Raw genomic sequence first — 109,000 nt, 5'->3', positions numbered from 1 at the left:
GCCTCGACGAGGCAAGCGGCCTTGTCCTGATGCGCCGCTCGCGCTGGGCGGTGACCATGCTGGTGGCGATCGTGTCGCTGCGCTTCCTCGCCAACCTCTGGCTGGCCGAGGGAAGCCGCGGCGCGCTGCTGCTCGGCGACGCGATGCTCGGCCTTCTCCTCGGCCTCGTCGCGGTGACCCGGATCCAGATCGCGCGCCGGGCCGCCGCGCTGCGCCGCCCGTTGAGCGCCTCAGCGAACCGCTCTAGCGTCGCCTGATGACCTGGAATGCGCTCTTCGGCCTGACCAACCTTGTCGCCCTGCTCGGCTGGGCGGCGCTGCTGCTTCTGCCCCGCCGGCCGCTGACCCACAGCTTCATCCTCTTCGCGGGCGTCGGCCTGCTCTGCCTGGCCTATACGGTTATGCTCGGGCTCACCGTCAGCGGCACGGTCGATCCCGCCGGTCAGCCCGGCGCCGCGCCGTTCGATCCGTCCGACTACAGCATCGCCGGGCTTCGCAGCCTGTTCCTTTCCGACGGCGGGCTGGTCATCGGCTGGACCCACTATCTCGCCTTCGACCTGTTCGTCGGCCTGTGGATCGGCCGTGACGCCGACCACAAGGGCTATTCGCGCCTCGTCCAGGCACCCTTCCTGCTGCTGACCTTCCTCGCCGGGCCGCTCGGCCTGTTGCTGTGGCTCGCGGTGCGCGACCGCCGTGCCCGCCGCCTCGCGAAGAGCGCAGGGTGAAGCGCAGCGCGCCCGCGGCGCTCCGCAACCGCGAGCCGATCCTCGCCGTCCTGCGCGAGTGGCTTCCTTCGGCTGGCGACGTGCTCGAAGTGGCGAGCGGGACCGGCGAACACGCCCTCTTCTTCGCCGATGCGCTCCCCGCGATCCGCTGGCAGCCGAGCGATCCCGATCCCGAGGCCGTCGCCTCGATCGCCGCCTGGCGCGAGGAAGAGGGGACGCCCAATCTCCTTGCCCCGCTCACCCTCGATGTCTGCGCCGCTGAGTGGCCCGTCGCCCGCGCCGATGCGCTGGTCGCGATCAACCTCGTCCACATCAGCAGCCGCGAGGCCAATGCCGGGCTGCTCGACGGCGCCGCGCGGCTTCTTCCCGCGGGCGCCCCTTTGATCCTCTACGGTCCCTGGCGCGTGCGGGGCGAGACGCTCGCCCCGTCGAACCTCGCCTTCGATGCCGCGCTTCGCGAACGCGATCCCGCTTACGGCCTGCGCGAGCTCTCCGCCTTCGCCGCCGAAGCCTCGAGCCGCGGCCTTCGCCTCGCCGAGCGCCGATCGATGCCCGCCAACAACCTCATGCTGCGCTTCGTGGCCAGCGGTAGAAGGTCGCCCACAGCAGGCTGACGAAGGCCGCTCCGAAGATCCACCCGCCGAGCACGTCGCTCGGCCAGTGCACCCCCAGCACCGGCCGGGTGGCGCCGATCGCCAGCGAGCCCGCCACCGCCGCGCCGACCGCCGGTGCCCGCCAGCGCGGCGGCGCGAGGTAGAGCGCGAGCGCGAGGAAGGTCAGCATGGTGTTGCCGGCATGGCCGCTCGGAAAGCTCTGCGAGAAGACCGGCACCGGATGCGCGTCGAGGTTGGGGCGAGGGCGGTGGACGATCAGCTTGAGAAGCTCGATCGCAAGTCGTCCGCCGAGCACGGTCACCAGCAGCCCCGTCATCCGCCGCCGCTTGCTCCGCCACCACAGCCACGCCGCCCCGAGCGCGGTCGCCGCCAGCAGAGTCTCGGCACTGCCGACATAGGTCAGGAGGATGATCACGCCCTCCGCCTGCGGGTGCGCGGTGCGCCAGTCGACGAAATGGCGGATCACCGCGACATCGAGCGGCTGCCCGGCCCCGCCGCCCCAGCCGAGCAGGATCAGCAGCAGCGCCGCCAGCAGCAGCAAGGCGATATTCTTATATTGGGGATGATCGGCCATGCGGCGTTAAACGAAGTTTTACCTGGTCGGTCTAGGCCATCCCGCATGGATGAAAGCGGTCAGGTGCAGAATCGGCGTCAGCGTCGCTCGAACGTGCTGCTCAGCGCCACGCTCGAGGCGGGCGGACGCTCGCTCGACGTCAAGCTGCGCAACCTCTCCGCCGAGGGCGCGCTCGTCGAGGGCGACGTGCTCCCGGTCGAAGGCGCCGAGATCCGCTTCCGCCGCCAGGAACTGGTGGTGGGCGGTACGCTGGTCTGGGTTCGCGGCAGTCGCGCCGGGGTCAGCTTCCACCAGCCGCTCAGCCCCGAGGCGCTGCTCCGCCACGTGCCGACGCCGCGCCCGCGGGTCGCGCCCGACTTCCGCCGCCCGGGGCTTGCCCCGCGCCCGCTGACCGACAGCGAACAGCGCTTCGCCCGCACCTGGACGGTCACCGCGAACAGCGACCTCAGCGGCAAGTAATCGACTATCGTAAGAAGGGGCGGGGACGATCCGCCCGCGTGCGGGTCAGGCCGCGCGGCTCTCGCGCTGGTTGCGCAACCACTCGATCAGCATCGGCAGCGGAAGCAGCCGGTTGAAGGTGATCCCCGCAAAGCCGTCGTCGGTCCAGCGCACCACCGCGGGCTGCGCCGGGAGCCCCGGAAGCGCGACCACCACCTCGGCATTGCGTGCGAACAGCACCGGGGTTTCGACCTTCACGCCGCCCTGGCTGATGTCGCAGGCCCGCCCGCGAAAGATGCTCGCCCCTTCGCGGATGGTGACGAAGCTGCTGGTCTCGATCCGCGGCATTCGCGGCCGCGGCCCGTCCTCGCTCTGCGAGAGCATGGCGATGACGTCGATCGTCCGGTCGAACTCGAGCCCGACGTTGGGCTCGCGCACCCAGGCGACCTTGCCCTCGAGAGGCTGCCCGTACTTCAGCTCGACCTTGAGTCGCTGACCGATCCTGAGACCGCCCGTGTACAGCCGAAGCATCGCGCCGCCGGCCGAGATGTTCTTGATCAGGCACAGCTCGCGCCGGTCCTCGACCAGCATGGTACCGACGCGGAACAGGGTGAGATGGCGGTCGCCCGTCCGCCGCTCCTCGGGCGAGGGCGCGGCTCCACTGAGGGAGTAGAGGGTGGTTTCGACCGGCATCTCATCCACTTTATAGCTCCCCGGGCACAACTTCGGCGGGCCGGCCGCCAATCCCTGTCCGTCCTTTCTAAGGCCCGAATGCTTGCTCAAAAGTTAGGCGAAAGCACCCGGTACGGAGCCAATTGCGGGACAAAGAGTCCCACGATGGTGCGATTACTCACGGCCGCGCGGTCGGCACCTTGAAGCGGTCGGCAACGCCGTCGACCGAGGCTTCGACGTGCGATCCGCTGATCCGGTAGTGGAAACGGGTGCGGGCGGTGTCGCGGTAGAAGCCGCGCAGGTGTACGGTCCCGTCGCTGTCGATCTCGCGGGTATAGACCGCGCGGACCCCGTCGCGGTTGAACTGCCGCGGCATCACTTCGACGGTCGGAGTGAGGCTGCTTGCGGCGGCGGCGGTCATCAGCAGTGCGAACATGGTGGTCTCCCTTGATGGTTGTCGGCGAGCCTCGCGGCTCGTCGACCGCCACCCTGCAGAAGGCGTGCCAGAAGGAGACTTTCGGTGCGCTCGCAGCAACTTGGCCAAGATCCGCAGGGAGGGCTCCGCTCGCCTGTCAGTGTCGCAGTGCCATAGTATGGTAATACGCACCAATTCGCCGCGCGAATGCCGGTGGCCATCATCGTATGGAGAGTTTGGGGAAAGGCGTGAGCCGTGCTGGGCTCGAACCAGCGACCCGCTGATTAAAAGTCAGCTGCTCTACCGACTGAGCTAACGGCCCACGCGAGGGCGCACCTAGGGCCTTGCGCGCCGCTTGCCAAGGCAGGCCATCATCTGCCGCGCGGTGAGTGCCCCACGAATACGCAGGTCCGGCGCGATCGCGGCGAGCGGAAGCAGCATGAAGGTCCGCTCGGCGAGCGCCGGGTGGGGCACGATCAGCCGCCGCGAGCGCACCGGGCCGCCGCTCCAGAAGAGGATGTCGAGGTCGAGCACCCGCGGGCCCCAGCGCTTGCCCGGGCGGCGGCCATAGTCACGCTCGATGGCCTTGAGCGCGTCGAGCATGGCATGGGGCTCGAGGGCACTTTCCACCAGCACCACGGCATTGGCGAAGTCGCGGCCGGCACCGCCGCTCGCGGGATTGAGCAGGATCGGCGAGGAGTCGAACAGGGTGAAGCCGCGGTCGAGCTCTGCCACCGCTGCGGCGACCACCCCGGTCGGGCGCCCGTGTCGCCCGTGCGGGCGATTGGAGCCGACGGCGATGGCATAGAGGTGCGCGGGCTGGGCCATAGGCCGACCGCCCTGAGCGAAGTCGAGGCGCGCTGGCAAGGCCAAGAAGGTGCTTCGACTTCGCTCGGCACGAACGATATGGAAGCGCCATGCTCTTCCCCGCCGCCCCGGTCGTCTCCCCCGTGCCCCAGGCCGAAGCGCCGCGCGACTGCCCCCTGTGCCCGCGCCTGGTCCGCTTCCGCGAGGAATGCCGGGCCGAGCACCCGGCCTGGTGGAATTCGCCCGTCCCCGCCTTCGGCGATCCCGACGCCTGGCTGGCGGTGGTCGGCATGGCGCCCGGCAAGCAGGGCGCAAACCGCACCGGTCGACCCTTCACCGGCGATTTCGCGGGGGAATTGCTCTACGCAACGCTTCTGAAGTTCGGCCTCGCGACCGGCACCTACCGCGCCGATCCGTCCGACGACATCAGGCTGGATGGCGCGCTGATCCTCAACGCGGTCAAGTGCCTGCCACCGCAGAACAAGCCCGAGCCCGCCGAGATCGCCACCTGCCGAAGCTATTTCGAGGCTGCGCTCGCCCAACTGCCCAAGGTCCGCGTGCTGGTCGCATTAGGCGCCATCGCCCATGCCGCCGCCGCGCGGGCGCTCGGCCTGCGCCCTTCCCAGGCCAAATTTGGCCATGGCAGCGAGGCCGTCGCGCCCGACGGCCGGATCCTGCTCGGCACCTATCATTCGAGCCGCTACAACCAGAACACCGGCCGCCTCACCGCGCCGATGTTCGAGGACGTGTTCGCGCAAGCCATGACCCATCGCGATGGTTGAATCGATCCGGACCGAACGTCTGCTCCTCCGCCGCGCCCGCGCCGAGGATGCCGTCGCGCTGCACCCCATCTTCACCGACCCCGAGGGGATGCGCTACTGGTCGACCCTGCCGCACGAGAATCTGGCGCAGACCGAGGAATGGCTCGCCTCGATGATCGACGCGCCCGCCGACACGAGCGACGACTTCATCCTCGACCTCGACGGGCGGGCGATCGGCAAGCTCGGCTGCTGGCGACTGCACGACGTCGGCTACATGCTCGGTCGCGAGCATTGGGGACACGGCTATGCCGGCGAAGCGATGGCTGCCTTCCTCGCCCATCGACGCCGCATGGGATCGACCGAGATCACCGCCGACACCGATCCGGGCAACCTGCCCAGCATCCGGCTCCTCGAGCGCCACGGCTTCGTCGAGACGGGCCGGGCCGAGAATACCTGGCTGATCGGCGGCGTCTGGCATCATAGCATCTACTGGCGGAAGGACCTCTAGCGGGCTCCCGGGACGCTTGCGGCACCCCGTTGCCGCGGCAAGCGGCTGGGCTGTGGACTGCCCAGCCGCCCGCGACCGGCCACTAAAGGGGGGAAGGCCGGTCGCAGCCCCCCGGGTGAGAGGGGGCATGCGAGGACCAGTTCAATTCCCCCGGCAGGACGTCCCCGGAAGTCCGTTGAAGGGCGCTGGTCCCCCGAAGGACGCGCGGATCGCGCCATAGGCCTGCACCTGCGTGCTGGCCCCCGCGCCATCATCATTGAGACCCGAATATGCGCAGATGCTGCTCGCCGTGCCCGACCGGATCGGGGTCGACTCGCCCGTTCCGGTGACCTCGCCGGCCAGCGCCGGGGAAGCCATCACCACGGTTGCGATCAACAGATGCTTGCGAACGGATGTCATTTGTCTGTCTCCCTCCGTGACGCTCACACGACGAGAAAGCCCCGCGCGGCGGCGAGCCGCAGTTGCGGGCCGGGTCCTTGCTGAACCGAATTCGGTGCTGGTGCCTTCTCGACGACTCGGCCCCGCTCACGGAGAGGTGGAAGATCGAACGGGTCTAGTCACCTCGGCCTCGTGGCCTAGGCCTTGGCGACGGCCTTGCGCCTCCCCTGGGGAACGCCTCCGGAAATGCCTTGTGGAGTAGGATTGCGTCGGTTCTACTCACCAGGATGGTTCGCGAACACTCTTTCTCAACCGCTCAGGCAATGCTGTCGCATCCGCGCCTCGGCTGTGGCTTGGGCGCATCCTACAGGGGGGGAGCCGGGGCGACGCGAAACCCCCGCACCCTGTGAACTTCGAGAACTTCGACCGCCCGAAACCCGCTCACCCTGTGAACTTCGAGAACTTCGCTCAGATATCCTGGACCAATCGACCATACAGCTCGGGCCGGCGATCGCGAAAGAAGCCGAAGGCGGCGCGATGGCGGCGCGCGGCGTCGAGGTCGAGCTCGGCCGTCAGCACTCCCGTCTCGGTCGCACCGAACTCGGCCAGCAGGTCGCCGCGCTCGTCGCAGATGAAGCTGTGGCCGTAGAAGCGCTGGCCGCACTCGGTACCGATCCGGTTCGACGCGACCACCGGGACGACGTTGCTCACGGCATGTCCGATCATCGCCCGTCGCCACAGCCGGCTGGTGTCGAGGTCGGGGTCGTGCGGCTCGGTCCCGATCGCGGTCGGGTAGAAGAGGATCTCGGCGCCCATCAGCATCATCGCGCGCGCGGTCTCGGGGTACCATTGGTCCCAGCAGATGCCGACGCCGAGCTTCTCCGCCTGCGGCCCGTCCCACACCTTGAAGCCGGTGTTGCCCGGGCGGAAGTAGAACTTTTCCTCGTAGCCCGGCCCGTCGGGAATGTGGCTCTTGCGGTAGATGCCCGCGACCTTCCCGTCGGGCCCGATCATCGCCAGGCTGTTGTAGTGGTGCGGCCCGTCGCGCTCGAAGAAGCTGGTCGGGATCCAGATCTTCAACTCCTCGGCAAGGCGCTGCATCGCCAGGACGCTGGGGTGGCTCGCCGTCGGCTTGGCGGTGGCGAACAGCCCCTCGTCCTCGACCCGGCAGAAATACGGCCCCTCGAACAGTTCGGGCGGGAGAACCACTTGGGCACCATCGCCCGCGGCTTCGCGCACCAGCCCGGTGACGGCGGCGATGTTGTCCTCGGTGGAGCCGCCGGGCTCCAGCTGCATTGCGGCGACTTTGATCTTGCTCATCTTTGTCCTCAGGCCGGAATCTGCTGGCTGATGCAATGGAAGCTGCCGCCGCCGGTCAGCACATGGTCGGCGCGAAGGCCGCTGACGGCGCGATCGGGGAACAGCGCCTGGACGGCCTCGACCGCAGCGTCGTCGTTGGCGGCGCCGTAGAGCGGCACCACCACCGCGGCATTGCCGACGAGGAAGTTCATGTAGCTCGCCGGGATGACCTCGCCATCGACCTCGACCCGGCCGGGGGAGGGCAGGCGGACGAGCTCGAGCCCCGCCGCGGCGATCCGCTCGGCGGCATCGGCGAAGACGGCGGCATTGGGGTCGTCCTCGGCCGGCTCGGGAAGCGCGACCCGGCCCTTGCCGACGAAGCGGGCGAGATTGTCGACATGACCGTCGGTATGGTCGTTCGCCAGCCCCTCGCCGAGCCAGACCACCCGGCTCGCGCCGAGGTCGCGGGCCAGCCGCTGCTCGATCGCATCGCGGTCGAGGCCGGGGTTGCGGTTGGGATTGAGCAGGCACTGCTCGGTGGTCAGGAAGGTGCCCGACCCGTCCCCGTCGACCGCGCCGCCTTCGAGGATCCAGTCGGCCTTGGCGAAGGGCAGGCGGGCCGAGGCGGCAAGCCGCTCGCCGATGCTGTCGTCGCCCGGCAGGTCATACTTCCCGCCCCAGCCGTTGAAGCCGAACCCCTGCGCCGAACGGCTCGCACCCGACCCGAGCACGATCGGTCCGGTGTCCCGCAGCCAGATGTCGCCGAATGCCTCGGTCAGCACGGTCGCGAAGGGCGCCAGCCGCCGTGCCTCGGCAGCCGCGGCCTCGTCGGCGGCGACCAGGACGATCTCCTCGCCCTTGCCATCGGCATGCAGTGCTCGCGCCAAGGCGGTGACCTCGGCCTGCGCAGGTCCGAGGTCCTCGAGCCAGAGCTCGGGATCGCTGGGGAAGCCGAGCCACATGGCGGCATGGGGCGCCCATTCGGGCAGGGGAGGGTGGGGCATGGCGGGCCAGATAGCGACGAGTGCCGCCAAGTCCAAGCGAGTGCCCCTTGCGCCGCCGCCCGCGAGGCGGAATGGATGGCCCATGGGGGAGACGATCAAGACCCGCTGGCTGCTGCTCGCGCTCGGCCTGCTGTTCCTCGCAGTAGCGCTTTCGGCGCCGGTCAACCATGACGAGAGCCAATATGTCGCCGCCATCGCCCTGATGCGCGAAGGGCTGCCCTATCGTGACTGGGCCTATCTCCAGACGCCGCTCCAGCCACTGCTGCTGAGCCCGCTCTCCCTGCTGCCCGCAGGCTGGCTTCTGGTGGGAGCGAGGCTCGCCAACGTGGCCTTCGCGCTGGTCGCCAGCTGGGCCCTGCTGCGGCTGCTCAAGGGCCGCACGCCCTTCTGGGCCGCGGCGGTGGCGGTGGGCGGCATGGCGACGACCAACGCCTTTCTGTTCGGGACCGAGGTCGCGCGCAACGACATGCTCCCCGTCGCGCTGCTGAGCCTGGCGCTGCTCGTCTTCATGCCCCGCCAAGGGCTGGACTGGCGACGGGCGGCGCTCGGCGGGCTGTGCCTCGGGCTCGCCATCTCGGCCAAGATCAGCCTTGCGCTGCCCGCCGCCGCGATCGGCCTGTGGCTCCTCTGGCGGTCGCGGGAGATCGGCTGGCAGGTTATCGCCGCTGCGGCGCTTGGCGGGATCGCCGGCCTGCTGCCCTGCCTCATCCTCTACGCGCTGGCACCCGAGCCATTCGTCTTCGGCGTCTTCACCTACAGCCTCGAGGCCCCGCAACAGTTCTGGACACTGGTCGGAATGCCGCAGGTCCTGACCCCGCTGGTCAAGCTGCGCGAACTCGGGATCGAAACGGTCGAGGGCGCGACGCTCGCCGCGCTTTTGGTCTGGCTACTCACCCTTCGCCAGGGCGGGCCCGAGCGCCGCTTGCTCGATGCGGCGATCCTGGGCGGCCTCCTCGCGGCTTACCTGCCCGACCCCTTCTTCCGCCAATATCTGATCCCCTTGCTCCCGCCGCTGTTCGCCCGCGCGGCGCTCTCGCTGCCCGCGCTGACGCATCGCTGGCGGCAGGTGGCAATCGGCGCCGGCGCGATCACCGCCGGGGTGGGAGCGAGCGGGAGCGTGGGCAATGTCGTATTGGCCGCGCAGCACCCGCTCGAGCTGATGGAGACCGTACAGCGCGCACGGATTGTGGCGGCGATGACCAAAGGCAGGATGGTCGCGACCCTGTCGCCTGAACAAGTGGCAGGAAATGACGTCCGCCTCGATCCGCGCTTCGCCGCAGGTCCCTTCCTCTTCCGCACAACCGGCAATTTGGGGCAGGCCACGAGGCGCATCACGGGTGCCGCGATCTGGGAAGAGGCAGAAGCGCGTACACTCGCCCTCCCGCCCTTCGTCGTCACCGGCGGAGAGGGCAAGCCGCGCCCTCCGGCCTTCCCCTACGGTGTTGAAGCACCGCTGAGCAGACAGGTCATCTCACGTTATTACAAGTCGATCCGCCTGCCAGGGGAAGGCTGGTTCCTGTGGATCGCACGCACAGAAAAGGGGTGGGCCGAAGCGCCACCCCTTAATTGTCCGCCGGAGAACCGGCAGCCTATCTGTCTGAAGCTGACGTATCAGCGCGAGTAGAATTCGACCACGAGGTTCGGCTCCATCCGGACCGGATAGGGCACCTCGTCGAGGGTCGGGACGCGGCTGTAGGTCACCTTGGCAGTGCCGTCGGGCGAGACGTAGTCGGGGATGTCACGCTCGGCGAGGCTCTGCGCTTCCATGACCAGCGCCATTTCCTGCGCCTTGGGGCCGAGCTCGATCACGTCGCCGACGTTGATGCGGCGCGAGGCGATGTTGCACTTGCCGCCGTTGACCCGGACGTGGCCGTGGCTGACGAGCTGGCGGGCCGCCCAGATGGTCGGCGCGAACTTGGCGCGATAGACGACCATGTCGAGACGGCGCTCGAGCAGCCCGATCAGGTTCTGGCTGGCGTCGCCCTTCATCTTGCTGGCTTCGAAGAAGGTCCGCTTGAACTGCTTCTCGGTGACGTCGCCGTAATAGCCCTTGAGCTTCTGCTTGGCGCGCAGCTGGATGCCGAAGTCCGACATCTTGCCCTTGCGGCGCTGGCCGTGCTGGCCGGGGCCGTATTCGCGCTTGTTGACCGGGCTCTTGGGACGTCCGAAGACGTTCTCGCCCATGCGGCGGTCGAGCTTGTACTTGGCGCTGGTGCGCTTCGACATAATCAGTTCCTCAATTGCGTTACTATCGTGTTCCGGAACCGCGCTACGTCTGACGATGTCAGGGCAGGGCCGCCGCTTCACCGGAGTGCGGGGCCAATTGCGAGCGCGCCCCTTAGAGGGAGGGGTTGCTCTGGTCAAGGTCGCGGCTATGGGCAGGACCATGGACCCGCTAAGAGATCCCGAGGACTGCACCACCATGGCGGAGGTCCGCGCAGGCGTCGACGCGATCGACCGGGCGATGGTCGCGCTGCTTCGCCGCCGCTTCGGCTTCATGGACGCGGCGGCCCGGATCAAGCCCACTCGCGATGCCGTGCGCGACGAAGACCGCAAGGCCGAGGTGCTCGCCAACGTCGAGCGCGAAGCCCAGCGGCTTGGAGTCTCGACCGAACTGACGGCGCGATTGTGGGAAGATCTGATCGAGACCTCGATCGCCCACGAACTCGCCCGCTGGGACGCGACCCGCTAGGCGCGCATCCGCTCGCGGGTCGGCGGGGTGAAGCTGCGGCTTCGCCAGAAGGGGTCCTTGCCTTCCTCGGGCTGTGCAGGAGCGAAGGGCAGATAGCCGAAATAGCTGGCGATGCGACGGCCTCGTGGATCGCTGATCGCGCGCCGTCCGTGCATGAAGCGGCTGTTGTCGAGAACGAGGACGTCACCCGGCTGCCAGCGATGCGCGTAGGTGAGCGTCGCGGCGGCTTCGCGGATGGCGCCCAGCCAGGTCTCCGGAACCGGCTGACCGTCGTCGAGGCAAGGAAAGTTCGGGCGGTGCAGATAGTCGCGCGCGAACAGCACGAAGTTGCCGAAGCAAATCCGGTCGTCGAACAGTGGCCTGTGCAGCAGCGGTCGTGAGAAGCCTCGGATGATCCCGCCGCGCACGCGCCGGAACCAGTAGGGGCAGGAGGCCGGCGGACTGGCGAGCAGCGTATCGTCGGGCGTCAGGGTGCCGAGCCAATGCTGGAGAAGTTCAGGCGGCGCGGCCTGGATGTAGAGGAGCCGCCGGCCCTTCATCTGCTCGACCAGCGCGGCAGGCAGCCGCTCTACGATCCCGACCCCGTCACAGACGGTGGTCTCGCCATCGCTCGACGGCGCGGCGAAGCAGGCGAACAGGCAGGCGTCGGGCCGCCACGGCTCGCGCGACAATTCAGGGTGGAGAGGGAAAGGATCGGTACCGAGATTGACCGTCTGCACAGTCGTTTCCGCCGACAGAGTCTCGCGATCCGGGCTCTCGTTGAAGACGCTGATTGGGCAAAGGGTACGGGCGAAGCGCTCGAACGACGCGACCTCGGTCGCGAAGCCGCGCACCAGCAGGGCGCCGTAGCGCCGCAAATGCTCTCCCACTTGCGACGGGTCGAGCGTATCGAGCGGGACGTCCGCTCCTCCGACGATCGTCGCAAGCGGCAGGTCGGGGGAGGGCTCGGAGAGGGTGAAGGCGCTCACCAGCCGAGCGATAGCCGATGCTCGAAGTGCGTGCTAGGCGGCGCTCATGTCCATCGATCTCGCCCGGCTGTTCGGCGATCCCGCTCTCTACTTCCACGGTTATGAGGGCGACCACGTCCGCTTCCTGCCAATGGATCGCGACAGCTACGAGCGGTCGATCTTCCTCGACCGGCGAATCCAAATTGCGCCCGGCCAGGCCTATCGCGTGCCGCTCCAGCCGCTGCTCGGGCACCTTGCCGCGCAGGGCTTCTCGGCCCCGCGGCTGAACCTCATCCACCATGTCGGCCAATGTGGCTCGACACTGCTCGCCCGCGCGCTCGACGTCACCGACCGGAGCCTCGTCCTGCGCGAGCCCTTTCACCTAAGGCAGGTGGCGGTGCATGGCGGGGCCGGCTTCACCAGCGCCTATGCGTCGGGCGAGTGGCGCGCGATGCTTGGCCTGTCGCTGCACATGCTGGGCAAGAGGTTCGATCCGGCGCAGCCCGTGATCGTCAAGGGCAATGTCCCGATCAGCATGATCGGTGACGCGATCCTCGAAGCCGATCCGGACCGTGCCGCCATCCTGCTCTACTTCCCTCTGGTGGATTATTGCGCCGCGGTTCTCCGGACTCCCAACCACCTTGGCTGGGTGCAGTCGGTGACACGGGAGTTGCGGCTGGCCGAGGATCCGCTGGTCGGCCCGATCGACGGACTCGATCCCGGGGCGCTGGTCGGTGCTCTCTGGTTTTCGCTGATCAAGCGCTATGAGCGCATCCTCTCGCAGAACGGTGCCGCCCGCTCGCTCGACGCCAATCAGCTGTTCGACGAACCGCAGGCGACCGTCGCTGCCTCCGCCCGGTTGTTCGAGGTCGCTCTCAGCGAGGAGGAGATCGCCGAGCGGGTGTCGGGCCCGCTCTTCTCGAGCTACGCAAAGGATCCGAGCCAAGCGTACGCGCCCGAGCAGCGGGTCGAGCGGCGCGAAGCGTGGAAGCAGGACAATGCGGTCCTGATCGATTCCGCCCGGCGGTGGGTCGGCGAAGCGGCCTCGCGCCACGGCCTTCCGGCCGCTTTGGAGCGCCCTCTGCTCGGCGATCCCGCGCCGCTGCTCTAGCCTTCGCTCAGCGGATCCGCGGTGCCCGAACGAGGGCACGGACGATCCCGCGAACGGCCTTGACCTCGCGGCTCGACCAGGCCGGCTTGGTCAGGATGGTGCGAATGGTGTGCCGTGTTGCCGTCTTCCGTTCGGGCGGATGGAAGTAGCCGGCGTGATCGAGGGCCTCGTCGAGCTGCCCGATCAGTCCTTCGAGCTCGGCATGCGGGGCAGGCGGCTCGATCTCGAACAGGGTCGGCTGCTTGAGCGTCACGCCGCGCGACCATTCGTAGGCGAGCAGGATCACCGCCTGGGCGAGGTTGAGGCTGCCGAACTCGGGATTGATCGGGACGGTGACGATGTGACTGGCGAGGACCACGTCCTCGGTCGCGAGGCCCGAGCGTTCGGGACCGAACAGGATCGCGCTTCGGCCCTGCGAGGCATGGATCGAGCTGGCCATTTCGACCGGGCCGACGACTGGCGTCACGACGTCACGCTTGCGGACGGTAGAGGCGAACACCTGCCCGCAGTCGGCGACGGCCTCGGCGACGGTGTCGAAGACCCGCGCCTGCTCGAGCACCACGTCGGCGCCGCTGGCGGCGGGTCCGGCATCGGGGTTGGGCCAGCCGTCGCGCGGTGCGACCAGCCGGAGCTCGGTCAGGCCGAAGTTGAGCATCGCCCGCGCCGCCTTGCCGATGTTCTGGCCGAGCTGCGGATTGACGAGGACGATGACGGGCGGCGGCGCGCTCACAGCAGTTTGCCGGGTTCGACGTCCTCGCCGACCTCGCCGGCAATTTCGGCGAAGTCGCTCGCTTCGGAGAAGTCGCGGTAGATGGAGGCGAAGCGGATGTAGGCGACATGGTCGAGGGTCTTGAGCCCGGCCATCACCGCCTCGCCGATGTCGACTGTCGCGACCTCGTCGCCGCGGGTCTCGAGCTGCCGCTGGATGCCGCTGACCAGCCGCTCGATCCGCTCGGGCTGGATGTCGCGCTTGCGGCAGGCAAAGCCGATCGCGCGGGCCAGCTTCATCCGATCGAACGGCTCGCGCACGCCGTCCTTCTTGACCACGACGAGGTCACGAAGCTGGACCCGCTCGAAGGTGGTGAAGCGGGCACCGCAGCCCTCGCACTGCCGCCGCCGCCGGATCGCCGCACCGTCTTCCGACGAGCGGCTGTCCTTCACCTGGCTGTCCTGGTCACCGCAAAATGGGCAGCGCATCAGGGATAGATCGGGAAGCGCGCGCAGAGGTCGCGCACGCGGACGTTCACCGCGCTCTCGACCGCGCCATTGTTCTCGAGGCCGTTGGCGCGGAGGCCGTCGAGCACGTCGGCGACCATGTCGGCGATTTCGCGGAATTCGGCCTCGCCGAAGCCGCGGGTGGTGCCGGCGGGCGAGCCGACCCGGATCCCACTGGTCTTCATCGGCGGCAGCGGATCGAACGGGATGCCGTTCTTGTTGCAGGTGATGCCCGCGCGCTCGAGGCTCTCGTCGGCGTCCTTACCGGTGATCCCGAGCGGGCGCAGGTCGACCAGCGCGAGGTGGGTGTCGGTGCCGCCCGCGACGAGGTCCGCCCCGCGCTCCTTGAGCCGGCCGGCAAGTGCCCGCGCATTGGCGACCACGGCCCTCGAATAGGTCTTGAAGTCGGGCTGGAGCGCTTCGCCGAACGCCACCGCCTTGGCGGCGATGACATGCATCAGCGGACCACCCTGGAGACCGGGGAAGACCGCCGAGTTGAACTTCTTCGCGAGAGCCTCGTCGTCGGTCAGGATCATCCCGCCGCGCGGGCCGCGAAGCGTCTTGTGGGTGGTGGTGGTGACCACATGGGCATGACCGAAGGGGGAGGGGTGCTCGCCCGCGGCGACCAGGCCGGCGAAGTGCGCCATGTCGACCATGAGGATCGCGCCGACGCTGTCCGCGACTGCACGGAAGCGGGCGAAGTCGAGGTGGCGCGGATAGGCCGAGCCGCCGGCGATGATCAGCTTGGGCTTATGCTCGTCCGCAAGGCGCTGGAGCTCGTCGAAGTCAACCAGATGGTCATCCTCGCGGACTCCATATTGGACGGCGTTGAACCACTTGCCCGATTGCGCCGGCGGGGCGCCATGGGTCAGGTGTCCGCCCGCCGCGAGGCTCATCCCGAGGATCGTGTCGCCGGGCTGGAGGAGGGCCAGGAAGACGGCGCCATTGGCCTGCGCGCCCGAGTGCGGCTGGACGTTGGCGAAGCCGCAGCCGAACAGCTGCTTGGCGCGATCGATGGCGAACTGCTCGACCGCGTCCGAGGGATGGCAGCCCTGATAATAGCGGCGGCCCGGATAGCCTTCGGCATATTTGTTGGTGAACACCGATCCTTGCGCTTCGAGCACAGCCCGGGAGACGATGTTCTCGGACGCGATCAGTTCGATCTGGGTCTGCTCGCGGAGGAGTTCGGCGGCGACGGCCTCGGCCACCGCCGGATCGGCGGCGGCAAGCGCGCGGCTGAAGAAGCCTTCGGGCTGCTGGTCGTTAAGATTGGCGGCGGTGGCCATGTCAGGCTCCCTGGGACTGAGGCTGCGGGGCGGTGAGAAGGTCGACGCGGGCCTGGTGGCGCCCGCCGGCGAACGGGGTGTCGAGAAAGGCGGTGACGCAGGCCTTGGCAAGGTCGATGCCGATCAGCCGCGCGCCCAATGCGATGACATTGGCGTCGTTATGCTCGCGCGCCAGCGCCGCCGAGAGTGGCTCGTTGACCAGCGCGCAGCGGCAGGCGGGGTTGCGATTGACCGCGATCGAGATTCCGATGCCCGAGCCGCACACCGCAATCCCGCGCTTGGCCGAGCCGGCGGCGATGGTCTCGGCGAGGAGGCTTCCGAAGCGGGGATAGTCGACGCTCTCGGGCCCGTTGGTGCCAAGGTCGACGATATCGTGGCCGACCTCGCGCAGCCATGAGGCGAGGGCGTCCTTGAGCGCGAATCCGGCATGGTCGGCGGCGAGGGCGATGCGCATGGCGCCATCTAGCCTCGGCTCGTCCGAAATGCCACCGTGCCGGGATGAAGAAGTCGGTTCCCTTGCCCGCCCTCCTGCTCGGCCTGGCCGGGCTGATCCCGCCCGCGGTGCTGACCGCGGTGGCCGTGCTCGACCTCGGCCTGTTCGCGCCCTCGACCCCCGGGTTCGTGCGGACCTATGCGGCGATCATTCTGAGCTTCCTCGGCGGGACCTGGTGGGCCTTCGCCTGCAAGGAGGAGCGGCCGCGCTGGCCGCTGCTCGTCGTTGCCGTGATCCCGAGCCTCGCAGCCTGGTGGGCGATCTTCACCTTCCAGCCGGCCGAGGGACTATTCGGGCTTGCGATCCTGTTGCTGGCGAGCCTGCTCGTGGACGGGCTGCTGATGCGCCGGCGGCTTGCTCCGCCATGGTGGCTGAAGCTGCGGCTGCCACTGTCACTCGGATTGGCCCTGTGCTGCGCGCTGAGCGGCTGGGCACTGGTTCGCTGACCCGCTCAGGCGGCTTCGCGCATCTCCAGCCGACCGAAGATCTCGATCAGCGCGCCGGTCAGTTCGTCCTGCATCGCCTCGTCGTGGTTGGGACCCGGCGTGAAGCGTAGCCGCTCGGTGCCACGAGGCACGGTCGGATAATTGATCGGCTGCACGTAGAGCCCGTATTCGGCGAGCAGGATGTCGCTGATCCGCTTGGCGCGCGCCGGGCAGCCGACTAGCAGCGGCACGATGTGCGTCGTCGAATCCATCACCGGCAGGCCGGCGTCGGCGAACTTGCGCTTGAGCATCGCCGCGGCAGCCTGCTGGCCCTCGCGCTCCTCGGCGGACTGCTTGAGGTGGCGGACGCTGGCGAGTGCGCCGGCGACAAGGACGGGCGACAGCGAAGTGGTGAAGATGAAGCCCGGGGCATAGCTCCGGATGCAGTCGATGATGTTCCTGTCGGCTGCGATATAGCCGCCCATGACGCCGAAGGCCTTGCCGAGCGTGCCCTCGATGATCGTCACCCGGTCGGCGACTTCGTCGCGCTCCGAGATGCCGCCACCGCGCGGACCGTACATGCCGACGGCATGGACCTCGTCGAGATAGGTCAGCGCGCCGAAGCGGTCGGCGAGGTCGCAGAAGGCGCCGATCGGAGCGACATCGCCGTCCATCGAATAGACGCTCTCGAAGGCGATCAGCTTGGGCGTCGCCGGGTCCTCGGCGGCAAGCAGCTCCTCGAGGTGCGCGAGGTCGTTGTGGCGGAAGATCTTCTTCTCGCAGCCGCTATTCTTGATCCCCGCGATCATCGACGCGTGGTTGAGCTCGTCCGAGAAGATGACGCAGCCCGGAAGCAGCTTGCCGAGCGTCGACAGCGCCGCCTCGTTCGAGACATAGCCGCTGGTGAACAGCAGCGCGGCTTCCTTGCCGTGCAGATCCGCGAGTTCGGCCTCGAGGTCGACATGGTAATGGGTGTTGCCGCCGATGTTCCGGGTGCCGCCCGAACCGGCGCCGACGTCGTGGAGCGCTTCCTCCATCGCCGCGACGACCGAGGGATGCTGGCCCATGCCAAGGTAGTCGTTCGAGCACCAGACGGTGATCGGCTTCGGGCCGTTGTGGCCAGCGAAGCACCGCGCATTGGGGTACGACCCCTTGTTGCGCAGAATGTCGATGAAGACCCGGTACCGGCCCTCGTCGTGCAGCCGGTCGATCGCTGCCTGGAAGATGGAAGAATAGTCCATGTGCCTCGTGCTCGAGCGCGCCTTTACTCACTTCATAGCGGCAAGGCCAATGCAAATGACTCGCAAGTGGTCAGACGTGACGAACGTCGCCGAGCCCGTAGCTTGCAAATGCCTCCACCATATGGGGCCCGGGGCCCGCACCGGTGAATAGGACAATATGTCCCACCGGCGGCTCGGGCCAGGGCTGACCTTCGGTGAGCCTGGCGATGCGGCGGGCGATGCCGGGGCCGCCGTCGATCTGCTCGACCCCGGGAAGCGCTTCGGCAAGCTCGTCGGCGAGCAGCGGGAAGTGGGTGCAGGCGAGCACCACGACGTCCATGCCCCGCCCGGTCAGCGGCGCCACGGCGGCGGCAATTGCGGCGGGGTCAATCGCCTCTCCGGCGAGCTTGGCCTCGGCCAGGGCGACAAGCTCGGCCGAGCCGTGGCGGAGCACGGTGCAGTCGGCAGCGAAGCGCATGGCGAGGTCGTCGACATAGGGCTGCCGTACCGTCGCCTCGGTGCCGAGCACACCGATCACCCGGCTGCGCGAGCGCTCGGCGGCGGGTTTTATCGCCGGCACGGTCCCGACTACCGGAATGTCGAGCGCCGCGCGGACGAAGGGCAGGGCGATGGTCGAGGCGGTGTTGCAGGCGATCACCGCAAGCCGCGGGCGGAACCGCTCGGTCAGCCGGCCGAGCAGCGCCGGCACCCGCGCCGCGATCTCCGCCTCCGACCGCGTGCCGTAGGGGAAGGCCGCGCTGTCGGCGACGTAGACGATCGGCGCGGCCGGTAGCAGGGCCCGCGTCGGTCCGAGCACCGACAGTCCCCCGACACCGGAATCGAAGAAGAGGAGAGGGGCGCTGGCGTTCACGAGCCGGCTTGTGACGGTCGTTGCGTGGCTGCGCAATGCTGACTAGCCTTGGCGCATGTTCTTTCAACCGTTTCTGGCGCTGGCACTCGGTTACCTGCTCGGCTCGATTCCTTTCGGTCTACTCCTCACCCGGCTGAGCGGCCGCGGCGACATCCGCGACATCGGCAGCGGCAACATCGGCGCGACCAACGTGCTCCGCACCGGCTCCAAGGGGCTCGCTGCGGCGACGCTCCTCCTCGATGCGCTCAAGGGCACGGCGGCGGTGCTCCTGGCCGAGTGGCTGTGGCCGGGCCACGGCCGGATTGCCGCGGGCGGAGCGCTGATCGGGCATCTCTACCCGCTGTGGCTCCGCTTCCGGGGCGGCAAGGGCGTGGCGACCCTCCTCGGCATCCTGCTTGGCCTCGCCTGGCCGATCGGGATGATCTACGCGGCGGTGTGGATCGGCGGTCTGCTGCTGCTTCGCATCTCCTCGGTCGCGGGCATGGCCGCGGCGGTCAGCGCGCCGATCGCGTCCGCGCTGCTCGGGCGGGGCGAGTTGACCATCATGCTCGCCGCCTTCGCCCTCCTGATCATCTACAAGCATCGCGAGAACATCGCCCGGCTTCGCGCCGGGACCGAGCCGCGGGTCGGTCGGTCGCGGGCTTGAACGAGAACGATCTTCTCGCGCGGATCCGGCTGATCCGCTCGCAGAGCATCGGTCCTGTTACCTTCCGCCAGTTGCTGCTCCGCTTCGGCTCGGCCGAGGCGGCGCTGCGGGCCGTGCCCGACCTCGCCGCGCGGGGCGGCGGACGCTTGCCGGCCTTGTGCACCGAGGCCGCGGCGCGCGCCGAGATGACGCGGGTCGAGAAGCTCGGCGGCCGCTATCTCACGGTCGGGCAGGGCCTCTACCCGCGCCTGCTGGCCGAGGCGGACGATGCGCCCCCGCTGCTGACGGCGCTCGGCGACCTGACCCTGCTCGACCGACCGCTGGTAGCGATGGTCGGCGCGCGCAATGCCAGCGCCGCCGCCTGCCGCTTCGCCCGGAGCCTCGCCCACGAGCTTGGCCGGGAGGGCCAGGTTGTGGTTTCGGGACTGGCGCGCGGGATCGATGCCGCGGCGCACGAGGGCTCGCTGGAAACCGGTACCATCGGCGTCATCGCCGGCGGGCTCGACATCTTCTACCCGCCCGAGAACGAGCGACTGCAGCGCACGCTCGGCGAGCGCGGGCTGGTGCTCGCCGAGATGCCACCGGGCACGGAGCCGAGAGCGCGGCACTTTCCGTATCGAAACCGGATCATCGCCGGCGTGTCGGCGGGAACGGTGGTGGTCGAGGCCGCGCCGCGCTCGGGTTCGCTGATCACCGCCCGCCTGGCAGCCGAAATGGGGCGGGAAGTGATGGCGGTGCCCGGCAGCCCGCTTGATCTCCGTGCCCAGGGCTGCAACGGGCTGATCCGCGACGGCGCGACGCTGGTGCAGAACGCGGGAGAAGTGCTCGGGGCGCTGAGGCCAGGGCTTGGGGGCGTTCGTTCGGGAAGGGACCTCTTCTCGCATCCGAGTGCGCCTGCGGTCGTCGAGCCCGACTCCGCCGAGCGGGCCCGGGTTGAGGAGCTGCTCGGGCCCTCGCCTGCACCAGTCGACGAGATCGTCCGCCTGTCTGGCCTCGAGCCCGGCGCGGTGCAGCTGGTGCTGCTCGAGCTTGACCTCGCCGGAAGGCTCGACCGGCATGCCGGCGGCAAGGTCAGCCTTCGAATGGCTTGACGACCCCTCCTGTGGCTCCCCACCCTCGTGCGTATGCGTGAGGAACAATCGAAGTGAAGCTGGTCGTCGTCGAATCGCCTGCAAAGGCCAAGACCATCGAGAAGTATCTGGGGCCGGGCCATACGGTGCTGGCGAGCTATGGCCATGTCCGCGACCTGCCGCCCAAGGACGGCTCGGTCGATCCCGACCAGGACTTCGCGATGGAGTGGGAGACCTATCCCGACAAGGCGCGGCAGGTGAAGGCGATCGCCGATGCCGCCAAGGACGCCGATGCGCTGATCCTCGCAACCGACCCCGACCGCGAGGGCGAGGCGATCAGCTGGCACGTTCAGGAGCTGCTCCGGAAGCGCAAGGCGCTGCCCAAGAACGTCCAGCGGGTGACCTTCAACGCGATCACCAAGTCGGCGGTGCTGGATGCGATGGCGGCGCCGCGTGAGCTCGATACGGACCTCATCGATGCCTATCGCGCTCGCCGGGCGCTCGACTATCTGGTTGGTTTCACCCTGTCCCCGATCCTCTGGCGCAAGCTTCCGGGCGCCAAGAGCGCGGGCCGCGTCCAGTCGGTTGCGCTGCGACTTATCGTCGACCGCGAGGCCGAGATCGAGCGCTTCACCGCGCAGGAATATTGGACTGTCACCGCCCGCTTCGAGGCCAATGCGCAGGAGTTCTCCGCTCGGCTGGTCGAGCTCGACGGGACCAAGATCGACAAGCTGACGCTCGGCGACAAGGGCTCGGCGAGCGCGGCGAAGAAGGCCGTCGAAGCCGGGCAGTTCGCGGTGGCGAGCGTCGAGACCAAGCCGTTCACCCGCAATCCGCCTCCGCCCTTCACCACCTCGACCCTGCAGCAGGAAGCCGCGCGCAAGCTTGGCTTTGCCGCCAGCCACACGATGCGGGTGGCGCAGCAGCTCTACGAGGACGGCCTGATCACCTACATGCGGACCGACGGCGTGCAGATGGCGGGCGAGGCGATCAGCGCGGCACGCAAGGCTGTGGCCGATCGCTTCGGCGCGGCGCACCTTCCCGACAAGCCGCGGCAGTACACCTCCAAGGCCAAGAATGCGCAGGAAGCCCACGAGGCGATCCGACCGACCGATTTCGGCCGCCTGTCGGCCGGTAGCGGCGACCATGCCCGGCTCTACGAGCTCGTGCTCAACCGCGCCCTTGCAAGCCAGATGGCGGCGGCTCGGCTCGAGCGGACCGTGGTCGAATTGGCGAGCGACCGTGCCCGGCTTCGGGCGACGGGCCAGGTGACGCTCTCCCCCGGCTTCCTCGCGCTCTACGAGGAGGGCCGCGACGAGAAGGGGGACGAGGAGGACGGCGCCAAAATGCCCCACCTCGCCAAGGGCGACCGGCCCGGCATGCTCGGGGTCGACGCGGTGCAGAGCTTCACCCAGCCGCCGCCGCGTTACTCGGAAGCGAGCCTGGTCAAGCGGCTCGAGGAGCTCGGCATTGGGCGGCCGTCGACCTATGCGGCGACGCTGCAGACGCTCAAGGACCGCGAGTATGTGCGGCTCGAGAAGCAGCGCTTCATCCCCGAGGAGAGCGGGCGGCTGGTGACGGCCTTCCTCGAGCGCTTCTTCGAGAAGTACGTCAGCTACGACTACACCGCCGAGCTCGAGGACGAGCTGGACGACGTGTCGGGCGGGCGGATGGCGTGGCTCAAGCTGCTCGAGGACTTCTGGCGCGACTTCAAGCCCAAGGCGGGCGAGGTGATGGAGCAGAAGCCGTCGGAAGTGACGGCGGCGCTCGACGAGTTCCTCTCTCCCTGGCTGTTCCCCGACAAGGGTGACGGCAGCGATCCGCGGCTGTGCCCGGCGTGCGGGACCGGGCGGCTGGCGCTTCGCGGGGGCAAGTTCGGCGCGTTCGTCGCCTGCTCCAACTATCCCGAGTGCAAGTTCACCCGGAAGTTCGGGCAGGGCGGCGACGCGGCGGCGACCAGCAGCGAGCCGACCGACCTCGGCGAGGGCATCATGCTCAAGAGCGGGCGCTTCGGTCCCTATGTCGAGCAGGGCGACAAGCGCGCGTCAATTCCGAAGGACGTCTCGGTCGATCTCGACTGGGCGAAGAAGCTGCTGAGCCTGCCGCGCGAGATCGGGATGCACCCGGAGACGGGCGAGCCGATCAGCGCGTCGATCGGGCGCTACGGGCCCTACCTCATGCACCAGGGCAAATATGCCCGCCTGTCCACCACCGCCGAGGTGTTCGAGACCGGGATGAACGCCGCGGTCGCCAAGCTGGCCGATGCCGCGGCGGGCGGCGGCAAGGGGCGGGGCGCGTCACGCGAGCCGCTTGCGGTGCTCGGTGCGCACCCCGAGAGCGGCAAGGAGCTCAAGGTGCTGGAAGGGCGGTTCGGTCCCTACGTCTCCGACGGCACCATCCACGCGACCCTGCCCAAGGCCGCCGATCCCAAGGCGCTGACGCTTGACGAGGCGGTGGTGCTGATCGACGCCAAGGCGGCCAAGGGGCCGGCCAAGGGCAAGAAGAAGGCCCCGGCCAAGAAGAAGGCAGCGCCCGCCAAGAAGGCCCCGGCCAAGAAGGCCAAGTAACCGCTCAGCCGGGCTGTCCGCAGGCGCGGCAGCCCGGGTCCGCCATGATGCGGATCTGGCGCTGGGTGCCGGCGAGGGCGTCGATGAGGTGGAGCCTGCCCGAGGGATCATCGCCCGCCTGCGTCAGGAAGCGGATGGCGAGCAGGGCGGCGAGGTTGCCGGCAAGGCCGGTCAGCGCCCCGGTGACCCCAAGCTCGGCGCAATTGTCGCAATCGTCGGCGTCGAAGGCGTCCCCGACGAAGCAGCGGTAGCAGGGGCGTCCCAAGAAGAGCCCGACCTGGCCCTGCCACTGCTGTGCGGCCGCCGAGAGCAGCGGCAGGCCGAGCGCGACGCAGGCGTCGCTCACCGCGAGCCGGGTGGCGAAATTGTCGGTGCCGTCGATCACCAGATGGTGGCCAGCAAGAAGGGCGGGTGCCGTCTCGGGATCGATCCGCCGCTCGATCGGGTCGACCTCGACGAAGGGGTTGAGGCGGCGGACGAACTGGCCCGCGAGCGCGGCCTTGGGCTCGCCCGCGTCGCGCGAGCGGTAGATCGGCTGGCGATGAAGGTTCGAGAGGTCGGCGGTGTCGGGATCGACGATCGTCAGCGCCCCGACCCCCGCGCCGGCGAGCGCGGGAATGACGGCCGCGCCGATCCCGCCCGCGCCAATCACTGCGACCCGTGCCGCCTTCAGCTTCTGCTGTCCGGTCCCGCCAAGCTGGGGAAGAACGATCTGGCGGGCGTAGCGGGTGAGCTCTTCGTCGGTCAGCGCCCCGTGCTCCCGAACCCGCCCTGCCCGCGAATGGTCTCGTCGAGTTCGTCGACCTCGGCCCATTGCGCCTGGGTGACGGCGGCGGGCACGAGCTGGGCGATGCGCTCGCCGCGGCGGATCGGGAAGGGCTGGTCGCCGTGGTTGATCATGATGACCTTGAGCTCGCCGCGATAATCCGCGTCGATCGTGCCCGGCGTGTTCGGAACCGTGATGCCGTGCTTGAGGGCGAGGCCCGAGCGGGGGCGAACCTGGACTTCGTAGCCCTCGGGAATGGCAATTCGGAAGCCGGTCGCGACCGCGTGGCGCTGCCCGGGCGCAAGGTCGAGATCCTCGGCCGCGACGACGTCCATCCCGGCGGCATGCGCGGTGGCATAGGCAGGCAGCGGCAGGCCTTCCCCATGGGGCAGGCGGTGAATCTGGATCTGGATCATCGGTCCTTCAGGGTCCTGGCGAGGCGGGCGACGAGGGTGCGGGCAAGCGCCTCCTTCGAGCCGGCCCCGAGATCCTCGGCACCGGCTTCGGTGACGAGATGGAGGTGGTTGGAGGCGCCGCCCATGACATCGCCGGAAACGTCGTTGGCGAGGATCCAGTCGGCGCCCTTGCGGACGCGCTTGGCGGCGGCATTGGCAAGAAGGTTATCGGTCTCGGCAGCGAAGCCGACCAGCAGCGCCGGTCGCTCGGGATGGCGACCGAGGGTGGCGAGGATGTCGGGGTTGGCGGCGAAGCGAAGCTCGGGCGGGCCGGCGTCCTTCTTCAATTTGGTCGGGCTCGCCTCGACCTTCCAGTCGGCCACCGCGGCGACGAGGATGGCGGCATCGGCTGGCAGCGCCGCCTCGACCGCGGCGAGCATCTCGTCGGCGGTCTCGACGTCGATGCGGGCGACCCCGGCGGGAGTGGGAAGTGCGACCGGACCGGCGACGAGGGTCACCCGCGCGCCAAGCGCGGCAGCGGCGGCGGCGATGTCGAAACCTTGGCGGCCCGAGGAGCGGTTGGCGATGACCCGGACGGGGTCGATCGGCTCGTGGGTCGGGCCGGCGGTGACGAGGATGTGGGTGCCCGACAAATCCTCCCCGGCGCGCAGTGCTGGGGGGGTGGCAGTCGCGACAGCGACTGACGGAGGGGCCTCACGGGCGCTGGCCTTTCCACCACTCGCCTGCGCCGAGCGGTCCCCCTCCCCACTGGCTGCGCCAGCAGGGAGGACGAAGGAAAGGATCTCCGCCGGCTCGGGCAGCCTTCCCGGGCCGTATTCGCCGCAGGCCATGGCGCCTTCGACGGGTTCGATCACCGTCACCCCGCGGGCACGAAGCGTGGCGACGTTCGCCTTGGTCGCCTCGTGCAGCCACATGCGGACGTTCATCGCGGGCGCGGCGAAGACCGGCTTGTCGGTGGCCAGCAGGAGGGTGGTGGCAAGGTCGTCGGCAATCCCCGCCGCCATCTTGGCGAGGAGGTCGGCGGTGGCGGGACAGACGAGGACGAGGTCTGCGGCCCGGCTGAGCTGGATGTGGCCCATCTCGGTCTCGTCCTTGAGGTCCCAAAGCGAGGTGTAGACCGGGCTCTCGGCCAGTGCGGCGAGAGTCATCGGAGTGACGAAGTGGGCACCGCCGGCGGTCAGCACCGGAGTCACCTCATGCCCCATCCGGCGAGCCAGGCGAATCATCTCGGCCGCCTTGAAGGCCGCGATTCCCCCGCCGACGATGAGCAGGATACGCGCCATCAGCGGGTTTGCGCCCGCGAGCGAAGTTCTCGAAGTTCCCAGGGTGCGGGCGTCTCGCGAGGCTCGAAGTTCTCGAAGTTCTCAGGGTAGGGGGTATCCGCGAGGATCCACCCCGTGGCTGCACGAACACAGGTCGTTGCAGAGGTGCAACGGCCGGTCGAACCGGAGGCGAGGTCGCGCGCGAAAGTCACTCCGTCGCGATGCCAGACGAAATCCTACTTTGCTACCGGGAACATGGAAGTGCCCTCTTGGGAGCGGCGGCAGGGCAACCCATGTGGCCGGCGACAACGACAGGGAGCCACTGCATGTCCGATTACCTTCCGCCCAAGGTGTGGGTTCCGAAGCCTGCCGAGGGACGCTTCGCGGCGATCAACCGTCCGGTCGCCGGACCGACCCATGACAAGGAGCTGCTGGTCGGAGAGCATCCGCTCCAGCTCTACAGCCTCGGCACGCCCAACGGGCAGAAGGTGACGATCCTGCTCGAGGAGCTGCTCGCCGCCAGTTATGGCGGGGCCGAATATGACGCTTGGATGATCGAGATCATGGAGGGTCACCAATTCTCTTCGGGCTTCGTCGACATCAATCCCAACAGCAAGATCCCGGCGCTGGTCGACCGCAGCGGCGGCGAGCCGGTGCGGGTGTTCGAGAGCGGCGCGATCCTGCTTTACCTCGCCGAGAAGTTCGGCGCGTTCCTCGGGACCAGCCGGGCGGAGACGCTGAGCTGGCTGTTCTGGCAGATGGGCTCGGCCCCGATTCTCGGCGGCGGCTTCGGTCACTTCTTCGCCTACGCGCCGGTGAAGATCGAATATGCTATCGACCGCTTCACCATGGAGGCCAAGCGGCAGATGAGCGTGCTCGACCGGCGGCTGGCGGAAAGCCGCTTCGTCGCGGGCGACGAGTATAGCATCGCCGACATCGCCATCTGGCCCTGGTATGGCGGAGTGGCGCTCGGCCGCACCTACGAGGGCGCGGCGGAATTCCTCGCGGCGGCCGACGAGTATCCCAACCTGATGCGCTGGGCGCGGGAGATCGACGATCGCCCCGCGGTGCGGCGCGGGCGGGTGGTCAACGGCGTGCGCGGCGAGAACCAGCTTCGCGAGCGGCACTCGGCCGCGGACTTCGCGCCGCTCGGGCTCTAGGCTGCGAGAAGAAGCGGGGCGGGGTCATCGTCGTTGGCGAGGCTCCGCACCGCTGGACGCCTAGTCCGGCGATGGCGTGGCGAACGGCGGCCCCGCGACTGCAGCCTGGCGCCGAGCCATTGCACCAGCGGCCGGGCCCTGAGGGCCACCGCCGCGACGATCGAGACCGCGACCGCGTCGAGATAAAGCGCGATCTGCGTTGCGAGGACGAACGCCATTTCGGCCGAGCCCATCAGCACGAACACTTCGGCCCCGGCGCACAGCAAGAGGCCGAGCACGACAAGTGTCAGCAGCCGCGTCCGGTCGAGCGCGGCAAGTTGCCGCACAGGCTCCTCCACCAGCAGGCGATGGAGGGTGCGGCTAAGAACAAGCCCGGGAGCGAGCCTGAGGAGCGCGATCATCGCGAGGCAAAGGACAAGCATGGATGACGCTCCAAAACCGAAAAGGGCCCGGCGCCTTCGTCGGTGCCGGGCCCTTTCAGATGGTACGTGCCGCTTCCTGAAGGAAGGGCAGGCTCGCCCTAGCGGGCTTCGCCGCGGAGGATGAAACGGTCCTCGTCGCTGGTGCCGAGGTGGACCTCGAACGGGCCGTGGCCGCTGATCGCGTGGACCGCGACGCCGAGGATGTCGTCCTGGTCGCGGTGCAGGTCGTTATAGTCGAAGGTGCCGTGGATCGCGCCCTTGATCGCGCTGAGCAGCGAAGCGCAATCGACCTCGCCCTTTTCGCGGAGCTGGCTGTCGATGCCCTGGTGGAAGGCATCATGGGCCTTGTCGACCGCGATGATGCGGCCGGCATCCTCGTCGATCACGAGGGCGACGACGCCCATCTTGCCGTCGCCAGGAAGCTCGCACTGCCCGATTTCCTGCGGGACGGGGAGGGTGGTGCCGGCTTCGATGTCATTGTCGAAGGCCTCGCGCACGTCGGCGTGCTTGGGGCTGGTGACCGACACCTCGCCATTGCTGCCGACCGCGTAGAAGCTGGTGAAGAGATAGGGTTCGCAGCCGCCCTGCTCGGACTGGGCTTCGCAATGCAGTTCGTTCAGGCTGATGGTGACGCGGCCGGTCATGGTAGAGAATTCCCTGTCTGATGAGATGCTCAGGCCCGCGCCGTAGCATGCGCCGCGCGAGTCGCAAACGGGCAAGAAAGGGAGTGATCCGAGGGGGCTTGTGGGCCCTTGGCGCGCTGCTAGGCTGCGAGGTGACTGCACTTCATCTCGGGGGTTCCTCCATGCGTCTTGGTTTTTCTGTCGCGCTCGCCGGTCTGCTCGCTTCCACCGCCTTCGCCGGCCCGATCATCCAGCCGGGCGCGCCGGGCCAGCCGAGCCGGGTGATCGACGCCGCGCAGGCGAGCCGGATCGCCGACACCAGCTTCTCGGCCTATGACGTGCGCTACCTGCAGGACATGATCCCGCACCATGCGCAGGCGACGCAGATGACCGCGCTGGTTCCCGGGCGGACCAACCGGCCCGAGCTCCTCCAGGTCGCCAAGCGGATCGACGCCACCCAGGCCGACGAGGTCGCGTGGATGAAGAAGTGGCTGTCCGAGCGCGGCCAGCCGACCGCCAACGAGCATGCGATGCACATGATGCACGATGCGGCGATGATGACCCGGATGGGCATGGCGACCCCGGCCCAGCTGGCCGAGATGCAGGGCGCGAAGGGGATCGCCTTCGAGCGGCTGTTCCTGGCGCGGATGATCACCCACCACCAGGGGGCGATCCGGATGACCGAGGAGATGATGCGGCGCGGCGGGACCGCGGCCGAGCCCGGCCTCAACGCCTTCATCACCGACCTTCTCAAGGAGCAGAAGGAGGAGATCAAGCGGATGAACGCGCTGCTCGGCACCGTGGCCGAGGACCCGCGCACCGCGCTTGCCGCCGGGACCAACAATGCCGGCCGGGCGATCAGCGGGCTGAACCTCGTCGCCTCGCTGCCCAAGCCGACCGGCTTCTTCGATCCCAGGAACCCCTACGACCTGCCCGCCGCGGCGCTGGTCAAGAAGGGTCAGAAGGCGCCCGAGGGAGGCCGCTCGCCGCTGCTGAGCTTCGCCCAGACCGACATGGCCTTCCAGGGCGACGTGATGGCGGTCGGCAACTACCATGGCTTCAACCTCTACCGGGTGAGCCAGAACGGAGCGGCGCCGGCGCTTGCCAGCTCGGTCATCTGCCCGGGCGGGCAGGGCGACCTGTCGATCGTCGGCAACCTCCTCATCATGAGCGTCGAGCAGAACCGCGGGCGGCTCGACTGCGGCCGGCAGGGCGTCCAGGACATGGTCTCGGCCGAGCGCTTCCGTGGGATCCGGATCTTCGACATCACCGACATCGCCGCGCCGCGCCAGGTGGGCGCGGTCCAGACCTGCCGCGGAAGCCACACCCACAGCGTGGTCTCGGGCCCGGGCCGCGACGGCAAGATCATCGTCTACGTCTCCGGCACCGCCAACGTCCGCAGCGAGCGCGAAATCCCGACCTGCATCGCCGACCCCGGCTCCCTCCAGTCGGCGCTCTTCTCGATCGACGTGATCGAGATCCCGGTCGCCAATCCGGCGGCGGCGCGGATCATCGACCGCCCGCGCGTGTTCGGCGACCCGGCCACCGGGAGCATCTCGGGCCTGTGGTCGGGCGGCGACCATGGCGACGGGACGCAGGACACCGCGCAGACCGACCAGTGCCACGACATCACCGTCTTCCCGAGCCTCAAGCTCGCCGCGGGCGCCTGCTCGGGCAACGGGATCCTGCTCGACATCAGCAACCCGGCCAAGCCGCGCCGGATCGACCAGGTGCTCGACCCGACCTTCGCCTACTGGCATTCGGCGACCTTCAACAATGACGGCACCAAGGTGCTGTTCACCGACGAGTGGGGCGGCGGCGGACGGCCGCGCTGCCTGGTGAGCGATCCGCGCAACTGGGGCGCCAACGCGATCTACGACATCGACAACGGTCGCCTGCGCTTCCGCAACCACTACAAGCTTCCGGCGGCGCAGAGCGAGCAGGAGAATTGCGTCGCGCACAACGGGTCGATCATCCCCGTCCCGGGCCGCGACCTGTTCGTCCAGGCCTGGTACCAGGGCGGCATCTCGATCAGTGATTTCACCGACAGCAGCCGGCCGACCGAGATCGGCTATTTCGACCGTGGCCCGGTCTACAAGGACGAGCTCGTGATGGGCGGCTTCTGGTCGGCCTATTACTACAAGGGCCGGATCTACGGGACCGAGATCGCGCGCGGCCTCGACGTGCTGGCGCTGACCCCGTCGCCGCAGCTGAGCGCGAACGAGATCGCAGCGGCGGCGATGGCGGTCTATCCCGACAACCGCTTCAACCCGCAGCAGCAGGCGCCGGTCAGCTGGCCCGCCCACCCGGTGGTGGCGGCGGCCTATCTCGACCAGTTGCAGCGGAGCAATAGCCTTCCGACGGGCCAGATCGCACAGCTCCGAACCGCGGTCGCAAGCGGCAACCGCGGGCAGATGCGGAGCCTGGCGAACGGGCTGGTCGCCCCGGCGGATGCGATCGCCGCCAAGCGGGTCGCCGGACTGAAGCAGGTGATGATGGCGCTGTCGGGCCGGTGAGGAAGCTGGCGCGGGCGACGGGGCTGCTGATCGCGGCCCTGTCGCTCGGCGGCTGCCAATATGCCTTTCCGCTCGACCTGGTGCAGCGCGACGGCAAGCTGCTGATCTGGACCGAGCGCGAGTGGAAGTGGTTCCTCATCCCCGAGCGACCCCGGATGACGGTCCGCTGCATCGAGGTCTGGAGCGGCAGAAACTGGATGTGGCAGCTGGAGGCCCCCGAAGGTCGCGAGATCCAGCTCCCGATCGCCTATGGCGAGGCTCGTCCCGGGCTGACAGTCGTGCATTCGCCTCGGCCGCTGACCCTCGGTCTCGGCTATGTCGCGCGCGTCGACATGGCCGATGGAAGGTCGTTCAGGCTTTCGCAGTCGGGCGAGCTGATCGACGTCGTTCGAGCGGGCTGGGAGGGTTCGCCTGACGAGAAGGCGATGAGCGATCTTAGGGATCGGCGCATCAAGGCACTGCGCGCCTCGGGGCTGACGGAAGAGCAGGCCTATGAGACCTGGAACCTCGAGCAGCCGCCGAGCGCCGCCGTCAGTCAGTGCGGGCGACTGGCTTCCGCGGTCGCGCCTAGGTCTTGATGTCCAGCATCATGGTGGGGACGCCCCACGCGCCGAGTACGAAGAGCAGCACGAGGATGTGCAGCCAGCGGCGGTCCGACCAGATCAGCAGGCCGTAGAGACCCGGGCCGACAACGAAGCCCACGAGGTTCGACTGCCAATCGGAATAGCCGTTGAGGATTCCTGTCAGGGCGAACAGCCACAGGCCGATGATCATCGCGCCATAGCTGAGCTTGCGGGCGCGGTAGTAATAGGCCTTGAGGTCGAAGGCACCGTCGCCGAGCAGGTCGGAATCCGGAAGGCAGCTGGCGGCGGCGAAGAAGAGGGTCATCAGCCTCAGGATGGTCAGCGTCGCTGCGGCATAGACCAGCTGCTTCATGTCCTTGCTGAACCACTGGTCGAGCCAGACCTGGATGATGATCAGGGTGATGAGCGCCGCCTGGAGCAGCGGCTCGGGCGCCCAGCGCACCTCGCGCCCCTTGAGCGCAAGGCGCTGGAGGCTCGAGGCGAGGTTGGCGAGCGCGAGGCCGAGGATCACCGAACTGAGGGCGAACAGGAGCTCGAACAGGGTCATGGCGCGCGAAGGTGCTTCGGCGCGGGGTGCGCGTCAATCGGGGCCGACGAGGTCACCCTCAAGGGAGCAGTCGGCGAAGCCGACCGAAAGGTCGATGCGGGTCGCGAGAACCCCTCCGTCAGCCGCTTTGCAGCGCCCACCTCTCTCGACGGGGAGGAGCGGATTACTGGAGGAAGAGCACGACGGCGGCGCCCGCCGCGGCGGCGACCAGCGCGATGATCGCGTCGCGCCAGCGCGGGGCGGGAAGCTCCTTGACCTCGACCTGCGCGGTCGGGAGGTCGGGCGGAGCGCCACCGGGAGCCGGGAAATAATGATCGATGCGGTCGACCAGTTCGGGCAGCTTCCTGAGCGCTCGGGTCCAGGCGATGAGCCGATCGGCGGCATAGGCCTCGGGCCCGAGCTCGCTTCGCATCCATTCGCGAAGGAAGGGCTCGGCCTGTTCCCACATGTTGAGGTCGGGATCGAGGAAGGTGGCGACGCCTTCTTCCATCACCATCGTCTTCTGCAGCAGGAGGAGGTGCGGCTGGGTCGGCATGTCGAAGTCGCGGGTGATCGCGAACAGTCCCTCGAGCATCCGGCCGACGCTGATGTCCTTGACCGGAAGTCCGCGGATCGGCTCGCCGACCGCACGAAGCGCGGTGGTGAACTCCTCCATGCTGTGGTGGCGCGGGACATATTGCGCCTCGAAATGGATCTCGGCGACGCGGCCGTAATTGCCGGTGATGAGGCCGTAGAGGATCTCGGCCAGCCAGCGCCGCGCCTGGGCGTCGATCCGGCCCATGATCCCGAAGTCGATCGCGGCGAGGCGGCCGTCCGGGAGGGCGAACAGATTGCCCTGATGAAGGTCGGCGTGGAAGAAGCCGTCGATCACCGCCTGGCGAAGGAAGGCGCGGACGAGGATACCGGCGAGCGCACGGACATCGTGCCCGGACTCGATCAGCTGGTCTCGCTTCGACAGCTTGATCCCGTCGAGCCACTCGAGCGTGAGCACCCGGCGCGAGGTGCGCTGCCAGTCGATCTCGGGGACGTAGAAGCCGTCCTCGGCGACCATATTGTCCTTGAGCTCGCTGGCCGAGGCCGCCTCGCGATTGAGGTCGAGTTCGCGCCGGGTCCACTGCTTGAAGTGGGCGATGACCATCTTGGGACGAAGGCGGCGGGCCTCGTCGCCGGCATAGGTCTCGAGGTGGGCGGCCGCCCATTCGTAGGTCTCGAGCGCGGAGGCGAAGGTCTCCTCGATGCCGGGGCGGAGGACCTTGACCGCGACCTCGCGGCCGTCGGTGGTGGTGGCGCGGTGGACCTGCGCGATCGAGGCGGCGCCGACCGGGACGGGGTCGATCCGGCTGAACAGGCTTTCGAGTGGCGCTTCGAGGGCCTTCTCGATGCTGGCCCTGATCTTCTCGAACGTTGCGGGGGGAAGCGAATCCTGAAGCGCGAACAGATTGTGCGCGGCCTTCTCGCCGACGAGGTCGGGACGGGTGGCGAGCGCCTGCCCGAGCTTGATCGCGGCGGGCCCGAGCTGCTGTAGCGCGGTCGCATAATCGGGCTCCGCCGGTTGACGAAGCCCGAACCGGGCGAGTTTGACCAACCGGCGTGCGAACGGCGGGGTCAGCGGGTCGCGCTCGATCCCCTGCAGCGCTCCGTAGCGCGCCAGGGTACGGCCCCAGCGCAGCAACCGGACGACGTGGGTGACCGATGAGGTCAAGCCTTCCATCCCGACCAGATGCAGACGAGCCCGCCCATCAACGTCTCGGTGCGGGTGCGGGTGAAGCCGGCCTCGCCGATCATCCGTTCGAAGTCATAGGGCTTGGGGAAGCGGCGGATGCTTTCGACGAGGTAGCGGTAGCTCGCCTCGTCGTTGGTCACCGCCTTGCCGATCTTCGGGATCGCCTTGTCGGCCCACAGATCATAGGCCTCGCCGAAGCCGGGCCAGTCGCTGGTCGAGAATTCGAGCACGAACAGCCGGCCGCCGAACTTGAGCACGCGGTGGGCTTCGCGCAGCGCCTTGGGGATGTCGGTGACGTTCCGGATCCCGAAGGCGATGGTGTAGGCGTCGAAGGCGCGGTCGGAGAAGCCCAGCGTCTCGGCGTTCTGGACCGACCAGGTCAGCCCCTCGATGGCCTTTGCGGCGGCGCGCTCCTCGCCAACGCCGAGCATGTCGGCGTTGATGTCGGAAACGGTCACCCTGGCGCCGCGCGCGGCCATCCGGAAAGCGATGTCGCCGGTGCCGCCGGCCATGTCGAGGATCTGCTCCCCCGGCTGCGGCTTGATGCGCGCGACGAACCGGTCCTTCCACAGGCGGTGCATGCCGGCGCTCATCAGGTCGTTCATCAGATCGTAGCGGCGGGCGACCGAGGAGAAGACCTCGCCGACCTTGCGGGTCTTTTCTTCCGGGCTGACGAGCTGGTCGCCGAAGTTGACGGTATCGGGCATGGAGGCGCTCTAGCGGGGCGGGGGCGGGTGCGCCATATGGCCAATCGTGCCCGAGCTTCCCGAAGTCGAAACCACCGTCCGCGGGCTCGCGCGGGTCCTCGACGGCCGCCGCCTGACGAGGGTCGAGGTGCGCCGCCCCGACCTGCGCCGCGCCTTCCCCGAGGATCTCGGCCAGCGGCTGACCGGGGCGCGCGTGACCGGGCTGTCGCGCCGCGCGAAATACGGGCTGATCGCGACCGACCGCGGCGACACGCTGATCTTCCATCTCGGCATGAGCGGGCGCTGGCGGATCGATCCGTCCGAGCTGCTGGCGCACGACCACCTGCTGCTCGAGACCGACGAGGGGCGGCGGCTCGCGCTCAACGATCCGCGGCGGTTCGGGAGCGTCGACCTCGTGCCGAGCGACCGGCTGGCCTCGTTCGCGGGCTTCGAGGACATGGGTCCCGAGCCGTTCGACCTCACCCCCGAAGCGCTGAAGACCCGGCTGGCAGGGCGGAGCGCGGCGATCAAGCTGCTCCTGCTCGACCAGCGCATCGTCGCGGGACTGGGCAACATCTATGTCTGCGAGGCGCTCTATCGGGCCGGGATCAATCCCCGCCGGGCGGGCGGCAAGGTCAGCCTCGAGCGGCTCCGGCGGCTGGTGCCGGCGATCCACGCGGTGCTCGAGGAGGCGATCGCGGCCGGGGGATCGAGCCTTCGCGACTATGCCGCGCCCGACGGCGAACTCGGCTATTTCAGCAAGAGCTTCGCGGTCTACGGCCGGGAGGGCGAGCCCTGTGGCTGCGGCGGCACGGTGCGGCGGTTCGTGCAGGGCGGGCGGTCGACCTGGTACTGTCCGACCTGCCAGCGCTGAACGGCCGAGTTGACCGGCGCGGGCCTCTTGTATAGGGGAACCGCCAACCGGTGCGAGCCATCAGGCTTTCGCGCCGCTTTTCATTTCAGCCAGTCCAGGGAATTCTAGTCAGCCATGGCGAACACGCCGCAAGCCAAGAAGCGCATCCGTCGCAACGCTCGCCGGACCGAGATCAACGGTGCCCGCGTGAGCCGCATCCGCACCTTCATCAAGGCGGTCGAGTCGGCCCTCATGGCCGGTGACAAGGGTGCTGCGTCCGAGGCGCTCAAGCAGGCTCAGCCGGAACTGGCTCGGGGCGTGGCGCGCGGCGTCATCCACAAGAACACCGCGAGCCGCAAGTTCTCGCGCCTGACCAAGCGGGTGTCGTCGCTCGGCTAAGCCGCTGCACACGAATCGTCCCAATTCAGGAGGGCCGCCGGAGCGCATCCGGCGGCCCTTTTTCGTTACGGACAAAAAACCTTTTGGAATCCGCGATTCGCATCGTGCCGCGGTTAACAGATGCCCCGGAAATGGCTGAAAACAGCGGTTAATTGAGCCTCCTCTCGGGGGAGGCCTGTCAAGCCCGATTATTTCGCTTTTGTGAAAAAAGGACGGTTGTCAGCGGGCGTCCGGCTGTCCAGAAAACACCTCCGGCAGCGATTCCACTGGGGGGATCCACGCGAGGCAAGGCACAGACGCACCGACTCGGGTTCGGTGCGAACGAACCCTTGCGTCCTCGCGGTTGCTGGCGGAAGCGGAAGATGGAGGCTCGGGGCTAAGTGGACGGATTCGGGACGGGACTAGGGCGGAACGAGCAGGGTCGGGCTGACGAGGCCGCGATTCCGATCGACTCCTCGCCGCTGGCTGCCGCCTGGGCCGCGATCCGCACCGGGCTTCGCCGCGATTGCGGCGCGCGCACGTTCGACGGCTGGCTCAAGCCCGCCGAGCTGGGCGACTTCGATCCCGACACCGGCAGCCTCGAACTCGTCATGCCGAGCCAGTTCATGGCCGACTGGGTCCGCAACCATTTCGGCGAGCGACTCCAGCTGGCGTGGAAGACGACCCTTCCGATCGTCCGCGAAGTGCGGGTCATCGCCTGCGAGGGCGGACCGCGCCCCGCGCCGCTGCTGATCATCGAGGATGCGCCCACCCCGGCCGAGCGCCAGGCTGCCGTCGCAACGCATCCGCGCCCGCCGCTCGACCCGCGCTACAGCTTCGAGAGCTTCGTCGTCGGCAAGGCCAACGAAGTCGCCTTCACCGCCGCCAAGACGCTGGCCGAGGCCGACCAGGTCACCTTCAATCCCTTGTTCGTCCATGGCGGTACCGGGCGCGGCAAGACCCACCTGCTGCACGCCATCGCCCAGCGCTTCCTCGCCCAGCGCCCCGACGCGCTGGTGGTGATGATGAGCGCCGAGAAGTTCATGGTCGAGTTCGTCCGCGCGATCCGGGAGAACGACACGATCGGCTTCAAGCAGCGGCTGCGGAGCGCCGACCTGCTGCTGATCGACGACGTCCAGTTCATCGCCGGCAAGGAATCGACGCAGGAAGAATTTTTCCACACGATGAACGAGATCATCACCGCCGGTAAGCGGCTGGTGATCACCTCGGACCGCGCACCGCAGGACCTCGACGGGATCGCGCCGCGCATCCTCTCGCGCCTGTCGTGGGGCCTGGTCGCCGACATCAACGCCGCCGACCTCGAGCTTCGCTACAACATCCTGCTCGCCAAGCTCGCGCTGCTTCCGGGCGTTGCGATGCCCGAGAGCGTGGTCGAGTTCCTCGCCCGCCGGCTGACCAACTCGATCCGCGAGCTCGAGGGCGCCCTGAACCGGATCGGCGCCTATGCGCTGATGACCGGGCGGGCGATCGACCTGCCGTTCGTCGAGGAAGTGCTGGCGAACGTGCTTCGCGCCAACCAGCGGCGGATCAGCATCGACGAGATCCAGACCCGGGTCGCCGAGCATTATTGCATCCGCAAGGCCGAGATGGTCTCCGCCCGCCGCGCGCGCGAGGTCGCCCGCCCGCGCCAGGTCGCGATGTACCTGTCCAAGCAGCTGACCCCCAAGTCGCTGCCCGACATCGGTCGCCGCTTCGGCGGGCGCGACCACACGACGGTGATCCATGCCGTCAAGCAGATCGAGAAGCTGCGCGCGAGCGATCCCGACATCGACGCCGCGATCCGGATGCTGACCCGCCAGCTCGAAGGCTGACCGGGAGCGCCGGGAGACGAAGGAGGTCGTTCCGGTGCACCGTATCGCCTCCATTGCTGCCGTGGCACTGATGATCGGCGCTCCGGCACAGGCGCGCACGCCGTCCCCACCGTCGATCGCCAGGGTTGTGGCCGCTGCAATGACCGAGACCGGTGCCAAGGGGCTCGCCATCGCGACGATCGAAAGGGGAAAGGTCAGCTCGGTGCAGGCCTTCGTGGCCCGCAACGCGGCCGGCGAGCCGCTCACCCCGGACACGGTCCTTTATGGTGCGTCCCTGACCAAGGCGGTCTTCGGCTATCTTACGGTGCAGCTGGCGGCGGAGGGTCGGCTGTCGCTCGACCGGCCGATCGCGACGCTGCTGCCGCAGCCACTGCCATCCTATGGCAATCTGCCGGCTTACGGGAATTGGGGTGATCTTACCGACGACGAGCGGTGGCGGCTTATCACGCCGCGAATGACGCTCAACCATTCGACCGGCTTTGCCAATTTCGCCTTCCTCAACCCCGACCGAAAGCTCAGGATCCGCTTCGAGCCGGGTTCGCGCTACGGCTATTCGGGCGAAGGCATCATGCTTCTCCAGTTCGGCCTCGAGAAGGGAGCAGGACTCGACACCGAAGCCGAATTGCAGCGCCGCTTCTTTCGCCCCTTGGGAATGACCCGGACCAGTCTTCGCTGGCAGTCGCACTTCGCCGGCAATGTCGCCGATGGCTGGGACGAACAAGGCAAGGCGCAGCCGCACGACGAGCGGAGCCGGGTGCGGGCCGCAGGATCGATGGACACGAGCATCGGCGACTTTGCGCGGGTGGCCGCGGCGATGGTCCGTGGAGAGGGTCTGCCGGTAAGGTGGCGCCGAGAATTTGCGCGCGGCACGCTGCCGATCACCACTCGGCAGCAATTCCCGACGCTGCTTCCCGACGCGCAACTCGCCGAGCGACCCAATGCCTCTGCGGCGATGGGCGTGGTCGCTTTCTCAGGGCCGCAAGGTGCCGGATGGTATAAGGGCGGGCATGACGACATCACCGCCAACACGCTGGTGTGCCTTGAGGAGGGCCGCCGATGCGTACTGATCATGGCCAATGACGTGCGCGCTGAACGGGCGTTCCCGGCACTGGTTCGCCACGTGCTGGGCGAGACAGGCGTGCACTATCGGTGGGAGTATCCCGGGTTGCGGAACTACTGAGCGAGAGTGAAGCGGCGGGGAGCGCAAGAGAGTGATGTCCGACGACGATTACATCTACGACGAGGAGAGCGGCGAGTGGCTGCCGGCGGCCGGGCTCGCCCGGCGACGTGCGGCCGCGTCGGCGGTCGAGGTGCGCGACGCCGTCGGCAATCTGCTCGCCGACGGTGACCAGGTGACGCTGATCAAGGACCTCGAGGTCAAGGGCGCGGGCCAGACGCTGAAGCGCGGCACGCTGATCAAGTCGATCCGGCTGACCGGCGACCCGCAGGAGATCGACTGCCGCTACGAGGGGATCAAGGGCCTCGTCCTGCGCGCCGAGTTCGTCCGCAAGCGCTGAAGTTCCATAAGGCCGCCACCGGTCGGCTTGCTGTTCCGCAGTTGAGCAGGCTGGTTTGTTGATTGCGAATTTACCGAACCGAAAGCACGATCGCCCCATGTGAGCCACAAGGGGGAGCTTCGCGGTCATGCAAACACTCGGGGGACGACTGACCTATACCGGCGGGCGACCCAGCGGGTTCGACTACCAACGCATACTGCTCGCCGTCGCCGTCGTGACCTGGCATTCCGTTTACGTCACCGGCGGCCGTGAGTTGCAGCAGTTCGTGGGGCTGGGTCCGGCACGGCCGATCGTTGCCGCCATTCTCCCCATGTTCTTTGCGCTGAGTGGCTTTCTGGTGGCCGGGAGCCTCGCGCGCTCTGCAAGCATGCTCCAATTCTTCGGCCTTCGCGCACTGCGAATCTTTCCGGCCTTGTTTGCGGAGGTGCTTCTCTCCGCGATGATCTTGGGCCCGCTGGTCACCACAATGACCCTCTCCGGCTACTTTGGAGATGCCGAGTTCTGGCGGTATCTACTGAACGTCACGGGCAACATCCACTATGACCTGCCTGGGGTCTTCAAGAACAATCCCGTGCCTGGCGTCGTGAACGGGCAATTGTGGACAATCCCTTACGAGCTGGAATGCTACATCGCGATTGGCATTATCTCGGTCTTAGGCGTCGTTCGTCGAGCAAGACTGTTCGGACTTGTCGTTCTTGCACTCATGACCTTGCAGTGGAGCTTGGCGCTCTACAGCGAACCACAATATTCTGTGGCTGTGAGTGGAAGAGTTCTGGTTCTCGCTTTCCTGTTCGGAGTGAGCATCTTCCAGCTCCGCGACGTTGTGCCCTGGCATCCGCTTCTGTTCTGGATGAGCGTCGCCATGGCGACCGCGTTCTTCTATCTGCCTCATAGCGATGCGTTTGCTGCACCCTTCATAGCCTACATCTCCGCCTATCTGGGCCTCTGCAATCCACGCGCGAACAGCCTGAACAAGCTTGGTGACCTGAGCTACGGCATCTTCCTCTATGGCTGGCCAATCCAGCAGACGGCGATGTGGATGGGCGTGACGGGCTTCTGGAGCAATCTCAGCCTTTCGCTCCTGCTCGCGACGGCGTTTGCATATTTGTCGTGGAATCTCGTTGAGAAACCCGCACTCGGGCTGAAGAAGCACCTTCCTCAGCACGGGCCAGAGCGTTCGCAAACGAGATCGAGTGCAGCAGCAGACCAGCTTCGCGCCGCACCGTAAGTCCCTCGCGGGAAGAGCGGCGCCACGAGCGACGGCAGTCCAGCATAGAAAAGCCCGCCCGGATCGCTCCGGACGGGCTTCTTGAGAACTGATCTAGCTCAGCGCTTGCGGGGCTGGGCGGGGACGGTGATGCGGACGGTCTCGCCGCTGCGGCCCGGGAAGCCGGTGAACATCGCCTGGATCAGGTTGGGGACGAGCACCTGCGTGTTGTCGGTGGTCGAGCGCGCCTGGGCGCGACCGTCGAACAGCTGCTGGTTGTCGACCCGGCGACGGATGTCGAGGTCGAGCTCCGACTTATACTCGGTATACTGGCGAACGCTCGGCCCGCCATACCAGAAGGGGTCGTTCCAGCCGTAGTAGAAGGGCGAGCGGACTCCGCCATAATAGCCGTAGCGGCTGTAGTAGGGCCGGCCGGTGTAGATGCCCCAGCGCGGGTCGAAGCGGCTGCCATAGGGCCCGTAGGGGCTGTAGAAGCCGCGATAGAAGGGATCGTAGCCGCGCGGGCCGAACGGGTCCTCGACCAGCCGCTCGGTGCCGTCGTCGACCTTGTAGCCCAGCTGGACGATCATGGTCGCGCTCTGCGGGCTGGCGGCGGGGACGTAGCCCTGCGCGGCGAGCTGCTGCGACACGAGCGCGGCATAGCGGCTGAACTCGAGCCCGCCGCCCTGCGCCTGGCCCATGCCGGGAACGACATAGAAGCTCTGGCCCTGCGGCGCCGGCATGGCCTGAAAGCGGGTGACCTTGGCGGGAAGGCCGGTGGCGCAGCCCGACAGACCGATCGATGCCACGCCGACCAGCGCGGCCGCGGCAATCTTCTGGAGGAAAGTCATGGTGAGAGAACCCTCGACTCGGGGAAAGTCCCGGTAAACGAGCGGGTTATAACATGAAGTGAGTTGAACCGTCGATGAAGGGAGCGGCAGCAGCGGTGAAGCGAATTTCGCGCCCAGGCTCCTTCGTGCTGAGCGAAGTCGAAGCACGTCTGCGCCGAGGCCCTTCGACTTCGCTCAGGGCGAACGATTTACGGTCAGTGACGCGAGAGTCCGAGGGCGCGTTTGGCGGCGAGAAGGGTGGGCTGGCCCAGCGCGTTGGCGCGGGCGGCGCCGTCGTCGAGGATGCGATCGAGGGCAGCGACATCGCGCTCGAGCTCGTTGAAGCGGGCGCGGATCGGGGCGATCATCGCGACCAGAGCGTCGGCGAGCGCGGGCTTGAAGGCGCCGAAGCCCTGGCCTTCGAAGCGGGCAAGAACCGCGGCTTCGCTCTCGTTCGTGACGGCGGCCATGATGCCGACGAGGTTGCGGGCTTCGGGGCGCTCCTTGAGGAGCTCGGGGTCGCCGGGCAGCGGCTCGGGATCGGTGCGGGCCTTGCGGATCTTGGCGGCGATCTCCTCGTCGCTGTCGACGAGGTTGATCCGGCTCATGTCCGAGGGATCGGACTTGCTCATCTTGGCCGACCCGTCGCGCAGCGACATGACGCGCGCCGCGGTGCCCCCGCCGATGAACGGCTGGGGCACGGTGAAGAGGTCGGTGCCGGTATCCTGGTTGAACTTAATCGCGATGTCGCGGGTGAGCTCGATATGCTGCTTCTGGTCCTCGCCGACCGGCACGTGGCTGGCCTGGTAGAGGAGGATGTCGGCGGCCTGGAGGACGGGATAGTCGAACAGCGCGACCGAGGCGCCTTCCTTGTTCTTGCCCGACTTGTCCTTCCACTGGGTCATCCGGTGCAGCCAGCCCATGCGGGCGGTGCCGTTGAGGAGCCAGCAGAGCTCGGCATGGGCGGGGACGTCCGACTGGGCGAAGAGGATCGCCTTTTGCGGATCGATCCCGCTCGCGACCAGCGCTGCGGCCATCGAGCGGACCTGCGCGAGGCGGGTCTCGGCGGGAATGTGGTCGCTGAGCGAATGGAGGTCGGCAAGGAAGAAGAGGCAGGGCGCCTCGTCCTGCATCTTCACCCAGCGCAGGATTGCGCCGAGCAGATTGCCGAGGTGGAGGTTGCCGGTCGGCTGGATGCCCGAGACGACGCGGGTGACGGGAATGGCGGCGGCGGGGGCGTCAGGCATTGGCGGCGGGTCTCTTGCGGGCGAGGAGCTCGCGGAAGGCCTGGCGGTCAACTCCGCCGATCGCCCAGCAGAGCGGGAAGTAGATCGCCATGCCGCCGCCGACGAGGGCTGCGACCGACAGCAACTGCTTGGTCAGGCTGCCGGTGAACCAGTCGGCCAGCAGCCACTCAAGGCCGAGCAGGGCGGCGACCATGACGGCGCCCGCGACGAGCTGGCGGAATACCCGGCTCGCAAGCCAGCCGGGCACCCGGAAGTGGCCGCGGCGGTGGAGGACGACGTAAAGGATCAGGCAGTTGAGCCAGCTGGTGATAGCAACCACCGCGCTTAGTCCGTAAACCCGCAGGAGCGGGTCGGACGTCGCGCCCCAGATGGCGAAGTTGAGGACGACGTTGGCGAGCAGCACCACGCCCGCGGTCTTGACCGGGGTCGCGGTGTCCTGGCGCGAATAGAAGCCGGGGGTCAGCACCTTGACCAGCACGTAGGCGGGCAGGCCGAGCACGAGGATCGAAAGGACGGTCGCGGTCACCGAGGCGTCGCGCGCGGTGAATTCGCCGCCGCCGTAGAGCGCGCTGATCAGCGGGCCCGAGACGACGCACAAGGCGAGCGCTGCGGGAAGGGTCAGGAACATGCCGAGGTCGAGCGCCTGGGCCTGGACATGCGCGGCCTTGTCGGGCTCGTTGGCGCCAACGAAGCGGCTGATCTGCGGCAGGATGGCGGTGCCGAGCGCGGCTCCGATCACGCCCAGCGGAAGCTGGTTGAAGCGGTCGGCATAGTTGAACCAGCTTTGCGCCCCAACCCCGGCGCGCGCGAGGAAGAAGGTGTCGATGAAGGCGCTGATCTGGTAGACGCCCGCGCCCAGCGTGGCGGGAATGACCACGACCAGGAACTGCCTCACGCCGGGAGTGATCCGGGGTCTGCGCAGGCGCAGCGAAACGCCGGCGCGGACCGCGGCGAAGATCAGCAGCCCGAGCTGGATGACACCGCCGATGGTGACCGCGACCGCCAGCCAGAAGGCGGTGAAGGCACCGCCCTGGGGGAAGATGATCAGCGCCACCATCATGCACAGGTTGAGCAGCGCCGGGGCGAAGGCGGCCGCGGTGAAGCGCGACAGGCTGTTGAGGATGCCCGCCCACAGCGACACCAGGCTGATCAGAATGAGGTAGGGGAAGGTGATGCGGGTGAGGAGGACGGTGAGGTCGAACTGCTCGCCCTTGTAGCCCGACCAGACCGCGACGAAGGCCGGCATGATGAGCTGGAAGAAGAGGGTGAAGAGGACCAGGGTCGGGAGGAAGACCGCGAGCACTTCCTCGGAGAATTTGCGGGCTTCGGCTTCGCCGTCCTCACCCTGCAGGCGCTGGGCGTAGAGCGGCACGAAGCCGGCGCTGAACGCGCCTTCGCCGAACAGCCGGCGGAAGGTGTTCGGGAGACGGAAGGCGAGCAGGAAGGCGTCGGTCGCGGCGGTCGCGCCCATTATCCGCGCCATCAGCATCTCACGGGCAAAGCCGAGGATCCGGCTGACCATGGTCAGCCCGCCGATCGTGCCGGTGGCCTTGAGGAGATTCATCGGTGCGCCACTCCCCCACTGCCCTTGCGGGCGGCCTCCTCCCGGCGGGGGAGGAGGATGTTCGATGCTACTGGATGGTCGGCTCGGCCTGCGGCTGGTCGCCGGTGGCGGCCTGCTGCTGCGCGGCATCCACCTGGCTCATGTAGATGCTGGCGAAGTCGATCGGGTCGAGCATCAGCGGCGGGAAGCCGGCATCCTGGATCGACGAGGCGACGACTTGGCGGGCGAACGGGAAGAGCAGCCGCGGCGCCTCGACGAGGAGGAAGGCCGGAAGCTGCTCCTCGGGCAGGTTGCGGAGGCCGAAGATGCCGGCGTAGCTAAGGTCGAGGACGAAGTGGACGCCCTGGGCCGAGCGGGCCGAGGCGTCGATCTTGAGCACGACCTCATGCACTTCGTCGGCGATCTTGTTGACCGCGATGTTGAACTGCACGTCGAGCTGCGGCTGCTCGTTCCACTGGAAGACCTGCGGGGCCGACGGGTTTTCGACCGACAGGTCCTTCACATATTGCGCGAGCGCCGCGACCTGCGGAGCGTCGGACGCGGCATCCGCGCCGTTGGGAGCCAGGTCGGTCGGATCGGAAGCGGCCATCAGTGTTGCCCTTAACCATGCTAAAAGGAGTGGCGGGACAAGCTGATGCGGTCCCACTCGGGTTCGGGCGGGCGACTAGCAGCCGCGCCGAAGCGGTGCAATGGCGCGAAGGACGGCCAAAGCCCGGGGTTTGAAGCCGGGGACCTGTGCGCCTATGTAGAGCGTTGAGCATCCCGACAGTCAGACACGAGAAAGCGGTTCCTTGGTTGCAGTCATCATCCTTGCGCTGGTCGCCCTATTCATCGGGCTCAAGCTGTACAGCGTGCTCGGCGAGCGCACGGGCCATGAGCAGCAGCTGTCGCTGAAGCCGGCCGACGCCGAAGGGCGTGCGGTGCCGGCGCCGGCGATGGCGGGTGCCGCGCAGCAGCCCAGCGCCGAGCCGCTCGACACCGCATATCTTCCGACCGCCGGACCCGGCGTGCGTGCGCTGCTCGCGGCCGATCCGAGCTTCGACGTCGCCCGCTTCCTCGAGGGCGCGCAGGCTGCATACCGGATGATCCTGGAAGCCTTCTGGGCGGGCCGGCTGGACGAGGTGCGCTCCTTCCTCGATCCCGAGATCGCGGGCGCGTTCGACGAAGCGATCGCAGAGCGCGAGGCCGCGGGCCAGCGGCTCGACAATCGGCTGATCGCGGTCGAGCAGGCGCTGATCGCCGAGGCGGGCGTCACGGGCAAGGTGGCGACTCTGACGGTCCGGTTCGAGGCCGATATCGCCGCGGTGACCCGCGATGCCGAGGGCAACGTGCTCGCCGGATCGCTCAGCGACGCGGTCCAGACGCGCGATCGCTGGACCTTCCGCCGCGACCTGGCTTCGGGCGATCCGAACTGGGTCCTGATCGAAACCGACGACGAATAGAATAGTGAAGCTTCGCTCCCAAGCGCTGGTCGCGCTGCTCGGCCTGTCGGTGGCCGCCTGCGCCACGCGCCCGCTTCCGCCTGTCGTCGAGACACCTTCGCCGCCGGTGGTTGTAACGCCTTCCCCGGCCCCGGTCCCGGTACCGCCGCCAGGTCCCCGCCGCGCGATCGAGGCCGCGACCTTCGTCACCGCGCCGCGGACCATCAGCCAGGAGCAGGCCGAACGCGGACTCGCCGCCTTCCGCATCTCCTGCCCGGTTCTGGTGCGCCGCAAGGATGCCTCGGGGCTGACGGTCGGTGCCGACTGGCAGGCGCTGTGCACCGAGGCGTCCACGATTGCGCCCGCCGCCGCGCGCAATTTCTTCGAGCAGCGCTTCGAGTGGGTCCAGGTCCACGACGGCAAGGCCTTTGCCACCGGCTATTACGAGCCCGAACTGGCCGGTGCGCGAGTCCAGCAACCCGGCGCGATGGTGCCGATCTACCGCGTGCCGCCCGACCTCGTGCGCTGTACCCGCGCCGATGGCCAGACCGGCCGCGGCCGAGTTGACGAGACGGGAGCCTGCGTCCTCTACCACGACCGCGCCGCGATCGAGGACGGGGTCCTCGCCAACAAGGGACTGGAACTCGCCTGGGCAGCCGATCCGATCGAGCTGTTCTTCCTGCAGATACAGGGCTCGGGGCGGCTGCGGCTGCCCGACGGCGGCGAGATGCGGCTCGGCTATGCCGACCAGAACGGCCGCGAGTATAAGGCGATCGGCCGGATCATGCGCGAGCGCGGGATCCTCCAGCCGGGCGGCACCAGCATGCAGGACATCGTGGCCTGGCTTCGCGCCAACCCCGAGGAGGGCCGCGCGATCATGCGCGAGAACCTGTCCTACATCTTCTTCCGCGAGCTGACCGGGCCGGGCCCGCTCGGGGCCATGAACGTGCCGGTGACCGGGCGCGGCAGCGTCGCGGCCGATCCGTTGTTCGTCCCGCTCGGCGCACCGGTCTTCCTGATGGTCGACCGGCCCGAGGCCAATGGCCTGTGGGTGGCGCAGGACACGGGCGGAGCGATCAAGGGCTCGAACCGGTTCGACACCTTCTGGGGTCATGGCGTCGAGGCGACCCGGATCGCCGGCGGAATGGCGGCCAAGGGCAGCGCCCTGCTGCTGCTGCCCAAGGGCAGCTTGGCGGCGGCTCGCGCGCGGGAAACGGCCACTCAGGCACAGCAGCAGGTGCCGGTCGGTGCGTCCCCTCAGCCCTGAAGAGCAGGCGCTCTGGTCGCGGGTCGCGGCCACCATCAATCCGCTGAGCCGCGAACCGCAGGTGCGGGCGCCGGCGGTGCTCGCACCGGACATCGCGGCAGTGTCGGCCGCGATTGCCGAACTCCCCCCGGCCAAGGCCAAGGGCCGGGTCCCGCCGGCGCGGGTGCAGCCTGTGGCCAAGCCGCGGCGAACGACCATCCACGGCAACCTCGATGGCCATTGGGAGCGCCGGCTCAAAAACGGGTCGGTCCCGGTCGACCGGACGCTCGACCTTCACGGGATGAATCTCGACCGCGCCTATGACGCTCTCGATATGGCGCTCGAGCGGGCGATCGTGGCCGGCGACCGGGTGCTCCTGCTGGTAACGGGGCATCACCGGCCGGGCGAGCCGCCGGTGCTGCGCGGCAAGATCCGCGCGGCAGTCCACGACTGGCTGGCTGTGTCGCGCCATGCCGAGCAGATCGCGGCGGTGCGCAATGCCCATCGCCGGCACGGCGGGGGCGGTAGCCTCTACCTCATCCTTCGTCGCTGAGCGGCGCGCCTACACGGCTTTTTAACTACCCCGCCTTAACCATCGACCCCGCGATGAAGGTGGGGACCGCCCAAAAGATCAGCAACATGCTCCTGTCAGGACTGGCGGGCGTGGCGTCGTTCATCTTCTCGCTCTACGCATTTCTCTCGATCACCCAGCTCCCGCAGCAGATCGCCGCGGCGGTGATGGCGGGCCTGTTCTGCCTTATCGTCTGCTATGTCGCTTCCGAGCGTCCCAACAGCGAGGGGGCGCGCGCGCTGGCGGCGCTTCGCGACCGGCTGCTGGCGGTCGAGGAGGGGGATCTCACCAGCCCGACCCCGGAGCTCGTCCAACGGACCATGCCCAAGGTCGCGGCGGCGGTGGACAGCCTGTTCGCCGAGGTTCGCAGCTCGATCGACAATGCACATGCGCTGGGAATGTACGATCCGGTCACCAGCCTGCCCAACCGACTCAATTTCCGCGCCGAAGCCGAGCGCATTCTTGCCCAGGCGAGCGATCGGCTGTCGGTCATGCTGTTCGTCGACCTCGATCGCTTCAAGGCGGTGAACGACAGCCTCGGCCATGCCCGAGGCGACCAGTTGCTGGTCATGGTCGCCAACCGCCTGCGGGTGGTGGTCAACAGCGAGACCACCACTTCGTCCGCACGGCCGCTGCTGGCGCGACTGGCGGGCGACGAATTCACCCTGCTGTTCCCGCAGGTCGGAACCGCGGCCGAAGCCGAGCGGCTGGCCCGGCGGGTCGTGCTCGCGATCGGCGAGCCATTCGAACTCCAGGGCCACAGCGTCGACATCGGCGCGTCGGTCGGGGTCGCGCTCGCGCCGCTCCACGGCCGGAGCGTCGAGGAACTGATGAAGGCGGCGGACATCGCCATGTATCGCGCCAAGGCCGGCGGGGGTCACCAGCACTGCCTGTTCAACGATGCGCTCGCCGCCGAGCATCGCACCCGGCTGGAAACCGAGAAGGCACTGGTCGACGCGGTGCAGCGGGGCGAGTTCGTGCTCGCGCTGCAGCCGCAGCTCAGCCTTCACGACGGTACCGTCACCGGCGCCGAGGCGCTGCTCCGCTGGCACCATCCGGTCCGTGGGCTGGTTTCGCCCAACGAATTCATCCCGGTCGCCGAGCAGTGCGGGGTCATTAACGATATCGGCGACTGGGTCATGGCCGAGGTGGCGGCGATGATCGCCAGCTGGGAGCGCGAGGATGGCGGTCTTCGCCGCGTCGCCTTCAACGTCAGCCCGCGCCAGCTCGAGCGCGCCGACTTCTTTGCCCGGCTGCGGCAGATCTTCGCCGAGGCGCATGTCGGTCTCGACCGGATCGAGCTCGAGTTCACCGAGAGCGCCGCGATGGAGTGCCCGGCTTCGGTGCTGGCCGAGATCGCCGCGCTTCGCGCCGACGGTGCGGCGATCGCGATCGACGACTTCGGCACCGGCTATTCCAACATCGCGCGGCTCCGCCAGCTGCCGATCGACCGGGTCAAGCTCGACCCCTCGCTGATCGACGACATCGCGACCAGCGAGCAGGCTCGAGTGGTGGTCCAGGCGGTCGTCCAGCTGGTGCGCGGGGTCGAGTGCGAGCTCGTCGCCGAAGCGGTCGAGACGGTCGCGCAGGCCGACATCCTGCGGGCCATGGGCTGCGAGACGATCCAGGGCTTCATCTTCGCCGAGCCGATGATGGAGGAGGAATTCCTGCGCTGGACGAGCCATGCGCAGGCGCATCCGCGGGTAGGGCGCAGCGCCGCCTGACCGCTCAGGCGCGCGCCAGGCCGCCTTCGAACACCCGCCGGTAGATGCGCGACAAAGCGCGGATGTCCTCGATCCCGGCGCTCTCGCCGACCTTGTGCATGGTCGCGTTGGGAAGGCCGAAGTCGACCACCGGGCAGAGCTTGATGAGGAAGCGGCCGTCCGAGGTCCCGCCGCCGGTCGACAGGGAAGGGGCGATCCCCGTCTCCTCGCGAATGGCGGCGGTGACGAGGTCGTAGAGCGTGCCCGGCGGGGTCAGGAAGGCTTCGCCCGAGATCCGTGCCCGAACCTCGCAAGCGGGATCGATCGCGTGCGCGGTCCGGGTGACGAGGTCGATCAGCGCTTCGCCGTCATGCAGGTTGTTGAAGCGGATGTTAGCCTGGGCGGTCGCTTCACCCGGAATGAGGTTGCTGGCCGAGGTCGGCGTGGCGAGCGCGGTGAACTCGAGGTTCGAGGGGGGAAATGCCTCGGTCCCGTCGTCGAGGTGGAGGTCGGCCAGCGCGGCGCAGATGCGCGCGAGGCGAGGCACGGGATTGTCGGCCTTGTGCGGATAGGCGACATGACCCTGGACGCCGCGCACCGTCAGCCACAGGTTGACCGAGCCGCGGCGGCCGATCTTGACGGTGTCCCCGAGCGCGGTCTCGCTGGTCGGTTCTCCGATCAGGATCATGTCGGGGCGGATGGCGCGCTCGTTCAGCCAGTCGATGATTCGCGGCGTGCCCCAGGTCGCATAGCCCTCCTCGTCTCCGGTGATGAGGAAGGAGAGGGTACCCGAGCGCTGGTCGATCGCCGAAGCGGCGGCGGCGGCGGCGGCGATGGCGCTCTTCATGTCGTTGGCGCCGCGGCCGAACAGCCGGCCATCCTCGATCCGGGCGGTGAAGGCGTCGCCGGTCCAGCCCTCGCCGGCGGGAACGACGTCGAGGTGGCCGGCGAAGCTGACGTGGGGTCCCGGGCCGCGGTCGCGGATCGCGACCATGTTCTCGGTCGGCCCGTCGGGCGCCTCACCGAGGATGAAGCGGTGGACGGCGAAGCCGACGCCCGTCAGCGCCTCGTCGAGCAGGTCGAAGACGGCGCCGCTGGCGGGGGTGACCGAGGGCACCGAGATGAGCTTGGCGGCGAGGTCGACGGGATCGATAAGGGACATGGCCGCAAGCGCTAGCATGAGGGACGCAATGCCGAAACTGGACCTGGAAACGATCGAGGCGACCAATGCGACCGGCTACCCGCCGCCGCACGACCGGCCGGTGCAGGGGCGCTGGTACCGCAGGCTCGCGCCCGCCGCGGGGCTGGTCGACTTCGGCGCGAGCCATGTGACCCTCGAGCCTGGCGCCTGGTCGAGCCAGCGCCACTGGCACGAGGGCGAGGACGAACTGGTCGTGATGCTCGAGGGCGAGGCGATGCTGGTCGAGGAGGGGCACCGGACGCTGCTTCGCGCAGGCGACGTCGCGGCATTCCCCAAAGGCGTCCCCGACGGCCATCACCTCATCAACGAGGGGACGGCACCGTGCCGCTTCGTCGCGATCGGGCGGCCGAACGCGACCGACTGCCACTATCCCGATGCCAGGATGCGGCTCGACAACGCGAGCGGGGAATATCGACTGCAGCCCGAAAGCTGAAGTCAGCCTCGGACGACGCCGAGCAGGGCGGTGAAGCCCGTCGGGACGATCCCGCAGCGGCCGCTCGCCTTGGCAATGGCGATGGGAATGGCGGGATCCTTGAGCTGGCTGCTGACCCTCAGGAGGTCATCGAGCCCGAGGCGCGACGGATCGGAATCATTCTGCCGGTACGCCTGCGCCGCGCGGGACAGCTGGAGGAGCTGGCCAACCGAGAGGTCGGCCTGGAGATTGCCTCCGATGCACTCGGCGCGAGGACGGTCGAGGCCGTAACTGCTGAGGGAGTCCGCGATCTGCTCCCTCGGAGCGGTCACGCAGGCGGAAAGGGAAACAAGGGCGACGACAACGGTAAGTAAACGCATGCCCGACGAGCGAACGGCGGGTCAGGCGGTTCCCTGCGAGCCTTCATATTGCTCGATGACCCAGGGTTCGTCCTGCGCGGCGTCGATCCACTGCGCGACATGGGGCTGCTTGAGGACGTCCGACATATACTGGCGGGCGAAGGGCGGGACCGGGATCGAATAGGTAAGGAAGCGCGTGACCACCGGCGCATACATCATGTCGGCCGCGCTCCACTCGCCGTACAGGTAGGGCCCCGAACCACCATGGCGGGCACGAGCCTGCGCCCACAGGACGAGGATGCGGTTGATGTCGGCGACCGTCTCCTCGCTGAGGTCGGGCAGGGGCACCGAGCGGCGCACGTTCATCGGGCATTCGCGGCGCAGGGCGGCAAAGCTCGAGTGCATCTCGGCGGCCATCGAGCGGGCCATGGCGCGGGCGGCAAGGTCCTCGGGCCAGAAGATCGAGCGCTCGGTGAGATCGGCGCAATATTCGATGATCGCGAGGCTGTCCCAGACAACGGTCTCGTCATGCCACAGCAGCGGCACCTTGCCCGAGGAGGGGGCAAATTCGTCGCCCTCGCGGCGCTCGTCCCAGTCGCCATTGTAGAGCGGGACCACCAGCTCCTCGAACTCGAGCCCCGACGCCTTAAGCGCTAACCAGCCACGCATCGACCAGGAGGAATAGGCCTTGTTGCCGAGAACGAGCTTGAGCATGAATTCTCCGTAATCGCCGTGCCGGACCTGATCCGGCATCCGCCTGTCTTGTCGAGAAAGGAAGGCAGGCCCCGGGTCAAGCTCGGGCGACCGCCCCATGGCTCAGATCAGCGAGTCTTCCAGCACCGCGGCGCGGACTTCGGCGATGCCCATGCCCTTCTCGCTCGACGTCGGGATCAGCAGCGGATGGGCGGCCGGGCGCTTGGAAGCCTCGGCGCGGGTCGCCTCGAGCACGGCGGCAAGCTCGCTCGCCTTGATCTTGTCGGCCTTGGTGAGGACGATGCGGTAACCGACCGCAGCGGCATCGAGCATGTCCATGACATCGCGGTCGACCGCCTTCACCCCGTGGCGGCTGTCGATCAGGACGATCGCGCGCTTGAGGACGCTGCGCCCGCGCAGATAGTCGTTCACCAGGAAGCGCCAGCGCTTGACCATGTCACGCGGCGCCTCGGCGAAGCCGTAGCCGGGCATGTCGACGAGGCGCAGCGCGAGCGGCTGGCCGACGTCGAAGAAGTTCAGTTCCTGGGTGCGGCCCGGGGTGTTCGAGGTCCGTGCCAGCTTGTTGCGCCCGGTGATGGCGTTGAGCAGCGAGCTCTTGCCGACATTGGAGCGCCCGGCGAACGCGATCTCGGGCGCGTCGGGATCGGGCAGGAACTCGAGCCCGGGGGCCGACTTGAGGAAGTCGACCGGCCCGGCGAACAGCTTGCGTGCCCGTTCGAGAAGATCGGGGGCGTCGTCCATCAGGTCTTCACCACCGCGCCCTGGCGGGCCGCGATCTTCTCGGCGTCATACTTGGAATAGAGGTACTTCTGCTGCGCGATGCCGAGCAGGTTGGAGACCACCCAGTAGAGCTGCAGGCCAGCCGCGAAGGGCGCCATGGCGAACATCATCACCCAAGGCATGATCGAGAAGATCTGCTTCTGGACTTCGTCCATCGGCGCCGGGTTGAGGCGGAACTGGAGCCACATGGTGATTCCGAGCAGGATCGGCAGCACGCCGAGGTGCAGCAGACCCGGGGGATCGAACGGCAACAGGCCGAACAGGTTGACCGGGGTTAGCGGATCGGGCGCGGAAAGGTCCTTGAGCCAGCCGACGAAAGGCTGGTGGCGCATCTCCACGGTCACCGTCAGCACCTTGTAGAGGGCGTAGAAGACCGGGATCTGGAGGAAGATCGGGAGGCAGCCGGCGGCCGGGTTGATCTTCTCGCGCTTGTAGAGCTCGAGCAGCTCCTGCTGCATCTTGGTGCGGTCGTCCTTGTGACGTTCCTGCAGTTCCTTCATCTTCGGCTGCACTGCCCGCATCGCCGCCATCGAGCGGAACTGGCGGTCGAAGATCGGATACATGATCAGGCGGACGATGAAGGTCAGCGCGATGATCGCGAAGCCGAAGTTGCCGAGCGTGTGGAACAGCCACAGCAGCAGCGAGAAGATCGGCAGCATGACCCAGCGGAACCAGCCCCAGTCGATCGACCGGGCGATGTTCGGGACCGAACCCGACGCCTCGTAGCGATCGAGGATCTGCTTTTCCTTCGCACCGGCGAAGAGGTGCGTGGTGCTGGTCACGGCCTGACCCGGATCAACGACCTTGGGCGCCATCTCATATTCGGTGAGATAGCTGCCGGTCGCGCCCTTGCGCAGGGTCGCGTCGAAGCGGGTGTCGCCGGCCGGAGCGAGCGCAGTCAGCCAATATTTGTCGGTGAAGCCGAGCCAGCCGCCGCTGGTGGCGATCTTCTCGCCCGCGGGGCCGGCCTCGTCGAGCGAACCGTAGTTGATGTCGTAGTTGGCGGCTCCGTTGAAGACGCCCATCGGGCCCACATGGTGGGTCCAGCCGTCCTGGTCGGCCGAGCGGCCCGAGCGGCTGAGCACGCCATAGGGGCGGACCGCGACGGGGCCGGTGCCGGCGTTCACCACCCGCTGGGTGATAGTGAAGAGGTAGGCGTCGTCGACAGCGACCTGAATCTCGAAGCGCTGGCCGGTGGGATTGGTCCAGCTCAGCGTCACCGGGCGACCGGGCGCGAGCTCGCGACTGCTGGCCTGCCAGATGGTGTTGCCATCGGGCGCCTGGACGCCCTGGCCGATCCAGCCGAAGCTGGCGAAATAGGCGCCGGGCGCGCCGGCCGGGCTCAGCAGGCGCGTCGGCACCGCGTCGCGCTCCTGGGTGCCGATGTGGCGAACGAGGCGGAGGTCATCGAAGCGCGGGCCCTGGAGGCTGAGCGAGCCTTCGACGCTCGGGGTGACGATGCGGACCCGGGGGACGCTGCCGATCGCCTGCGCGCGGCTCATCGTCGGCCGGTTGGTGGCATTGTCGGGCCGCGCGGCAGTGCCGGCCGCGGGAGCGCCCGCCGGCGCCGCCTTGGTGGCAGTCTGAGTGGGGTTCGGCTTGTTGGCCGGCATGAAGCGGTCGGAGAGATAGCCCCAGCCAAGCAGCACCAGTGCGGAAAGCACCACCGCAAGGATCATGTTGCGCGTATCGCTACCATTGCGCGTGTCGTTGGTCACTTCGGGTCAGATCCTCGTCAGGGTACCGGGTCGTGGCCCTGGCCACCCCAGGGATGGCAGCGACCGATGCGCCGAAGCGCGAGCCAGCTGCCGCGGAGCGCCCCATAGCGCGTCCAGGCGGTAATCGCATAGGCCGAGCAGGAAGGCTGGAAACGGCAGGAGGGCGGAAGGATTGCGGACGGGCCGAGCTGCCAGCCGCGGGCGATCAGGATGAGCAGCCGGGCGATCATGCCGACGCCTTGCGAAGTGCCTTGGCAAGCTCGGCACGGAGCTGGCCGAAATCGCGCTCGATCCCGCCGCCGCGTCCGATCAGGACGTGATCGGCACCGCTGATGCCATAGGCGGGGAGGAGCTCGGCCGCGAGCGCACGGAGGCGCCGCTTCATGCGGTTGCGAACAACCGCGCCGCCGATCTTCTTGGTCACGGTGTAGCCGACGCGCTTCACGTCCCGGTCGTCACCGCGCGGGCGGACCAGAAGGACGAAGCCGGGCATGGCGACGCGCTTCCCGGCATTGGCTGCCAGGAAGTCCGCGCGCTTTCGTAAGGTGACTAGGCGCTGAGCTTCTTGCGGCCGCGAGCACGGCGCGCCGCCAGCACCTTGCGGCCGCCCACCGTCGCCGAGCGCGTGCGGAAACCGTGACGCCGCTTGCGGACGAGATTGCTGGGCTGGAAAGTGCGCTTCATCGCTCATTGCCTTGATGTTTGAACAAAAAGGGCTGCCGACGAAGGGCAGCCGCTTTGCATGGGGTGGGCCGTTAGTGGAGGCGGGCGCGCAAGTCAATGCCGGTCGGCCTCGGGAACGCGCTGGATTTCGGTCGGCGTCGGGTCGATCGGGCTGAGCTCGAGACCCGCTTTGGGCAGTGGATCGTCGGTCCGCTCGATGCAATGCGGCGGTGGCATCTGCTGGCGTTCGCGCTCCTTGACCAGCGCGTTGCGACGACGGGCGCTGCCGCGGCGCAGGCCCCAGTCGAACCAACCCCCGGCGCGCGGCTGCCAGCGCTTGAAGCGGACATAGTGACGCTTGGCCCACAGGCTGGTGCGAAGGACGAGCGTCAGGCCGGCCGCGGCGATCAGCAGCCCGCCCGGACCCGGCAGCGGGCTCGCCAGCGGCGCGACCACGAACAGCAGGAGCAGGCCGAGGACGAACATGGCGGTCTGCGCAAGCCGCGTGTCGCGGAGGGCTGCCAGGCGGTCCGACAAGGTCATGCGAAGTGATGTAGGGCGGTAAGACGGTGCGGCAAGGGCTTGCCCTTGCCTCCGAAAGTCGTCCGGAATAGTCTCGCCAGGCCGAGCTAGGGGGACGCTTGTTCCAGTCATTGCTGGTGCCCGGGGGGCGCGCCTGATGGTCGCGACCGTGGGAACCGTCGCCTACCTCGGGCTCGAGGCGCGGGCGGTCGAGGTGCAGGTCCAGCTCTCGACCGGGCTTCCCCGCTTCGTCATCGTCGGGCTCCCCGACAAGGCGGTCGCCGAAAGCCGCGAGCGGGTCCGCGCGGCGCTGACCGCGATCGGGCTGGCGCTTCCGCCCAAGGTCATCACGGTCAACCTGTCACCCGCCGACCTGCCCAAGGAAGGCAGCCACTTCGACTTGCCGATCGCGCTCGCGCTGCTGGCGGCGGTGGGCGCCACCGACGCCGAGATGCTGAGCCATTATGTCGCGGTAGGCGAGCTCTGCCTCGACGGTCGGATCGCCGCTTCGCCCGGCGTGCTGCTTGCGGCGCTCCATGCTGCGGGCGAGGGCAAGGGGCTGATCTGCCCGGTCGCGCAGGGGCCCGAGGCGGCATGGGCGGGCGAGGTCGAGGTGCTTGCCGCGCCCGACCTTCTCGGCCTGCTCGCGCATCTGCGCGGCACGACCCTGCTGCCGGCGCCGCCCATCGGCGAGGCGGAGCCGGCGGTCGGCGGACCCGACCTCGGCGATCCGGGGCTGGCCTGCGCCCGAGCGCCGCGCTGCGCTGCCGACTATCAGGCCCGGGTGTCGGGACCCTTGCTCGACCGGATCGACCTTCATGTCGAGGTCGCGGGGGTGAGCGCCGCCGACCTATCGCTGCCGCCGCCGGCCGAGGGCAGCGAAGCGGTGGCACAGCGGGTGGCGCGGGCGAGGGCGGTGCAAGGCGCGCGCTTCAACGGCCATGGTCCGCGCACCAATGCCGAGGCCGACGGCGAGCTGCTCGACGAGGTGGCGACTCCCGACGAGCCCGGTCGGCGATTGCTGGCCGACGCGGCGGCGGCGATGCGGCTGTCGGCCCGCGGCTACCACCGGGTGCTGAGGGTCGCGAGGACCATCGCCGACCTCGCCGGCGCGGAAGGCGTAGGCCGCATCCACGTCGCCGAAGCGCTGAGCTATCGGCGGGTGACGCCGCGCAACTAGGAGTCCGTTTGCAGAGCCCGGCCGGCTGGGCTAGCAGCGCCCGGCGTGCCCCCGTGGCGGAATGGTAGACGCGACCGACTCAAAATCGGTTGTCGAGAGACGTGTCCGTTCGAGTCGGACCGGGGGCACCACTTCCGAAATCCTAGTGACGACCGCGGCGCGCGGCCTTGCGGTCACTTCTTGCCGCGATAGACTGCGGCAATGACGATCCTCGGTGCCTTCGTGAGCGCGCTGGTGATGACGGCGCTTCATGGCGCGATCGCCAACTTCATCTTCAAGCGGTTCGCCTCGCCGAGGATCGCCGCCGTCGCAGCCTTCTGGCTCGCGTTCGGAGCGGCCGGTGGGCGCTATGCTTATGCGGGCGCGCCGAGCGTGGAGGTCCTGATTGCCCTTGCTGCCGTCGGGGGCGCAGGGCTTGCCCTCTTCTTGCTGTGGTACGGGCTGCTCAGGCGTCCTCCCGCCGTGGCTGATGCCGGTGAGCATTGACGATCCGAGCGAGATACTGGCGGGCACAAGTACGGCAATGAAATGAGTTGCGCCGTGATTGCGCGCTGTTAGCCTTCGCCACTCATCAGGGGGAAAGCTTCATGTCGCCGATTGATTACGCACTGACGCCGTTTCGCAAATTTGCCACGTTCAGCGGTCGCGCACGTCGTTCCGAGTTCTGGTGGTTCTATCTCTTGACGATCATCGGCAGCGTAGTCGCCAATCTCATCGACGCGACAATCAGCGGAGGAGACGCAAGTCCGCCCTACGTTTCCCTTTTGTGGACTCTCATCACCTTCATTCCATTGCTGGCGGCGATGGCGCGTCGCTTCCACGATCGGGACATGACCGGATTGTGGGTCCTTGCCCCAGTGCTGGGTGGAATTGGGTTGGGGGTTCTCATGGTGACCGGCTTTGCGAGCGGCGGTGGCGGCGGGATGGCGAGCATCGGGATCGGTGTCCTGCTGCTGCTGGCCCTGTTCGTCTTCATGCTCGTCGTGATGGCGCTGCCCGGTACCAACGGACCCAATCGCTTCGGCGATGATCCGAAGGCATCGGAGCATGGGCACGCCGCCGCCTACTGACGAGGATCGAACAGGACGAAAGGCCGTCATCGCTTGCGAAGGCGGCCTTTTGCATGTGCAGACAGCCCGCGGGGGCGACGCCGCACCCGAAACAAGCAGTCGCGGGTTAAGGGGCCGACATGTTCGGATTCGAAACCTATCACATCATCCTTGCCGGAGCAGGGCTGGCCATCCTGGTCGCCTTCTGGCTGCCGCGCTTCGTGTCCGGCCGCGAGCCCGCCGCGTCGGCGTTGCTGATCCTCGCCGGTCTTCTCGCCTTTCTGCCTTTTCCGGCGGTGCGCGAGGCCCTAAACCCGGTTGCGCAGGCGCGAGCCTGGGAAGTCACCGCCGAACTCTGCGTGATCGTCGGCCTGTTCGGGACCGGGCTGCGGATCGATCGCCTGATCGAGCGGGCGCAGTGGATGCCGACCCTTCGGCTTCTGATCATCGCCATGCCCCTGTGCATCGGCACGCTGGCGCTGTTCGGCTGGTGGGCGGCGGGCCTGACCTTCGCCGGGGCGCTTCTGCTCGGCGCGATCCTTGCGCCGACCGATCCGGTGCTGGCAGGCGACGTCCAGGTAGGTCCGCCGCGCGAGGGCGGCGAACATCCGGTGCGCTTCACGCTGACGACCGAAGCCGGCCTCAACGACGGTCTGGCATTCCCGTTCGTCCACCTCGGGATCCTGGTCGCGACCGCGGGCGGGCTGACGCTCGGCATGGCGGGCGAGTGGCTGGCCAAGGACATGCTCTACCGGATCGTGGTCGGTGTGCTGTCGGGGGCGAGCGTCGGCTGGCTGCTCGGCAAGCTGCTGTTCGACTGGCCGCGCGAGAATGCCCTGTCGCGGACCGAAAGCGGCGTCATCGCCTTCGCTGGCGTGCTGCTCGCCTATGGCGCGACCGAGCTGGTCGAGGGCTACGGCTTCATCGCCGCCTTCGTCGCCGGGCTGACTCTCCGGCGCTCGGAAAGCGGGCACGACTTCCACCGCCGCCTGCACGACTTCTCGGAATCGCTTGAGCATGCGCTGACCTCGCTGCTGCTGGTCGCGCTGGGAGCGTCGCTGCCGATCCTGTGGCCGCATTTCACCCCCGCGAACCTGCTGATCGCCGGCGTGCTGATCCTCGTCATCCGGCCGGTGACCGCGTGGCTGTCGCTGGCCGGGACGCGTCTTGCCGGGCGGGAGCGGCTGGTGGTCGCCTTCTACGGGGTGCGCGGGATCGGCTCGATCTACTATCTGGCTTATGCCGGGCACCATGTGCAGCTGACCAACGAATATGAGCTGTGGGCGATCATCGCCTGCACCATCCTGCTGTCGACCATCGTTCATGGCCTGACTGCCGGCTTCGCGGTCGAGCGGGTCACCGGCGAACGCCAGACCGGCTCGATGCTGCCGCCATCCGACCGGGTTGAGGGTAATCGGGCGCCGAGCTAGTCTGCCGGCCATGGCGGAACGCACCTGCAAGAGCTTCGCGGAATTCTGGCCCCACTATTTGCGCGAGCATAGCGGCGTCCGGACCCGGGCGCTCCACTATGTCGGGACCACGCTGGTGCTTGCGGCCGCCCTCGCGCTCCTCCTGACGGGCAACGGCTGGTGGGCGCTGGCGATGCCGCTGGCGGGCTACGGCTTCGCCTGGTTCGCGCATTTCTTCGTCGAGAAGAACCGGCCCGCGACCTTCACCTATCCGCTGTGGAGCCTGGCGAGCGACTTCCGGATGTTCTTCCTTGCTGTCAGCGGCCGGCTCGGACCGCACCTTCGTGCTGCTGGCGTCGCCCCCCGCCAGTAGCTAGGATGGCGCAATGGATGCGCCCGCCAGACTGCCCGAACCTCCCGAGGACGAAGCGGCGGTCATCGCCGAGCATATCACGATCAAGCGAGACCGGCTGCTTGCCTCGCTCACCCTGATCGCCGGCATCGGGCTGCTGTTTGCCATTCCCTTCGCCCTTCGAGCTGGCGCCGAATTCTTCCTTCCGGTCACTGCAGCGCTGGTGATCGCGATCGCGCTGGTCCCGCTGCTCGAATGGTTCGAGCGGCGCGGGCTTCCGCCGGGCCTGGCGGCGTTCACCTGCGTGCTGGTGTTCCTTGCGGTCATGGCCTTCGCCCTGCTGTCGATCGTCATCCCGGCGATCGACTGGGTGGCGCTTCTGCCCGAACGGATCGGCCGGGTGCGCGAGGCGCTCGAGCCGCTGCTCGATCTCGTCAAGAACCTCGACCGGTTCGTCGATCGGATCCTCAACCAGCTTCCGAGCGCCGGCCCGGGCAACACAAGGACCGTGCAGCTCGAGACGCCGAACTCGATGTTCGACCTGCTGACGAGCTCGGCGCCGCACGCGCTGATCCAGCTGTTCTTCGCCCTGCTCGTGATCTTCTTCTTTCTCTCCGGCTGGACCGCGATGCGCAAGTCGACGATCACCAGCCGCGGCAGCTTCGAGGGAGCGCTGACCACCGCCCGGGTGATCCAGCAGGTGGTCGCGGCGACGTCGACCTATCTTGGCACCATCACCCTCATCAACGTGCTCCTCGGGACGATCGTCGCGGGGATCGTCTGGTACATGGGGATGGACAGCCCGCTGATGTGGGGCGGCATCGTCGCGGTGCTGAACTACATTCCCTATCTGGGGCCGATCGCCTCGGCGCTGCTGCTGGCGCTGGGCGGGCTGATCAGCTTCCCCGACCCGTGGACCGCGATCATCCCGCCCCTGATCTTCATCGGGCTGCATACGGTCGAGGCCAACGCCATCACCCCGTTGGTGGTCGGCATGCGGGTGCACATCAATCCGCTGCTGATCCTGCTTTCCCTGAGCTTCTGGGCGTGGGTGTGGGGCACGACGGGCGCGCTCCTGGCCATTCCGCTGCTGATCATCCTCAAGACCGTGTTCGCCGCCGCGGGCACGCCCGACATTGCCGGATTCCTGTTCGAGCAAGGCACGCTGACGCATGCCGGCGAGGAGGAAGAGGAGGATGCGGCGGCGCCCGACCCGCCGCCATCCACCGGAACCGTCGCCTCCGCACAGAAAGGCGGTTGACGCATCCCCGGGGGTCCCCTAGTTGGCCGCCCACACCGAACGCGGGTGTAGCTCAGTTGGTTAGAGCGCCGGCCTGTCACGCCGGAGGTCGCGGGTTCGAGCCCCGTCACTCGCGCCATTCTCTCCGTCGCTTTTCGACGACGGAGATGATCCCTCATACGTGTCCCTGCGCATGCGCACGGTTCCGATCGATGGCGTTCGATCATGCGGATTCGAGGTCGATCCTCAAGTTCTCAAGTCAAGGCAATCGGCAGGGCGGAGGAAATCCCATGACCGGCAAGGCTCGTCTACGGTAGAGTAGCGCGGCACGTCTGTGCCAGGCGTCGCCCGCTCGCGCGGCTGGCGCTTACTGCGCGGCTCCGGCCGGGGTGCCGGCCTCCGCGGTGGCAGCAGTGGCGGGCTCGTCCTTCTTGCCGAGCGGAGCCTGTCCCGCCGCATCGCTTCCAGTCAGGCCCCAGCTGAGGCTGACCGACGCAGGCGCGGGGGCCGGGCGTTCGATCTCGCGGCGCGCGGGGATCTTGAGCGCAACGCGGGTCTCGCCGGCAGCGCCGATCTCGGCCTCGACCAGCTTGGCGAGTTCGGGCGGAAGCTCGCGCTTGGCCTCAAGGACGGCTTCCTGCTCCGCGGTGACCGGCACGTTGGGCGCAAGCGCGGCGAAGCGGGCCTCGGCGGCCAGCGCGGCGCTGCGCAACGCCCAGGGATCGGACTCGCGCTTCGCCCACTTCTGCGCGAACGCCGCCGGCTGGCCCCAGCCACCCGCCCAGCGATAGAAGATGTGCGCGCCGATCACCGCATTCTTGGTGAGCGTCGGAGCCCAGTAGGGCAGCACGTAATTGGCATGATAATGGGTGGCGTTGCCGACCTCGGCGACGACATGGCCCTGCAGCGCCTCGTTCGCGAAGCGGCGGGCACGGTCCCAATAGCTCTTCATCGGGGCTCGGGCGAGCGAGCCGTCGCAGGTGAAGCTGAATTGGCAGCCGGTGGGCCGCTCGGCGCCCTGGTAGACCACCGCGCAGACGCTGGCGGGATAAGCCGGATGACGCATCCGGTTGAGCACGACCTGCGCGACCGCGCGCTGGCCCTCGTCGCTCTCGCGCGCGGCTTCGTAGTAGATCGCCTGGCTGAGGCACTCGAGCGCGCGGGCGTAGGTCTTGGCGTCCGTCTTGAGGACGAACGGCGCCGCGGCCGGATTGGGACCGCTGGCGAGCGGCAAGGCCGCGTTGAGCTTCAGCGCCTCCTCGGGCGCGACCTGGCGCACCGCGAAGGGCGTAAGGTCCTGCACGGCAGGGGTCGTGACGGCAGCGCTCGAGCCCGTCGATGGGCTGGCGGCGCGCTCGTTAGCAACCGCGGCCACCGACAGGCAGGCGGCAAGTGCCAGCAGGCCCGCGCCCGCGCTTTCGCGCGGGTTGGCGCGAAGCATGGCCAAGGCCTGATGCACCGGAGCGAGCCGGTCGGAAGAAAAGGTCAGAGCGGTCATGAAGAGTGTATGAGGTAGCTAAACCAGTCCGAAATTTCAAGGTCGCGGGGGGTCGGCCCGCCAACGCCCGGTCTCGCTCCAGCGCAGGATCGGTCGCAGCGGCAAGATCCAGATGATGCCGGCGACGATATAGAAAAGCAGCTGAACCAGCGCTGGCCAGCGAGCCACCACGTCCGAGATGGAGACCACCAGCCCAGCCCATATCGCGATGATCCCGAGGATCATGAAGACGGCGGCGGTGGGCCGCGGGCGGGGTTGCTCTTCATGGGTCATCGGGCGAATTCCTTGAGGCCGGACGGAGCGGCGAAGGCATGGAGCGGCTGGTCCCACGGGTCGGCCGGAACCGCTTGGTCGAGAAGCTGGAAGTCCCAGCCGATTCCGACCAGCCGGGCGCTGCCGCGAAGGCCCTCGAGCGCCCGGTCGTAGTGACCCTGGCCCATTCCGATGCGGTTCCCGTCCGGATCGCAGGCGACCAGCGGGATGAGCACGAGGTCGGGCGTGACGGGAGCCGAGTCGAGTGGCGGCTGGAGCAGGCCCCATGGGCCGGGCTGGCTCGCCTCGCCGCTGCGGAAGGTCATCCGGGCATCGCGTGCGGCGAAGGCGGGGAGGGCGGTGACCTTGCCGAGCGCGGAGGCGCGGGCGAGAGCGGCCAGCGGGCTGATCTCGTCCTTCATCGGCTGGTAGGCGGCGACCACGCGGGCGGCGAAGAGCAGCGGCTCAAGCGCCGCGGCGAGATCGGCCTCGAGGGCGACGCGGGTCTCGGGCGCGAGGCTCGCGGCATAGGCGCGCCGCTCGGCCCGGAGCCGGGCACGAAGCCCGGCCTTGTCGGTCGGTGGCGCGAAGGGGGAGGGTGACGGGACCACCATGAGGTCGATGCTCTGTAATCCACTGACGCCTGTTACGTCAGGTGGGAACCATATGTGCCGGGCCAGGGCCCAGCCAGGGACAGCCCCCATGGATCGGGAATAGCCTCAGGGATTTCTCAAGCGCGTGCCAGGCAGTGCCCGTCGCTTCCTATCTAGGCGCTTGCGGCCTCTTTCTCAAGGTGACCGGCGAGTCGTTCGAGTCGCTCGGCGAGCGCATCGACCCGGCGCACGACCTGGGGGTCGGGCGGCATGGTCGGCGGCGGCGCCTGAACGCCCTTCTTCTCGATCAGCTGGTCGGCCAGAAGCAGCGATGCGAACAGCATTTGGCGGCTCTCGGACAGAGCGCCGAGCCCGGCGAGCGCCTCGCGGCTCTTGGCGTCCACCATCTCGGCGGCGCGCTTGAGGTTCTGCTCCTCGCCGTCGCGGCAGGCGACCCTGTAGTGACGGCCGGCGATGTTGATGTCAACTTCGGCCATGCCTCAGGCCTCCACCTTGCTGATGATCGAGTCGAGCTCGGCGATGGCGGCGCGGACCTTGGCCCGCAGCCGCTCCTCGCCCTCGCCGCGATTGCTCGCATGCTCGGCCATCCGCTCGACCCGCGCGAGGGCTCGCTCGGCGCGCGTCAGTGCCACTTCCAGTGCCTCTTGTGTCATTGTCCTGACCTATGACCGCAAACACCCCTTGCCAAGGAGGCGCGGGTGTTGACGCTCAACGGCTCACCGCCCAAAGGGGCCGCATCATCGGTGCCGCCCAATCCGGTGCGGTGCCGTCACTTGCCAGCGGAGCCCCGATGCAGCCCACCCAGCGCCGTCTCGCCAATGCCATCCGGGCGCTGGCCATGGACGCGGTGGAAGCCGCCAACTCCGGCCATCCCGGAATGCCGATGGGCATGGCCGATGCCTCGACGGCCTTGTTCACCCGCCACCTGAAGTTCGATCCAAAGGACCCGCACTGGGCCGACCGCGACCGCTTCGTGCTGTCGGCGGGGCACGGGTCGACGCTGATCTACGCGCTTCTCCACCTGACCGGCTACGAGCGGCCGACGATGGACGACATCCGGCGCTTCCGTCAGCTCCACAGCCCGTGCGCCGGCCACCCCGAGAATTTCGAGCTGCCCGGGGTCGAGACTACCACCGGCCCGCTCGGGCAGGGACTTGCGACCGCGGTCGGAATGGCGATCGCCGAGCGGCACCTGAACGCCATCTACGGCGACGAGCTGGTCGACCACCGGACCTACGTCATCGCCGGCGACGGCTGCCTGATGGAGGGCATCAATCACGAGGCGGTCGGGCTTGCCGGGCACCTTCGCCTCGGCCGCTTGATCGTGCTGTGGGACGACAACAAGATCACCATCGACGGGGCTACCGATCTCAGCCGGTCGGAGGACGTGATGGCGCGCCATGCCGCGTGCGGCTGGCACACCGTCGAGTGCGATGGCCTCGATGCGGGCAAGGTGTCGCAGGCGCTCGAGAAGGCGATCGCCGACCACCGGCCGAGCCTCATCCGCTGCAAGACCATCATCGGCTACGGCGCGCCCAACAAGCAGGGCACGTCGGCGACTCACGGCGCGGCGCTGGGCAAGGCCGAGGTCGAGGCCGCGCGGAAGGAACTGGGCCTTGCCGCGACCGAATTCACCATTCCCGACGACGTGCTTTCGGCCTGGCGCAAGGCCGGCGAGCGCTGCGCGGGCGAGCGGGCGGCATGGGAGAAGAGGCTTGCCGCGAGCGGCAAGGCCGACGAGTTTAATCGGCGCATGGCGGGCGAGGCCGACGAGCGCTGGCTCGCCCCCTATCTCGACGCGCTGCTGGCGAGCCCGCCGACGGTCGCCACCCGCAAGGCGTCCGAGATGGCACTCGAGGTGATCAACACCGCGGTTCCGGCCACCATCGGCGGCTCGGCCGATCTTACGGGGTCGAACAACACCAAGACCAAGGCGACCGGGCCGCTCACCGCCGACGACTATTCGGGCCGCTACGTCTATTACGGCATCCGCGAGTTCGGCATGGCCGCGGCGATGAACGGCATGGCGCTGCACGGCGGCGTCATCCCTTATGGTGGCACCTTCCTCGTCTTCTCGGACTATTGTCGGCCGGCAATCCGGCTGAGCGCGCTTCAGAATGCGCGGGTCGTCTATGTGATGACCCACGATTCGATCGGGCTCGGCGAGGACGGACCGACCCATCAGCCGGTCGAGCACATCATGAGCCTGCGGTTGATGCCCAACCTCGAGGTGTGGCGCCCGGGCGATGCGGTCGAGACCGCCGAATGCTGGGCGGCGGCGCTCAAGCAGGACGGACCCTCGGTGCTGTGCCTGTCGCGGCAGAATTTGAAGCCGTTCCGGCTGGAAGCGGCCGCGGAGAATTTGTCGGCCCGCGGCGGCTATGTCCTCAAGGACGCGGCCGATCCCAAGGTGATCCTCATCGCCACCGGCTCGGAAGTCGAACTTGCCCTCGAGGTCGCCGGGCGGCTCGACGGGGAAGGAGTGGCAACGCGGGTCGTCAGCCTGCCCAATTGGCGCCGGTTCGAGGCGCAGGACGAGTCGTGGCGCGAGCAGGTGCTTCCGAGCGCCGATCCAGAGCAGATCCTTCGGGTGTCGATCGAGGCCGGGACCACCTTCGGCTGGGAGCGCCTGACCATGGCCAAGGGGCTTCACTTCGGGCTCGACGGCTTCGGGGCGAGCGCGCCTGCCGCGGACCTCTACGATCACTTCGGGCTGACCGCGGACAAGATCGTCCCGCAGGTCCTCGCCCGCTTGGCCGAGTTGAAGGGCGGCAGGCGCCCTGACGCGGAAGCCCCCTCTGCCCTCGCCGAGGCCGAGGCACACCCGAGTTGACCGACCACCCGCCCTTGCTCGCCGAGTGGCGAGAACAGGGGCGCTGACGCTCAGGAAACGGGCTTCGACACGCTCGGCCCGAACAAGACTGGAGAGAAGACACGATGACCAAAGTCGCCATCAATGGGTTCGGCCGGATCGGCCGGCTGGTCGCACGGGCCATCCTCGAGCGTCCCGATTGCGGGCTCGAGCTGGTCGCGATCAACGACCTCGCCGACGCCAAGTCGAACGCCTGGCTGTTCGAGCGCGACTCGGTCCACGGCCGCTTTCCTGGCGAAGTGAAGGCCGAAGGCGACGCCATCGTCATCAACGGCAAGCGCATCGCGGTGACCGCAGAGCGCGATCCGGCCAATCTTCCGCACAAGGACCTTGGCGTCGAGCTGGCGCTCGAGTGCACCGGCTTCTTCACCGACAAGGCTGGCGGCGAGAAGCACATCGCGGCCGGCGCCAAGCGGGTGCTGATCTCGGCTCCGGCGAAGGGCGCTGACCTGACCGTCGTCTACGGCGTCAACCACGACAAGCTGACCGCCGAGCACCGCGTCGTCTCGAACGCGAGCTGCACCACCAACTGCCTCGCGCCGGTGGCCAAGGTCCTCAATGACGCGATCGGGATCGAGCGCGGGCTGATGACCACCATCCACGCCTACACCAACGACCAGAAGATCCTCGACCAGATCCACAGCGACATGCGCCGCGCGCGCGCCGCGGGGATGAGCATGATCCCGACCACCACCGGCGCTGCCCGCGCCGTCGGTGAAGTTCTGCCCGAACTGAAGGGCAAGCTCGACGGCTCGGCCATCCGGGTCCCGACCCCGAACGTGTCGATGGTCGACCTGACCTTCACGCCCAAGCGCGACACCACGCTCGACGAGGTCAACGGCGTGCTCAAGGCGGCGTCCGAGAGCGGGCCCTTGAAGGGCATCCTCGCCTACACCGACGAGCCATTGGTCTCGATCGACCTCAACCACAATCCGGCGAGCTCGACCGTCGACAGCCTCGAGACGGCGGTGCTCGAGGGCAAGCTGGTGCGCGTCGTCAGCTGGTACGACAATGAGTGGGGCTTCTCGAACCGCATGGTCGACACCGCCTGCGCGATGGCCAAGTTGGGCTGAGATGCATTTCCCTCCCGCTTGCGGGAGGGGCTAGGGGAGGGCCTGTTGCTTCCCCGACATTCCCTCCCCCGACCCCTCCCGTGAGCGGGAGGGGAGAAGGAAACAGAATGCCTTTCAAGACCCTCGACGACCTCCCTTCTGACCTTCACGGCAAGCGCGTGCTCGTCCGCGTCGACCTCAACGTGCCGATGCAGGATGGGGCGGTCAGCGATGCCACCCGGCTTCGAGCGGCGCTGCCGACGATCCTCGAACTGGCGGATCGCGGGGCGATCGTGCTGCTGCTGAGCCATTTCGGGCGACCCAAGGGACAGACCCGGCCCGACATGTCGACGGCCCTTCTGGTCAAGCCGCTGACCGACCTCACCGGCCGCTCGGTCCGGTTCGTCGAGGATTGCGCCGGGGAGCATGCCGCACGTGCGGTCTCGACCATGACCGAAGGCTCGATCGCCGTGCTCGAGAACACCCGCTTCCATGCGGGCGAAGAGAAGAACGATCCCGAGCTCAGCCAGGGTATGGCGGCGCTCGGCGACTATTATGTCAACGATGCCTTCTCGGCGGCGCACCGGGCGCACTCCTCGACCGAGGGGGTCGCGCATCTCCTGCCGAGCTTCGCCGGACGGGCGATGGAAGCCGAACTGAAGGCGCTCGAAGCAGCGCTCGGAAATCCCGAACGTCCGGTCGCCGCCGTCGTCGGCGGCGCCAAGGTCTCGTCCAAGCTGGCGGTGCTCGGGCATCTGGTCGGCAAGGTCGACCATCTCATCATCGGTGGCGGCATGGCCAACACCTTCCTTGCCGCGCGCGGGGTCAAGGTCGGCAAGTCCCTGTGCGAGCACGACCTGACCGGCGAGGCCGAGGCGATCCTCGAGCGGGCCGACCAGGCCAATTGCACGGTGCACCTTCCTTACGACGTGGTGGTGGCGAAGGAGTTCGCCGCCAATCCGCCGAGCCTGCGGACCTGCAACGTCCACGAAGTCGCCGAGGACGAGATGATCCTTGATGTCGGTCCGGCGGCGGTCGAGGCACTCGGCGATGCACTCAAGACCTGCCGGACCCTGGTCTGGAACGGGCCGCTCGGAGCGTTCGAGACCGAGCCGTTCGATGCGGCAACGGTGGCGCTGGCACGGACCGCGGCGGCGCTGACTCAGGATGGAAGCCTGGTCTCGGTCGCGGGCGGCGGCGACACGGTCTCGGCGCTCAACCATGCCGGGGTCGTCGGCGACTTCACCTTTGTCTCGACCGCTGGCGGCGCCTTCCTCGAGTGGATGGAAGGGCGCACGCTTCCGGGGGTCGCCGCACTCCAGTCCTGAGCCGGTTGCGCACGGCATGACCCGCCGTTAGAGCCCGCCCGCATACGTATGCAGCAGGGTTCAAGGAGCGTCATGACCAACGAAGAGATGCGGGCGAAGATCGAGGCGGGGCAGGGCTTCATCGCCGCGCTCGACCAGTCCGGAGGGTCCACGCCCAAGGCGCTCAAAGGCTATGGCATCGAGGAAGACGCCTATGCCGGCGACGAGGAGATGTTCGGCCTCATCCACCAGATGCGCAGCCGGATCATCACCTCGCCCTGCTTCTCGGGCGAGAAGGTCATCGGCGCGATCCTGTTCGAGAAGACGATGGACGGCGAGGTCGATGGAAGTCCGACCCCGACTGCGCTGACCGAGCGCGGGATCGTGCCCTTCATCAAGATCGACAAGGGTCTGGAGGACGAGGCTGACGGCGTTCAGATGATGAAGCCGATTGCCGGGCTCGACGAGCTGCTTGCCCGCGCCAAGGACCTCGGCGTGTTCGGGACCAAGGAGCGCTCGGTCGTAAACCTCGCCAACGAGGCGGGCGTGGCGGCGATCGTCGGGCAGCAGTTCGAGGTCGCGCTGCAGGTCCTGCGCCACGGACTGGTGCCGATCATCGAGCCCGAGGTGAACATCAAGAGCGCCGACCGCGATGGCTGCGACCGGCTGCTGCGCGACGAGATCCTGCGTCACCTCGACCGACTCGGCGAGGGCCAGCAGGTCATGCTCAAGCTGTCGATTCCGGCCGAGGCCGGGCTGTTCCAGCCGCTGATCGACCATCCGAAGGTGCTTCGCGTGGTGGCGCTGTCGGGCGGGTTCAGCCGCGCCGACGCCTGTGCCCAGCTGGCGCAGAACCCCGGCATGATCGCGAGCTTCAGCCGGGCGCTGCTGTCGGACCTGCGTCACCAGCAGTCGGACGAGGAGTTCGACCAGACGCTCGGCGGCGCGATCGACGAGATCCACGCCGCCTCGGTCGCCTGATCTCAGCCGCGGGGCGTTCGCGCCACCGCGGCAACAGCGAGTGACAGGGCGCCGACGAACACGGCGCCCTCCACCGCACCGCTGACCAGCCTTAGCCAGATGGGCAGCGCGTCGCCGAGCAGCGAGCCAAGCGGGGCCTGCGGATGCGCGGCGACGAGCACGGCGAGACTTCCGGCCATCATCTGCCCGCCGGCGAGCGTCACCAGCAGGCCGGCATTCGCGCCGATCGCGGCCCCATATGTGGCGGCGCGCTCGAGCGGGCGTGGGGTGCGGAGCGCGAGCCAGGCGGCCGCGCCGGCGAAGGCGCCGACCAGCAGGCCCTCGCTGCCGCCGGTGATCGCCAGCGGACGGGTGCCGACCAGCAGGGCAAATGCGTCGAGCCCGACCAGCCGCCCGAGGGTTCCCACCGCCAGGCCGCCGAGCGCCCCGCCGAGCATCGTCGGGAATAGCCGCCGACCGGGCAGGAGCCGCGCGGCCGCGATGCCCGCGCCGACACCGAGGCCGCCAAGCGCTCCGACGAGCAGGCAGATGCAGGTCATCACCAGCACGATCGAGACCGCGCCGGTCCCGGGTGGCGGAGCGTTGGCGGCGAGAAGGCCGTAGCCGATGCCGCCGATGAGGCCGGCACCGGCACCCCCGGCGAGGCCCGCGGCGGCAAGGAGCAGCCATTCGCTTGCGCCGCGCCGTCCGGACGCGGCCGCCGTTTCTTCCCGCACAGGGTCTGCATTGACGGTGTCGGCAGAGTGGACCTCCGCCACGAAGCGATAGCCGTGCCTCGGAACAGTCTCGATGAAACGCGGCCGCGCGGCCTCGTCACCGAGTGTGCGGCGGAGAGTGCGGATACATTGGGTGAGGGCTTCGTCGGTCACCGGAACGCCGGCCCAAACCTCGTCCATGAAGCGGTCCTTGCTGACCAGCTTGCCGGCATTGCGGGCGAGCAGCAGCAAGGCGTCGAGGTAGCGGCCGCTGAGCTCCACCGCCTCGCCGTCGCGGCTCAGCCGGCGTTCGGCGGGCTCGATCCGCCACGGTCCGAAGGTCAGCGCCTCATTGGTCATCCCGCTCAGCAAATGCTCACCTCTCGCTCATGCCTTTCAGCAGTGGGCGGGGCAGGTGACAAGCCGTCACGTCCACTGCGAGGTAGCTTGCCATGTCCCACTCATCCACTCTCCGTCGCCTGCCCTGGCGCCTGCTTGGCTGGGGCACGATCGCGGTGCTGCTCTCGCTTCCGGCAATCTTCCGCTTCCCATGGACCGCATCCGACTTCGTCATCATGGGGATTCTTCTCGGTTCGGTCGGGCTGGGGATCGAATTCCTCGTCCGACAGTCGGGGAGCATGTTCGTGCGCCTCGGTGCGATCGTCGCGGTGCTCACCGCCTTCCTGACCATCTGGGTCAATCTTGCGGTCGGCATGATCGGGTCGGAGGACAATCCCTACAATCTGCTGTTTATCGGCCTGCTCGCGCTCGTCATGATCGGCGGGATCTGGGTGCGGCTTCGCCCCGAAGGGATGGTCCGGGTGACGCTCGCGGCAGCCGCCCTTCAGGCAGCGCTCGCCGTCGGCGGAGTCGGGCAGGATCAGCGTGGCGCCATCTTCAGCGGCGTGTTCGCGCTCTTCTGGCTGTTTTCCGCCGCCCTGTTCCGAGCGGGCGCGAGCCGCTAGTGGAGCGGGCATGAACGAGAATGACCATGACGACGACCTCAGCGTCGAGGGCTTTGCCGAACGCTTCGTGCCGCAGGGGCGCGGCGATGCGGGGCTCTACCTTATCAGCCCGCAGGAGGTCGGCGGAGCGTTTCCGGATCGGCTGCGGTCCGTGCTGGATGGCGGCGGCGTGGCGGCCTTCCAGCTTCGCGTGAAGGGCGTCGACCAGCATGCGCTGGCGAAGCTCGCCGAGCCGCTGCAGGCGATCTGCGCCGAACATGGCACCGCCTTCATCGTCAACGACGACATGAGCCTTGCCAAGCGGATCGGTGCCGATGGCGTGCACCTTGGCCAGGACGACGGCGATCCGCGCGAGGCGAGGGCGCTGCTCGGCCCGCAGGCGCAGATCGGGGTGACCTGCCACGACAGCCGGCACCTGGCGATGGAAGCCGGCGAGGCCGGGGTCGACTATGTCGCCTTCGGTGCCTTCTTCCCGACTACGACCAAGACGGTGAAGCATGTCGCCGAGCCGAGCCTGCTGAGCTGGTGGGGTACGTTGTTCGAACTGCCCTGCGTCGCGGTCGGCGGAATCACGCCGGAGAATGGCGGCGCGCTGGTCCAGGCGGGAGCCGATTTCCTCGCGGTCAGCGGTGCGGTGTGGAACGCCCAGGATCCGGCTGCGGTGGTGGCTGCCTTCCAACCGCTCCTGAAGCGCTAGCCGCGCGCAAGCGGGCTGTCGTTGAAGCGCGCGAGGATGTCGGCAACATCGTCGTAGATGGCGATGGCGCCCTCGAGCGTCTCGTCGGCAAATAGCCCCGAGCGCACCGCGACGCTGCGCACGCCAACCTTCGTCGCGGCCTCGATGTCGTAGGGCGTGTCCCCGACTACCAGCGCTTGGTCCGGGCCGACCCCGGCCTTGTCGAGCGCGGCGGCGAAGATGTCGGGGCAAGGCTTGGAATGCGCGACGTCGTCGGCGGCGACGAAGCCGTCGACCAGATCGCGGGCATCGAGCAGGCCAAGGTGATGCTCGACTTCCGATTTGCTGGCGGATGAAGCGAGGAACACTCTCAGGCCTTCGCCCTTGCAGCGTGCCAGGAGGTCCCGTGCATGCGGGAACGGCTTCACGCGGTGGAGATAATGTTTGCGGAAGAGGCGGCCATGCTCGTCGCCGAGCCGGTCGGCCTCACTGCCCGGGAGGTCGGGCAGCAAGGCCCGGACATAATTGTCGGCGCCCTTGCCCACCTGATCGTGAAGTTGCCGGAGGCGGAAATCATGGCCCGCGGCGTGGAAGGCCTCGGCCCAGGCGAGGACGTGGAAGTTATTGCTGTCGACGAGCGTGCCGTCGATGTCGAATAGAATTGCATTGGGCATCGACTTCAAACGTCAGAAGGGCGCGACCGTTGCCGGCCGCACCCTCCCATCGATCGGCGAATGGTCGCTTAGAAGCGGAAGCCGAGCTTGCCCGCGAGCTGGCGGCGCTGGAGGTTGATGCCCTCGAACTTGCCGAAGTCCGAATAATTGCCCTCGATCCCGGCATAGGCGTTCTTGCCGATGTTGCCCTCGATGCCGAGGCCGCCACCGAAGCCACCCTTGGTGTCGCTATAGTCGATCTCGGTGTCCGTGAGGCTGAGCTTGATGTTCGAATAGCCGAACTTCACATAGCCGAGCACGCCGCCGAGGCCGGTGCCGACCCGCCCGCCGACCTGATAGTTGCGGCCGACCTTGATCCCCGCACCGGCGTCAGCATCGAGTTCGACCGAGCTCTGCTCCCAGCTGGCGTAGGGACCGACCGTGACATTCTTGCCGACGCTCAGGTCGTAGCCGGCCTCGGCGCCGTAGCTGACCGCGCTACCCAGCTTGTAGACGTCGCCGTCGCCGCTGACGGTCGGGGTTTCCCAGCCGAGGCGGACTTCGCCGCGGAATCCGTCATAGTTGTTGGTGCTTGCGGCGGTCTGGGCTGCCGCAGGCGTGGCGGCCGCGAACGCGATCGCGCTCACGATAAAGAGACGCATGAACTTTCCCCCGGAAAGATAGTGAAAGGGCCGGCGATCGCTGGCCCGCGGCGCCCTTAAAAGGCGGGAATCTGGCTCGCAAGACGTTTCGGCAACGTATCGGTCACAGCGTGGCAAAAGGGCCACAAGCCAGTTCCGAAGGGATACGCAGGGTCGGTCGGTCGTTCCGGCTCCAACAATGAAATGCGTGTGGAGAGTGAGCGTGTCCAAAAGGTGGTTGGTGACGACGGGTGTTGGACTTGCGCTGCTTGCGGGCGCGAGCGTGACCATGGCGCAGAATAACGGTGCGGCGGCGACTGCAACTGCCGGACAGAAAGGCGGGCAGACCGCATGGGTGCCGCCGGGAACGCCCGGCTCTCCGATTGACGGGACCGTCTTCCACGCGCAGGTCCTGCTCGACGCCGCCGGTTTCCCGAGCGGAGTCATCGACGGCAAGAAGGGCAAGGTCTTCGCGCAGGCGATCAAGGGCTTCCAGCAGAGCCGCAACCTGCCGGTCACGGGCGAGATGGATGGTCCGACCCGCAAGGCGCTGGTCCAGCTCGACCGGCCCTCGACCCGCGTGCTGCAGCTGACCGCGACCGATGTCGGCGGGCCGTTCGTCTACCCGTTCCCCAAGGATGCGGCGGATCAGGCCAAGCTCAAGGGTCTCTACTATCGCAACATGCTCGAGCAGCTGGCGGAGCGCTTCCACACAACCCCGCGGACGATCGTCGCGCTGAACGGCCCTGACAAGCTGATCGGTGCGGGGCAGTCGCTGCGACTCCCCAACGTCCTTCCGGCGTCGCGCGACTATGCTGGCGCGATCGACGGCAAGCAGGGCCGCCTGCTAAGCTTCTTCAATGTCGAGGCGCAGCAGCCCGCTGGTGACTTCGTCGTCGTCGACAAGTCCGAGGGCGTGATGCGCGTCTACCAGGGCGAGGTGCCCAAGGGGCAGATGAGCACCAACAGCAATCCCGGACCTGCACCCAAGCTGAGCGACACTCCGGGCAAGCTCGTCGCCCAATTCCCGGTGACGATGGGCTCGGCGCAATATCCGCTGCCGATCGGTCGCTGGAAGGCCACGACCTTCGCCTTCGATCCCGATTTCAAGTATCAGCCCAGCATCCTCAAGGGGAAGGACCCGAACGAGCCCGAGCAGCTGCTTCCCCCTGGACCCAACGGCCCGGTCGGGGTTGCCTGGCTCGACCTCACCAAGGAGCATTACGGCATCCATGGGACCGACAGCCCGGAAACGATCGGTCGCGCCGAGAGCTCGGGCTGCATCCGGCTCGCCAATTGGGACGTCATTCGCCTGAGCCGGATCATGAAGCCCGGCTTCACGGCCATCTTCCAGAGCTAAACGATGGCGAGGCGAGTACGGGTCAGTCGACTGAGCCTGTTCGGCAATGCCCTCGTGTTCGGCCTCCTGGCGCTGGGCGCGTGGCTGTGGTGGCGCAACGTCACCGGTTCGGCCGATCCGCCTGGCGCCACGACCGCCATCCTGTCCGAGACGGCGGAGAAGGTCGGGCTCGATGGAAGTCGGCGCGCGCCGCGAGCGTCCGTCGAGGTGGGGCGGGCGACGATCGCGCCTTCGGGACTGGCGATCCCGGTCGCCGGGGTCGCCTCGTCGGAGCTGAGCGACACCTTCACCGCCAGCAGGGGCGGGGGGCGGCGCGTGCATAATGCGATCGACATCATGGCTCCGCGCGGAACCCCGGTCGTCTCCGCCACCGACGGCACGGTCGAGAAGCTCTATTTCTCGCGCGGTGGCGGGGGCGTGACGGCCTATGTGCGCTCGCCCGATGGCCTGTGGCTGCACTATTATGCGCACCTCGATGCCTATTCGCCGAACCTCAGGGAAGGGCAGCGCATCCGCCGCGGGGAGCTGGTCGGGACGGTCGGGGTGAGCGGCAATGCCAATCCTTCGGGGCCGCACCTTCACTACGCCATCTACCGGATGAGCCCCGGCGAACGCTGGTATCAGGGCGCGCCGATCAACCCCTATCCGCTGCTCGCCGGCCGCCGGTAGCTTGCCGTGACGCGTCGTAGAGGCTAGGGGCCGCGCGGCTCTTTCAAACCAGTACAAAGCGGAAAGCGGATCGGCATGAAGATCAGCGGCGTGGACATTCGTCCCGGCAACATCATCGAATATGAAGGCGGCATCTGGCGTGCGGTGAAGATCCAGCACACCCAGCCCGGCAAGGGCGGTGCCTACATGCAGGTCGAGATGAAGAACCTCATCGACGGCCGCAAGAACAACGTCCGCTTCCGCTCGGCCGAGACGGTGGAGCGGATCCGCCTCGACACCAAGGACTTCTCCTACCTCTATGCCGAGGGCGACGACCTCGTGTTCATGGACAAGGAAAGCTACGAGCAGATCACCCTGCCGCGCGACACGCTGGGCGACGCCGCGGCGTTCCTTCAGGACGGCATGGACGTGGTGATGGAACTCCACGAGGAGCGGCCGCTTTCGGTCCAGCTTCCCGACACGGTCGAGGCGACGATCGTCGAGGCCGATGCCGTGGTGAAGGGGCAGACCGCCTCGTCCAGCTACAAGCCGGCGATCCTCGACAATGGCGTCCGGGTCATGGTTCCCCCGCACATCTCGAGCGGGACCAAGATCGTGGTCGACGTCTACGAGCAGACCTACGTCCGCCGCGCGGACTGAGCCTTTTTCCCTCCCGCCTGCGGGAGGGACCAGGGGAGGGCTGTTCTCCCTCCCTCGACGACAATCCCTCCCCCCAACCCCTCCCGCAAGCGGGAGGGGAGGAGAATGACATGGTTTCCCACTCCGGCCTCATTGCCGTCATGCAGAAAGCGGCCCGCAAGGCCGCCCCGCGCCTGCGCCGCGACTTCGGCGAGGTCGAGCAGCTGCAGGTCTCGAAGAAGGGGCCGGGCGACTTCGTCAGCATGGCCGACCGGCAGGCCGAGCAGACCATCGTCGAGGAATTGCGCGCAGCTCGCCCGGACTGGAATTTGCTGCTCGAGGAAAGCGGCGAGATCGCCGGCAATCCGGCAAAGCCGCGCTTCATCGTCGATCCGCTCGACGGCACCACCAACTTTCTCCACGGCATCCCCCACTTCGCCATCTCGATCGCGGTCGAGGAGAAGAAGCCCAACGGGCAGCCGGACATCACCCATGCGCTGGTCTACCAGCCGCTGACCGACGAGACCTTCTGGGCCGAGAAGGGGCGGGGCAGCTGGCTTCACGACCGGCGCCTCCGGGTCTCGGCGCGGCGTTACCTCGACGAGGCGGTGATCGGTACCGGGATTCCGCACGTCGGCCGTTCCGACGCGCCGAAGTGGAGCAAGATCTACAACGCGATCGCTCCTGAAGTTGCCGGGATCCGCCGTTTCGGCGCGGCCAGCCTCGACTTCGCCTGGGTCGCGGCGGGGCGGATGGACGGCTTCTGGGAAGACGACCTCGACCTGTGGGACAGCGCGGCGGGGCTCCTGCTGGTCAAGGAAGCGGGCGGCTTCGTGTCCGATTTCCGCGGCCAGGACCGGATGATGGACCGGCGCGAATATCTGGCGGCCAATGGCGACCTTCACAGCCGCCTGCACAAGCTGGTCGGCAACGCGCTGCGGGCCTGATTGCGGGCACCGAATGGCCCTTCTGCCAGTTGTGTCCACACTGTCGCTGCTCTAGAGCGCGGCCAGCCTTTCGAAGCGGAGTAACCCGTGGCCTCAGTCGCCGCCTCCTATCTGCCGATCCTGCTGTTCCTGGCCGTCGCGCTCGGACTGAGCGTGGCGTTCGTCGTGCTTCCGATCATCGCGTCCAAGTTCACCGGCGCGGACAATCCCTATGCCGAGAAGCTGAGCGAATATGAGTGCGGCTTCCCGGCCTTCGAGGACAGCCGCAGCCAGTTTGACGTGCGCTTCTACCTCGTCGCCATCCTGTTCATCGTGTTCGACCTCGAGGCGGCGTTCCTCTTCCCCTGGGCGGTCACCCTCGACGAGACCGGCTGGCTGGGTTGGGGGGCGATGATGGTGTTCCTGGCGGAGCTCGGCCTCGGCCTTGCCTATGCCTGGAAGAAGGGAGCGCTCGAATGGGAGTGATGCTCGATCCCGCCGCAAACCCCTACCCGACCGAGGAGGAGCTTGCGCGTGCCGCCGGACTGGTCCCGGGCTCGGTGGAGCACCAGCGCCTGACCGAGATGGGCAAGGACCTGGACGAGAAGGGCTTTCTCGTGACCAGCGCCGAGGACCTGTTCACCTGGGCACGGACCGGCTCGCTGTGGTGGATGACCTTCGGCCTCGCCTGCTGCGCGGTCGAGATGATCCACGTCAACATGCCGCGCTACGATCTCGAGCGGTTCGGAGTCGCCCCGCGCGCGAGCCCGCGCCAGTCGGACGTGATGATCGTCGCCGGCACCCTGTGCAACAAGATGGCCCCCGCGCTGCGCAAGGTCTACGACCAGATGGCCGAGCCGCGCTACGTCATCTCGATGGGCAGCTGCGCCAATGGCGGCGGCTACTACCATTACAGCTACAGCGTCGTTCGCGGCTGCGACCGGATCGTGCCGGTGGACATCTATGTCCCGGGCTGCCCGCCCACCGCCGAGGCGCTGCTCTACGGGATCATGCAGTTGCAGCGGAAGATCCGCCGCGAGGGGACGATCGCACGGTGACCCATTCGGCTCCCAGGATGGCCAGCGACGAGGGCGTGATCGCCGCCGCCGAGGCTGCGCTCGGTGCGCTCGTCATCGAGACCAAGCATGAGGCCCACGAGGTCACGCTGACGGTCGAGCGCGACGGCGTCGCCGAGGCGTGCCGGCTCCTGCGCGATACGCCGGGCCTCGAGTATCAGCAGCTGATGGAGATCGCCGGGGTCGACTATCCCGACCATCCCGAGCGCTTCGAGGTCAACTACCACCTGCTCTCGCTGACCCGGAACCGGCGCATCCGGGTCAAGGTCCGGACCGACGAGGCGACCCCGGTGCCGACCGTGACCACGCTGTGGCCGGTAGCGGGCTGGCTCGAGCGCGAGGTGTTCGACCTCTATGGCGTGACCTTCAGCGGCAACAGCGACCTGCGCCGGATCCTGACCGACTACGGGTTCGAGGGGCATCCGCTGCGCAAGGACTTTCCGATGACCGGCTACACCGAGATGCGCTACTCGGAAGCCGAGAAGCGTGTCGTCTACGAGCCGGTGAGCCTCGCCCAGGATTTCCGCTCGTTCGACTTCCTGACGCCGTGGAACGGGCCGGAGTACCGCCTGCCCGGCGACGAGAAGGCCGAGCCGCAGGCGCCGGGTGCTCCGTCGCCCGCACCGGCGACGACCGACGCGCCCAAGGTCCAGGCGGGCGCCGGCGCCGGAGAGCGCAAGGGCGAGAAGCCCTACAACACCGACAATGAGGACCGCGCGACCGCCGGCAAGGCCGAAGCCTCGGCCGAGGCGCGCAAGTCCAACGAGGACAAGTCGGCGCAGGTCGGCGGCAAGGCCACCGATGTGGACGAGCCGGTCCCCAACAGCCCCAACGTGACCCGCGATAGCGGGGAGGCGCAGTAGCATGGCACAGGAACAGGACCTCGTTCCCGCGACTGGCGGGACGCTCGGCGAGCGGGCAGCCGCAACGCCCGACTCGTCCGCCTTCACCGGCGCGAGCGAGGGACGGCGCAAGGTCGAGGTCGGGGTGATCCCCGAGCGCGGCGACCAGAACGCCGGCGACGACGTCATCGAGAATTACACGATCAACTTCGGCCCGCAGCATCCGGCGGCGCATGGCGTGCTCCGCCTGATCATGGAACTGGACGGCGAGATCGTCGAGCGCTGCGATCCGCATGTCGGGCTGCTTCACCGCGGCACAGAGAAGCTGATCGAGTACAAGACCTACGCGCAGGCGATCCCCTATTTCGATCGCCTCGATTACTGCTCGCCGATGTGCATGGAGCACAGCTTCGTGCTCGCCGCCGAGAAATTGATGGGCCTCGAGATCCCGCTTCGCGCCCAGTACATCCGGGTGATGATGGCGGAGCTGACCCGCATCAAGAACCACATGCTCAACCTGGGCAGCCACGTGATGGACGTGGGCGCGATGACGCCCAACCTGTGGCTGTTCGAGCTGCGCGAAGATCTGATGCAGATCTACGAGAGCGTGTCGGGTGCCCGGATGCACGCCAACTATTTCCGCGTCGGCGGCGTCCACCAGGACATCCCGCCCAAGGTGCTGAGCGAGATCGGCGACTTCCTCGACAACCGCCTCGGCCTGTTCGAGGACGCGATCAGCCTCGTCGCCGACAACCGCATCTTCAAGCAGCGCAACGTCGACATCGGCATCGTCACCAAGGAAGACGCAATCGCCTGGGGCTTCTCGGGTCCGATGATCCGCGGCTCGGGCATTCCGTGGGACATCCGCCGCTCGCAGCCCTACGAGGTCTATGACCGGATGGAGTTCGACGTCCCGGTCGGCACCAGCGGCGACTGCTACGATCGCTTCATGGTCCGCGTCGAGGAAGTCCGGCAGAGCTGGCGGATCGTCCGCCAGTGCCTGAAGGAGATGCCCGAGGGTCCGATCGGCAGCGAGGATCGCAAGGTATTTCCGCCCAAGCGCGCCGAGATGAAGACTTCGATGGAAGCGCTCATCCATCACTTCAAGCTCTATACCGAGGGCTACCATGTCCCGGCGGGTGAAGTGTATGTCGCGACCGAAAGCCCCAAGGGCGAGTTCGGCGTCTATCTGGTCGCCGACGGCACCAACAAGCCCTACCGCTGCAAGATCCGCCCGACCGCGTTCAGCCACCTGCAGGCGATGGACTTCATGATGAAGGGTCACATGCTGGCCGATACGACTGCCGTTCTCGGCGCGATGGACATCGTGTTCGGGGAGTGTGACCGCTAATGGCCGAGCGTCACTTCGCGCCCGACGTCCCCGAGCTTCGTTCGCGCTGGGGTGGGTTCACCTGGGACAAGGCACATGCGCCCGAGGCCGCGCGCGCGCTCGCTAAATATCCCGAAGGCCGCAAGGCTTCGGCGGTGATCCCGTTGCTCGACCTCGCCCAGCGGCAGGTCGGGGCCGAGACGGGCACGCAGGGCTGGCTGCCGATCCCCGTGATCGAATTCGTCGCCGCCGAATGCGGGCTTCCGCCGGTGCGCGCGATGGAGGTCGCCAGCTTCTACACGATGTTCAATCTGGTTCCCGTCGGCAAGTATCACGTGCAGCTGTGCGGGACGACGCCGTGCATGCTGCGCGGGTCTGACGACGTGCTCGCCGCCTGCGAGAAGCGCGGGATCAAGAAGGGCTATACGACGTCCGACGGGCTGTTCACGCTGACCGAGGTGGAGTGCCTCGGCGCCTGCGCAAACGCGCCGATGGTCCAGATCAACGACGACAATTTCGAGGATCTGACCGAGGAGAGCATGGGTGCCGTGCTCGACGCGCTGGCCTCGGGCAAGCCGGTCAAGCCGGGCTCGCAGATCGGTCGGCAGACCAGTTGCGCAGAGGGCGGCCCCACCAACCTCAAGAAGATGACCGAGCGCAATTACGACTATCGGCCGATGTGGGCCGAAGCGGGCGAGGGCGCCTAGGTGGACGGCTCCATCATCGTCATCCTCGTCGCGCTGGTCGCCGCCTTCCTCGCCTTCAAGTTCGTCAAGGGCGTGATCAAGCTCGCCGTGCTCGCGGCGATCGCGGTCGCGGTCGTCTATTTCCTCAGCCAGGGCTCGATCTAAGATGGGCTACACCGGGCCGCTGTCCGACAAGGACCGCATCTTCACCAACGTCTACGGTTTCCAGTCGCCCGATCTAAAGGCGGCGCAGGCGCGGGGCGACTGGGACAATACCAAGGCGCTGATGAGCGTCGGCGCGGACGCGATCATCGACGCGGTCAAGGCCTCGGGTTTGCGCGGACGCGGCGGCGCGGGCTTCCCGACCGGCATGAAGTGGAGCTTCATGCCCAAGGAGCCCAAGCCCGGTAAGCCGAACTTCCTCGTCATCAACGCCGACGAGAGCGAGCCCGGATCCTGCAAGGATCGTGAGATCATCCGCCACGATCCGCACAAGCTGATCGAGGGGGCGCTGATCGCCAGCTTCGCGATGCGCGCGCGGGCCTGCTACATCTACATTCGCGGCGAATATATCCGCGAGGCGCAGGCGCTCGAGAAGGCGATCGCGGAGGCTTATGCCGCGGGCCTGGTCGGCAAGAATGCCGCCGGAAGTGGCTACGACTTCGACATCTTCTGCCATCGCGGCGCGGGCGCCTACATCTGCGGCGAAGAGACCGCGATGCTCGAGAGCCTCGAGGGCAAGCAGGGCCGGCCTCGGCTCAAGCCGCCATTCCCGGCGGGCGCGGGCCTGTACGGCTGCCCGACCACGGTCAACAACGTCGAGTCCATCGCCGTCGTCCCGACTATCCTCCGCCGCGGCGCGAGCTGGTTCGCGGGCTTCGGCCGCGAGAAGAATGAGGGCACCAAGCTCTTCCAGATCAGCGGCCATGTGAACAAGCCGGCGGTGGTCGAGGAGAGCATGGGCATATCCTTCCGCGAACTCATCGACCGCCACTGCGGCGGCATTCGCGGCGGGTGGGACAATCTGCTCGCCGTGATCCCGGGCGGAAGCTCGGTCCCGCTCGTCCCCGCGGCCGAGATCATGGACGCGCCGATGGACTTCGACGGCCTCAAGGCGGTCGGCTCGGGTCTCGGCACTGCGGCGATCATCGTCATGGACAAGTCGACCGACATCGTCCGCGCGATCGCCCGCATCAGCTACTTCTACAAGCATGAGAGCTGCGGGCAGTGCACCCCGTGCCGTGAAGGCACCGGCTGGATGTGGCGGATCATGGAGCGGCTGCGCGAGGGCGAGGGCACGCCCGACCTCATCGACAAGCTACACGACGTCACCAAGCAGGTCGAAGGCCACACGATCTGCGCGCTCGGCGATGCCGCGGCGTGGCCGATCCAGGGCCTCATCAAGCACTTCCGCCCCGAGCTCGAGCGACGCATGGCCGAGCGCAATGGCGGCACGATGCTGGAGGCGGCGGAGTGACAATTAGCCGTATCTGGAAGGAGCACTCGCGGCGTTTTGGCAAAAACGTCGGTAAAACTGAGCTCTTCGTAGTCGAGCCCCGCCACCTTGATGGTAAGTTCCTCGTCAAGCAGCGCGGCAAGAAGGGCAACAAGGACGAAGTCTACGATAAGGTCGATACCCTCGATGAAGTCTGGAATCTTTTGCAGCAGGGCCGTGCTGTCCGCATGAAAGGTCAAGACAGTCGCGAGTGGAGCACCTTGAATGGTCAAGGTACAAAGCATGCCTAAGGTAACCGTCGACGGCGAAGAGATTGAGGTCCCCGCAGGGGCGACCGTGCTGCAGGCGTGCGAGCTTGCCGGCAAGGAGATCCCGCGCTTCTGCTATCACGAGCGGCTGAGCATCGCCGGCAACTGCCGTATGTGCCTGGTCGAGGTCTCTCCCGGACCGCCCAAGCCGCAGGCGAGCTGCGCGCTCCCGGCGGCGGACAATCAGGTGATCCGCACCGATACCGCGATGGTCAAGAAGGCGCGCGAAGGGGTGATGGAGTTCCTCCTCATCAACCACCCGCTCGACTGCCCGATCTGCGACCAGGGCGGCGAATGCGACCTGCAGGACCAGGCGATGTCCTATGGCCGCTCGTCGAGCCGGTTCGACGAGAACAAGCGCTCGGTCGACGACAAGTATATGGGCCCGGTCATCAAGACCGCGATGACCCGCTGCATTCAGTGCACCCGCTGCGTGCGCTTCGCCGAGGAAGTAGCGGGCACGCCCGAAATCGGGATGCTCTATCGCGGCGAGGATGCGCAGATCACCGCCTATCTCGAGCGGGCGCTGACCAGCGAGCTGAGCGGCAACCTCGCCGACCTGTGCCCGGTGGGCGCGCTGCTGCAGGCGCCGCAGAATTTCGAATATCGTCCGTGGGAACTGCGCAAGATCCCCTCGATCGACGTGATGGACGCGGTCGGAAGCAACATCCGCCTTGACGTTCGCGGTCCGCAGGTGATGCGGATCCTTCCGCGCATCAACGAGGACGTCAACGAGGAGTGGATCAGCGACAAGAGCCGGCACCATGCCGACGCCCTGGTCCGCAACCGCCTCGACCGGCCGTGGGTGCGCGAGGGCGGCAAGCTGCGCGCGGCGACCTGGGCCGAGGCGCTCGAGCTGTTCGCGGCCAAGCTCAAGGGAGCGGGTTCGAAGGTCGCGGCGGTTGCCGGCGACCTGCTCGACGCCGAGACGATGTTCGCGGCGAAGAAGCTGCTCGAAGGGCAGGGGAGCACCCTGCTTGAGGGACGCCAGACCGGCCTCGACTATGACGTGACCAGCCTGTCGGCGGTGGCATTCAACTCGACCCTCGCTGGCATCGAGAATGCCGATGCGATCCTCCTGATTGGGACCAATCCCCGCTGGGAGGCGCCGCTGGTCAACACGCGGCTGCGCAAGGCCGTTCGGCGCATGGGCGCGCCGGTGTTCAGCGTCGGCCCCGCGGTCGACCTCACCTACCCGGTTACCGACATCGGTGACGACCTGTCGCTGCTCGGCAAGCTGCCCAAGGTCGTGACCGAGGTCTTCGCCAAGGCGGAGCGCCCGGCGGTCATCGTCGGTCCCGGCGCGCTCGGAGCAGGGGCGCTTGGCGCCGCGCTCGCGCTGGTCGGGCAGCTCGGCCTCGTTAAGGACGGATGGAACGGCTTCAACGTCATCCACACTGCGGCGAGCCGGATGGCTTCGCTTCTCCTAGGCTATGGCAGCAAGGGCGGGATTGCCGATCTCGAGGCCGCGAGCCCCGAGCTGGTGCTTCTGATGGGTGCGGACGAAGTCGCCGGCGAGCGCTTCGCCGGGGCCTTCAAGGTCTACATCGGCCATCATGGCGACAAGGGCGCACGCCATGCCGACCTGGTGCTTCCGGGCGCCGCCTACAGCGAGAAGCATGGCACCTTCGTCAACCTCGAAGGACGGGTGCAGCGCGCCGAAAAGGCGAGCTTCCCTCCGGGCGAGGCACGCGAGGACTGGACCATCCTGCGGGCGGTCAGTGATCTCATTGGCAATCCGCTGCCCTTCGACCGCTTCGACCAGCTGCGCGCGGCGATGATCGCCGAAGTGCCCGCGCTCGGGACCGAGGGGCTGCTCGACCTGCCGTGGTCGCCGCCGTCGTTGCCTGCCGAGGCAAGCGGTCCGGTCGGACTGCCGGTCAAGGACTTCTATCTCACCAACGCAATCAGCCGGGCGAGCCCGACGATGCAGCGCTGCTCGGCCGAACTCATCCACGGCCAGACCTTCGCGGAGGCGGCGGAGTGACCGACTTCTTCCAGAACAGCTGGCACATGACCTACGAATGGTCGTGGTTCCTCGCGACCATCGCCGGCATCCTGCTGATCGCGCTTCCGCTGATGCTGGCGGTGGCGATGATCATCTATGCCGAGCGAAAGATCTGGGCCGCGATCGCGCTCCGCCGGGGCCCCAACGTCGTCGGTCCATTCGGCCTGCTGCAGAGCTTCGCCGACGGCCTCAAGGTCTTCCTCAAGGAGACCATCGTCCCGACCAGCGCCAACAAGGGCCTGTTCCTGCTCGCGCCGATCATCAGCTTCACGACCGCGCTGATCGTGTGGGCGGTGGTCCCGTTCGACTTCGGCGTTGTCCTTGCCGACATCAACGTCGGGCTGCTCTACATCCTCGCCGCCTCGAGCCTCGGGGTCTACGGCGTGATCATCGCGGGCTGGGCGTCCAACTCGAAATATCCATTCTTCTCGGCACTTCGCGCGGCCGCGCAGATGGTCAGCTACGAGGTGTCGATCGGCTTCGTCCTGATCTGCGTCGTGCTCTATGCCGGCACCTTCAACATGACCGGCATCGTCATGGCCCAGCAGGGCAATGTGCTCGGCTTCTTCAACGGCTTCGGGTTCAATCCGCTGCTCTTCCCGATGGCGGTGGTGTTCCTGATCAGCTCCATGGCCGAGACCTTCCGCACGCCGTTCGACCTGACCGAAGCGGAGAGCGAACTCGTCGCCGGCTTCCAGACCGAATACAGCTCGATGAGCTTCGCGCTCTTCTGGCTCGGCGAATATGGCAACGTCATCCTGATGTGCGCGCTGAACGCCATCCTCTTCTGGGGCGGGTTCCTGCCGTTCCTGAACATCGACCTCATTCCCTGGTTCGACATTCCGGGCATTCTCTGGCTGCTGCTGAAGATGTCGATGTTCTTCTTCATCTTCGGCTGGGTCCGCGCGACCGTGCCGAGGTACCGCTACGACCAGCTGATGCGGCTGGGATGGAAGATCTTCCTGCCGCTCAGCCTGTTCTTCGTCTTCGCCATCAGCCTGTGGCTGATGCTGACCCGATATGGAGCCTGACCGGCCATGAATGCCGCGCAGATCATCAAGTCGTTCACGCTCTGGGAGCTGGTGAAGGGGCACGCCCTCACCTTCAAATATTTCTTCAAGCCCAAGGCGACGATCAACTACCCCTTCGAGAAGACCCCGCAGAGCCCGCGCTTCCGCGGCGAGCATGCGCTGCGTCGCTATCCCAACGGCGAAGAGCGCTGCATCGCCTGCAAGCTGTGCGAGGCGGTGTGCCCGGCGCTGGCGATCACCATCGAGGCCGAGCCGCGCGAGGACGGCAGCCGCCGCACCACCCGCTACGACATCGACATGGTGAAGTGCATCTACTGCGGCCTATGCGCCGAGGCCTGCCCGGTCGACGCCATCGTCGAGGGTCCGAACATCGAATTCTCGACCGAGAGCCGCGAGGAGCTGCTCTATGACAAGTCCAAGCTGCTCGCCAACGGCGACCGATGGGAAGCGGCGATCGCGGCGAACCTTGCCGCCGATGCGCCCTACCGTTAAGCGCCCGGCCAACCCATGATCGCCCTTCTCGCCTTCTACCTTTTCGCGACCGTCACCATCACGTCCGCCGTGCTGGTGATCTTCGCACGCAACCCGGTGCATTCGGTGCTGTGGCTGATCCTCGCCTTCTTCAATGCGGCCGGGCTGATGCTGCTGGTCGGGGCCGAGTTCATCGCCATGCTGCTGGTGATCGTCTACGTCGGCGCGGTCGCGGTGCTGTTCCTGTTCGTGGTCATGATGCTCGACGTCGACTTCTCGTCGTTGCGCTCGGGCTTCACCCGCAACCTGCCGTTCGGACTGCTGATCGCGATCGTGCTCCTGGCCGAGATCGTCATCGCGATGAGCGCCGCCAGGTCGGGGCCGGCGATGGTGCAGGCGGCAACCGCGACGACCGCCCGGCCGGTGCCAAACATCGAGGCGCTCGGGATCGAGCTCTACAGCCGCTACCTGCTTCCGTTCGAGCTCGCGGGGCTGATCCTGCTGGTCGCGATGATCGGCGCCATCGTGCTGACCCACCGCAGCCGGGGTGACGCGCGCGGCCAGAACGCCAGCCGCCAGATCGGCCGTCGCCCGCAGGACGCGGTCAAGAACCTGCAGCCGCAGGTCGGACAGGGGATGGAACTGTGATCGGCCTGGCCCACTTCCTCACCGTGTCGGCGATCCTGTTCGTGATCGGCGTGCTCGGCATCTTCCTCAACCGGCGCAACGTCATCCTGATGCTGATGGCGATCGAGCTCCTTTTGCTCGCGGTGAACATCAACCTCGTCGCCTTCAGCGCCTACCTCGGCGACATGAAGGGGCAGATCTTCGCCATGTTCGTGCTGACCGTCGCCGCCGCCGAGGCCGCGATCGGACTTGCGATCCTGGTCATCTTCTTCCGCCGCCGCGGGACCATCGCGGTCGACGCTGCAGACAGCATGCGCGGGTAACATGCATTCGATCATCCTCATCGTCTTCCTGCCGCTGCTGGCCGCGATCGTCGCGGGCCTCGGCGGACGCGCGATCGGCAAGGTGCCGGCCAAGGCGATCACCACCGGCGCGCTGTTCATCAGCTGCGCGCTGTCGTGGCCGATCTTCCTTTCCTTCCTCGGCGGGAGCGGCGAGGCGCAGGTCGTGCCGGTGCTCGACTGGATCCGCTCGGGCGACCTGGTGGTCGACTGGAGCCTTCGCGTCGACACGCTGACCGCGGTGATGCTGGTGGTGATCACCACCGTCTCCAGCCTCGTCCACCTCTACAGCTGGGGCTATATGGCGGAAGATCCGTCGCAGCCCCGCTTCTTCGCCTATCTCTCGCTGTTCACCTTCGCCATGCTGATGCTGGTGACGGCCGACAGCCTGATCCAGATGTTCTTCGGCTGGGAAGGGGTGGGCCTCGCTTCCTACCTGCTGATCGGCTTCTGGTACCACAAGCCGTCGGCCAACGCGGCCGCGATCAAGGCGTTCGTGGTCAACCGCGTCGGCGACTTCGGCTTCAGCCTCGGAATCTTCGGCACCTTCCTGGTGTTCGGGACGGTGTCGATCCCGGCGATCCTCGCCGCGGCGCCCGACATGGCAGGTTCGACCATCGGCTTTGCCGGAATGCGGGTCGACACGATGACCCTGCTCTGCCTGCTGCTGTTCGTCGGCGCGATGGGCAAGTCGGCGCAGCTCGGCCTCCACACCTGGCTTCCGGACGCGATGGAAGGCCCGACCCCGGTCAGCGCGCTGATCCATGCCGCGACCATGGTCACCGCCGGCGTGTTCATGGTCTGCCGCCTGTCGCCGATGTTCGAGACGAGCGAGACGGCGACCACGGTCGTCACCTATGTCGGGCTCGCAACCGCATTGTTTGCGGCGACGGTCGGCCTGGTGCAGAACGACATCAAGCGGGTGATCGCCTATTCGACCTGCAGCCAGCTCGGCTACATGTTCTTCGCCGCGGGCGTTGGCGCCTATGGCGCGGCCATGTTCCACCTCTTCACCCACGCCTTCTTCAAGGCGCTGCTGTTCCTCGGCGCGGGCTCGGTCATCCACGCGATGCACCACGAGCAGGACATGCGTTACTATGGCGCGCTACGGAAGCAGATCCCGCTGACCTTCTGGGCGATGGTGCTCGGAACGCTTGCGATCACCGGCGTCGGCATCGTCGGGGTGTTCGGCTTCGCCGGCTTCTACTCGAAGGACGCGATCCTCGAGAGCGCGTTCGCGAGCGGATCGGTCGCCGGTATGGTCGCCTTCTGGCTCGGCGCCTTCGTCGCCCTGTTGACCAGCTTCTACAGCTGGCGGCTCATCTTCCTGACCTTCTTCGGTCAGGCTCGCTGGGCCGGCTCGGAGCATATCCAGCACGCGGTCCACGGCGATCACCATGACCATCCGGACGAGGAGCATGGCGACAGCAGCCACTCGGCTGCTCCGGCGCCGGTCACCGGCACCGCCGGCTACCATCCGCACGAGAGTCCGCTCAGCATGCTGGTCCCGCTCGGCGTGCTCAGCCTCGGCGCGGTGTTTGCCGGCTTCCTGTTCCACGATCAGTTCTTCGGAGCCGAGGAAGGCGTTCGCTTCTGGGCCGGAAGCCTATTCCACGATCTGCATCTGGTCGAAGCGGCGCACCACGTGCCGACCTGGGTCAAGCTCGTCCCCGGGATCGTCATGCTGATCGGCCTCGCGCTGGCCTGGAACAACTACATCCGCCGTCCGGACATGCCGGGCAAGTGGATCGCCGCGACCGGTCCCATCCACGGCTTCCTGATGAAGAAGTGGTATTTCGACGAGATTTACGACGTCCTGTTCGTCCGTCCGTCGCTCGCGCTTGGCCGCTTCTTCTGGCACCGCGGTGACGAGAAGACGATCGACCGCTTCGGCCCGCACGGCGCGGCCTACGCGGTCGGCGTCGGCAACCGCATCACCGCACGGCTCCAGTCGGGCTATCTCAACTCCTATGCTCTGGTCATGCTGCTCGGCCTTGTCGGCGCGGCGACCTGGGCGATGACCCGCTGATATGGACTTCCCCATCCTTTCCCTGATGATCGCCCTGCCGCTGCTGGCGGCACTCGGCTGCCTGTTCGTCGGCACCAATGGCGCACGCTGGCTGGCGCTCGGCACGACGCTCGCGCTGTTCGTCCTCGGCTGCGTGCTGTGGGCGGGCTACGACACCGGCGGCGCGCAGTGGCAGTTCCAGGAGCGGGTGAGCCTGGGCACGCCTTACCTGAACTGGGCGCTCGGGATCGACGGCATCGCGTTGATGCTGATCATGCTCAGCGTGTTCCTGATGCCGATCTGCATCGGCGCGAGCTGGCGCGCGATCGAGCGCCGGGTGCCCGAATATATGGCGGCCTTCCTGCTGATGGAGGCGCTGATGCTCGGCGTCTTCATGGCGCAGGACCTGCTGCTCTTCTACATCTTCTTCGAAGCCGGCCTCATCCCGATGTACCTCATCATCGGAATCTGGGGCGGGGCCGAGAAGATCAAGGCGGCCTACAAGTTCTTCCTCTACACGCTGCTCGGCTCGGTTCTGATGCTGGTCGCAATGCTGGTGATGATCGCGCAGAGCGGCACCGGCGACATCCCGACGCTGATGGCCTACGATTTCCCGGCGCATCTCCAGACCTGGCTGTGGCTCGCCTTCTTCGCCAGCTTCGCGGTCAAGATGCCCATGTGGCCGGTACATACCTGGCTTCCCGACGCGCACGTGCAGGCGCCGACCGCCGGCTCGGTGATCCTCGCCGGCGTGCTGCTCAAGATGGGCGGTTACGGCTTCATCCGCTTCAGCCTGCCGATGTTCCCCGACGCCAGCGCGCAGTTCTGGCCGCTGGTCTTCGCCCTGTCGTCGGTCGCCATCGTCTACACCAGCCTGGTCGCGCTGGTGCAGAAGGACATGAAGAAGCTGATCGCCTATTCGTCGGTCGCGCACATGGCGTTCGTCACCTTCGGCCTATTCGCCTTCAACCGTCAGGGCATCGAAGGCGCGCTGATCGTGATGCTCAGCCACGGCCTCGTCTCGGGTGCGCTCTTCCTTTGTGTCGGCGTCATCTACGATCGCATGCACACCCGCGAGATCGTCAAATATGGCGGGCTTGCAAACAACATGCCCGGCTATGCCGTGCTGTTCCTGCTGTTCACCATGGCGTCGGTCGGCCTACCCGGGATGAGCGGCTTCGTCGGCGAGTTCCTGGCGATGATGGGGACCTACGAGGTCTCAACCTGGGGAGCGATCTTCGCCACCACCGGCATCATCCTTGGCGCGGGCTACATGCTGTGGCTCTACTGGCGGATCAGCTACGGTGCCGCCCGCACCAGCGAGGCCGCGGCGATGACCGACCTCGACCGCCGTGAGTGGGCGCTGCTCGTGCCGATCGCCGCGGTGGTGATGTGGATGGGCGTCTATCCCGAAAGCTTCATGGCCCCGATGCGCGACGACGTCGGCCGGCTCCTGACCCGGATCGAGCGCGTGACGCCCGCTGGTGACAGCCGCCCGACGGCGGGCAACCCTGCCGCCGCCGCAGCCGCCGCTCACGCCGCCCCCGAACATGGCGCCGGGGAGGCGCACTGATGAACTTCGCTCCGATCCTTCCCGAGGTCATCATCACGCTTGGCGCGATTGCGCTGATGATGGTCGCCGCCTTCGTTCGCCGGGCTTCGGCGATCACCCACTGGGGTGCGGTCGCGCTGCTGATCGCGGCCGCCGTCTCCCTCGTCGGTGCGCCGCAGGAGGCCGGAGCGGTGTTCGGCGGCATGTGGGCGGCCGACGGCTTTGCCGCCTTCGGCAAGGTCATCATCTACCTGTCGGCGGCCGTTGCGATCATCATGGCGCACGGCTGGTTCGACCGCGGCTTCGAGCATGGCGCCGAATATCCGGTACTGATCCTGCTCTCGGCACTGGGCGCGTCGGTGATGGTCTCCTCGACCGACCTGATGATGCTCTATGTCGGTCTCGAGCTCCAGAGCCTCTCGGCCTACGTCCTTGCTTCCTACCGGCGCCATGACGAGCGCTCGGCCGAGGCCGGCCTCAAATATTTCGTGCTCGGCGGGCTTGCCAGCGGCATCCTGCTCTACGGCATCAGCCTGCTCTACGGCTTTGCCGGAACGACCTACTTCAGCGGCATCTCCGCGGCGTTCGCGGACGATGGCGCGAGCCTCGGGCTGACCTTCGGCCTCGTCTTCACGCTCGCCGGCCTAGCCTTCAAGATCTCCGCCGTGCCTTTCCACATGTGGACGCCGGACGTCTACGAAGGTGCGCCGACCCCGGTGGCCGCCTTCTTTGCCGCCGGTCAAAAGGCGGCGGCGATCCTGCTCGCCACCCGCGTCTGCATCGACGCCATGGGTCCTGCGACCGACAGCTGGCGGCAGATCGTGATCTTCGCCGCGCTCGCTTCGATCATCCTCGGAGCGGTGGCGGCCTTCGGTCAGACCAACATCAAGCGACTGCTCGCCTACAGCTCGATCAACAATGTCGGCTTCGCCATGGTCGGCATCGCCGCCGGCGGCGAAGCCGGAGCGGCGGCCGTGCTGGTCTATCTCGCCGTCTATGTCGTCATGACCCTCGGCGCCTTCCTCATCGTCATGCGGATGCGCGATGCCGAAGGCCGCCCGGTCGAGAGCATCGACAGCCTCGCCGGCCTGTCGGTCACCCGCCCGGCGCTGGCCTGGGCGATGATGGCCTTCATGCTGAGCCTCGCGGGCATCCCGCCGCTGTTCGGCTTCTGGCCCAAGCTGATGGTGTTCAACGTGGCGGTTCAGGCTGGGCTGCTGCCGCTGGCAATCGCCGCTGCGGTGCTGACGGTCGTGGGTGCCTATTACTACCTCAAGATCGTCAAGGTCATGTTCTTCGACGTTCCCGCCGAGCCGTTCGCGGCCGCACGCGGGCGGGTGGAGACGGTTCTGATCGCCGCTTGCGCGCTTGCCATCAGCCCGCTCGGTTATCTCATCATCAACCCGCTCTCGACGCTCGCGGCGAACGCGGCGAGCGTCTTCTGACCACGCCCATGTCGCGGCTCCGCTTCGTCGAGCGGACCGGGTCGACCAACAGCGACCTGCTGGACGCTCGCGAGGCCGCCGAGGGCGAATGGCTGATCGCGGCGGAGCAGGGCTCGGGACGCGGTCGCCAGAACCGAGCGTGGCAGAGCTCGCGCGGCAATTTCCACGGCTCGACACTGGTACGGCTTCGGGAGGGCGATCCTTCGGCCTCGACCCTCGCCCTGACGGCGGGGGTTGCGCTGATCCGCGCGGTCGAAGCGGCGGCGCCCGCGACGGGGCTGATGATCAAATGGCCCAACGACCTGCTGCTCGGCCGCGCCAAGCTCGCCGGCATCCTGCTCGAGCGGCAGGAAGATCGCATCGTGGCCGGCTTCGGTGTCAATCTCGCTCATGCCCCCGCGATCGAGGGGCGCGAGACCGCCGCCCTGTCGAGCGTGGCGCTGGTCAGCCCGCAGGCATTCGCCCCGCTGCTCGCCGCCGCCTTCGCGCGCGAACTGACCCGGTGGCGCGAGGATCCGGTCGGCCTGACCGCTTTGTGGCTGGAAAGCGCGCATCCGCTCGGGACCGAGCTCAGCGTCCATGTCGCCGCCGACGAGCGGCTGTCCGGCACCTTCGCCGGCCTTGGCGAGGACGGCGCGCTGCGGCTCGCCTTGCCGGGCGGCGAAGAGCGGCGCATCCATGCCGCCGACGTGATGCTCGGAGGCTGAGGCGATGCTGCTTGCGGTGGATGCCGGCAATACCAACATCGTCTTCGCGCTGGTGGGCGAGGATGGAAGCATCGCCGCGCGCTGGCGGATCGCGACCGATCCGCGCCGGACGGCCGACGAATATGCGGTCTGGCTGCACCAGTTGCTAGCGCTCGAGGGCTATGGGCGCAGCGACGTGAGCGGAGTCATCATCGGCACGGTGGTGCCGCGCGCGCTGCACAATCTGCAGGTGCTCTCGACGAAGTATTTCGGCACCGAGGCGCTGGTGGCGGGGCAGGGGCAGGCAGGCTGGGGCATTCGCCTCGACGTCGATGAGCCGCACAATGTGGGCGCCGACCGAGCGCTCAACGCCATCGCGGCGCATGCGGTCTGCCCGGGCGACCTCGTGGTTATCGACTTCGGCACCGCGACCACCTTCGACGTGGTCGACTATGACGGAGCGTACAAGGGCGGGATCATCGCGCCGGGGATCAACCTCAGCCTCGATGCACTGGTCGCGGCGGCGGCCAAGCTGCCGCGCATCGCGATCGAGGCGCCTGAGGACCCTACGGTGATCGGCCGCACCACGAGCAGCCAAATGCTGTCCGGCATCTACTGGGGCTATGTGGCGATGATCGAGGGCCTGCTCGCTCGGGTGAAGGCAGAGATCGGACGCCCGGTCACGACGATCGCGACCGGCGGGCTCGCGACCCTGTTCCAGCAGCACACGCCGGTGTTCGACCGGATCGAACCCGACCTTACGATTCAGGGGTTGGCGCTGCTGTGGCGGCGGAGCCTCGCGGCAGGCTGAACGAAATTCGAGGAGCGGAACGGCACTGCAATCCAGCCGCACCGCACCTGACATGACATGATGGATTGCGTGGCCGCGCCGGCATCGGCGGGCATCAGATCGGAATGACTGTGACTCCAGGTAACGAACTACTCTTCCTCGCGCTTGGCGGCTCCGGCGAGATCGGGATGAATGCCAATCTCTATGGCACCCAGGGCAAGTGGCTGATGGTCGACTGCGGAATGACCTTCGGCGAAGCCGACTATCCAGGCATCGACCTCATCCTGCCCGACCTCGACTTCATCGAGCGGCGCCGCAAGGACCTTGTCGGGCTGGTGCTGACCCATGGTCACGAAGACCATATCGGCGCCATTCCCTACCTTGCCGCCGACCTCCAGGTGCCGCTCTACGCGACTCCGTTCACGGCAGGGCTGATCGCCCACAAGCTCGAGGAGGAAGGGCTGTCCGGTCAGGTCAAGCTGCGCCTGATCCACCCCGGCGACGTGCTCGACCTCGGACCGTTCAGGGTCACCCCGGTGCCGCTGGCGCACTCGATCCCGGAATCGAACGGGCTGCTCATCGAGACGGACCACGGTCGCATCTTCCATACCGGCGACTGGAAGCTGGATCCCACGCCGGTGCTCGGCAACCCGACCTCGCCCGACCAGCTGCGCGCGATCGGCGACCGCGGGATCGACGTGATGGTCTGCGACAGCACCAATGCCTTCACCGACAAGGAGTCCGGCTCCGAGGCGGAGGTCTACGACGGGCTGCTCAAGGTGGTGGACGAGGCGCGCGGGCGTGTGGTCGTCACCACTTTCGCGTCGAACGCGGCGCGACTTCACACCATCGGCAAGGTCGCCGAGGCGACGGGCCGGCGGGTCGCGGTCGCCGGGCGTTCGATCGAGCGCTACCTCAAGGTCGCGCGGGCGACCGGCTATCTCACCGACTTTCCTGACACCGTCCGCTACGACGAGGCGATGCGGCTGCCCCGCCGCGAGCTGCTGGTGGTCGCCACCGGGGGGCAGGGCGAGCCCAGGGCCGCGCTCGGCCGGATCGCGGCGGGCCAGCACGAGATCAAGCTGGGCGAGGCCGACACGGTGGTCTTCTCCTCGCGCCAGATCCCCGGCAACGAGAATGCCGTCGGTCGGGTGATGAACCAGCTCGCCATGCTCGGCGTCCAGACGATCACCGAGCGTCAGGCACACGTCCACGTCTCGGGTCACCCGGGCCGTCCGGAACTCCAGCGCATGTACGAGTGGATCCGGCCCAAAACGCTGATCCCCGTGCACGGCGAGCGCCGTCACATGCTCGAGCAGGCGCGGCTCGGTCTCGCCAGCGGGATTCCGGGCGCGCTGGTCCAGGTCAATGGCGACCTCGTCCGGCTTGCGCCGGGCGCGCCGAAGAAGATCGGCGAGGAGCACGTCGGACGACTGGTGCTCGACGGCGATGTCATCCTGCCGGCCGACGGGTCGACCATCAACGAGCGGCGCCGCCTCGCTTTCCAGGGCGTGATCGCCATCAGCGTGGTGCTGAACAAGAATGGCGCGCTTGCCGCCGATCCCCAGGTCCGGATCGTCGGCGTGCCGGTCGAGGAGGATCGTGACGACTTCATCCGCGACGCCGCCCAGACCGCGGCCAAGGCGGTCGAACCGATCCGCGACGAGGAGAAACTGCGCGAGAACATCCGCCTCGCGGTGCGCCGCTGCGCCACCCTGTGGACCGGCAAGAAGCCGAACGTGGAAGTGCTGGTCACCCGCCTGTGACGCTCGTCTCCGCGATCGCCATCTACTTCCTGTTCTTCGTCTTCACGGCGTTCCTGCTGCTGCCGTTCGGAGTGAGGACCGACGAGGAAGCCGGAACGGCCAAGGTCAGCGGACAGGCGGACAGCGCGCCGCATCGCTTCGAGCTCCAGCGCCACCTCCTGCGGTCGGCGCTGGTCTCGCTCGGTCTTTTCGTCCTCTTCTACGTCAATTTCGTCGAGGGCTGGATCGGGATCGAGGACCTCGACTTCTACAACTGAGCCGAGGCCTCAGCGGCGGCGCTCGACCACCTGTGCGAGCGCGGTGTAGAGCCGGCCCATGTCGCTCGACAGCAGGGTGACCGCCATCATCCCGCCCTCGCGCTCGGCCGATGCGCGGCGGAGCATGGTCTCGAAGTCCTGGACATAGCGGGTGACCGAGCCGGCGAATTCGGCGTCGCCCGCGAACTGCTGATCGAGCACGCGCTGGTCGCCCGAGCTGAGCAGGCGGACCGCCTTGCGGGTGAAGACCCCGCGATCGCCCTTGAGGTAGGCTGCCCAGGCGCGATCGTCGACCTCGTCCGATAGGATGCGGCCGACGTCGATCGATGCCGAGTTCATGCTGTCGATGAGGACCGCGGCGCGGCGGGCGAAGGCCTCGCTGTCGGCCGACCGGCTGTCCTCGTCGGTCTTCTGGAGGTGCTGCTCGAGCGCCGAAGCGGTGCGGCCGATATTGAGCATCTGCCGCGACAGCCCCTCGGAGGCGGCCCGTGCAGCCGATAGCGCCTCGGCCGCGACCCGTTCGACCTCGCGTAGCTGTGCCTGCACACTGTCCTCGACCGCGCGGGTGAGCGCAGCCCTTGTATCCGAGGACAGCTGCTCGGCCGCCGCCGGGACCACCGCGGCGAGGGCCTCGCGGGCGCGGGTCGCTGCCTGGGCGGCGGCTTCGCGCACCTGCACCATCGCCTGGACGAGGGCAGGGCCGGTTTCCGCTTCCAGTCGCTGCGCGTCGGCAGCGGTGGCGGCAATGGCTTCGCGCAAAGTGCCGAGACGGGCCTCGGCGCCGCCGACACCGCCGTCGAGCGTGGCCAGCAGGCCTTCAAGGCGGCTCTGGCTCTCGCCGAGTCCGGCGGTGCTCGTCAGGAGACGTTCGCTCGCCTGCGCCGCGGCCTGGTTCATCCATTCGACGTCGGGACGGGCCGCCTGCACCGCGGCAAGCAGCCGCTCGGCGCCGCCTTCGGCACTGCCGAGCGCGCCTGCCAGCTCCTCGCCGCACTCGCGGCTGAGCGCGCCGACCGACGAGCGAAGCTGGTCGGTGCGCGCCGCAAGCTGCTCGAGCGAGCCGTCGCTCGCCGACTGCTGGTCCGCGAGCCCATCGAGTTCGCGGCGGACTCGGTCGATCGCGGTCGCCACCGCCTGGGCCCTGAGGTCACCCTCGGCGGCCAGGTCGACGAAGCGCTGGTCGACTTCGGCCAGCTGTCGCTCGAGGCCGGCCACCAGCGCAGTGACCGCGCGGTCCTGCTCGGCAATCCGGCTCGAAAGTCCGTCCAAGGCGCCGCCCGCATGGGCGAGGCGGCCGCCGAGCTGCTCCGCCGCGTCGTGGCCGGCGGTCGACATGGCGGCGGCGCTCTGCGCGATCAGCGCGTGCACCGCCGCGGCCTGAGCGTCGATACCGCCGCGTACCTCGCCGAGCGCCTCGGCGGTGCGGACGAGCAGCGCGTCGACTTCGGCGGAGGCGCCCGTTCCGGCGTCGGCGACACGCATCGCCGCGGCCGCCCCGGCGCTCTCGATCTGCGTGAGGTGGGCAACGAGGCGCTGGGCGGCGCCACCGACCACATCCTCGGCTTCGCGCGCGCGGCCGGTGACCGCCGCGAGATGCGCCTCGAGCGCCGCGGCCTGAGCACTGGCTTCTCGGCCCGAGGAACGCAGCTCCTCGGCCATGGCCCGGCTGCTCGCCTCGGCCCGCGGAAGATCTTCGAGGAGGACGCCGATGTCGGTGCGGGCGCTTTCCGCGGCCCGGTCGAGCACCGCGGCATGGCGCGCCAGCGCGTCGCTGCCCGCAGCGAACTCGCGAGTGACGGAGCCGAGGCGATGCCCGGTCTCGTCGCCAAGCCGCATCAGCCGGTCGGCATGGCTGCCGAGCGCCGCCTGCTCCTCGTCGAGCCGCTGGCGGAGGACGCCGAGCAATTGCTCGAGGCTGCGCGCCTCGGCCTGCATCGCATGAACGCTGGCGGTGAAACGCTCGGCCTCGCGGCGGCGGGTCCGGCCGAAGATCAGCCAGGCGAGGGCCAGCAAGGCGAGCGGACCGGCGGCAAGCGAGAGCCAGGTCGGGATCGCGGACAGTGTCGGCTGGGAGCGGCCGACCTGCCAGGCGACGAACCCGACCCACAGGACGGCGAGGATCGTGAGCGCGATCGCTAGGACCTGCCTTCCCCCTGCACCTCGCTCCTCGCCGCGCTCGGCCGAAGGTGGGGTCCAGTCGGTGACGAACTCCATTGGCGCGGGCTCGGCGGGGCTGCCGACAGCCTCCGTCAGCTCGAGCGGTTCAGCGGCGGGGCCGGAGGCGGAGCGGGGCTGGGGCGACGTCATGACGCGTGTTTTACCACCTTTGCGGACAAGCGGAAGCGTGCAAGAGGATCGCTCGGGAGGAGGGAAGAAATGGCGCTCGGCGCTCTCATTGCTGCACAGGGCAAAGACGATGCGGGCGGCCTTCACGCCCTGCTTCCGCTCGCTGGCCGAACCCTCGTCGAATATCAGGCGCGCTGCGCCGCCGCCGTCGGCGCCGCACCGATCGTGGTGCTGGTTGAGCGCGTCCCTCCGGCGCTGCAGGCGGCGTTCGAGCGGCTTCGTGCCGACGGCATCGGCGTCATCCCCGTCAGTGACGCCGCCGAGGCCGCGGCTCGCTTCGAACCCGGCCTTTCGGTGCTCCAGATCGCCGACGGGATCGCACCGGCACCGGTACTGCTCGCCGACTTGGCCGAGGAGACCGACCGGAGCATCGTGACCGTCCCCGACGACGAGAGCCATGCCGGGTTCGAGCGGATCGACGACGATCATCGCTGGTCCGGCCTGTCGCGGATCGACAGCGGATTGCTGGCCGACACGGCACGGATGCTCGGTGACTGGGATCTGCAGTCGACCTTGCTTCGGCGCACCGTTCAGGCCGGGGCCCGGCTGATTGCCGCGCCCGAGAACCTCACCCCCTTCCTCGCCGGTACCGAGCGGAGCCCAGACGCCTTCGACCGTCACCTGCTTCGCGCCTCCGAGAGCAGCCGTCGTGACTGGCCGAGCCGCTTCCTCCTCCCGCCGCTCGAGAACCTGCTCGCCGCACAGATCATCCGGACACCGTTGCGGCCGGCATGGCTCCTGTCGGCGGCGCTGGTCATGGTGCTGGCGGCGGGGCTTCTCTTCACCCGTGGGCTGGCGCCCTGGGCGCTTGGCCTGCTGCTACTGGCGAGCCCGCTCGACCGGCTGGCCGAGCGGCTGGCGACGGTCCGGCTTCAGCCGCTGCCGAGGAGTGCCCTGACCCGGCGCTTGCTGTGGCCGGCACATGGGCTCGCGCTGCTCGGGCTTGGCTGGTTCGAGAGCCGACATGGCGGCGGCTGGGGCGCACTGGTCGCGGCGGCGGGGACGATCGCCTTCGCCGAAGCCACCCGGATCGAGCGCGGAGGCCGCGATTTTGCCGGAGAAATCTGGCTCTTCAGTTCGCGCGCCGCGGTCTTCCTCGCCATCCTCTTCGCACCGTTCGGCTGGTGGAGCGCGCTCACCGTCGCTCTCCTCATCTACGCCGCGACGAGTTTCTTCCTCGTCCAGCAGGTGGTCCACGCGCCTCGGTCGAGCGATTGACGCGCCGTTAACGAGGACGGTGCTAACGCGCAGGCAGCATGTCCGAGGAGTGGCCGATCGCCGCGCCCCCGCTAGCGGGAGGCAAGAAGGCTGCCGCGACGGTTCGACCCGTCGACGGCGATCGTCGCCTGTCGGCCGCCGTCCGTGACTTCTTCCTCGAACCGGGCACGCGCCTGACCGAGCAGGAACGGGCGCTAATGACCGCCATGCTCCATGGCCTCGTCGACCGGATCGCCGACGAACTGCGCGCCCGGGTCGATCCGTCGACTGCCGCGGCCTGCCCATCGACCGCGGCAGAGCTGGTGGCCGATCTCACCCGCGCCGGGCTTCTTCAGGACGAGGCGCTGGTCGGACTGTTGCTTCGCCGCGCCGACATCCAGCGGTTGGCCCAGTCGGCGGGCGAGGGCGGGCGCACCCGGCTCCAGCGCTGGACCGCGGACGAGGATGCCGAAGTCGCGGCCTCGGCCATGACCTTGCTGACCGCACGTGGCCGCGGCCGCGACCGCTACGGCCGGATCGCGCTCGACATGGTCGATCTTCCGCAGCCGCTCTCCTTCGGGCTGGTGCAGGTCGTGGCGGCCGCGCTCGGACGCCTGTGCTCCGCCCCGAGCGACAATGCGCTGGCGCTCGCCGCGGCCGACCTGCTCGCGGAGCGCCCGCAAGGGCGCCGCCTCGAGGAGATCGAGGCCGAACTGGCCGAGGCGCTCGGGTCCGAGCGCCGACAAGAAGCTGGGCTGCTCGTCTCACTGGCAGCCGACGGCGAAGCTCCCCTGCTTGCCGCCATTCTCGCCGCCGAGGCGGGCATCGCCCCCGAGGAAGGCTGGCGGTGCCTGCTTGGTGGTGGCGAGCAGCTCGCCCTGCTGCTGCGAATGGCTGGGATCATCCGGCGCGAGGCTGCGGCTCTTCTTGCACATGCCGGGCCGGCGCTCGGCTTCGGCGATCCAGTCAAAGCGATCGAGGCCTATGACGCCTTGGCGCAGGAGCAGGTCGACGCCGCTCGCGCCGAGCTTGAACTTCCGCCGGCCTTTCGCCGCGCCAAGGCTGTGCTTGCCCACCATGGCTAGCCTCCCTGTCCAGCCGCCGGTGACGGCGCGGGTCGATCCGAGCGGGCGGCTGGTCTCGGCCGACCCGGCGCTGCTTGCGCTCCAGGAAGCGGCGGGTGGCCGCCTCGGCACCGAATTGGCCGTCCCGCAACTCGCCGCGGTCGCCAGGCTTGCCGGACGGCTCGGCGTGCCGATCGAGCGGCAGGTGCTTGCCGCGAACGACAGCGAGGATCTCGAGCTTTGGCTGCTTGCCAAGCCCGACCGCGAGGGCGTCACCCTGTCGGTCGAGCGCTGGCTTGCCCGTCCGCCGTCGCGTTCGCGCTGGTCCGGGCGCGCGGGCGGCGAAGGAGAGGAAGCGGCGTCGGACACCGACCGGCTGCTCACAGATTCCGAGCTTCGGATCGTCGAGCTCAGCCCCGGCCTGGCCCGCCGCTTGCGCCTTGGGGAAGGCGCGGTCGGCCAGCCGCTTGCCCGGTTGCTTCGACCGGTCGAGGATTCGTCCGGCAACCTGCCGCTGTTGTCGGCGCTGGGTAGCCGCGGCTCCTTCACCGCGCAGCCTGCTCTGCTTCGGGGGAGCGACGAACCCTTGCTGCTCGACGGACAGCCGCGCGAGGAAGACGGCCGCTTCGCCGGCTATGTCGTTCGTGTGCGGATTCCGTCGGATGCCGCGCCGCTCGCCGCTCTCCCGCTCGACGATCTCCTCAAGGAGCCTCTGGCCTCGATCATCGGCCAGGCGGAGGAGATTGCCGGGCGGAGCGAAGGCCCGCTCCGCAGCGACTATGCCGGCTATGGCACCGACATCGCCGCCGCCGCCCGCCACCTGCTTGACCTGCTCGCCGCGATCAGTCGCGAGGCATCGCCCGATGGCAGTGCCCCGGAGGGAGAGACGATCGACCTCGCCGAGCTGGTGCTCGATGCCGCCGGGCTGGTCCAGCCGCAGGCCGCCGAGCGCGGGATCGTCCTCGACATCGGCGGGGAAGGGCGACTTGCCGCATTGGGGCAGGGCCGCGCCATCTGCCAGATCCTGGTCAACCTGATCGCCAACGCGGTCCGCTTCTCGCCCGCGCAGGGCAGCGTCTCGATCACCCTCGAGCGCGGCGCACAGGCGAGCGTCACCGTCAGTGACCTTGGGCCCGGGGTCGCGCCCGCCGATCGAACGCGGATCTTCGAACGCTTCGAGCAAGCCGGGACCAAGGCGGGCAGCGCCGGCCTCGGCCTTGCCATCTCCCGCCGCCTCGCCCGCGAGATGGGCGGGGAAGTGGCGCTGCTCGAGAGCAGCACCGGAGCGGTCTTCCGCCTTTCGCTTCCGTCAGCCTAGCGGCTGGCGACCGGAACGTAGTCGCGCTGCGTGGCGCCGGTGTAGAGCTGGCGCGGACGGCCGATCTTCTGCTCGGGATCGGCGATCATCTCGTTCCACTGCGCAACCCAGCCGACGGTGCGGGCGAGGGCGAACAGCGCGGTGAACATCTCGGTCGGGAAGCCGATCGCGTTGAGGATCACGCCCGAATAGAAGTCGACGTTCGGATAGAGCTTCTTGTCGATGAAGTAGCTGTCTGAAAGCGCGATCCGCTCCAGTTCCTTGGCGACGTCGAGGACCGGATCGGAGATGTTGAGCTCGCGCAGGACCTCGTCCGCGGTCTGCTTCATCACCTTCGCGCGCGGGTCGAAGTTCTTGTAGACCCGGTGTCCGAAGCCCATCAGGCGGAACGGATCATCCTTGTCCTTGGCACGGGCGATATAGGCCGGAATGTTGTCGACGTGGCCGATCTCGCGCAGCATGTTGAGCGCGGCTTCGTTGGCCCCGCCATGCGCCGGGCCCCACAGGCAGGCGATGCCGGCCGCCATGCAGGCGAAGGGGTTGGCGCCCGACGAACCGGCCAGCCGGACGGTCGACGTCGAGGCATTCTGCTCGTGATCGGCATGGAGGATGAAGATCCGGTCCATCGCCCGCTCGATGATCGGATTGACCACATACTCCTCGGCGGGGACGCCGAAGGTCATTCGCAGGAAGTTGCCGGTGTAGCTGAGCGAGTTGTCCGGATAGAGGAACGGCTGCCCGATGCTGTACTTGTGCGCCATGGCCGCAATCGTCGGCATCTTCGCGATCAGCCGGTGCGACGCGATCTCGCGCTGCTTGGGATCGGTGATGTCGGTGCTGTCGTGGTAGAAGGACGACAGCGCGCCGACCACGCCGCACATGATCGCCATGGGGTGCGCGTCGCGGCGGAAGCCGCGGTAGAAGGTCGACAGCTGCTCGTGCAGCATGGTGTGACGGCTGATGGTGTAGGTGAACTTGTCGAGCTCTTCCTTGGTCGGAAGCTCGCCGTGGAGCAGCAGCGCGGCCACTTCCATGAAGCTCGACTTCTCGGCCAGCTGGTCGATCGGATAGCCGCGGTGGAGCAGGATGCCCGCTTCGCCGTCGATGTAGGTGATCGCGCTGCGGCAGCTGGCGGTGGAGGTGAAGCCCGGGTCGTAGGTGAAGGCGCCGGTCGCGCCGTAGAGCTTGCGGATGTCGACCACGTCCGGACCGACGCTGCCGCTCAGGACCGGCATGCCGAGGTCCTTGTCCCCGAACTTCAGGGTGGCGTTCTGATCCGACATCAATTGCACTCCATCATCATCTGATCTTCGATCCTGGCCAGGCTTTCGCCCTGCCCCAACAGTACCAGCACGTCAAAGATGCCGGGGCTGGTGGCCCGGCCGGTCAGCGCCGCACGGAGCGGCTGGGCGAGCTTGCCGAGCTTCAGACCCTCTTCTTCTGCGAGCGCCTTGACCACCGCTTCGGTTCCCTCCTGGGTCCACTCCGACACGCCGCTGAGCGCCGTGTGGAGCCGGCCGAGCAGCGCCCGGGCGTCGGCGTCGAGCAGGCCGCTTGCCTTCTCATCTAGGTCGAGCGGGCGCTCGGCGAACAGAAAGTCGGCATTTGCGCTGAGTTCGTTCAGATCCTTCGCCCGCGCCTTGAGCTCGGGCATCGCCCGCTCGAGGAGCGCGAGTTGCTCGGCGTCGAGGCCGAAGCGGCGGGCGGCGACGAGGACGCTCAGCCGCGCGTCGTCGGCATGGCGGATGTAGTGGCCGTTCACATGCTCGAGCTTCTTGAGGTCGAAGCGGCTCGGGCTCTTTCCGACATGGTCGATGTCGAACCACTCGACGGCCTGTTCGCGACTGATGATCTCGTCGTCGCCATGGCCCCAGCCGAGCCGCAGCAGATAGTTGAACAGGGCTTCGGGAAGGATGCCCATCTCATCGCGATAGACGTCGACGCCGAGCGCTCCGTGGCGCTTCGAGAGCTTGGCCCCGTCCGCGCCGTGGATCAGCGGAATGTGCCCGTAAGTGGGCTCGGGCCAGCCCATCGCACGGACGATGACCAGCTGGCGGAAGGCGTTGTTGAGGTGGTCGTCGCCGCGGATGACGTGGGTCACCCCCATATCATGGTCGTCGACCACCACCGCCAGCATGTAGGTCGGGGTGCCGTCCGAGCGCAGCAGAACGAAGTCGTCGAGCTCCTCGTTGCGAACCACGACCCGGCCCTGGACCATGTCCTCGATCACGGTCTCGCCTTCGCGCGGGGCCTTGAGCCGGACGACGAAAGGCGCGTCGGGTGCGGGGGCGTCGGTGCGGTCGCGCCACTCGCTGACGATGCGGAAGGGCTTCTTCTGCGCCTGCGCTTCCTCGCGGCGCCGGGCCAGCTCCTCCTGGGTCAGGTAGCAGCGGTAGGCCGCGCCTCGCTCGAGCAGCTGGTGCGCCACCTCGGCATGGCGGGCTTCGAACTGCGACTGGAAGTGCGGCTTGTCGTCGCCACCGATGTCGAGCCACGAAAGGCCGTCGAGGATCGCCTCGATCGCCGCCGGGGTGGAGCGCGCCCGGTCGGTGTCCTCGATGCGCAGCAGGTAGCGTCCGCCATGATGGCGGGCGAACAGCCAGTTGAACAACGCGGTCCGCGCCCCTCCGATATGGAGATAGCCCGTCGGGCTCGGCGCGAAGCGGGTGACGATGGTGCTTGCGCTCAAGCGCGCTTTCCTCTTGTCTGGTCCATGCCGGATCGCGCCTTCCTTTGGACAAGGGGGTAGCATGGATCTAGCCGCCCCATCGGACGGCGCGCCGGCCTTCCCGCAGTGGCAAGCTCGCGCTCTCTTCGCAAGTGCGGAAAAGCGGCTGGAGCTCGAACGTGCCCAGCTCGCGCCATGGTGGGTGGTCGGACTGGGGGGCGGGATCGCGCTCTGGCTGGTGCTTGCCGACCCCCGTGGCTGGGCCGCGGCGCTGCTCTTCCTGGCCGCAATCATGGCGGTCGGCTGGGCGGTCGGCGGATGGGTCGGCAAGGCCGGTGCCCTCTTCGCACTGGCTTTGGCGCTTGGACTCGGCCTCATCTGGTGGCGAAGCTTGGACGTCGCCGCGCCGAGACTGGCCGACACCCGCATCGTTTCTTTCTCCGGGACCGTCGAGAAGGCCGAGCGGCTGGTCGCGAAGGACACGCTCAGGCTGACCATGCGCCCCAACGACCCCTTGCTTCCTCCCAGGATCCGGGTCTCGGTTCCGCTCGACGAAGCCGAAAGGCACGGACCCCGCCTGGGCGCTAGCTCGGTCGTGGCGCTTCGTGCGCGGCTGACGCCGCCAATGGAGATGGCGCTTCCGGGAACCCACGACTTTGCCCGGGATGCCTGGTTCATGGGGCTTGGTGCCACCGGCCGTTCGCTCGGGCCGATCCGGATGGTCAGCCCGGCGCACGACAGCGGGCTCGATCGGATCCGGCGCGGGCTCGACAGCCACATCCGGGCGCAACTCGCCGCCAGCGAGGCTGGAATCGCGACTGCTCTCGCGACCGGGGACCAGGGTTCGGTGCTGGAGGAGGATGCCGACGCGATGCGCCGCTCCGGCCTCGCGCACCTCCTTTCCGTCAGCGGGCTGCACATCGCGGCCGCGGTCGGCTTCGCCTATTTTCTCGTCCTCCGGCTGCTCGGGCTGATCCCGGCGCTGGCGTTGCGGCTGAACCTCGTAATCATCGGCTTCGCGGCCGGAGCACTGACTGGCATCGCCTACACGATCCTCACCGGGATGCAGGTGCCGACCGTGCGAAGCTGCGTTGCCGCGCTGCTGGTCCTCGTCGGCGTGGTGCTGGGCCGCGAGGCGCTGAGCCTGCGGCTGATCGCCACCGGAGCCTTGGTCGTGCTCCTCGTCCGGCCCGAGGCGATTGCCGGCGCGAGCTTTCAGCTCAGTTTCGCCGCGGTCACGGCGCTCGTCACCCTCTATGCCTCGACCCCGTTCAGGCGATTGTTCGAGCGGCGGGAGGAGGGGCTCGCCCGAGCCTGGCTGCGGTCGCTCGGCGCGATGGTCGCGACCGGGCTTGCCGTGGAGATCGCGCTCCTGCCCTTCGCCCTCTACCATTTCCACCGCGCCGGGCTCTACGGGGTCGGCGCGAACCTCGTCGCCATTCCGCTCACCACTTTCGTCATCATGCCGCTTGAGGGAGGGGCGCTGCTGCTCGACAGTCTCGGGCTCGGTGCTCCGCTGTGGAGCCTCGCGGGCTGGGCGATCGGTCTGCTGCTCGGCATCGCCCACGCCGTGGCGGGCACGGCAGGGGCGGTGGCGATCCTTCCGGCGATGCCCCGCGGCGCCTTCGCGCTGATCGTCGGGGGTGGGCTCTGGATCTGCCTCTGGACCCTGCGCTGGCGCTGGTACGGGCTGGCGCCGATCGCAATCGGAGCGCTGGTCACGGTGGCCGAACCGCTCCCCGACCTGCTCGTCACCGGCGACGGCAAGCATCTGGCGGTGGTCGATGCGCAGGGCACGCCGTGGCTGCTGCGGGACCGGGCCGGGGAGTTCGTCCGCGACCTGATGGCGGAGAACGCCGGTTTCGACGGCGATCCGCCGCCGCTCGCCGCATATGCAAAGGCGCGCTGCAGCGGTGACAGCTGCATCGCCGATCTTGGCCAGCAAGGATCGACACGGACCCTCCTGGCGCTCCGATCGACCCAGCGGATGGACTGGCGCGAACTGGTCGCCGCCTGCGCCGCGGCCGACATCGTCGTGGCCGACCGCAGGGTGCCAAGAGCGTGCCGAGCCCGCTGGCTGACGCTGGATGCGCCGCGTCTTCGACAGACGGGCGCGGTCGCCATCAATGTCGCGAACGGGCGGGTGGCCACGGTCGCCGAGCGCCTCGGCAGGCTGCCGTGGGCGATCAGGCCGGAGTCCAGACCGCGAGCTCGTTTCCGCCCGGATCGATGAAGTGGAAGCGTCGCCCGCCAGGAAAGCTGAAGATGGGCCTCGCGATATGCCCGCCGGCCTTGCTGACCGCGTCGAAGGCGGCCTCGAGGTCGTCGACCCGGACGATCGGCATGGGAGCCGACAGCGCGTCCTCGCGGTGGCCATTGAGCCCGATGGCCACAGCACCGCCCTCGACCGCGCTATAGTCGGAGCCATAGTTGGTGAAGGTCCAGCCAAACGCCTTGGCGTAGAAGGCTCGGGTCAGTTCGTGCGCGCCAGCGCTCGGAAGCTCGACATAATCGATGTGCGGGGCGGTCATAGTCCAGGTGCTCCCAAGGCGATCCAGCCGGTGACCGCGCCGGCCAGCCCGAGGCAGATCAGGAAACGGGCGGGGCCGGCGGCGACGAGGCCGCGGGTTCCGGCGGGATAGTCGACACTGTCTCCGGTGATCATCGCGCGCACCAGCCGTTTGCCACGCCAGCGATAGAAGATGATCGCCGCGACGTGCAGCACGATGAGCGCGAGCAGCAGGTTGAACAGCAGCTCGTGCACCTCATGCGCCCATTCCGCCGTCTCGAAGCTGACCAGGCGGTTGAGCGGGCCGGTCACGATCCCGTCCTCGTCGCTGAGCGGCAGGCCGAAACCGACCTGCAGGGCGATGAGCCCGAGCAGCGCGACCACGCTGAGGCTCCCGAGCGGCGTGTGGCCGATGCCGCGCCACTCGGCAGGAGCACGCAGGTAGGCGGCAAGCCGGCGCGGCCCGGTGATGAAGGAGGAGAAGCGGGCGGTAGAGCTTCCGAGGAAGCCCCAGGCCAGGCGGAACAGGAGAAGGAACAGGATGGTCAGTCCGCTGCGGAGGTGCCAGGCGATCTCGCCATTCTCCGCCGACCACCAGGAGAAGGCGATCAGCAGCACGAGGCTCCAGTGGACGACCCGGACCGGCAGGTCCCAGATCGGCACCGCCAGGGCTGCGTCAGCGGCGGGCTTGCCGACCTCGTCAGTCATGCTTCCCGCGGTACGATTCGTGGCAAGCGCTGCAGGTCTGGCCGAGGCGACCATGCGCGGTCCTGATCGCCGCTAGATCGCCGCCCGCCGCCGCCGCCTGGAAGGCACGGGCGGCGACTCCGAAGTTGCGCATCCTGGCATCGAAATCGGCCCGGTTCTGCCAGATGGCCGCCTTGGCGTAGGTCTTGCCGCCCTCAGGCCCGCTGCCGATCGGGAACCAGGTGGGGGCCTGGGCGGCGAGCGCGCCGATCTGATTGGCCGCGGTCCGGGTAGCGGCAAGGTCCTTCTTGTCGATCGCCTGCTTCGCCATGCGATTGGCCCTGCCGAGCTGCTCGTAGCCATGGTGGCGCTGCGCCTGGACCCTGGCGACATCCGAGCGGGAGAGGGGCGCTGCGGCGAGCGCGGCACCGGCCGCGAGGGTGCTGGCGGCGACAAGCAGGACGATTACGCGCATCTCGGGTCTCCGGTTCGGGCAAACTGCCCCGGGGGTGAATGGCTTAGCGGGCGTCGGACGGCATCGTCCAGCTGTCGTCGATCATCTTGATCAGCGCCGAGAAGTCCTTGGGACCACCACCCCGCTCGACGAAGCGGCGATAGAGCTCCTCGGCCTCGCCGCCCATCGGCGTATAGGCACCCGCCGCCTGCGCAGCCTCCATCGCCAGCGCCAAATCCTTGAGCATCAGCTGCGCCGCGAACCCGCCCTCGTAGCCACGATCGGCCGGGGTTTCGGGTCCGACCCCCGGCACCGGGCAATAGGAAGTCATCGACCAGCTCTGGCCGCTCGCCTTGCTCGAGATGTCGAAGAAGACCTGGGGGTCGAGGCCGAGCTTCTGCGCGAGGACGAACGCCTCGCAGGTCCCGGCCATGGTGACGCCGAGCAGCATGTTGTTGACGATCTTGGCAGCCTGGCCCGAACCGCTCTCCCCGGCGTGGATGACGGCCTTGCCCATCTTCTCGAGGATCGGGCGGGCGCGGTCGAACGCGTCGGCGCTGCCACCGACCATGAAGGTAAGAGTGCCGCCCTCGGCCGCGGCAATCCCGCCCGAGACCGGCGCATCGACCATCGCGTAGCCCGCGGCCTTGGCTTCTTCCTCGACCTGCTTGGCGGTGGCGACGTCGATGGTCGAGCAGTCGAGCAGGATGGCGCTGGTCGGGGCCTTGCCGAAGACCGACGAGCGATAGACGTCGGCGACATGCTTGCCCGCCGGAAGCATGGTGACGACGGCGTCCGCTCCCTCGACTGCCGTCGCAGCGTCCGCCGCGCGCGACGCGCCGCGCTCCTCGGCCTTGGCGAGTGCTGCTTCGCTGAGGTCGAACGCCCGCACCTCATGGCCAGCCTTGGCCAGGTTCGCGGCCATCCCGCCACCCATGTTCCCAAGCCCGATGAAAGCGATACGCATGGTCAGTTCACCTCAAGCGACGTTTGAACGCGGAATCTTCGCTTCGTCGTAAAGCGGGGGTTGTCACCCTGTGTCACCCTGCTCCCGGCGGCGTCGATCGGCGCGTCCGGAGTGGGGAAGGGGGCGGTCACCCGAGCTTCATGACAGAAGAACGGCCTGTAGGACAGAAGGCTGCTAGCGACCGGTCCACTGGCCGGGCCGCTTCTCGACGAAGGCGCTCATGCCTTCCTTCTGGTCCTCGGTCCCGAACAGGCCGTGGAACAGCCGGCGCTCGAAGCGGACACCCTGAGCGAGCGGCAGTTCGAAGGCGGCATTGACCATTTCCTTGGCGGCGATGGCGGCGAGCGGGGGCATGGCCGCGATCTCGGCCGCGGTCTTGAGCGCTTCGTCGACGAGGCTCTCGGCCGGGACGACGCGGACGACGAGGCCGGCCCTCTGGGCCTCCTCGGCACCCATCATCCGGCCGGTCAGGCACATTTCCATCGCCTTGGCCTTGCCGATCGCATGCGCCAGCCGCTGCGAGCCGCCCATTCCGGGGGTCACGGCGAGCTTGATCTCGGGCTGGCCGAACTTCGCCCGGTCGCCGGCGATGATGAAGTCGGCCATCATCGCAACCTCGCAGCCGCCGCCCAGCGCAAAGCCGTTGACCGCAGCGATCCACGGCTTGCGGGTGGCGGTGACCTGCTCCCAGCCGGCGAAGAAGTTGCTGCCGTACATCTGCGCGAAGCCCTGAGCCTGCATCTCCTTGATGTCGGCACCCGCGGCAAAGGCCTTTTCGCTGCCGGTGAGGACGAGGCAGCGCTGGCTGTCGTCGGCGTCATAGGCGGCGAAGGCGTGGATCAGCTCGGCCAGCACCTGGCTGTTGAGCGCATTCAGCGCCTGCGGCCGGTTCAGCGTGACGAGGGTGACGGCGTCGCGCTGTTCGACGAGGATGCTCTGGTAGGTCATGCGGTCTCCGGAAACGGGGTCCATTCTTCGCCGGGCGGGCAGTCGAGGAAGAGGTCGTCGACGGTTTCATCGAGCACCGCCTCGGGCACGGCGGGCTGCCAGTCCGGGGCATTGTCCTTGTCGATCAGCAGGGCCCTGACACCTTCGACAAAGTCGTGGGTCCGGACCACGCGGCTGGCGAGCGCATATTCGGCCCGCATCTCGTCGGCGAAGCTGGCGCGCTCGGCTCCTTCCTTGAGCAATCGCAAGGAGACCTTGCACGACAGCGGGCTCTTGGACCGAAGAGTCGCAAGCTCGGTCCGAGCCCACTCGCCGTCGTCTGCCTCGAGCGCGGCGATCACCTCCTCGAGCGTCTCGCCGGCGAACAGGCGGGCGATGTTGGGAAGGTTCTGCTCGATCCGTGCGGTCGGCGGCACACCGGCAAAATTGCCGGCGGCCCCCGCGGCGCGGGCAGGGGCGGCGGAAAGCCGCTCGACGAGCTCGGGGAGCGAAGCCTGCGGGACGTAATGGGTCGCAAGACCGAGATACTTGCACTCAGCGCCGTCGAGCCGGGCGCCGGTCAGCGCCATGAACTGGCCGACCCGCCCCGGAAGGCGCGACAGGTACCAGCCGCCGCCGACATCGGGGAACAGGCCGATCCCGGTCTCGGGCATGGCGAGGCGGGTGTTCTCGGTGGCGATCCGGACCTGGCAGGGCAGGGCGATCCCGACCCCGCCGCCCATGGTGATCCCGTCCATGATCGCGATGGTCGGCTTGGGATAGGTGAAGAGCAGGTGGTTGAGGCGATATTCGGCATGGAAGAAGGCGGCTGCCTCCTTGCCATCGCCCGTTCCCGAGCGGGCGAGCGCCACCACGTCGCCGCCCGCACAGAAGCCGCGGCCCTCGGCATGGTCGATGAGGACCGCCTCGATCGCGGGATCGTCGCGCCAGGCGAGCAGCGCAGCGCTCATCGCCTCGCACATCGCGTGGGTCA

Annotated in this window: 119 protein-coding genes, 3 tRNA genes and 1 pseudogene (2 of these 123 running past the window's edge); 69 read left to right on the top strand and 54 right to left on the bottom strand. The window is 68.1% G+C overall.

From position 1 onward, the window contains the following. The 3 genes in view from ABD727_RS10455 to ABD727_RS10445 are tightly spaced (each overlapping or abutting the next) and all read left to right on the top strand, a layout consistent with a single transcriptional unit that may run on beyond the window. Positions 1-257, top strand: partial view of a CcdC protein domain-containing protein gene (locus ABD727_RS10455; protein WP_344707353.1) — the 3' portion only. 244 nt of this gene lie to the left of the window's left edge; the window shows 257 of its 501 coding nt (coding positions 245-501); its start codon lies beyond the left edge, outside the window; the stop codon is at positions 255-257. Continuing rightward, positions 257-724 carry an abscisic acid-deficient protein Aba4 family protein gene (locus tag ABD727_RS10450; protein ID WP_344707352.1) on the top strand — a complete coding sequence of 156 codons (468 nt, stop codon included), beginning with the start codon at positions 257-259 and terminating at the stop codon, positions 722-724. The genes ABD727_RS10455 and ABD727_RS10450 overlap by 1 nt, the downstream gene beginning before the upstream one ends. Beyond that, positions 721-1,338, top strand: coding sequence for a DUF938 domain-containing protein (locus ABD727_RS10445; RefSeq protein ID WP_344707351.1), 618 nt, complete (start codon positions 721-723; stop codon positions 1,336-1,338). Before ABD727_RS10450 ends, ABD727_RS10445 begins: the two co-directional genes overlap by 4 nt. Here ABD727_RS10445 and ABD727_RS10440 read toward each other — a convergent pair. Then, complete coding sequence (locus ABD727_RS10440; RefSeq protein ID WP_344707350.1) at positions 1,289-1,912, bottom strand: phosphatase PAP2 family protein; 624 nt, start codon at positions 1,910-1,912, stop codon at positions 1,289-1,291. The genes ABD727_RS10445 and ABD727_RS10440 overlap by 50 nt on opposite strands. Before the next feature lie 45 nt (positions 1,913-1,957). Here ABD727_RS10440 and ABD727_RS10435 point away from each other — a divergent pair, with 45 nt between their 5' ends. Next, a complete protein-coding gene (locus ABD727_RS10435) occupies positions 1,958-2,371 on the top strand; it encodes a PilZ domain-containing protein (protein WP_344707349.1) in 414 nt (137 codons plus the stop codon). A gap of 45 nt (positions 2,372-2,416) precedes the next feature. On the opposite strand, the gene ABD727_RS10430 is transcribed toward ABD727_RS10435, so the two are convergent. From ABD727_RS10430 to folK, 4 genes are all read right to left on the bottom strand, one after another. Then, a complete protein-coding gene (locus tag ABD727_RS10430; protein ID WP_344708069.1) occupies positions 2,417-3,043 on the bottom strand; it encodes a PilZ domain-containing protein in 627 nt (208 codons plus the stop codon). A gap of 157 nt (positions 3,044-3,200) precedes the next feature. Further along, the gene (locus ABD727_RS10425; RefSeq protein ID WP_344707348.1) at positions 3,201-3,458 is read right to left on the bottom strand and encodes a hypothetical protein; all 258 of its coding nucleotides are present in this window, start codon (positions 3,456-3,458) and stop codon (positions 3,201-3,203) included. A 228-nt stretch (positions 3,459-3,686) separates the two neighbouring features. Beyond that, positions 3,687-3,759 (bottom strand) — tRNA-Lys (locus ABD727_RS10420). A gap of 14 nt (positions 3,760-3,773) precedes the next feature. Next, positions 3,774-4,265, bottom strand: a complete 492-nt coding sequence (gene folK / locus ABD727_RS10415) for a 2-amino-4-hydroxy-6-hydroxymethyldihydropteridine diphosphokinase (protein WP_344707347.1) — start codon at positions 4,263-4,265, stop codon at positions 3,774-3,776. Positions 4,266-4,354: 89 nt separating this feature from the next. Between folK and ABD727_RS10410 the strand changes: the two genes are divergently transcribed. Together ABD727_RS10410 and ABD727_RS10405 are read left to right on the top strand one after the other, a co-directional pair. Continuing rightward, complete coding sequence (locus tag ABD727_RS10410) at positions 4,355-5,026, top strand: uracil-DNA glycosylase (protein WP_344707346.1); 672 nt, start codon at positions 4,355-4,357, stop codon at positions 5,024-5,026. Then, positions 5,019-5,513, top strand: a complete 495-nt coding sequence (locus ABD727_RS10405) for a GNAT family N-acetyltransferase (protein WP_344707344.1) — start codon at positions 5,019-5,021, stop codon at positions 5,511-5,513. The genes ABD727_RS10410 and ABD727_RS10405 overlap by 8 nt, the downstream gene beginning before the upstream one ends. A 141-nt stretch (positions 5,514-5,654) precedes the next feature. Here the strand turns inward: ABD727_RS10405 and ABD727_RS10400 are convergent, their stop codons facing one another. The 3 genes from ABD727_RS10400 to ABD727_RS10390 form a co-directional block, all read right to left on the bottom strand. Then, the gene (locus tag ABD727_RS10400) at positions 5,655-5,912 is read right to left on the bottom strand and encodes a hypothetical protein (RefSeq protein WP_344707343.1); all 258 of its coding nucleotides are present in this window, start codon (positions 5,910-5,912) and stop codon (positions 5,655-5,657) included. 447 nt (positions 5,913-6,359) lie between these two features. Then, entirely contained in the window at positions 6,360-7,211 is an 852-nt protein-coding gene (gene aguB, locus ABD727_RS10395; protein ID WP_344707342.1) for an N-carbamoylputrescine amidase, read from the bottom strand. An 8-nt stretch (positions 7,212-7,219) separates the two neighbouring features. Continuing rightward, the gene (locus ABD727_RS10390) at positions 7,220-8,194 is read right to left on the bottom strand and encodes an agmatine deiminase family protein (protein ID WP_344707341.1); all 975 of its coding nucleotides are present in this window, start codon (positions 8,192-8,194) and stop codon (positions 7,220-7,222) included. A gap of 82 nt (positions 8,195-8,276) precedes the next feature. Between ABD727_RS10390 and ABD727_RS10385 the strand changes: the two genes are divergently transcribed. Then, positions 8,277-9,818: a glycosyltransferase 87 family protein gene (locus ABD727_RS10385; RefSeq protein WP_344707340.1), complete on the top strand. Its 1,542-nt coding sequence runs from the start codon at positions 8,277-8,279 to the stop codon at positions 9,816-9,818. Here ABD727_RS10385 and rpsD read toward each other — a convergent pair. Further along, complete coding sequence (gene rpsD / locus ABD727_RS10380; protein ID WP_344707339.1) at positions 9,806-10,420, bottom strand: 30S ribosomal protein S4; 615 nt, start codon at positions 10,418-10,420, stop codon at positions 9,806-9,808. The genes ABD727_RS10385 and rpsD overlap by 13 nt on opposite strands. Before the next feature lie 160 nt (positions 10,421-10,580). Between rpsD and ABD727_RS10375 the strand changes: the two genes are divergently transcribed. Continuing rightward, entirely contained in the window at positions 10,581-10,886 is a 306-nt protein-coding gene (locus ABD727_RS10375) for a chorismate mutase (RefSeq protein WP_344707338.1), read from the top strand. Here the strand turns inward: ABD727_RS10375 and ABD727_RS10370 are convergent. Then, on the bottom strand, positions 10,883-11,854 hold the full coding sequence (locus ABD727_RS10370) for a TauD/TfdA family dioxygenase (protein WP_344707337.1): 972 nt from the start codon (positions 11,852-11,854) through the stop codon (positions 10,883-10,885). The two genes, ABD727_RS10375 and ABD727_RS10370, sit on opposite strands and share 4 nt — an antisense overlap. Positions 11,855-11,900: 46 nt before the next feature. On the opposite strand from ABD727_RS10370, the gene ABD727_RS10365 reads away from it, so the two are divergent. Next, on the top strand, positions 11,901-12,944 hold the full coding sequence (locus tag ABD727_RS10365) for a hypothetical protein (RefSeq protein ID WP_344707336.1): 1,044 nt from the start codon (positions 11,901-11,903) through the stop codon (positions 12,942-12,944). Between the two features lie 7 nt (positions 12,945-12,951). Here the strand turns inward: ABD727_RS10365 and ABD727_RS10360 are convergent, their stop codons facing one another. The 4 genes from ABD727_RS10360 to rpiB are packed head-to-tail and all read right to left on the bottom strand — an operon-like array spanning position 12,952 to position 15,899. Then, complete coding sequence (locus ABD727_RS10360) at positions 12,952-13,674, bottom strand: RNA methyltransferase (protein ID WP_344707335.1); 723 nt, start codon at positions 13,672-13,674, stop codon at positions 12,952-12,954. Then, the gene (nrdR, locus tag ABD727_RS10355; protein ID WP_344707334.1) at positions 13,671-14,141 is read right to left on the bottom strand and encodes a transcriptional regulator NrdR; all 471 of its coding nucleotides are present in this window, start codon (positions 14,139-14,141) and stop codon (positions 13,671-13,673) included. Before nrdR ends, ABD727_RS10360 begins: the two co-directional genes overlap by 4 nt. After that, positions 14,141-15,445, bottom strand: coding sequence for a serine hydroxymethyltransferase (gene glyA / locus ABD727_RS10350; RefSeq protein WP_344707333.1), 1,305 nt, complete (start codon positions 15,443-15,445; stop codon positions 14,141-14,143). The genes nrdR and glyA overlap by 1 nt, the downstream gene beginning before the upstream one ends. A gap of 1 nt (position 15,446) precedes the next feature. Then, positions 15,447-15,899 carry a ribose 5-phosphate isomerase B gene (rpiB, locus tag ABD727_RS10345; protein ID WP_344707332.1) on the bottom strand — a complete coding sequence of 151 codons (453 nt, stop codon included), beginning with the start codon at positions 15,897-15,899 and terminating at the stop codon, positions 15,447-15,449. Between the two features lie 44 nt (positions 15,900-15,943). Here rpiB and ABD727_RS10340 point away from each other — a divergent pair, with 44 nt between their 5' ends. Beyond that, positions 15,944-16,384 carry a DUF3429 domain-containing protein gene (locus tag ABD727_RS10340; protein ID WP_344707331.1) on the top strand — a complete coding sequence of 147 codons (441 nt, stop codon included), beginning with the start codon at positions 15,944-15,946 and terminating at the stop codon, positions 16,382-16,384. Positions 16,385-16,389: 5 nt separating this feature from the next. Here the strand turns inward: ABD727_RS10340 and hemA are convergent, their stop codons facing one another. Further along, positions 16,390-17,604: a 5-aminolevulinate synthase gene (gene hemA, locus ABD727_RS10335; protein ID WP_344707330.1), complete on the bottom strand. Its 1,215-nt coding sequence runs from the start codon at positions 17,602-17,604 to the stop codon at positions 16,390-16,392. Positions 17,605-17,674: 70 nt separating this feature from the next. Next, a complete protein-coding gene (gene murI, locus ABD727_RS10330) occupies positions 17,675-18,454 on the bottom strand; it encodes a glutamate racemase (RefSeq protein ID WP_344707329.1) in 780 nt (259 codons plus the stop codon). Between the two features lie 55 nt (positions 18,455-18,509). Here murI and plsY point away from each other — a divergent pair, with 55 nt between their 5' ends. From plsY to topA, 3 genes are read left to right on the top strand one after another with little or no spacing between them, the layout of a single operon-like run. After that, positions 18,510-19,100 carry a glycerol-3-phosphate 1-O-acyltransferase PlsY gene (gene plsY / locus ABD727_RS10325; RefSeq protein ID WP_344707328.1) on the top strand — a complete coding sequence of 197 codons (591 nt, stop codon included), beginning with the start codon at positions 18,510-18,512 and terminating at the stop codon, positions 19,098-19,100. Continuing rightward, positions 19,097-20,191, top strand: a complete 1,095-nt coding sequence (gene dprA, locus ABD727_RS10320; protein WP_344707327.1) for a DNA-processing protein DprA — start codon at positions 19,097-19,099, stop codon at positions 20,189-20,191. Before plsY ends, dprA begins: the two co-directional genes overlap by 4 nt. A gap of 53 nt (positions 20,192-20,244) precedes the next feature. Continuing rightward, entirely contained in the window at positions 20,245-22,737 is a 2,493-nt protein-coding gene (gene topA, locus ABD727_RS10315) for a type I DNA topoisomerase (RefSeq protein WP_344707326.1), read from the top strand. Between the two features lie 4 nt (positions 22,738-22,741). Here topA and ABD727_RS10310 read toward each other — a convergent pair whose 3' ends face one another. Genes ABD727_RS10310 through ABD727_RS10300 form a run of 3 tightly spaced genes read right to left on the bottom strand, consistent with a single transcriptional unit; the run spans position 22,742 to position 25,202 of the window. Next, a complete protein-coding gene (locus ABD727_RS10310) occupies positions 22,742-23,551 on the bottom strand; it encodes a HesA/MoeB/ThiF family protein (RefSeq protein ID WP_344707324.1) in 810 nt (269 codons plus the stop codon). After that, the gene (gene dut / locus ABD727_RS10305; protein WP_344707323.1) at positions 23,482-23,919 is read right to left on the bottom strand and encodes a dUTP diphosphatase; all 438 of its coding nucleotides are present in this window, start codon (positions 23,917-23,919) and stop codon (positions 23,482-23,484) included. The genes ABD727_RS10310 and dut overlap by 70 nt, the downstream gene beginning before the upstream one ends. Continuing rightward, complete coding sequence (locus ABD727_RS10300; RefSeq protein ID WP_344707322.1) at positions 23,916-25,202, bottom strand: bifunctional phosphopantothenoylcysteine decarboxylase/phosphopantothenate synthase; 1,287 nt, start codon at positions 25,200-25,202, stop codon at positions 23,916-23,918. Before ABD727_RS10300 ends, dut begins: the two co-directional genes overlap by 4 nt. A gap of 305 nt (positions 25,203-25,507) precedes the next feature. On the opposite strand from ABD727_RS10300, the gene yghU reads away from it, so the two are divergent. Further along, positions 25,508-26,341, top strand: coding sequence for a glutathione-dependent disulfide-bond oxidoreductase (gene yghU / locus ABD727_RS10295; protein ID WP_344707321.1), 834 nt, complete (start codon positions 25,508-25,510; stop codon positions 26,339-26,341). Here the strand turns inward: yghU and ABD727_RS10290 are convergent. Beyond that, entirely contained in the window at positions 26,338-26,763 is a 426-nt protein-coding gene (locus tag ABD727_RS10290) for a hypothetical protein (RefSeq protein WP_344707320.1), read from the bottom strand. The two genes, yghU and ABD727_RS10290, sit on opposite strands and share 4 nt — an antisense overlap. A 98-nt stretch (positions 26,764-26,861) precedes the next feature. After that, positions 26,862-27,407 carry a hypothetical protein gene (locus tag ABD727_RS10285; protein WP_344707319.1) on the bottom strand — a complete coding sequence of 182 codons (546 nt, stop codon included), beginning with the start codon at positions 27,405-27,407 and terminating at the stop codon, positions 26,862-26,864. Positions 27,408-27,568: 161 nt separating this feature from the next. Here ABD727_RS10285 and ABD727_RS10280 point away from each other — a divergent pair, with 161 nt between their 5' ends. Together ABD727_RS10280 and ABD727_RS10275 are read left to right on the top strand one after the other, a co-directional pair. Then, the gene (locus tag ABD727_RS10280) at positions 27,569-29,902 is read left to right on the top strand and encodes a DUF305 domain-containing protein (protein ID WP_344707318.1); all 2,334 of its coding nucleotides are present in this window, start codon (positions 27,569-27,571) and stop codon (positions 29,900-29,902) included. Next, the gene (locus tag ABD727_RS10275; RefSeq protein WP_344707317.1) at positions 29,899-30,480 is read left to right on the top strand and encodes a hypothetical protein; all 582 of its coding nucleotides are present in this window, start codon (positions 29,899-29,901) and stop codon (positions 30,478-30,480) included. Before ABD727_RS10280 ends, ABD727_RS10275 begins: the two co-directional genes overlap by 4 nt. Here ABD727_RS10275 and ABD727_RS10270 read toward each other — a convergent pair. The 3 genes from ABD727_RS10270 to ABD727_RS10260 all read right to left on the bottom strand — a co-directional run bounded on the left by ABD727_RS10270 (position 30,470) and on the right by ABD727_RS10260 (position 33,463). After that, positions 30,470-31,033 carry a hypothetical protein gene (locus tag ABD727_RS10270; RefSeq protein WP_344707316.1) on the bottom strand — a complete coding sequence of 188 codons (564 nt, stop codon included), beginning with the start codon at positions 31,031-31,033 and terminating at the stop codon, positions 30,470-30,472. The two genes, ABD727_RS10275 and ABD727_RS10270, sit on opposite strands and share 11 nt — an antisense overlap. Positions 31,034-31,196: 163 nt before the next feature. Beyond that, positions 31,197-32,735, bottom strand: coding sequence for a 2-polyprenylphenol 6-hydroxylase (gene ubiB / locus ABD727_RS10265; RefSeq protein ID WP_344707315.1), 1,539 nt, complete (start codon positions 32,733-32,735; stop codon positions 31,197-31,199). Next, a complete protein-coding gene (locus ABD727_RS10260; protein ID WP_344707314.1) occupies positions 32,732-33,463 on the bottom strand; it encodes a class I SAM-dependent methyltransferase in 732 nt (243 codons plus the stop codon). The genes ubiB and ABD727_RS10260 overlap by 4 nt, the downstream gene beginning before the upstream one ends. A 46-nt stretch (positions 33,464-33,509) precedes the next feature. Here ABD727_RS10260 and mutM point away from each other — a divergent pair, with 46 nt between their 5' ends. The 6 genes from mutM (at position 33,510) to ABD727_RS10230 (ending at position 39,250) form a co-directional block, all read left to right on the top strand. Beyond that, a complete protein-coding gene (gene mutM / locus ABD727_RS10255; protein WP_344707313.1) occupies positions 33,510-34,316 on the top strand; it encodes a bifunctional DNA-formamidopyrimidine glycosylase/DNA-(apurinic or apyrimidinic site) lyase in 807 nt (268 codons plus the stop codon). Between the two features lie 114 nt (positions 34,317-34,430). Further along, positions 34,431-34,694, top strand: a complete 264-nt coding sequence (rpsT, locus tag ABD727_RS10250; protein WP_344707312.1) for a 30S ribosomal protein S20 — start codon at positions 34,431-34,433, stop codon at positions 34,692-34,694. 440 nt (positions 34,695-35,134) lie between these two features. Further along, positions 35,135-36,505: a chromosomal replication initiator protein DnaA gene (gene dnaA / locus ABD727_RS10245; protein ID WP_344708068.1), complete on the top strand. Its 1,371-nt coding sequence runs from the start codon at positions 35,135-35,137 to the stop codon at positions 36,503-36,505. 34 nt (positions 36,506-36,539) lie between these two features. Further along, on the top strand, positions 36,540-37,685 hold the full coding sequence (locus tag ABD727_RS10240; RefSeq protein ID WP_344707311.1) for a serine hydrolase domain-containing protein: 1,146 nt from the start codon (positions 36,540-36,542) through the stop codon (positions 37,683-37,685). 34 nt (positions 37,686-37,719) lie between these two features. Then, entirely contained in the window at positions 37,720-38,022 is a 303-nt protein-coding gene (locus tag ABD727_RS10235) for an alkylphosphonate utilization protein (RefSeq protein ID WP_344707309.1), read from the top strand. A 127-nt stretch (positions 38,023-38,149) separates the two neighbouring features. Further along, on the top strand, positions 38,150-39,250 hold the full coding sequence (locus tag ABD727_RS10230; RefSeq protein ID WP_344707308.1) for an acyltransferase family protein: 1,101 nt from the start codon (positions 38,150-38,152) through the stop codon (positions 39,248-39,250). Positions 39,251-39,348: 98 nt separating this feature from the next. Here the strand turns inward: ABD727_RS10230 and ABD727_RS10225 are convergent, their stop codons facing one another. The 4 genes from ABD727_RS10225 to secB form a co-directional block, all read right to left on the bottom strand. Next, the gene (locus ABD727_RS10225) at positions 39,349-40,080 is read right to left on the bottom strand and encodes a DUF4136 domain-containing protein (RefSeq protein ID WP_344707307.1); all 732 of its coding nucleotides are present in this window, start codon (positions 40,078-40,080) and stop codon (positions 39,349-39,351) included. A gap of 194 nt (positions 40,081-40,274) precedes the next feature. Then, positions 40,275-41,306, bottom strand: a complete 1,032-nt coding sequence (trpS, locus tag ABD727_RS10220; RefSeq protein ID WP_344707306.1) for a tryptophan--tRNA ligase — start codon at positions 41,304-41,306, stop codon at positions 40,275-40,277. Continuing rightward, the gene (gene murJ / locus ABD727_RS10215; RefSeq protein WP_344707305.1) at positions 41,299-42,870 is read right to left on the bottom strand and encodes a murein biosynthesis integral membrane protein MurJ; all 1,572 of its coding nucleotides are present in this window, start codon (positions 42,868-42,870) and stop codon (positions 41,299-41,301) included. Before murJ ends, trpS begins: the two co-directional genes overlap by 8 nt. A 67-nt stretch (positions 42,871-42,937) precedes the next feature. Continuing rightward, positions 42,938-43,459 carry a protein-export chaperone SecB gene (gene secB, locus ABD727_RS10210; protein ID WP_344707304.1) on the bottom strand — a complete coding sequence of 174 codons (522 nt, stop codon included), beginning with the start codon at positions 43,457-43,459 and terminating at the stop codon, positions 42,938-42,940. A 202-nt stretch (positions 43,460-43,661) separates the two neighbouring features. Here secB and ABD727_RS10205 point away from each other — a divergent pair, with 202 nt between their 5' ends. From ABD727_RS10205 to ABD727_RS10190, 4 genes are read left to right on the top strand one after another with little or no spacing between them, the layout of a single operon-like run. Further along, positions 43,662-44,312, top strand: coding sequence for a Tim44/TimA family putative adaptor protein (locus ABD727_RS10205; RefSeq protein WP_344707303.1), 651 nt, complete (start codon positions 43,662-43,664; stop codon positions 44,310-44,312). Between the two features lie 4 nt (positions 44,313-44,316). Further along, positions 44,317-45,558 (top strand): murein transglycosylase A, encoded by a 1,242-nt coding sequence (gene mltA / locus ABD727_RS10200; protein WP_344707302.1) that lies wholly within the window; start codon positions 44,317-44,319, stop codon positions 45,556-45,558. Beyond that, a complete protein-coding gene (locus tag ABD727_RS10195) occupies positions 45,539-46,090 on the top strand; it encodes a Smr/MutS family protein (RefSeq protein WP_344707301.1) in 552 nt (183 codons plus the stop codon). Before mltA ends, ABD727_RS10195 begins: the two co-directional genes overlap by 20 nt. A 53-nt stretch (positions 46,091-46,143) precedes the next feature. Beyond that, positions 46,144-47,832, top strand: a complete 1,689-nt coding sequence (locus ABD727_RS10190; protein ID WP_344707300.1) for a putative bifunctional diguanylate cyclase/phosphodiesterase — start codon at positions 46,144-46,146, stop codon at positions 47,830-47,832. Between the two features lie 4 nt (positions 47,833-47,836). Here ABD727_RS10190 and dapE read toward each other — a convergent pair whose 3' ends face one another. Then, positions 47,837-48,973, bottom strand: a complete 1,137-nt coding sequence (gene dapE, locus ABD727_RS10185) for a succinyl-diaminopimelate desuccinylase (protein WP_344707299.1) — start codon at positions 48,971-48,973, stop codon at positions 47,837-47,839. Positions 48,974-49,001: 28 nt separating this feature from the next. Between dapE and ABD727_RS10180 the strand changes: the two genes are divergently transcribed. Further along, on the top strand, positions 49,002-49,445 hold the full coding sequence (locus ABD727_RS10180; RefSeq protein WP_344707298.1) for a cupin domain-containing protein: 444 nt from the start codon (positions 49,002-49,004) through the stop codon (positions 49,443-49,445). A 2-nt stretch (positions 49,446-49,447) separates the two neighbouring features. Here the strand turns inward: ABD727_RS10180 and ABD727_RS10175 are convergent, their stop codons facing one another. The 8 genes and pseudogenes from ABD727_RS10175 to ABD727_RS10140 form a co-directional block, all read right to left on the bottom strand. Further along, the gene (locus ABD727_RS10175) at positions 49,448-49,756 is read right to left on the bottom strand and encodes a hypothetical protein (RefSeq protein ID WP_344707297.1); all 309 of its coding nucleotides are present in this window, start codon (positions 49,754-49,756) and stop codon (positions 49,448-49,450) included. Positions 49,757-49,825: 69 nt separating this feature from the next. Beyond that, positions 49,826-50,497 (bottom strand): glutathione S-transferase family protein, encoded by a 672-nt coding sequence (locus ABD727_RS10170; RefSeq protein ID WP_344707296.1) that lies wholly within the window; start codon positions 50,495-50,497, stop codon positions 49,826-49,828. Between the two features lie 102 nt (positions 50,498-50,599). Next, a complete protein-coding gene (gene yihA, locus ABD727_RS10165; RefSeq protein ID WP_344707295.1) occupies positions 50,600-51,238 on the bottom strand; it encodes a ribosome biogenesis GTP-binding protein YihA/YsxC in 639 nt (212 codons plus the stop codon). Continuing rightward, positions 51,238-52,995 carry a membrane protein insertase YidC gene (yidC, locus tag ABD727_RS10160; protein ID WP_344707294.1) on the bottom strand — a complete coding sequence of 586 codons (1,758 nt, stop codon included), beginning with the start codon at positions 52,993-52,995 and terminating at the stop codon, positions 51,238-51,240. Before yidC ends, yihA begins: the two co-directional genes overlap by 1 nt. A gap of 17 nt (positions 52,996-53,012) precedes the next feature. Beyond that, positions 53,013-53,225 (bottom strand): membrane protein insertion efficiency factor YidD, encoded by a 213-nt coding sequence (gene yidD / locus ABD727_RS10155; RefSeq protein ID WP_344707293.1) that lies wholly within the window; start codon positions 53,223-53,225, stop codon positions 53,013-53,015. Further along, a pseudogene (gene rnpA, locus ABD727_RS10150) lies at positions 53,222-53,533 on the bottom strand (ribonuclease P protein component); the annotation flags it as partial. The pseudogene rnpA and the gene yidD, both read right to left, overlap by 4 nt. Positions 53,534-53,544: 11 nt before the next feature. After that, the gene (gene rpmH, locus ABD727_RS10145) at positions 53,545-53,679 is read right to left on the bottom strand and encodes a 50S ribosomal protein L34 (RefSeq protein ID WP_085219331.1); all 135 of its coding nucleotides are present in this window, start codon (positions 53,677-53,679) and stop codon (positions 53,545-53,547) included. Between the two features lie 93 nt (positions 53,680-53,772). Next, the gene (locus tag ABD727_RS10140; RefSeq protein WP_344707292.1) at positions 53,773-54,201 is read right to left on the bottom strand and encodes a hypothetical protein; all 429 of its coding nucleotides are present in this window, start codon (positions 54,199-54,201) and stop codon (positions 53,773-53,775) included. Positions 54,202-54,337: 136 nt separating this feature from the next. On the opposite strand from ABD727_RS10140, the gene ABD727_RS10135 reads away from it, so the two are divergent. The 8 genes from ABD727_RS10135 (at position 54,338) to ABD727_RS10100 (ending at position 59,549) form a co-directional block, all read left to right on the top strand. After that, complete coding sequence (locus ABD727_RS10135) at positions 54,338-55,360, top strand: magnesium chelatase domain-containing protein (RefSeq protein ID WP_344707291.1); 1,023 nt, start codon at positions 54,338-54,340, stop codon at positions 55,358-55,360. A gap of 47 nt (positions 55,361-55,407) precedes the next feature. Continuing rightward, positions 55,408-55,491 (top strand) — tRNA-Leu (locus ABD727_RS10130). A 70-nt stretch (positions 55,492-55,561) separates the two neighbouring features. Further along, entirely contained in the window at positions 55,562-55,846 is a 285-nt protein-coding gene (locus tag ABD727_RS10125) for a hypothetical protein (RefSeq protein WP_344707290.1), read from the top strand. A 101-nt stretch (positions 55,847-55,947) separates the two neighbouring features. Next, on the top strand, positions 55,948-56,430 hold the full coding sequence (locus ABD727_RS10120) for a DUF805 domain-containing protein (protein ID WP_344707289.1): 483 nt from the start codon (positions 55,948-55,950) through the stop codon (positions 56,428-56,430). 119 nt (positions 56,431-56,549) lie between these two features. Next, a complete protein-coding gene (locus ABD727_RS10115) occupies positions 56,550-57,839 on the top strand; it encodes a cation:proton antiporter (protein WP_344707288.1) in 1,290 nt (429 codons plus the stop codon). A gap of 10 nt (positions 57,840-57,849) precedes the next feature. Next, positions 57,850-58,191 carry an Mpo1-like protein gene (locus tag ABD727_RS10110; RefSeq protein ID WP_344707287.1) on the top strand — a complete coding sequence of 114 codons (342 nt, stop codon included), beginning with the start codon at positions 57,850-57,852 and terminating at the stop codon, positions 58,189-58,191. 13 nt (positions 58,192-58,204) lie between these two features. Continuing rightward, positions 58,205-59,431 (top strand): AI-2E family transporter, encoded by a 1,227-nt coding sequence (locus tag ABD727_RS10105; RefSeq protein WP_344707286.1) that lies wholly within the window; start codon positions 58,205-58,207, stop codon positions 59,429-59,431. Positions 59,432-59,472: 41 nt separating this feature from the next. After that, positions 59,473-59,549 (top strand) — tRNA-Asp (locus ABD727_RS10100). A gap of 228 nt (positions 59,550-59,777) precedes the next feature. On the opposite strand, the gene ABD727_RS10095 is transcribed toward ABD727_RS10100, so the two are convergent. From ABD727_RS10095 to ABD727_RS10075, 5 genes are all read right to left on the bottom strand, one after another. After that, positions 59,778-60,908, bottom strand: coding sequence for a cell wall hydrolase (locus ABD727_RS10095; protein WP_344707285.1), 1,131 nt, complete (start codon positions 60,906-60,908; stop codon positions 59,778-59,780). Positions 60,909-60,944: 36 nt separating this feature from the next. After that, positions 60,945-61,181 (bottom strand): DUF2842 domain-containing protein, encoded by a 237-nt coding sequence (locus ABD727_RS10090; protein ID WP_344707284.1) that lies wholly within the window; start codon positions 61,179-61,181, stop codon positions 60,945-60,947. After that, complete coding sequence (locus tag ABD727_RS10085; protein ID WP_344707283.1) at positions 61,178-61,774, bottom strand: 5-formyltetrahydrofolate cyclo-ligase; 597 nt, start codon at positions 61,772-61,774, stop codon at positions 61,178-61,180. Before ABD727_RS10085 ends, ABD727_RS10090 begins: the two co-directional genes overlap by 4 nt. Before the next feature lie 152 nt (positions 61,775-61,926). Next, positions 61,927-62,250 carry a cell division protein ZapA gene (locus tag ABD727_RS10080; protein WP_344707282.1) on the bottom strand — a complete coding sequence of 108 codons (324 nt, stop codon included), beginning with the start codon at positions 62,248-62,250 and terminating at the stop codon, positions 61,927-61,929. Between the two features lie 3 nt (positions 62,251-62,253). After that, positions 62,254-62,427: a hypothetical protein gene (locus tag ABD727_RS10075; protein WP_344707281.1), complete on the bottom strand. Its 174-nt coding sequence runs from the start codon at positions 62,425-62,427 to the stop codon at positions 62,254-62,256. Between the two features lie 137 nt (positions 62,428-62,564). Here ABD727_RS10075 and tkt point away from each other — a divergent pair, with 137 nt between their 5' ends. From tkt to ABD727_RS10055, 4 genes are all read left to right on the top strand, one after another. Beyond that, on the top strand, positions 62,565-64,607 hold the full coding sequence (tkt, locus tag ABD727_RS10070) for a transketolase (protein ID WP_344707280.1): 2,043 nt from the start codon (positions 62,565-62,567) through the stop codon (positions 64,605-64,607). Between the two features lie 104 nt (positions 64,608-64,711). Then, a complete protein-coding gene (gene gap / locus ABD727_RS10065; protein WP_344707279.1) occupies positions 64,712-65,719 on the top strand; it encodes a type I glyceraldehyde-3-phosphate dehydrogenase in 1,008 nt (335 codons plus the stop codon). Positions 65,720-65,826: 107 nt separating this feature from the next. Next, positions 65,827-67,026, top strand: a complete 1,200-nt coding sequence (locus ABD727_RS10060) for a phosphoglycerate kinase (RefSeq protein ID WP_344707278.1) — start codon at positions 65,827-65,829, stop codon at positions 67,024-67,026. A 72-nt stretch (positions 67,027-67,098) separates the two neighbouring features. Next, complete coding sequence (locus tag ABD727_RS10055; protein ID WP_344707277.1) at positions 67,099-67,986, top strand: fructose bisphosphate aldolase; 888 nt, start codon at positions 67,099-67,101, stop codon at positions 67,984-67,986. A gap of 2 nt (positions 67,987-67,988) precedes the next feature. On the opposite strand, the gene ABD727_RS10050 is transcribed toward ABD727_RS10055, so the two are convergent. After that, the gene (locus ABD727_RS10050) at positions 67,989-69,041 is read right to left on the bottom strand and encodes a winged helix-turn-helix domain-containing protein (protein WP_344707276.1); all 1,053 of its coding nucleotides are present in this window, start codon (positions 69,039-69,041) and stop codon (positions 67,989-67,991) included. 92 nt (positions 69,042-69,133) lie between these two features. Between ABD727_RS10050 and ABD727_RS10045 the strand changes: the two genes are divergently transcribed. Further along, the gene (locus ABD727_RS10045; protein WP_344707275.1) at positions 69,134-69,646 is read left to right on the top strand and encodes a hypothetical protein; all 513 of its coding nucleotides are present in this window, start codon (positions 69,134-69,136) and stop codon (positions 69,644-69,646) included. 10 nt (positions 69,647-69,656) lie between these two features. Beyond that, entirely contained in the window at positions 69,657-70,343 is a 687-nt protein-coding gene (gene thiE / locus ABD727_RS10040; protein WP_344707274.1) for a thiamine phosphate synthase, read from the top strand. On the opposite strand, the gene ABD727_RS10035 is transcribed toward thiE, so the two are convergent. Next, positions 70,340-70,996, bottom strand: coding sequence for an HAD family hydrolase (locus tag ABD727_RS10035; RefSeq protein WP_344707273.1), 657 nt, complete (start codon positions 70,994-70,996; stop codon positions 70,340-70,342). The two genes, thiE and ABD727_RS10035, sit on opposite strands and share 4 nt — an antisense overlap. A gap of 68 nt (positions 70,997-71,064) precedes the next feature. Further along, positions 71,065-71,637, bottom strand: a complete 573-nt coding sequence (locus ABD727_RS10030; RefSeq protein WP_344707272.1) for an outer membrane beta-barrel protein — start codon at positions 71,635-71,637, stop codon at positions 71,065-71,067. A gap of 202 nt (positions 71,638-71,839) precedes the next feature. On the opposite strand from ABD727_RS10030, the gene ABD727_RS10025 reads away from it, so the two are divergent. The 24 genes from ABD727_RS10025 (at position 71,840) to ABD727_RS09910 (ending at position 93,869) form a co-directional block, all read left to right on the top strand. Then, on the top strand, positions 71,840-72,976 hold the full coding sequence (locus ABD727_RS10025) for a L,D-transpeptidase family protein (protein ID WP_344707271.1): 1,137 nt from the start codon (positions 71,840-71,842) through the stop codon (positions 72,974-72,976). A gap of 3 nt (positions 72,977-72,979) precedes the next feature. Further along, positions 72,980-73,645 (top strand): M23 family metallopeptidase, encoded by a 666-nt coding sequence (locus ABD727_RS10020; protein ID WP_344707270.1) that lies wholly within the window; start codon positions 72,980-72,982, stop codon positions 73,643-73,645. A 75-nt stretch (positions 73,646-73,720) separates the two neighbouring features. Beyond that, a complete protein-coding gene (gene efp, locus ABD727_RS10015) occupies positions 73,721-74,284 on the top strand; it encodes an elongation factor P (RefSeq protein WP_344707269.1) in 564 nt (187 codons plus the stop codon). Between the two features lie 110 nt (positions 74,285-74,394). After that, positions 74,395-75,210, top strand: coding sequence for an inositol monophosphatase family protein (locus tag ABD727_RS10010; RefSeq protein WP_344707268.1), 816 nt, complete (start codon positions 74,395-74,397; stop codon positions 75,208-75,210). Between the two features lie 87 nt (positions 75,211-75,297). Further along, entirely contained in the window at positions 75,298-75,675 is a 378-nt protein-coding gene (gene ndhC, locus ABD727_RS10005) for an NADH-quinone oxidoreductase subunit A (RefSeq protein WP_344707267.1), read from the top strand. Positions 75,676-75,773: 98 nt separating this feature from the next. Continuing rightward, positions 75,774-76,247, top strand: coding sequence for a NuoB/complex I 20 kDa subunit family protein (locus ABD727_RS10000; protein WP_425566810.1), 474 nt, complete (start codon positions 75,774-75,776; stop codon positions 76,245-76,247). Further along, positions 76,244-77,128 carry an NADH-quinone oxidoreductase subunit C gene (locus tag ABD727_RS09995; protein ID WP_344707265.1) on the top strand — a complete coding sequence of 295 codons (885 nt, stop codon included), beginning with the start codon at positions 76,244-76,246 and terminating at the stop codon, positions 77,126-77,128. Before ABD727_RS10000 ends, ABD727_RS09995 begins: the two co-directional genes overlap by 4 nt. A gap of 1 nt (position 77,129) precedes the next feature. Continuing rightward, a complete protein-coding gene (locus ABD727_RS09990; RefSeq protein ID WP_344707264.1) occupies positions 77,130-78,458 on the top strand; it encodes an NADH-quinone oxidoreductase subunit D in 1,329 nt (442 codons plus the stop codon). Continuing rightward, positions 78,458-79,144, top strand: coding sequence for a complex I 24 kDa subunit family protein (locus ABD727_RS09985; protein WP_344707263.1), 687 nt, complete (start codon positions 78,458-78,460; stop codon positions 79,142-79,144). Before ABD727_RS09990 ends, ABD727_RS09985 begins: the two co-directional genes overlap by 1 nt. Further along, complete coding sequence (locus ABD727_RS09980) at positions 79,145-79,288, top strand: hypothetical protein (protein WP_344707262.1); 144 nt, start codon at positions 79,145-79,147, stop codon at positions 79,286-79,288. Between the two features lies 1 nt (position 79,289). Beyond that, positions 79,290-80,600 carry an NADH-quinone oxidoreductase subunit NuoF gene (nuoF, locus tag ABD727_RS09975; RefSeq protein WP_344707261.1) on the top strand — a complete coding sequence of 437 codons (1,311 nt, stop codon included), beginning with the start codon at positions 79,290-79,292 and terminating at the stop codon, positions 80,598-80,600. Further along, positions 80,597-80,869 (top strand): hypothetical protein, encoded by a 273-nt coding sequence (locus ABD727_RS09970; protein ID WP_344707260.1) that lies wholly within the window; start codon positions 80,597-80,599, stop codon positions 80,867-80,869. Before nuoF ends, ABD727_RS09970 begins: the two co-directional genes overlap by 4 nt. Beyond that, positions 80,862-82,874 carry an NADH-quinone oxidoreductase subunit NuoG gene (gene nuoG / locus ABD727_RS09965; RefSeq protein ID WP_344707259.1) on the top strand — a complete coding sequence of 671 codons (2,013 nt, stop codon included), beginning with the start codon at positions 80,862-80,864 and terminating at the stop codon, positions 82,872-82,874. The genes ABD727_RS09970 and nuoG overlap by 8 nt, the downstream gene beginning before the upstream one ends. Continuing rightward, positions 82,871-83,926, top strand: a complete 1,056-nt coding sequence (gene nuoH / locus ABD727_RS09960) for an NADH-quinone oxidoreductase subunit NuoH (RefSeq protein WP_344707258.1) — start codon at positions 82,871-82,873, stop codon at positions 83,924-83,926. The genes nuoG and nuoH overlap by 4 nt, the downstream gene beginning before the upstream one ends. A 6-nt stretch (positions 83,927-83,932) precedes the next feature. Then, positions 83,933-84,418: an NADH-quinone oxidoreductase subunit NuoI gene (gene nuoI, locus ABD727_RS09955; protein WP_344707257.1), complete on the top strand. Its 486-nt coding sequence runs from the start codon at positions 83,933-83,935 to the stop codon at positions 84,416-84,418. A gap of 15 nt (positions 84,419-84,433) precedes the next feature. Then, positions 84,434-85,045, top strand: a complete 612-nt coding sequence (locus ABD727_RS09950; RefSeq protein WP_344707256.1) for an NADH-quinone oxidoreductase subunit J — start codon at positions 84,434-84,436, stop codon at positions 85,043-85,045. Further along, positions 85,042-85,347, top strand: a complete 306-nt coding sequence (nuoK, locus tag ABD727_RS09945; RefSeq protein WP_344707255.1) for an NADH-quinone oxidoreductase subunit NuoK — start codon at positions 85,042-85,044, stop codon at positions 85,345-85,347. Before ABD727_RS09950 ends, nuoK begins: the two co-directional genes overlap by 4 nt. Position 85,348: 1 nt before the next feature. Further along, positions 85,349-87,394 carry an NADH-quinone oxidoreductase subunit L gene (nuoL, locus tag ABD727_RS09940; protein WP_344707254.1) on the top strand — a complete coding sequence of 682 codons (2,046 nt, stop codon included), beginning with the start codon at positions 85,349-85,351 and terminating at the stop codon, positions 87,392-87,394. 1 nt (position 87,395) lies between these two features. Next, positions 87,396-88,946 carry an NADH-quinone oxidoreductase subunit M gene (locus tag ABD727_RS09935; RefSeq protein WP_344707253.1) on the top strand — a complete coding sequence of 517 codons (1,551 nt, stop codon included), beginning with the start codon at positions 87,396-87,398 and terminating at the stop codon, positions 88,944-88,946. Next, on the top strand, positions 88,946-90,370 hold the full coding sequence (nuoN, locus tag ABD727_RS09930; RefSeq protein ID WP_344707252.1) for an NADH-quinone oxidoreductase subunit NuoN: 1,425 nt from the start codon (positions 88,946-88,948) through the stop codon (positions 90,368-90,370). The genes ABD727_RS09935 and nuoN overlap by 1 nt, the downstream gene beginning before the upstream one ends. Positions 90,371-90,378: 8 nt before the next feature. Then, on the top strand, positions 90,379-91,077 hold the full coding sequence (locus tag ABD727_RS09925) for a biotin--[acetyl-CoA-carboxylase] ligase (protein ID WP_344707250.1): 699 nt from the start codon (positions 90,379-90,381) through the stop codon (positions 91,075-91,077). Positions 91,078-91,081: 4 nt separating this feature from the next. Next, positions 91,082-91,867: a type III pantothenate kinase gene (locus ABD727_RS09920; protein WP_344707249.1), complete on the top strand. Its 786-nt coding sequence runs from the start codon at positions 91,082-91,084 to the stop codon at positions 91,865-91,867. Positions 91,868-91,977: 110 nt separating this feature from the next. Beyond that, the gene (locus ABD727_RS09915) at positions 91,978-93,612 is read left to right on the top strand and encodes a ribonuclease J (RefSeq protein ID WP_344708067.1); all 1,635 of its coding nucleotides are present in this window, start codon (positions 91,978-91,980) and stop codon (positions 93,610-93,612) included. Further along, positions 93,609-93,869, top strand: a complete 261-nt coding sequence (locus tag ABD727_RS09910; protein ID WP_344707248.1) for a DUF1467 family protein — start codon at positions 93,609-93,611, stop codon at positions 93,867-93,869. The genes ABD727_RS09915 and ABD727_RS09910 overlap by 4 nt, the downstream gene beginning before the upstream one ends. A gap of 9 nt (positions 93,870-93,878) precedes the next feature. Here ABD727_RS09910 and ABD727_RS09905 read toward each other — a convergent pair whose 3' ends face one another. Further along, positions 93,879-96,176 carry a coiled-coil domain-containing protein gene (locus ABD727_RS09905; RefSeq protein ID WP_344707247.1) on the bottom strand — a complete coding sequence of 766 codons (2,298 nt, stop codon included), beginning with the start codon at positions 96,174-96,176 and terminating at the stop codon, positions 93,879-93,881. 69 nt (positions 96,177-96,245) lie between these two features. On the opposite strand from ABD727_RS09905, the gene ABD727_RS09900 reads away from it, so the two are divergent. From ABD727_RS09900 to ABD727_RS09890, 3 genes are read left to right on the top strand one after another with little or no spacing between them, the layout of a single operon-like run. Further along, positions 96,246-97,433, top strand: coding sequence for a hypothetical protein (locus tag ABD727_RS09900; RefSeq protein ID WP_344707246.1), 1,188 nt, complete (start codon positions 96,246-96,248; stop codon positions 97,431-97,433). A gap of 38 nt (positions 97,434-97,471) precedes the next feature. After that, complete coding sequence (locus ABD727_RS09895; protein WP_344707245.1) at positions 97,472-98,497, top strand: hypothetical protein; 1,026 nt, start codon at positions 97,472-97,474, stop codon at positions 98,495-98,497. Continuing rightward, positions 98,490-99,794: a sensor histidine kinase gene (locus ABD727_RS09890; RefSeq protein WP_344707244.1), complete on the top strand. Its 1,305-nt coding sequence runs from the start codon at positions 98,490-98,492 to the stop codon at positions 99,792-99,794. Before ABD727_RS09895 ends, ABD727_RS09890 begins: the two co-directional genes overlap by 8 nt. On the opposite strand, the gene ABD727_RS09885 is transcribed toward ABD727_RS09890, so the two are convergent. Both ABD727_RS09885 and gltX read right to left on the bottom strand, forming a co-directional pair. Then, positions 99,791-101,077, bottom strand: a complete 1,287-nt coding sequence (locus ABD727_RS09885) for a citrate synthase (RefSeq protein ID WP_344707243.1) — start codon at positions 101,075-101,077, stop codon at positions 99,791-99,793. The genes ABD727_RS09890 and ABD727_RS09885 overlap by 4 nt on opposite strands. Next, entirely contained in the window at positions 101,077-102,483 is a 1,407-nt protein-coding gene (gltX, locus tag ABD727_RS09880) for a glutamate--tRNA ligase (RefSeq protein ID WP_344707242.1), read from the bottom strand. The genes ABD727_RS09885 and gltX overlap by 1 nt, the downstream gene beginning before the upstream one ends. Positions 102,484-102,544: 61 nt before the next feature. Here gltX and ABD727_RS09875 point away from each other — a divergent pair, with 61 nt between their 5' ends. Next, positions 102,545-104,695, top strand: coding sequence for a ComEC/Rec2 family competence protein (locus tag ABD727_RS09875; RefSeq protein WP_344707241.1), 2,151 nt, complete (start codon positions 102,545-102,547; stop codon positions 104,693-104,695). Here the strand turns inward: ABD727_RS09875 and ABD727_RS09870 are convergent. The 6 genes from ABD727_RS09870 to ABD727_RS09845 all read right to left on the bottom strand — a co-directional run. After that, positions 104,649-104,993 (bottom strand): VOC family protein, encoded by a 345-nt coding sequence (locus ABD727_RS09870; RefSeq protein WP_344707240.1) that lies wholly within the window; start codon positions 104,991-104,993, stop codon positions 104,649-104,651. The two genes, ABD727_RS09875 and ABD727_RS09870, sit on opposite strands and share 47 nt — an antisense overlap. Continuing rightward, positions 104,990-105,679: a cytochrome b/b6 domain-containing protein gene (locus tag ABD727_RS09865; RefSeq protein ID WP_344707239.1), complete on the bottom strand. Its 690-nt coding sequence runs from the start codon at positions 105,677-105,679 to the stop codon at positions 104,990-104,992. Before ABD727_RS09865 ends, ABD727_RS09870 begins: the two co-directional genes overlap by 4 nt. Then, positions 105,672-106,133 (bottom strand): c-type cytochrome, encoded by a 462-nt coding sequence (locus ABD727_RS09860; RefSeq protein WP_344707238.1) that lies wholly within the window; start codon positions 106,131-106,133, stop codon positions 105,672-105,674. The genes ABD727_RS09865 and ABD727_RS09860 overlap by 8 nt, the downstream gene beginning before the upstream one ends. Positions 106,134-106,176: 43 nt before the next feature. Then, the gene (gene mmsB / locus ABD727_RS09855; protein ID WP_344708066.1) at positions 106,177-107,085 is read right to left on the bottom strand and encodes a 3-hydroxyisobutyrate dehydrogenase; all 909 of its coding nucleotides are present in this window, start codon (positions 107,083-107,085) and stop codon (positions 106,177-106,179) included. Between the two features lie 168 nt (positions 107,086-107,253). After that, a complete protein-coding gene (locus ABD727_RS09850; protein ID WP_344707237.1) occupies positions 107,254-108,027 on the bottom strand; it encodes an enoyl-CoA hydratase-related protein in 774 nt (257 codons plus the stop codon). Next, on the bottom strand, positions 108,024-109,000 hold the 3' portion of the coding sequence (locus ABD727_RS09845; protein WP_344707236.1) for an enoyl-CoA hydratase/isomerase family protein. 79 nt of this gene lie beyond the right edge of the window; only the last 977 of its 1,056 coding nucleotides appear in the window; its start codon lies off the right edge, out of view; the stop codon is at positions 108,024-108,026. The genes ABD727_RS09850 and ABD727_RS09845 overlap by 4 nt, the downstream gene beginning before the upstream one ends.

Origin of the sequence: Sphingomonas swuensis, assembly GCF_039538045.1 — a bacterium.
GTDB classification, from domain to species: domain Bacteria; phylum Pseudomonadota; class Alphaproteobacteria; order Sphingomonadales; family Sphingomonadaceae; genus Sphingomicrobium; species Sphingomicrobium swuense.
This window is presented reverse-complemented; position numbering and strand designations above follow the sequence as displayed.

Bases quoted from the DNA above. Each gene is read 5' to 3' on its own strand.
- ABD727_RS10450 (WP_344707352.1), top strand. From the start codon at position 257: ATGACCTGGAATGCGCTCTTCGGCCTGACCAACCTTGTCGCCCTGCTC.
- ABD727_RS10440 (WP_344707350.1), bottom strand. From the start codon at position 1,912: ATGGCCGATCATCCCCAATATAAGAATATCGCCTTGCTGCTGCTGGCG.
- ABD727_RS10435 (WP_344707349.1), top strand. From the start codon at position 1,958: ATGGATGAAAGCGGTCAGGTGCAGAATCGGCGTCAGCGTCGCTCGAAC.
- ABD727_RS10430 (WP_344708069.1), bottom strand. From the start codon at position 3,043: ATGCCGGTCGAAACCACCCTCTACTCCCTCAGTGGAGCCGCGCCCTCG.
- ABD727_RS10425 (WP_344707348.1), bottom strand. From the start codon at position 3,458: ATGTTCGCACTGCTGATGACCGCCGCCGCCGCAAGCAGCCTCACTCCG.
- folK (WP_344707347.1), bottom strand. From the start codon at position 4,265: ATGGCCCAGCCCGCGCACCTCTATGCCATCGCCGTCGGCTCCAATCGC.
- ABD727_RS10410 (WP_344707346.1), top strand. From the start codon at position 4,355: ATGCTCTTCCCCGCCGCCCCGGTCGTCTCCCCCGTGCCCCAGGCCGAA.
- ABD727_RS10405 (WP_344707344.1), top strand. From the start codon at position 5,019: ATGGTTGAATCGATCCGGACCGAACGTCTGCTCCTCCGCCGCGCCCGC.
- ABD727_RS10400 (WP_344707343.1), bottom strand. From the start codon at position 5,912: ATGACATCCGTTCGCAAGCATCTGTTGATCGCAACCGTGGTGATGGCT.
- aguB (WP_344707342.1), bottom strand. From the start codon at position 7,211: ATGAGCAAGATCAAAGTCGCCGCAATGCAGCTGGAGCCCGGCGGCTCC.
- ABD727_RS10390 (WP_344707341.1), bottom strand. From the start codon at position 8,194: ATGCCCCACCCTCCCCTGCCCGAATGGGCGCCCCATGCCGCCATGTGG.
- ABD727_RS10385 (WP_344707340.1), top strand. From the start codon at position 8,277: ATGGGGGAGACGATCAAGACCCGCTGGCTGCTGCTCGCGCTCGGCCTG.
- rpsD (WP_344707339.1), bottom strand. From the start codon at position 10,420: ATGTCGAAGCGCACCAGCGCCAAGTACAAGCTCGACCGCCGCATGGGC.
- ABD727_RS10375 (WP_344707338.1), top strand. From the start codon at position 10,581: ATGGACCCGCTAAGAGATCCCGAGGACTGCACCACCATGGCGGAGGTC.
- ABD727_RS10365 (WP_344707336.1), top strand. From the start codon at position 11,901: ATGTCCATCGATCTCGCCCGGCTGTTCGGCGATCCCGCTCTCTACTTC.
- nrdR (WP_344707334.1), bottom strand. From the start codon at position 14,141: ATGCGCTGCCCATTTTGCGGTGACCAGGACAGCCAGGTGAAGGACAGC.
- glyA (WP_344707333.1), bottom strand. From the start codon at position 15,445: ATGGCCACCGCCGCCAATCTTAACGACCAGCAGCCCGAAGGCTTCTTC.
- rpiB (WP_344707332.1), bottom strand. From the start codon at position 15,899: ATGCGCATCGCCCTCGCCGCCGACCATGCCGGATTCGCGCTCAAGGAC.
- ABD727_RS10340 (WP_344707331.1), top strand. From the start codon at position 15,944: ATGAAGAAGTCGGTTCCCTTGCCCGCCCTCCTGCTCGGCCTGGCCGGG.
- hemA (WP_344707330.1), bottom strand. From the start codon at position 17,604: ATGGACTATTCTTCCATCTTCCAGGCAGCGATCGACCGGCTGCACGAC.
- plsY (WP_344707328.1), top strand. From the start codon at position 18,510: ATGTTCTTTCAACCGTTTCTGGCGCTGGCACTCGGTTACCTGCTCGGC.
- ABD727_RS10310 (WP_344707324.1), bottom strand. From the start codon at position 23,551: ATGGGCCGAGGTCGACGAACTCGACGAGACCATTCGCGGGCAGGGCGG.
- dut (WP_344707323.1), bottom strand. From the start codon at position 23,919: ATGATCCAGATCCAGATTCACCGCCTGCCCCATGGGGAAGGCCTGCCG.
- ABD727_RS10300 (WP_344707322.1), bottom strand. From the start codon at position 25,202: ATGGCGCGTATCCTGCTCATCGTCGGCGGGGGAATCGCGGCCTTCAAG.
- yghU (WP_344707321.1), top strand. From the start codon at position 25,508: ATGTCCGATTACCTTCCGCCCAAGGTGTGGGTTCCGAAGCCTGCCGAG.
- ABD727_RS10290 (WP_344707320.1), bottom strand. From the start codon at position 26,763: ATGCTTGTCCTTTGCCTCGCGATGATCGCGCTCCTCAGGCTCGCTCCC.
- ABD727_RS10285 (WP_344707319.1), bottom strand. From the start codon at position 27,407: ATGACCGGCCGCGTCACCATCAGCCTGAACGAACTGCATTGCGAAGCC.
- ABD727_RS10280 (WP_344707318.1), top strand. From the start codon at position 27,569: ATGCGTCTTGGTTTTTCTGTCGCGCTCGCCGGTCTGCTCGCTTCCACC.
- ABD727_RS10270 (WP_344707316.1), bottom strand. From the start codon at position 31,033: ATGACCCTGTTCGAGCTCCTGTTCGCCCTCAGTTCGGTGATCCTCGGC.
- ABD727_RS10260 (WP_344707314.1), bottom strand. From the start codon at position 33,463: ATGCCCGATACCGTCAACTTCGGCGACCAGCTCGTCAGCCCGGAAGAA.
- rpsT (WP_344707312.1), top strand. From the start codon at position 34,431: ATGGCGAACACGCCGCAAGCCAAGAAGCGCATCCGTCGCAACGCTCGC.
- ABD727_RS10235 (WP_344707309.1), top strand. From the start codon at position 37,720: ATGTCCGACGACGATTACATCTACGACGAGGAGAGCGGCGAGTGGCTG.
- ABD727_RS10230 (WP_344707308.1), top strand. From the start codon at position 38,150: ATGCAAACACTCGGGGGACGACTGACCTATACCGGCGGGCGACCCAGC.
- ABD727_RS10225 (WP_344707307.1), bottom strand. From the start codon at position 40,080: ATGACTTTCCTCCAGAAGATTGCCGCGGCCGCGCTGGTCGGCGTGGCA.
- trpS (WP_344707306.1), bottom strand. From the start codon at position 41,306: ATGCCTGACGCCCCCGCCGCCGCCATTCCCGTCACCCGCGTCGTCTCG.
- murJ (WP_344707305.1), bottom strand. From the start codon at position 42,870: ATGAATCTCCTCAAGGCCACCGGCACGATCGGCGGGCTGACCATGGTC.
- secB (WP_344707304.1), bottom strand. From the start codon at position 43,459: ATGGCCGCTTCCGATCCGACCGACCTGGCTCCCAACGGCGCGGATGCC.
- ABD727_RS10190 (WP_344707300.1), top strand. From the start codon at position 46,144: ATGAAGGTGGGGACCGCCCAAAAGATCAGCAACATGCTCCTGTCAGGA.
- dapE (WP_344707299.1), bottom strand. From the start codon at position 48,973: ATGTCCCTTATCGATCCCGTCGACCTCGCCGCCAAGCTCATCTCGGTG.
- ABD727_RS10180 (WP_344707298.1), top strand. From the start codon at position 49,002: ATGCCGAAACTGGACCTGGAAACGATCGAGGCGACCAATGCGACCGGC.
- ABD727_RS10170 (WP_344707296.1), bottom strand. From the start codon at position 50,497: ATGCTCAAGCTCGTTCTCGGCAACAAGGCCTATTCCTCCTGGTCGATG.
- yihA (WP_344707295.1), bottom strand. From the start codon at position 51,238: ATGGACGACGCCCCCGATCTTCTCGAACGGGCACGCAAGCTGTTCGCC.
- yidD (WP_344707293.1), bottom strand. From the start codon at position 53,225: ATGATCGCCCGGCTGCTCATCCTGATCGCCCGCGGCTGGCAGCTCGGC.
- rpmH (WP_085219331.1), bottom strand. From the start codon at position 53,679: ATGAAGCGCACTTTCCAGCCCAGCAATCTCGTCCGCAAGCGGCGTCAC.
- ABD727_RS10140 (WP_344707292.1), bottom strand. From the start codon at position 54,201: ATGACCTTGTCGGACCGCCTGGCAGCCCTCCGCGACACGCGGCTTGCG.
- ABD727_RS10135 (WP_344707291.1), top strand. From the start codon at position 54,338: ATGGTCGCGACCGTGGGAACCGTCGCCTACCTCGGGCTCGAGGCGCGG.
- ABD727_RS10125 (WP_344707290.1), top strand. From the start codon at position 55,562: ATGACGATCCTCGGTGCCTTCGTGAGCGCGCTGGTGATGACGGCGCTT.
- ABD727_RS10120 (WP_344707289.1), top strand. From the start codon at position 55,948: ATGTCGCCGATTGATTACGCACTGACGCCGTTTCGCAAATTTGCCACG.
- ABD727_RS10115 (WP_344707288.1), top strand. From the start codon at position 56,550: ATGTTCGGATTCGAAACCTATCACATCATCCTTGCCGGAGCAGGGCTG.
- ABD727_RS10110 (WP_344707287.1), top strand. From the start codon at position 57,850: ATGGCGGAACGCACCTGCAAGAGCTTCGCGGAATTCTGGCCCCACTAT.
- ABD727_RS10105 (WP_344707286.1), top strand. From the start codon at position 58,205: ATGGATGCGCCCGCCAGACTGCCCGAACCTCCCGAGGACGAAGCGGCG.
- ABD727_RS10095 (WP_344707285.1), bottom strand. From the start codon at position 60,908: ATGACCGCTCTGACCTTTTCTTCCGACCGGCTCGCTCCGGTGCATCAG.
- ABD727_RS10090 (WP_344707284.1), bottom strand. From the start codon at position 61,181: ATGACCCATGAAGAGCAACCCCGCCCGCGGCCCACCGCCGCCGTCTTC.
- ABD727_RS10085 (WP_344707283.1), bottom strand. From the start codon at position 61,774: ATGGTGGTCCCGTCACCCTCCCCCTTCGCGCCACCGACCGACAAGGCC.
- ABD727_RS10080 (WP_344707282.1), bottom strand. From the start codon at position 62,250: ATGGCCGAAGTTGACATCAACATCGCCGGCCGTCACTACAGGGTCGCC.
- ABD727_RS10075 (WP_344707281.1), bottom strand. From the start codon at position 62,427: ATGACACAAGAGGCACTGGAAGTGGCACTGACGCGCGCCGAGCGAGCC.
- tkt (WP_344707280.1), top strand. From the start codon at position 62,565: ATGCAGCCCACCCAGCGCCGTCTCGCCAATGCCATCCGGGCGCTGGCC.
- gap (WP_344707279.1), top strand. From the start codon at position 64,712: ATGACCAAAGTCGCCATCAATGGGTTCGGCCGGATCGGCCGGCTGGTC.
- ABD727_RS10060 (WP_344707278.1), top strand. From the start codon at position 65,827: ATGCCTTTCAAGACCCTCGACGACCTCCCTTCTGACCTTCACGGCAAG.
- ABD727_RS10055 (WP_344707277.1), top strand. From the start codon at position 67,099: ATGACCAACGAAGAGATGCGGGCGAAGATCGAGGCGGGGCAGGGCTTC.
- ABD727_RS10050 (WP_344707276.1), bottom strand. From the start codon at position 69,041: ATGACCAATGAGGCGCTGACCTTCGGACCGTGGCGGATCGAGCCCGCC.
- ABD727_RS10045 (WP_344707275.1), top strand. From the start codon at position 69,134: ATGTCCCACTCATCCACTCTCCGTCGCCTGCCCTGGCGCCTGCTTGGC.
- thiE (WP_344707274.1), top strand. From the start codon at position 69,657: ATGAACGAGAATGACCATGACGACGACCTCAGCGTCGAGGGCTTTGCC.
- ABD727_RS10035 (WP_344707273.1), bottom strand. From the start codon at position 70,996: ATGCCCAATGCAATTCTATTCGACATCGACGGCACGCTCGTCGACAGC.
- ABD727_RS10030 (WP_344707272.1), bottom strand. From the start codon at position 71,637: ATGCGTCTCTTTATCGTGAGCGCGATCGCGTTCGCGGCCGCCACGCCT.
- ABD727_RS10020 (WP_344707270.1), top strand. From the start codon at position 72,980: ATGGCGAGGCGAGTACGGGTCAGTCGACTGAGCCTGTTCGGCAATGCC.
- efp (WP_344707269.1), top strand. From the start codon at position 73,721: ATGAAGATCAGCGGCGTGGACATTCGTCCCGGCAACATCATCGAATAT.
- ABD727_RS10010 (WP_344707268.1), top strand. From the start codon at position 74,395: ATGGTTTCCCACTCCGGCCTCATTGCCGTCATGCAGAAAGCGGCCCGC.
- ABD727_RS10000 (WP_425566810.1), top strand. From the start codon at position 75,774: ATGGGCAAGGACCTGGACGAGAAGGGCTTTCTCGTGACCAGCGCCGAG.
- ABD727_RS09990 (WP_344707264.1), top strand. From the start codon at position 77,130: ATGGCACAGGAACAGGACCTCGTTCCCGCGACTGGCGGGACGCTCGGC.
- ABD727_RS09985 (WP_344707263.1), top strand. From the start codon at position 78,458: ATGGCCGAGCGTCACTTCGCGCCCGACGTCCCCGAGCTTCGTTCGCGC.
- nuoF (WP_344707261.1), top strand. From the start codon at position 79,290: ATGGGCTACACCGGGCCGCTGTCCGACAAGGACCGCATCTTCACCAAC.
- nuoG (WP_344707259.1), top strand. From the start codon at position 80,862: ATGCCTAAGGTAACCGTCGACGGCGAAGAGATTGAGGTCCCCGCAGGG.
- nuoI (WP_344707257.1), top strand. From the start codon at position 83,933: ATGAATGCCGCGCAGATCATCAAGTCGTTCACGCTCTGGGAGCTGGTG.
- ABD727_RS09950 (WP_344707256.1), top strand. From the start codon at position 84,434: ATGATCGCCCTTCTCGCCTTCTACCTTTTCGCGACCGTCACCATCACG.
- nuoL (WP_344707254.1), top strand. From the start codon at position 85,349: ATGCATTCGATCATCCTCATCGTCTTCCTGCCGCTGCTGGCCGCGATC.
- ABD727_RS09935 (WP_344707253.1), top strand. From the start codon at position 87,396: ATGGACTTCCCCATCCTTTCCCTGATGATCGCCCTGCCGCTGCTGGCG.
- nuoN (WP_344707252.1), top strand. From the start codon at position 88,946: ATGAACTTCGCTCCGATCCTTCCCGAGGTCATCATCACGCTTGGCGCG.
- ABD727_RS09925 (WP_344707250.1), top strand. From the start codon at position 90,379: ATGTCGCGGCTCCGCTTCGTCGAGCGGACCGGGTCGACCAACAGCGAC.
- ABD727_RS09920 (WP_344707249.1), top strand. From the start codon at position 91,082: ATGCTGCTTGCGGTGGATGCCGGCAATACCAACATCGTCTTCGCGCTG.
- ABD727_RS09905 (WP_344707247.1), bottom strand. From the start codon at position 96,176: ATGACGTCGCCCCAGCCCCGCTCCGCCTCCGGCCCCGCCGCTGAACCG.
- ABD727_RS09900 (WP_344707246.1), top strand. From the start codon at position 96,246: ATGGCGCTCGGCGCTCTCATTGCTGCACAGGGCAAAGACGATGCGGGC.
- ABD727_RS09895 (WP_344707245.1), top strand. From the start codon at position 97,472: ATGTCCGAGGAGTGGCCGATCGCCGCGCCCCCGCTAGCGGGAGGCAAG.
- ABD727_RS09890 (WP_344707244.1), top strand. From the start codon at position 98,490: ATGGCTAGCCTCCCTGTCCAGCCGCCGGTGACGGCGCGGGTCGATCCG.
- ABD727_RS09885 (WP_344707243.1), bottom strand. From the start codon at position 101,077: ATGTCGGATCAGAACGCCACCCTGAAGTTCGGGGACAAGGACCTCGGC.
- ABD727_RS09875 (WP_344707241.1), top strand. From the start codon at position 102,545: ATGGATCTAGCCGCCCCATCGGACGGCGCGCCGGCCTTCCCGCAGTGG.
- ABD727_RS09870 (WP_344707240.1), bottom strand. From the start codon at position 104,993: ATGACCGCCCCGCACATCGATTATGTCGAGCTTCCGAGCGCTGGCGCG.
- ABD727_RS09865 (WP_344707239.1), bottom strand. From the start codon at position 105,679: ATGACTGACGAGGTCGGCAAGCCCGCCGCTGACGCAGCCCTGGCGGTG.
- ABD727_RS09860 (WP_344707238.1), bottom strand. From the start codon at position 106,133: ATGCGCGTAATCGTCCTGCTTGTCGCCGCCAGCACCCTCGCGGCCGGT.
- ABD727_RS09850 (WP_344707237.1), bottom strand. From the start codon at position 108,027: ATGACCTACCAGAGCATCCTCGTCGAACAGCGCGACGCCGTCACCCTC.